We start from the raw sequence: 115343 nt of genomic DNA, 5'->3' as shown, positions 1-115343 counted from the left end.
AGGCCGTGCACGAAGGACTGGATCCCACCGGGACGCGGCGGAAAGTCGTTGGTCACGAGCAGGGTCCTGGTCAACCGCCGGCTCCTCGGGCGTACGCGCGGGCCGCAGCCATGCGCTCCACTGTGGATGGATGGCTGGCCCGGTAGAGGTACTCCCACCGGGGCGGATCGGGGTCGGCGAGGTTGACGCTGGACAACCGCCGCTGCATCGCCTCGAAGGAGGCCGGGTCACCGGTCAGTGCCAGGGCGTGCGCGTCGGCCCGCGCCTCGACCTGCCGGGAGACCCATGCCTGCGCCGGCGCCGCCACCAGACCGGCCACCGTGACCAGGGCGAGCAGCAGCGGAAACGCCCGTGGCTCGGCCACCGAGTCGACTCCGGCGGCCCGCAGCAGCGCACCGGACGAGCCGAGCAGATAGAGCGCGACGACCGCCGCCGCCGCGCCGAGCGCACCGGTGAGGGTACCGGTCAGCACGTCCCGGTCCTTGGCATGGCCCAACTCGTGCGCGACCACGCTGGCCACCTCGGCGGGCGGCGCCTCGCGCAGCAGGGTGTCGTAGACGACGATCCGCCGGGTCGGACCGAACCCGGAGACGTACGCGTTGACCGCCCGGGTCCGCCGCGAGGCGTCCGCGACCAGCACGTCCTTCACCGGTACGCCGTCGGCGTCGGCCAGCGCCATCAACTCGGTGCGCAGCGGTCCCGGCTCCATCGGGGTGAACCGGTTGAAGATCGGCTCCACCAGCACCGGCAGTATGAAGGAGAGGAGCGTGACCAGCACCGCCGCGCCAGCCGCCCCGAACGCCCACCACCAACTCGGGGCCAGTCGGGTCACCGCGTAGAAGCCGAGCAGCGCCACCGCGCCGATCACGGCGCTGACCGCGTACGACTTGAGCAGATCGACCGTCCACCCGCCCCAGCCCTGGGTGGAGAGTCCGTAGCGGGCCACCACCGCGTGCCGCCAGGCGGCGAACGGCAGGGTCACCAGGTCGGCCACCAGTACCACGGCCAAGCCGCCCAGCACGGCCTGGGCGATCCAGTTGTCGCCGAAGGGGCGCCCGACCAGTGCGATCAGCTTCGCGCCGAGCGGGGTGAGACCGAGCAACAGGGCGACCACCAGCCCGACGGCCAGCGCGCCGTAGCCCCCCGGGCGCAGCGCCGCGGCGAAGGCACGCCCCCGGGCCACGTCGGCCGGATCCAACTCGTCCAGCGCGGCGAGCTGGTCGGCGCGGGGCGCGGGCGGGCGGTGCCACGGCACCAGCAGCGCGGTGGCGGCGACGAGCAGCACCACGAGGGCGACGAGGGTCAACCCGGCCCAGGCACGCGGCGTCATGCCGTCGTCCGTACCCGCTCGGTCATCCGGTCCGCCCTTCGCCAGCCCGATCGCGCGGCCAATCCTATGCCGGGCCGCCCGGCGGATCCTCTGGTGGCCGGAATACCCGACCCGTCTGCGCCAACGCCGGTTCGGACTACACGACCGTCTGCGTCTGCGTCGGGTCGGCGTCGGCGCTACCCGACCCGTCGGGCCGAGGCTGGGTCGGGGTCGGGGTCGGGGTCGGGGTCGGCGCTACCCGACCCGTCGAGCTCGGGGCGCGTCGGGTTAGGGTCGGTCTGTCTACGCGACCCGTCGGCGTCGGCGCCGGTTGGCGAGCCGCGTCGGCGCCGAGACCGGTGCGTCCAGGATCTCGACGTCGAAGCCGGCTCGGGTGAAGACCTCGATCGCGTGCATCTCGTCGGCGGTCAGCGCGGCCTGCCCCGGTGGCTGGTCCAGCAGGGCACTCACCAGGCACCCGGAACAGGCCGCACCCCGGAGCGTGCAACTGTCGCAGTCGATGAGCATCTGCTCACTCCTCAAAGCAGCGGGAGACGGCGGTTGTCGTGACGTGGCCACCGTCCGTGACATCCACGCTAGAACAGGGGTACGACAAAACCTCCGTTGCCGCCCAACGCCCCCATCCGGATGATCAACGGACAAAGGGGCGGCCGGGTTGGCGGACACGCTGAGCCGCAAGGGGCTGATCAGGAGCGGGCGAGCCGGCGGAGCAGGGAATCCGCGCCAAGCGGATAGGCGCCGTGCCGGCGTACCCCGTCGGCGACCTCGCGGTCGGAGGAGACCACCACGATGGGCCGGCCGGCCGGCTCGGCCCGAACCAGCCGGCGGATCAGGTCGTCGGCGGTCTCGCCCTTCCGGGAGAACAGCACCCGTACGCCGCGCGGCGCGGGCGGCAGCCCGTGCATCCGCTCGGCGCCGTCGAAGACGACCGTCACCTCGTCACCGGTCTGTGCCGCGATGCCGCCCAGCCCTGTAATCAGACGCTTGCGCTGCTGCTCCAGGGACATCTCGCCGAAGCCGCGCTTGGTGACGTTGTAGCCGTCGACCACCAGGTGCGCCCGGGGCAGGGCCAACAACTCGTCCAGCCGGGCCGGATCGTCGGCGTCCAGCGCCCGGGCCGAGTTGGCCGCGGCCGGACGCTCGGCGAACGCGTCGGCGATGTAGTCGGCCGGCAACCGGTCGGCGGGATCGAGGGCGAGTTCCCGGCGCAGCCCGACGGCGGCCCGGCCGATCGTCTCCAGCAGCAGCCAGAGCCGGGCGTCGTCGACCGAGCGGGCCTCCTTGGCGGTCTGCCGGACCGCACCTGCGGCCGCCTCGGCCTCGGCCAGCCGGGCCCGTACCCGGCGCAGCTCCGCCTCGTGGTCGGCCGCCGCCCGGCTGGCCCGGCCCTTCTCGGTGGCGAGCATCTCGGCCGCCCGCCGCTGCCCGGCCTGGGTCTCCCGCAGTGTCCGGCCCAGCACCCGGTTCTCCTCGCGGAGCTGGCCCAACTCCTCCCGGAGCCGGGCCACCTCGTCGCGCAGCTTGTCGGCCTCCACCTTCGCCACCGCACGGTCGTGCTCGGCCCGGGTGGCCCGCTGTTCGGCCTCGCGGACGAGCTCGGCGACGACCGCGCTGTCCGCCTCGGCCCGGACCGCCGCACCGGCGTCCTCGACCAGGTGGCGCCAGCCCGGCGGCCGGGTCAGGTAGGCGAGCGCGGCGACCTCCACCGGGTCGGCGGCGGCCGGACTACCCCCGGAGACCACCACGGAGCCGAGTTCGCCGGCCTCGGAGAGCACCCGGCTGGCCACCCGCTGCCGGAACAGCGGATCGGCGGCGAGCTGGGTGGCGATCGGTCCGCCGCCGAGCCGGGCCCGCCGGTTCGGCGCGAACTTGGCGACCCGGCGCAGCGGCGGCGGAAGTTCGTCGGTGGGCAGCGTCGGCAGCGCGGCGGCGGCCAGGCTGACGATCCGGGCCCGGACCGGCTCCGGCAGCGTCGGCTCCGGCTCCCGATCGGCGGGCTCCCGATCACCCGGCTCGCGGTCGGCCGGCTCCCCATCACCCGGCTCGCGGTCGGCCGGCTCGCGGTCGCCCGCCGCACCGCCGACCGGCCCGCTCCCGGTCGGATCGGCGTCCGCCGCCTCACGGTCGGCCGAGTCGCCGTCAGCCGGGTCGATACCGGCCGGGTCGATACCGGCCGGGTCGATACCGGCCGAGCCGCCGTCGGCCAGGTCGGTGCCGGCCAGGTCGCCGCCGATCGGGTACGGGCCGGCCGGCTCCGTCAGTCGGTCGTCGGGCGGTCCGGTTTCGCCGCCGGTGGAGTCGGGCGGGGTATCGGTGCGCGGCGTGGGCATGCCCTCCGACTCGTCGGCACCGGCTAAGGCCGGACGCGGCTCGTCGGTGCCGCCGTCCCGCCCGGGATCGCCAGCACGCTCGGAGCGCGCGGGCTGCGCCGTCTCCTCACGGAGGCGGTCGTCGGGCGGTTCGGCGCGGGGCATGCCGCAAGTCTCCCACCGACACCCTACCGATCGCCCAACACCTCAGATGATCTCGCCCCGTCGGCCCCCGGTAACGAGTGGTACGGATGATGCGGAAGTGTCGTACGTGCCGCCTACCCTGCCCGCCGTGGTCCCACCTCAATATGTCCAGGGCACGCTGGACGGTCTTCCGGACGGCACTCCCGGCGCGGACGGCTGGCCCGACGAGGCGACGTCGCTGCGCCAGACCACCTTCGTGGTGCTCGACCTGGAGACCACCGGGGGCGCCCCGGACGGCGGCGGGATCACCGAGATCGGCGCGGTCAAGGTGCGCGGCGGCGAGGAGCTGGGCGTGCTGGCCACCCTGGTCAACCCGGGTGAACCGATCCCGCCGTTCATCACCGTACTGACCGGGATCACCCAGGCGATGCTGCTGCCGGCCCCGCCGGTCGAGGAGGTGCTGCCCAGCCTGCTGGAGTTCCTCCGGGGTGCGGTGCTGGTCGCGCACAACGCCCCGTACGACGTGGGTTTCCTCAAGGCCGCCTGCGCCCGGCACGGCTACACCTGGCCGAACCCCCGGGTGCTGGACACGGCGGCGCTGGCCCGTCGGGTGCTCACCCGGGACGAGGTACCCAACCGAAAGCTCGGCACCCTGGCGGCCTACTTCCGCACCCCGCACCAGCCGAGCCACCGGGCGCTGGCCGACGCCAAGGCCACCGTGGACGTGCTGCACGGGCTGATCGCCCGGCTCGGCGGGCACCGGGTGGAGACCCTCGGCGAGGCGATCGAGTTCGCCAGGGCGGTCACCCCGATCCAGCGCCGCAAGCGGCACCTGGCCGAGGGGCTGCCCAGGGTGCCCGGGGTCTACATCTTCCGGGCCGCCGACGACCGGCCGCTCTACGTCGGCACCTCCGGCGACATCGCCACCCGGGTACGCAGTTACTTCACCGCCGCCGAGAAGCGGGCCCGGATCTCGGAGATGCTGGCCGCCGCCGAGCGGGTCGAGGCGGTCGAGTGCGCCCATCCGCTGGAGGCCGAGGTGCGCGAGCTGCGGCTGATCGCGGCGCACGCCCCGCCGTACAATCGCCGGTCGAAGTTTCCGGAGCGGGTGGTCTGGCTCAAGTTGACCTCTGAGCCGTACCCGCGCCTGTCCCTGGTCCGGTCGCTGGGGCCGGACGACGCGGCCTATCTCGGCCCGTTCAGCTCCCGCCGCTCGGCCGAGTTGGCCGCGGCCGGGGTACACGACGCGGTGCCGCTGCGCCAGTGCACCCCTCGGCTCTCGGTCCGGACCACCAGCCCGGCCTGCGCCCTGGCCGAGCTGGGTCGCTGCCCGGCGCCGTGCGAGCACCGGATCTCGGTCGACGAGTACGCGCACCGCGCGGTCGAGCCGGTCCGTTCCGCCCTGACCGACGACCCGCAGGTCCTGATCGACGCGCTGCTGGCCCGGATCGGGGTGCTCTCCGACGCCCGGCGCTACGAAGAGGCGGCCGTGGTGCGGAGCCGGCTGGCAGCGGTGCTCCGGGCAACCGTCCGGATGCAACGGCTGGTCGGGCTGACCAGGATCGGCGAGCTGGCCGCCGCCCGGCGGGCCGGCGACGGCGGTTGGGAGATCGCGGTGATCCGGCACGGCCGGCTGGCCGGGGCCGGCACCGCCGCGCCGGGCGTGCCGCCCCGGGGAGTGCTCGACCTGGTCCTGGCCACCGCCGAGACGGTGCTGCCCGGGCACGGTCCGGTTCCGAACGCCTCGGCCGAGGAGTCCGAACGCATCTTGTCCTGGTTGGAGCGACCCGACACGCGGCTGGTCGAGACGTCCACCGGTTGGGCCTCTCCGGCCAGGGGCGCAGGGCGGTTCCGTGACCTGCTGGTCCGGGCCGAGGCGGCGGCGTCCCGACAACTCCCGACCGAACGCACATAAGCAAGTGACCGATCGGACGACCTTCACTCCTTTAGGCTGTTAGAGAAGTGCAGTCCTGCCCGATTTCGGGGCTTGCGTTCGCACCGGCATCCGGCGTGCCCGTCGGCACCGGACGCGGCGGTGAGTGAGGGGGTGGCTCCGCGTGAACCTCGAAGCCGGTCACGGCGCTGCCTTCGGAAGCGCCCGCCCGACGGAGATCACGCTGAGCAGACGGCTGCGCTCGTTGCTGTCCTGGCCGTCCGCTGAGGACGACCCGGTGACCCAGCTGGTCCGGGCGCACCGCAGTGTGCACCCCAGCGCCGACGTCGGAGTGCTGCGCCGCAGCTACGCCATTGCCGAGAGCATGCACCGGGGGCAGTTCCGCAAGAGCGGCGAGCCGTACATCACCCATCCGCTGGCGGTGGCGCAGATCTGTGCCGAGTTGGGGATGGACACTGTCACCCTGGTCGCCGCGCTGTTGCACGACACCGTGGAGGACACCCGCTACACCCTCCAGGCGCTCACAGGTGACTTCGGACGCGAGGTGGCACACCTGGTTGACGGGGTGACCAAGTTCGACAAGGCGTTCTACGGCAAGGCCGCCGAGGCCGAGACGATCCGCAAAATGATCATCGCCGCGGGCAAGGACGTCCGGGTGCTGATCATCAAGCTCGCGGACCGGCTGCACAACATGCGTACCCTCGACGCCCGCTCGCTCGCCTCCCGGGCCCGGATCGCCCGAGCCACCCAGGAGGTGCTGGTCCCGCTCTGCGACCGGCTCGGCATCCAGGCGCTCAAGCGCGACCTGGACGACGTGGTACTGCGCCACCTCGAACCCGAGGCGTACGCCCGGATCGACGAGTACGTCAGGAGCCGGCCGGACTGGGCCGGTTATCTCGACGACGTGGTGGGCCAGGCCAAGGTGGTGCTCCGGCGTGACAAGATCGTCTCCACCGTCCGGCGCAGGGACCGGCACTACTACTCGATCTGGAAGGACACCGTCGCCCGGGACCAGACCACCCCGTTCGACCTGCCTCGGATCGCGATCGTGGTGGACGGGCCGGACACCGACTGCTACGCCGCGCTCGGCTCGATCCACGGGCTCTGGCGGCCGGTCGCCGGGCGGTTCAAGGACTACATCGCCGCGCCGAAGAACAACCTCTACAAGTCCCTGCACACCACCGTGATCGGGCCGAACGAGCGGACCGTCGAGGTACTGATCCGGACCAAGATCATGGACCAGTCCGCCGAGTACGGCATCGCCGCCGACTTCCGCTTCCCCAAGCCGGGGGTGAACGCCGCGGGCAGCGCCGAACAGCTCGACTGGTTGCAGCGGGTGCTCAACTGGGAACGGGACACCGCCGACCCGGCGCAGTTCCTCCAGTCGCTGCGCTGCGACCTCGCCGAGGCCCAGATCCAGGTCTTCGCCGAGGGTCGGCAGATCGTCCTGCCGGCCGGTTCCACCCCGGTCGACCTGGCGTACGAGCTGGGCCCGCACCGGGGCGACCACTGCCTCGCCGCGAAGATCAACGGCCGGCTCGCCCCGCTCTCGTCGGAACTGGACGAGGGCGACGTGGTCGAGATCTTCAGCGAGACCGACGCGCAGGGCGAGTTCGACCTGGCGGTCGCCCCGCCGGGGCCGCGCAAGGAGTGGCTCGGCTTCGTCAAGTCGCCACAGGCGCAGATGCAGATCAACCGCTGGTTCGCCGACCACCAGGAGCCGGCGATCTCGATCTCCGACAAGGTCCGGCTGGGCCGGGCCACCATCGGGCTGACGCTGCGCAAGCACGACCGGGGGCTCGCCAACGACCTGCCGCTGCGCCGGCTGGCCGAGGAGCAGGGCTATCCCGACCTGGAAACACTGCTGGTCGCGGTGGTCGACCGGACGGTCGAGCCGGACGCCGTGGTCGAGCAGCTGATCGCGATGGTGGACCACCAGGAGTGAACCGGTGTGCCCCGGGTCACCCGCCGGGCCCGTACGCCATCTAGCCTGGTCCGGTGATCCCCCGCCGCTCGTCGACGCGCGCCGTCGGCTACAAGATCTTCTACCGTCTGCCCCTCGGGGTGCGCCGCAGGTTGGTCCGACTGGCGGTGCCGAAGTACATCGTCGGCGCGGTCACCCTGGTCTACGACGCCGAGGCGGCGGCGCCGGGCCGGATCCTGCTGCTGCGCCAGCCGCCGGGCCGGAAGTGGACCCTGCCGGCCGGGCTGCTCCAGCGCCGCGAGACCCCGTTGGTCGGCGCCGCCCGGGAACTGCACGAGGAGACCGGCATCAAGCTGCCGTTGCCGGAGTTCCAGCCGGCCGTGCCGAACGCGGTGGTACACCTCAAGGGCTGGGTCGACATGGTCTTCGAGGCACGCGTCCCGGCCTCGACCACCGAACTGGTGGTCGACGGCGCCGAGGTGTTCGAGGCCGCCTGGCACCGACTCGACGGGCTGCCCCCGCTCAGTACCGCGACCGCCCGGCTGCTCGCCCACTACGGGATCGGCCCTCTCGCCGAGACCGACCCGGCCGGCGCCCCGCCACCATCGTGACCACGGCTTCCGGCCCGGCACCGCAGCCCGGCCCGGCGCGGATCGTCGCCAGCGCGCTACCGGTCGGCGTCGAGGTCTGCGCCGTGGTGCTGGCCGCCGGGGAGGGCCGTCGGCTGCTCCCGCTCACCGCACACCTGCCGAAGGCGCTCTGTCCGGTGGGGAACGTGCCGCTGCTGGACCGGGCGCTCGACCGGGTGTCGGCGCTCGGCCTCGACACCCCGGCGACGGTGGCGGTGAACGCCTGCTACCTCGGTGACCAGGTGGTACGGCACGTTGGCGGCCGGGCCGCGCTCTCGGTCGAGCCCGGTGACCCGCTCGGCACCTCCGGCGGGGTGGCGAACCTGCGCAACTGGATCGACGGCCGGGGCGTACTCGTCGGAAACGCCGACGCCTATCTGGCCGCTCCCGGCACGCCACCCGGGCCGGACATCGCCGCGCTGCTCGCCGACTGGGACGGCACGACGGTACGGCTGCTCGGCCAGCCGGTCGACGGGCCGCCCCGCCCCGGCGACTTCGGCCGGTACCGGTTCGCCGGCTTCTCGTTGCTGCCCTGGGCCCGGGTACGCGACCTGCCGGTCGAGCCGACCGAACTGGTACGCACCGTGTGGCGCCCCGCCGAGGTAGCCGGCGAACTGGAGGTGGTCGAGTTCTCCGGCCGGTACCTCGACACCGGCACGCCGGCCGACTACCTGGCGGCGAACCTGCACGCGGCGGGTGGCGGCAGCCTGGTCGACCCGACCGCCGAGGTGACCGGCGAACTCCGGGCGGCGGTGGTCGGCGCCGGTGCCGTGGTCCGGGGCACCCTGCACCGTTGCGTGGTCTGGCCCGGCGGCCTGGTCCGGGCCGACGAGCACCTGACCGACGCGGTACGGGCCGGCGCCGGTTTGACCGTCCCGGCGCCGGCCGTCCGCACGTCGGGCCGGTAGCCGCCGCCCGTCGGGCGAAGCTCTAGCATGGGCGGGCAGCCGTGACACGGCACCCGATCGCCGCCCGGCGCGGGCTGCGCCAGCGAGCACGTCGACGAGAGGAGTCCCCCGGTGATCACCGCGATCGTCCTGATCGACTGCGCCACCGACTCGATCCCCGAGGTGGCCGAGACGCTGGCCGCGGTGCCCGGCGTCAGCGAGGTCTACTCGGTCGCCGGTCACGTCGACCTGATCGCGATCGTCCGGGTACGCGAGTTCGAGCAGATCGCCGAGGTGATCGCCGGACGGATCTCGAAGGTCCCGGGCGTGGTCGGCACCGAGTCGCACATCGCCTTCCGGGCGTACTCCCAGCACGACCTGGAGGAGGCGTTCGCGATCGGCCTCCCCGACCCGGACTGACCCCGCACCCTCCGACCCGGTCCGGCGTCCGGGTGCCGCTCGCCCCGCGGGCTGCCCTGGACGACGCACTGGGCTGAACGGCGGCTACCTGCCGGTAACGTAAGCCGATACGCTCGCCGGATGACCGCCACGCGGGACCAGCACCCGATTCCGGACCACGAGGAGTCCTTCGTCGACCGCGGCGACGACCGGATCGTCCTGCGCAGCTATCCGGACCCGGTCGGCGCGCCGGACGCGCCGGTCGTGCTGGTCTGGCCGGCGATGGGGGTGCGGGCCAGCTATTACGCGCCGTTCGCCGCCGCGCTCCGGACCGCCGGATTCGCCGTGGTCGTGGCCGACCTGCGGGGCACCGGCGACAGCACCCCGGCACCGAGCCGCGCCTCCCGGTACGGCTACGCGGATCTGGCCGGTGACGTCGGCGCGGTACTGGAGAGCCTGAAGCCGCGGCTCGACGGCCGGACCCGGATCCTGCTCGGCCACTCGCTCGGCGGGCAGGCCGCACTGCTGCACCTGGCGCTCGATCCCGCGGCGCAGGTCGACGGGTTGGCCCTGGTCGCGGTCGGGCTGCCGTACTGGCGGGCCTATCCGGGCCGCCGGCGCCTCGGCACCCTCGCCGGCACCCAGTTCATCCACGGCTGCACGGTCGCCCTCGGCCGCTGGCCCGGCTGGGGCTTCGGCGGCCGGCAGGCGCGCGGGGTGATCCGGGACTGGGCGTACACCGCCCGGACGGGGCGGTTTCCCCGGCTCGACGGGGTGGACGTCGAGGCCGCCGTGCGGGAGGTGCGTACCCCGGTGCTGGCGGTCAGCGTCGACCACGACCAGTACACGCCGCACGAGACCCTCGACTACCTCTGCGACAAGCTGGTCGCCGCGCCGATCCGGCGTACCCGTTACACGGTCGCCGAGAGCGGCACCCGACTCGACCACTTCACCTGGGTACGCGCGTCCGCGCCGATCGCCGCCCGGGTGGCGGCGTTCGCCTCGGAGCTGCCGCCCCGGTAGGTCCGCCCCCTCCCGGGGGGCCGGAAATACCGCCGGGTGTGCCGACGGGTCCTCCGGGCGTCAGTGACCGGAGGACCCGTCATGCCACCACATCGCGGTGGTGGACTAGCTGATGGTCGGGCTCGGCGTTACCGTTCCGCCCGGCGTCGGAGCGCCGGAGCTGATTCCCGGACTCGGTGCCACCGTGGTGCCACCCGGGATCGGGATGCCCAGACTCTGGGCCACCGCCACCAACTGGTTGTGGTGCGCCTGGAGCACCGGAGCCGCCTGCTGCGCCACCTGCTTGGCCGACGGGTCGGAACCCTGGGTCAACTCGGCCTGTACCAGCTGCATCGCCTGGGTGTGTGCGGTCAGCTGGGCAGTGACCCACTGCGTGTCGAAGTCCGCACCAGTGACGTTTTGCAACTGATTGATCACCGCCTGCTGCTCGCTCGTCACCTTGTTCGGCAGCGTGAGGTGAGCCGCCGAGGCGACGCTCTGCACCTTCTGGTCGAGCTGGGTGTGATCCGTCACGAACCGACCGCCGAGGTCCTTGACCTCCTGGCTCGCCCCCTTCTGCTTGGCCAGGTTGCCGGTCGCGATCTCCGCGAGGTTCACCTGGTGGATCGACTGCAGGAACTGCCTGTCCTGCGCCGACAGCGAAGCGGACGGCGTGGCCGACGGCGTCCCCGACGGTGCGGCGGCGGCGCTGTACGCGGCACCCGCCGGTACGAGGCCGAGCACCGCCATCGAGACGAGCACGCCCAAGCGTTTGACGACCAACATGTTTGTTCCCCCCTCCGTCGTTGAACTTCGGGGATACCCGGTTGACCCGAGCACACGCGGACCGACGGCAGCCGGAATCGGCCGGGTCCGGCACGATCCCGCCCGACGGACGCAGCCACCCGACCCGGCGCCCGTTTGCCCAACGCCCCGCCGGGTACCCCGCACCCGGCCGTGTCCGCGGCCGCCGGACCCGGCGAGGATCAGGCCACAGCGGCTACGACTCCTCGGCCCTGGCGGCCTTGGCGACCTCGACCCAGGCGTCGAGGGTGCGGGCGGCGGCGCCGGAGTCGATCGACTCGACAGCCCGGACCAGCCCGTCCCGCATCGCCGGCAGCAGCCCACCGGCAAACCCGCCGTTGGCCGCGAGGGCGGTGGCGGCGTTGACCAGTACCGCGTCCCGGACCGGGCCACGCTCGCCGGCCAGCAGCCGGCGGGTCACGTCGGCGTTGAAGGCGGCGTCACCGCCGCGCAGGTCGCCGGGGGCCGAGCGAGGCAGGTCGAGGTCGGCGGCGTCGGCCACGGTCTCGGTGACCCGGCCCTGGTCCGCGATCCACAGCCGGGTCGGCGCGCCCGTGCTGAACTCGTCGAGCCCGTCCTCGCCGCGCATCACCAGCACCGAGTCGCCGCGCCGGGCGAAGACCTCGGCCACCACCGGAGCCATCCGGGGGTCGAAACACCCCACCGCGCCGGACCGGGGCCGGGCCGGGTTGGTCAGCGGGCCGAGGAAGTTGAAAACCGTCGGCACGCCCATCTCGCGGCGGGGCACCGCGGTGTGCCGCATCCCGGGGTGGAACCGGGCGGCGAAGCAGAACCCGATGCCGACCTCGGTCACGCACCGGGCCACCCCGGCCGGCCCCAGGTCGAGCGGCACCCCGAGGAATTCGAGCAGGTCGGCGGCGCCGCACGAGGAGGAGGCGGCCCGGTTGCCGTGCTTGACGACGCGTACCCCGGCGCCGGCCACCACCATCGCGGTCATGGTGGAGATGTTGACGGTGTGCGCGCGGTCTCCGCCGGTGCCGACCACGTCCACGGCGTCGGCCCGGAGCGGTTCCGGCAGCTCCACCAGGGTCGCCCGGCCCAGCATCGCCTCGACCAGGCCGGCCAGCTCGGCCGGGGTCTCCCCCTTGGCCCGCAGCGCCGTGGCGAACCCGGCGATCTGGACCGGGGTCGCCGACCCCGACATGATCTCCCCCATCGCCCACGCGGTGTCGGCGGTGGAGAGCTCCTCGGCGCGCAGCAGCGCGGCGAGCAGGTTGGGCCAGGTCCGTTCCCCCATGCGGGCCTCCCGGGCGGGGCGGGTGGTTGGCGGTGTGTGGTGGTGCGGTCCCCCGGAGCCCTAGGAGCGTGCGCTCGCCCCGTTGGCGCGGGCGCGGAGCAGGCCGGCCACGGTCTGGCCGGTGGTCACCGGGTCGAGCGGGTGCACCAGGGTGGCGTCGACCTGGGCGTACGCCGCGAGCCAGCGGTCGGCCGCCCGGGCGATCACCACGCAGGTCGGCGGGGCGTCGTCCCGGTCGTCCTTGATCTGCCGGGCGATGCCGAGCCCACCGGACGGGGTCGCCTCGCCGTCGAGCAGCAGCAGGTCGATCTCGTAGTCGTCAACCAGCCGGATGCACTCGTCGTAGCTGGCCGCGTCGACGAACTCGACGGTCAGGTCGGCCGCCGGCCGGGTGCCGACGGCGAGCCGCATCCGGTCCCGGACCTCCGGGTCGTCGCTGTAGAGCAGGACGGTGTACTGACGATCGCTCATCGCTCGCTGGGCTCCCACCTCGTAGCTGCCCGCCGATCGTACCGGTCGGCTCCGCGGCCCGACCGGGCCGCCCGGCTCCCGGGGCCGGCACCGCCCGAATCCCGGGAAATCGGGTACGCCGGCGCCGCACCCGGCCCGGCCCGTTACACCGCGCTGCCGGCGGCCCGATCCCGGGCCTCCTGGCGGTCCAGTTCCCGGTCCACCCGACGGGCCTCCCGCTCGGACTGCCGCACCCACTGCACCACCAGTACGGCGAGCATGGTGACGCTGACGAACTCGCCGCCGGCCCAGAGGACCCCGCCGGCGACCTCCTGGTCGTTCCACGGGTCGGACCAGGCCAGCCCGAGCGACGGGTACCAGTCGCCGCCGAAGAGGGTGGTGCTCTGCATCACCGTGAGCCCGAGCACGGTGTGGAACGGCACCGAGAGCACCATCAGCAGCGCCCGGGCCGGGTACGGCCAGCGGCCCGGCAGCGGGTCGAGCCCGACCAGCGGCCAGAAGAAGAGGCAGCCGGTGAGGATGAAGTGCGCGTGCACCAGCTCGTGGCCGAACGAGTTCTCCAGGGTCCAGCGGTAGAGCCCGGAGAAGTACAGCACGAACGGGTTGACCACGAAGACCGCGTAGGCGAAGAGCGGGAAGGAGAGCACCTTCGCCACCCGGCTGTGCAGCACCGCGAGGAGTCGCCGCCGGGGCGCCTTGCCGAGGGTACGCAGCGCCAGCGTCACCGGGGCGCCGAGGGCGAGGAAGATCGGCGCGACCATCGACAGCACCATGTGCTGGACCATGTGCACCGACAGCAGGGTGGTGTCGTACGCGCCCAGCCCGCTCAGCGTCACCGAGGCGATCCCGCCGAGTCCCGGCCCGAGGAACAGCACCGTACGCAGCACCGGCCAGGAGTGGCCGCGCACCCGCAGCCGGTGTACGCCGTACAGGTAGCAGGCGGCGGCCAGCACCAGGCCGACGGCGAGCCAGTTGTTCAGGGTGGCCTCGGTGAAGATGGCGGAGACGGTGAACGGCGCCGTCTCGGCGCCCCCACCGGCGAGAACGGCCGGTGCCGGGAGCACGACCGAGGCGGATCCGGGATCGAGGTGCAGCACGTTTTCAGGCTAGGCCAGACGAACCGGGCGAGGGCCGTCACCCCGTCCGACGAGGCAGTTAGGCCACCCCGACGATGGCCGATGCCGATCAGGGGCAATAATGACCGCGTGACTGCGGCCTCAGCCATTGACAAGAGCCGGATCCACTCGCTGACCCGACCCAACATGGTCAGCGTCGGGACGATCGTGTGGCTCTCGAGCGAACTCATGTTCTTCGCGGCGTTGTTCGCGATGTACTTCTCCATCCGGGCGGCGGCGCCCGAGCAGTGGGAGAAGCACACCGAGGTGCTGCAAATCCCGTACGCGACGACGTTCACGGTGATCCTGGTGCTCTCCTCGGTCACCTGCCAGATCGGCGTCTTCGCGGCCGAGCGGGGTGACGTGCACGCGCTGCGCCGCTGGTTCACGATCACGTTCGTGATGGGCCTGGTCTTCGTCCTCGGCCAGCTCAACGAGTACCGCAACCTGGTGCACGAGGGCGTGAAGATCAACGCGGACGGGTACGGCTCGGTCTTCTACCTGACCACCGGCTTCCACGCGCTGCACGTGACCGGCGGTCTGGTCGCCTTCGTCATCTTCATGATCCGGACAACCATGGGCCGGTTCACCCCGGCGCAGGCGACCTCGGCGATCGTCGTCTCCTACTACTGGCACTTCGTCGACGTGGTCTGGATCGCGCTCTACGGCATGATCTACTGGCTTCAGTGATCTTGGAGCTGTCACGTTCCGCCCCGTTGCCCCGTCCCTGAGACAAGGTCGAGAAAACCGTTAAGGACACAGGCCATGACTTCTGACACCCCCGGCGGCGACCGCTCCCGCGGGCTGCTCTCGCGGCTTCGCCGCGCGCGGTCGAGGCCGCGCGGCAAGGCCCGCCGTCGACTGGGCGCCGCGGTCCGGCTGCTGGCCGCACTCACCCTGGCCGGCGGCGCCTACACCGTCTTCGCTCCGGGCCTCTCGGCGCAGGACACCCCGCAGCTCACCTCGGCGGCACAGGAGGGCAAGGCACTCTTCGACACGAGCTGCGTGAGCTGCCACGGCCGCAACGCGCAGGGCGTCGAGGGGCGTGGGCCGAGCCTGATCGGCGTCGGCGCCGCCTCGGTGGAGTTCCAGGTGAGCACCGGTCGGATGCCGCTGGCCCGGCAGGAGGCCCAGGCCGAGGAGAAGCCGCCGGTCTTCAACGACGAGCAGACCACCCAGCTCGCGCAGTACGTGCAGGAACTCGGCGGCGGGCCGCAGCTCCCCGAGGGGAACAACCTGCACCGCGACGGGGACGTGGCCGAGGGCGGCCGGCTGTTCCGGATCAACTGTTCCTCCTGCCACACCTTCGGCGGTGGCGGCGGTGCGCTCTCCTCCGGAAAGTTCGCCCCGAACCTGCGGGACGCCAGCGACCGGCAGATCTACGCCGCGATGCTGACCGGACCGCAGAACATGCCGGTCTTCGGTGACAACCAGCTACGGCCGGAGCAGAAGGCCGACATCATCGCGTACGTCCAGCAGACGCTGGCTGAGGACCGCGACCCGGGTGGACTGAACCTGGGCCGGCTCGGCCCGGCCTCCGAGGGTGTGGCGATCTTCCTGGTCGGCATGGTCGCGCTGGTCTTCGCCGCGCTGTGGATTGCGGGGAAGTCATGAGCGAGCGAATCAGCAAGTTCAGTGCGGACGAGCCTCATGGCGAGCCGGAGCAAAGCGGAGGGTCGGCATGAGCACGCGCACCGACGGACACACCTCCGGCACCAGCCGCCCGATCGACGTGAACGACCCGCAGGTCTCCCGGTTCGACATCGTCCGGGAGGGCGCCCGGCGCGACGACATCGAGATCGTCCACTACGAGGCGCAGTTCCCGGTCCCCGGCACCAAGGCCGAGCGCCGGCTCACCCGGACCATCGCCGGGATGTTCCTGCTGGTCGGGCTCTTCGCCACCGCGTTTGTGGTGGCGTACGTCTGGTGGCCCTGGCAGTACAAGCCGGGCACCGGCGCCGGCAAGCTCTACACCCCGGTCCTCGGCCTGACCCTGGGCCTGGCCCTGCTGCTGGTCGGCATCGGCATCCTGGCCTGGGGCAAGAAGCTGATGCCGAAGGAGGTGTCGATCCAGGATCGGCACATCGAGCCGGCCAGTGACGAGGACCGCAAGATCACCGGTAGCACGCTGGTCTACATGGCCGACGAGCTGGGCGTACGCCGCCGGCCGCTGCTGGGCGTCTCCCTGCTCGCCGGTCTGGCCCCGGTGGGCGCGGTCGCCGCGGCACCGCTGATCGGTGGCCTGATCGAGCAGCCGCACAAGAACAACCAGTACTTCACCACCGGTTGGAAGCCGCAGGACGGCAAGCGGATCCACCTGACCCACCACGACGGCACCCCGGTACGCCCGGAGGACGTCAGTCCCGGCGGTCAGATCACCGTCTTCCCCGGCATCGAGGGCGGCGCGACCAACAAGCACGCCGACTCCCCGGTCCTGCTGATCCACCTGCGGGAGAGCGACGCGACCGAGGCGAAGGCGGCGAACGACCGGGACGGCAAGCAGGACTTCATGTGGGGTAACTACATCGCCTACTCGAAGATCTGCACCCACGCCGGCTGCCCGGCCAGCCTCTACGAGCAGCAGACGAACCGGCTGCTCTGCCCGTGCCACCAGTCCCAGTTCCTGATCACCGACAACGCCCGCCCGATCTTCGGACCCGCGAGCCGGCGGCTTCCTCAGCTTCCCCTGGCCGTTGAGGAAGGCTTCTTCGTCGCGCAGTCCGACTTCACCGAGACCGTCGGGCCCGACTTCTGGGAGCGGCCATGAAGCGTCGTAGGTTCGATCTGGCAACCGTGCCGGGCAAGGCGGCCCGGGAGGTCGACGACCGGCTCCAGGTGAACACCCCGCTGCGGGCCGTGCTCAACAAGGTCTTCCCGGACCACTGGTCGTTCCTGCTGGGCGAGATCGCGCTCTTCTCGTTCATCGTGCTGCTGCTGACCGGCGTCTACCTGACGCTGTTCTTCGAGCCGTCGCTGCGCGAGGTGACGTACGACGGCAGCTACCGGCCGTTGCAGGGCACCCACATGTCCGCCGCCTACGCCACCTCCCTGGACATCTCGTTCGACGTGCGCGGCGGCCTGGTCATGCGGCAGATGCACCACTGGGCGGCGCTGCTCTTCATGGCGTCGATCATCGTGCACATGATGCGGATCTTCTTCACCGGAGCGTTCCGCAAGCCGCGCGAGCTGAACTGGATGATCGGCTACCTGCTCTTCTGGGTGGGCTTCCTGGCCGGCTTCACCGGTTACTCGCTGCCGGACGACGGCCTCTCCGGCACGGGTCTGCGGATCGCCTCCGCAATCATGCTCTCCATCCCGGTGGTCGGCACCTGGGTCACCACGGCGATCTTCGCCGGGGAGTTCCCGGGCGAGATCATCATCAGCCGCTTCTTCATCGCCCACGTGCTGCTGATCCCGGCCCTGCTGGTGGGTCTGATCACCGCGCACCTCGGACTGGTCTTCAAGCAGAAGCACACCCAGTGGCCCGGCCCCGGCCGGACCAACTCGAACGTGGTCGGCGAGCGGTTCTTCCCGCGCTACGTGCTCAAGCAGGGCGGCTTCTTCATGGTCGTCTTCGGGGTGATCGCGCTGCTCGGCGGGCTCGCCCAGATCAACCCGATCTGGCTCTTCGGCCCGTACGAGGCCGGCGTGGTCTCCGCGGCCAGCCAGCCCGACTGGTACGTGATGTTCCTGGACGGGTCGACCCGGCTGATGCCGCCGTGGGAGATCAACCTCCCGATCGGCGACGGCTACGTCATCCCGCCGCTGTTCTGGCCCACCGTGGTGCTGCCCGGCATCCTGACCATGGTGCCGCTGTTCTATCCGTTCATCGAGGCACGGCTGAACAAGGACCGGGAGACCCACAACCTGCTCCAGCGCCCGCGTGACGTGCCCGGCCGGACTGCCCTCGGTGCGATGGCGGTGTCGTTCTGGCTGGTGCTGACGCTCTCCGGCGCCAACGACGTGATCGCGGAGAAGTTCTGGATCAGCCTGAACGCGATGACCTGGGCGGGCCGGATCGGGTTGATCGTCGTACCGCCGCTGGCGTACTACCTCACCTACCGGATCTGCCTCGGGCTCCAGCAGCACGACCGGGAGGTGCTGGCGCACGGCGTCGAGACCGGCATCATCCGCCGGCTCCCGAACGGGCAGTTCGTGGAGGTGCACCAGCCGCTCGGCCAGACCGACGAGCACGGACACGGCGAGCTGGAGTACGTCGGCTGGGTCGTACCGAAGAAGATGAACCGGCTGGGCGCGCTGGGCCCGGCGATCCGGGGCTTCTTCTACCCGATCGAGAAGCCGGCCGAGGCGCCGGTCTCGCCCGGGCATCCGCCGGTCGAGCCGCGCCCCGAGCGCCAGGAGATCGGCAGCGGCAGCGGTAGCAGCCGCTGAGCGAAACGCACCAGGTGGCGCCCGCCGGAGTTTCCGGCGGGCGCCATTCTCGTTTCCAGGACGATCGATCGCCACGCCCGTAGCCGGGACCCGGGTGTCACCGAGGGCCCGGAGCGGTCCCGGACCTGCTCGACGGCTGGCTGGGCCAGCCCATCCTCCGCCGACGACGGCCAGCGGGCGGTAGACGGTCTTCGCCGCCCACCACCCCCGATCGCTGACCGACCCGCTGGCCGCGCCCTCCGCCACCTGACGGCCTGGAGCGGGCCGTCGCCTTGCGGCCGCACCTCCGGCGGCCTGGAGCGGGCCGTGGCCGGCCGGCTCGACCGGGCACGACCGGGCACGACCGGGCACGACCGAGCAGCCAGGCACGACCGAGCAGCCAGGCACGACCGAGCAGGCCGGGCAGGCCGGGCCGAAGAGCTGGCGTCGGTGCCGGAACCCGGAGGCGGAGGCCGGCAACCTGCTCGCCCTCGCCACGGTCTCGCCGACGCGTCATGGCGGGCTGCGCAGCGCGTCGGCCGCCCGGGCCCGTGCTTCTCGGGTACCACCCGGACCAGATCTTCGCCACACGGCCCGCTCAGCACGGCTGACGGGTACCAAACGACGGCGACCCGCAGCCCCCGAAGGGCCACGGGTCGCCGGAGAGGCTGGCGGCGCCGGTCAGTGCTCCGCGGTACGCCGGGTGCCGGAGTAGTACTCGAAGAGCAGCCCGCAGGCGCCGAAGATCACCGCGACCATGCCGGTGGCGATCAGCCACCACTGCCAGAACACCAGGCCCAGGCCGGCGATGGTGGCGGCGAGGGCCAGCCCGAAGGGCCAGTAGCTGCCCGGGCTGAAGAAGCCGACCTCACCCGCGCCGTCCGAGATCTCGGCATCCGGCCGGTCCTCGGGGCGCGGGTCGATCCGCCGCGACACAAACCAGAAGAAGCCGCCGCACATCGCGGTGAGCAGGAACGACAGCGCCAGCGCGACCGTACCGATCCACTCCACCCGCCCGTCCACGCCGGACGTCCACAGCCCGTAGACGACCGCCGCGAGGGCGAGGAAGATCGAGACGACGCCGAACAGCTTCCACTCGGTCTTCATCTGGCCGCTCCTCAGCTTCCCGCGCTCGCGTTACCGAAGTTGTTGACGTCCCGCCGGGTCTCGAACGGCCGGGTGGTCTGGGCGAGCGGGGGCTCGCCGATGGCGACCAGGGCGTCCTGGGTCGACTGGCCGGCCCGCTTCGCCTCGATGAACCGGTCGTACTCGTCCGGCGAGACGACCCGCAGCTCGAAGTTCATCATCGAGTGGTACGTGCCGCACAGCTCGGCGCAGCGGCCGACGTACGCGCCCTCGGTGTCGAGGCTGGTGACCTCGAAGACGTTGCGTACGTTGCCGGGGAAGACGTCCCGCTTGAACAGCAGCTCCGGCACCCAGAACGAGTGGATGACGTCCCTGCTGGTCTCCTCGAACCGGATGCTCCGGCCGGTCGGCAGCACCAGGATCGGGATCACCTCGGTGGTGCCCAGGGTCGAGGCCACCGTGTTGGCGCCCTCGCCCGGCTTGTCCCGGTAGTTGAACTGCCAGTTCCACTTGAACGCAACCACCTCGACGGTCACGTCCGGGTTGCTGGTGACCTTGTTCACCCCGGTCTGCACGATCGCCGTGTAGTAGAAGAGCACGGCGACGACCAGGATCGGCGCGATGGTGTAGAGGAACTCCATCGGCATGTTGAACCGGGTCTGCACCGGCAGCGCCTCGCCCCGCTTGCGGTAGCGGATGACGCACCAGAAGATCAGGCCCCAGACGAAGATGCCGACCGCCAGGGCCGCGATCGTCGAGCCGATCCAGAGGTCGTACATGCGGTGGGACTCGGGGCTGATGCCACCCTGCGGCCAGCCGAACCCGTCGAACGTCCTGCCGACGTCACAACCGGTCAGCAGGGCGAGCAGCGCGGCGCCACCGGCTCCGAGCCCGGCCAGCCGGCCCACCGACGGGCGCGGGCCGCGCCCTCGGGCGTCCCGGGGACTGTTCTGCCGTACGGCCGACGGCCGTACCTCCGAACCCCTTGCGACCACCTGGTCCTGCCTCCCTAGCGCGCCGCGGCGTCCGGATTGTCGACACCGGCGGCAAAGGCGTCACCGACGGTCGCAGATTACTCGACCTGCGTAGGCTGGACGGCCTTGGGGTCCGCGTCCCCACTCTGCCGGGGGATCTTGCCCGATCCCCCGGCGCGCTACGGTTTCCTGGTGAGCGAGCCTCCGGCGTACTTCGACGCGGCCTCCGCGGCACCGTTACACCCGGTAGCCCGGCAGGCGATGCTCGCCGCGCTGGAGGACGGCTGGGCCGATCCGGCCCGGCTCTACGCGCCGGCCCGCCGGGCCCGCCAACTCCTGGACGCGGCCCGGGCGGCCACCGCCGAGGTGCTCGGGGTACGCCCCGACGAGCTCTCCTTCACCCCCAGCGGTACGGCGGCGGCGCACGCCGCGGTGCTCGGCGGGCTGGCTGGGCGGCGCCGGGCGGGCGGCACGCTGGTGCACTCGGCGATCGAGCACTCCGCGGTGCTGCACGCGGCGGAACGGCACGTGGCCGCCGGCGGTACCGCCACCCCGATACCGGTGGACCGGGCCGGGCGGCTCGATCTCGACGCCTGGTCGTCGGCGGTGGCCGGCCCTGGAGTGGCGCTCGCCACCCTGATCAGCGCCAGCCACGAGGTGGGTACGGTGCAGCCGGTGGCCGAGGCGGCGCGGGCCTGCGCGGCGGCCGGGGTACCGCTGCACGTCGACGCCGCCCAGTCGGTGGGCCGGCTGCCGGTGCCGGAGGGCTGGTCGATGCTCTCGGCCAGCGCGCACAAGTGGGGCGGCCCGCCCGGGGTGGGGCTGCTGGTGGTCCGCAAGGGCACCCGCTGGGAGTCGCCGTATCCGGCCGACGAGCGGGAAGCGGGTCGTACCCCCGGGGTGGGAAACCTGCCGGCGATCGTGGCGGCGGCGGCCGCGCTGCGGGCGGTGCACGCGGAGGCTGCGGCCGAGGCCGCCCGGCTCGGCCCGCTGGTCGACCGGATCCGCGCCACCGTGGCGACGACGGTGCCCGACGTGGAGGTGGTCGGCGACCCGGTACGCCGGCTGCCGCACCTGGTCACCTTCTCCTGCCTCTACCTGGACGGCGAGGCGCTGCTGCACGCCCTGGACCGGCGCGGCTTCGCGGTCTCGTCGGGATCGTCCTGCACCTCGTCCACGCTGCGCCCGTCGCATGTACTGGAGGCGATGGGAGTGCTGTCGCACGGCAACGTGCGGATCTCGCTGCACCGGGAGAGCACCGAGGCGGAGGTCGACCGGTTCCTCGCCGAACTGCCGGGGATCGTGGCCGGGCTGCGCGCCGAGGCCGGCGTGGTCGGACTCTGAGACCGCTCCGGCGGGCCGGTTGGCCCGGCGCGGCCCGGCGTCGGACAATCGCCGGAAGGCCGACGGCAGCGGTCGCCGGCAGTTCGGGCGACCGCTGCCGGGTAGGCCGAGGGGATCGGAAGGGGCGTACTCAAGTGCCGGGAGGTCAGCGGTGAACGGGCCGGACGAGGTCGTCGACTGTCTCGGCCAGCGCTGCCCGTTGCCGGTCATCGCGGCGGCCCGGCGACTGCCCCAGCTGCCGGTCGGCGGCGTGCTCCGGGTACTCGCCGACGACCCGGCCGCGGCGATCGACATTCCGGCCTGGTGCCGGATGCGGGGGCAGGAACTGGTCGACACCCCGACCGTCGACGGCTCCCCCGCGTACGACATCCGCCGCGCCCACTGACCGGAGGCCGGCGGCGCGGGTGACGCCCCGCGCCGCCGTACCCGCCGGGTGACCCGGCGACGTCTCAGCCCAGGTGCTGCCGGACCTCTTCAGCGGCCTGGTCGCCGTACGACTCGGCGAGGCGCTTGACGAAGAGGTCGCCCCGGACCTCGTATTCCTGGGTGCCGATTGTCTCCAGCACCAGCGTGGCGAGGAGCGAGCCGATCTGGGCGGACCGTTCCAGGCTCAGGCCCCAGGAGAGGCCGGCGAAGAATCCGGCCCGGAAGCCGTCGCCCACCCCGGTCGGGTCGGCGGCCTGCAACTCGCGGGCGATCGGCACGTGGATCCGGTCGATCTCCCGGCCGTCGATCTCCACGCCCTCCTTGCCCAGCGTGGTAACCCGGATCTTGACCCGGTCCAGCAACTGGTCGTCGGTCAGCCCGGCCTTGCTCTGCAGCAGCGACTTCTCGTAGTCGTTCGTCAGCAGGTAGTCGGCGCCGTCGATCAGACCGAGCACGTCGGAGCCGTCCATCCGGGCGAGCTGCTGCGACGGGTCGGCGGCGAAAGCGTACCCCCGCTGGCGGCACTCGTCGGAGTGCCGCAGCATCGCGTCCGGGTCGTTGGCGCTGACCAGCACCAGGTCGAGCCCGCCGACCCGGTCGGCGACCGGGGCCAGCTCGATGTTGCGGGCCTCGCTCATCGCCCCGGCGTAGAAGGACGCGATCTGGCACATCTCGGTGTCAGTGGTGCAGACGAACCGCGCCGTGTGGGCCACCTCGCTGATGTGCACGGAGGCGCAGTCGACGCCGTGCCGCTCCAGCCAGGACCGGTAGTCGTCGAAGTCGGCGCCGACCGCACCGAGCAGCACCGGCCGCAGGCCGAGCTGCGCCATCCCGAAGGCGATGTTGGCGGCGACCCCGCCCCGCCGGAGCACCAACTCGTCGACGAGGAAAGAGAGCGAGACCTTGTGCAGCTGGTCGGCGATGAACTGATCGGCGAACCGGCCCGGGAAGTGCATCAGATGGTCGGTGGCGATCGAGCCGGTGACGGCGATCTTCATGTCGGGCCCTCGGAGTTGAGACGGAAATGCGGCCGGGTCAGCCTACCGGTCCGTCGTCCGCCATGTCCCCGATCGATCGGGTACCAGCTAACTGGGCGTCATCCGCAGCTCGCCGCCCGGCAACCTCGGGCCGCCGCGACGCGGGCCGGCCGGGCGGGGCCGCGAGGCCGTCTCGGATTTCACCGGGTGCCCGGGGCCCGGCCCGCCCCGACCGGGACGTCCTTGGGACGCCGAAGACGGCAAAGTGCTCTGGCAACTGTCTGGCCCGACCGCGTCGACGTCGCCGGGACGATCCGGGACGCCGAACGGGCCGCTCCGGCGCGGCGGCGTGACGGACTCTCCGGGTAAACGTCACGCCGCCCGCACGGGGCGACCCGCTCAGGCATTCAGTATCTAACGGCAGATCGGGCCGTACCGGGTAAAACCGGGACAAAGCACCGATCAGTGGAACGAATCTCCGCAGGCGCACGAGTTCTGCGCGTTCGGGTTGTCGATGGTGAAGCCCTGGGCGTCGATCCGGTCGGCGAAGTCGATGGTGGCACCGGTGAGGTACGGCGCGCTCATCCGGTCGACGACGACCTCGACGCCGCCGAAGCCGCTGACCACGTCACCGTCGAGCGAGCGCTCGTCGAAGAAGAGCTGGTAACGCAGGCCCGAGCAGCCACCCGGCTGCACTGCGACCCGCAGCCGCAGGTCGTCGCGGCCCTCCTGCTCGATCAGGGCCTTCACCTTCTGCGCCGCGACGTCGGTCAGGACGACGGTGCTCGGAGCGGTTGCCGCGGTCGACTCAGTCTGCGCTGGCGTTGTCACGATGAAAGTCTCCCCTGCGCCGGTGCGATGTTTATCCGTACTGGCCAACGCTAGCCGGCTGGCCGGTGATTCCCAATGCGCGTACAAAATCGATTCTAGGCGGATGCGACGCAGGTCACCCAGGCTCGGGTGGAACCCGCCCCGGTGTGCCGGATCGTCCCGGCCGCCCCGACGAATGTGACGAACACCCCAATGCGTCCCGCCGGCCGGCTCCGCGTCACCGGCCCGGTCCCGCCGCGGCAGGGCCCGGTCGGGACCGGCGACCGCCCGATCAGCGGCTCCACTGCCCGGCCAGCCGGGCCGCCAGCGCCCGCAGGCCCTCCGCCGGCCGGCTCATCGCCCGCTCGACGCCACCGTGCGGCTCCCCGCCGAAGTGATCGACCAGGCTGTGCGTCTCGGTCACCCCGGCCGCCGCCGACTCCCGCCGCCCGGCGCTGACCCGACCGGCCAGCACCACGCAGGGCACCCCCCGGTCCCGGGCCGCCCCGGCCACCCCGGCAACCACCTTGCCGCGCAGCGACTGGTGGTCGAAGGAACCCTCCCCGGTGATCACCAGGTCGGCCTCGTCGTAGGCGGCGTCCAGCCCGGTCATCCGGGTGACCAGGTCGATGCCGGACTCGCACCGGCCGCCCAGGGCAAGCAGCGCCGCACCGAGCCCGCCGGCCGCGCCGGCACCGGGCAGCCCGGCCAGCCCGGGTGGGCAACCGGGCAGGTCGCGCTCCAGCACCTCGGCGAACCGCCGCAGCGCGTCGTCGAGCAGGAGTACGTCCTCCCTGGTCGCACCCTTCTGCGGGCCGAAGACGTTGGACGCGCCGGTCAGCCCGGTCAGCGGGTTGTCGACGTCGGTCGCCGCGACCAGCTCCATCCCGCGCGTCTGGGGCCGTCCGGTCAGCCCGGCGACAGCGAGCAGCGCGGCTCCGCCGTACGGGAGGGCCTGTCCTGCGGCGTCCACCGGTACGGCGTTCAGCGCGGCCAGCAACCCCGCGCCCGCGTCGTTCACGGCCGAGCCGCCCAGCCCGACGACGGCGCGCCGGGCCCCGGCCTCGGCGGCGGTGCCGAGCAGCGCGCCGAGGCCGTACGAGGTGGCCCGCCTCGGGTCACGCTCGTGCGGGGCGAGCAGGTGCAGGCCGCACGCCTGGGCGCTCTCCACGTACGCCGTACCGCCGTCGGCGGTGAGCAGGATCTCCCCGTCGACCGGCCGGCCCAGCGGGTCGACGGTGCGGACCGGCACCCGGCGACCGGGCAGGGCGGCGGCGAGCACCTCGACGAAGCCCGGCCCGCCGTCGGAGAGCGGCCGCAGCACCAGGTCGTCACCGGGGGCCACCTCCCGCCACCCGTCCCGGACCGCCTCGGCCACCTCGGAGGCGGAGAGGGTCCCGGCGAACTTGTCCGGACAGATCAGGATCCGCATGGGTCACGAGTGTGGCAGCCCACATCGGTGCGGCCGGAAAGCGGTCCCCGCTGTGAAAACATGGGGTACGTGACTTCGACGTGGGTAGAGCCGTCCAGCACCGCAACCGCCCTGCTGCTGCTCGGCCGGGGCGCCGACCCGGCCAGCGAGCGCGGGGTGGACTGTCCCGGTGAGCTGCCGCCGCCGAGCGACCCGAACCTGGTCGCCCGGGCCAGGGCGGCGAAGGCGGCGCTCGGTGACCGGGTGTTCGTGCTCGGCCACCACTACCAGCGCGACGAGGTCATCCAGTTCGCCGACGTGACCGGCGACTCGTTCAAGCTCGCCCGCGAGGCGGCGGCCCGGCCGGACGCGGAATACATCGTCTTCTGCGGCGTGCACTTCATGGCCGAGAGCGCGGACATCCTCACCACCGACGCCCAGCGGGTGGTGCTGCCCGACCTGGCCGCCGGCTGCTCGATGGCGGACATGGCGGCCCTGCCGCAGGTCGAGGCCGCCTGGGAGGCGCTGGACGAGCTGGGTGTCGCCGGCTCGACAGTGCCGGTGACCTACATGAACTCGTCCGCCGACATCAAGGGCTTCGTCGGGCGCAACGGCGGGGTGGTCTGCACCTCGTCCAACGCGGAGCGGGCGCTGCGCTGGGCGTTCGAGCGCGGCCAGCGGGTGCTCTTCCTCCCCGACCAGCACCTGGGCCGGAACACGGCGGTGCTGAAGATGGGCCTGGACGCCGACGACTGCGTGCTCTACGACCCGCACAAGCCGGGCGGTGGGCTGACCGCCAAGCAGCTCCGGGAAGCCAAGATGATCCTGTGGCGGGGGCACTGCTCGGTGCACGGCCGGTTCACCCGCAGCAGCGTGGACGAGGTCCGGATGCGGGTGCCCGGGGTGAACGTGCTGGTCCACCCCGAGTGCCGGTACGACGTGGTGACCGCGGCCGACTACGTCGGCTCGACGGAGTACATCATCAACGCCATCGAGGCGGCGCCGGCCGGTTCGGCCTGGGCGGTCGGCACCGAGCTGAACCTGGTCCGCCGGCTGGCCAACGCCCACCCGGACAAGCAGGTCATGTTCCTGGACCGGACCGTCTGCTACTGCTCCACGATGAACCGGATCGACCTGCCACACCTGGTCTGGTCGCTGGAGGAGCTGGTCGCCGGCCGGGTGCCGAACCAGATCACCGTGCACCGGGACACGGCGCACCACGCCCGGGTGGCGCTGGACCAGATGCTGGCCCTGCCGTAGCGGACGCAGGCAACTACCGAGGGTAATCGCCGGGGTACGAATTCCTGCCGCTGTCCCCGTTTCGTGCCATCCGTCGCGCTGTGACCGCTCCTTTTCCGTAACCGAGCGCTATGCTGCCCGGGGCCGTGACAGAGTCCGGGCCGGAGGGCGTGACCGCGCCGTGCCGGCCGGGCCACGGGGCGACGGCTGTGTGGACCGGATGGTTCACCCTCGCGGACAGCATCGACGTAGAGCAGCATCGACCCGCTGGAGGTTGCGTTGACCGACGACGTCCTGGTCGTACACGGAGGTACGCCCCTTTCCGGGCAGATCCGAGTGCGCGGCGCGAAGAATCTCGTCTCCAAGGCGATGGTCGCCGCCCTGCTCGGCGACGAGCCGAGCCGGCTCTTCGACGTGCCGCGGATCCGCGACGTCGAGGTGGTCCGTGGCCTGCTCGAACTGCACGGCGTGAAGGTCACCGACGGCGCCGACGACGGCGAACTGGTCTTCGACCCGGCCAACGTCGAGAGCGCCAGCACGGACGAGATCAATGTGCACGCCGGGTCGAGCCGGATCCCGATCCTGTTCTGCGGTCCGCTGCTGCACCGGCTCGGCCACGCTTTCATCCCCGATCTGGGCGGCTGCCACATCGGCCCCCGGCCGATCGACTTCCACATCCAGGCGCTGCGGCAGTTCGGCGCGGTGGTGGACAAGACGCCGGAGGGGATGCACCTGACCGCCCCGTCCGGCCTGCACGGCACCAAGTTCGAGCTGCCGTACCCGAGCGTGGGCGCCACCGAGCAGGTGCTGCTGACCGCGGTGCTCGCCGAGGGCGTCACCGAGCTGCGCAACGCGGCCGTCGAGCCGGAGATCATCGACCTGATCTGCGTACTCCAGAAAATGGGCGCGATCATCAAGGTGCACACCGACCGGGTGATCGAGGTGCAGGGCGTGGCCCGGCTGGGCGGTTACACCCACCGGCCGATCCCGGACCGGATCGAGGCGGCGAGCTGGGCCGCCGCCGCGCTGGCCACCGGTGGCCGGGTGGAGGTGCTCGGCGCCGAGCAGACCGACATGATGACCTTCCTCAACGTGTTCCGCTCGGTCGGCGGGGCGTACGAGGTCACCGACACCCGGCCGCCCCGGGCCGGTCAGCCGGGCCAGGAGGGCGGGATCCGGTTCTGGCACCCCGGCGGCGAGCTGCGGGCGGTGGCGCTGGAGACCGACGTGCACCCGGGTTTCATGACCGACTGGCAGCAGCCGCTGGTGGTGGCGCTCACCCAGGCCCGGGGCCTGTCGATCGTGCACGAGACCGTGTACGAGCAGCGGCTCGGCTACACCGAGGCGCTGAACAAGATGGGCGCCACCATCCAGGTCTACCGGGACTGCCTCGGCGGTACGCCCTGCCGGTTCGGCCGCCGCAACTTCAAGCACTCCGCGGTGATCGCCGGGCCGTCGAAGCTGCACGCCGCCGACCTGGTGATCCCCGACCTGCGGGCCGGGTTCAGCCACCTGATCGCCGCGCTGGCGGCCGAGGGCACCTCGCGGGTCTACGGGGTGGATTTGATCAACCGGGGCTACGAGGACTTCGAGGCCAAACTCGCCGACCTCGGCGCGCACGTCGAGCGCCCGTAACCGGCGCACGGGGGGACCGTGGGGGCGTACGCGGAGACCCGTGGGGGTGGACGCGGGCGCCGGTAGCCGGCGGACCGGATGCCGGGTGAGACCCTGCTCACCCGGCATCCGGGCGGCAGCGGCCGGCGGCAGGCGTACCGCGAGGTGCGGGGCGGGTCGCGGGTTGGCTACCCTTGCCCCGTGCCGTCGCTGTTTCGCCGCAAGCCCACCGACCTCGTCGAGGACGCCACCGCTCAGGTGACCCCCGACGAGGAGTCCGCGCCCGCCCGTCCCCGGGGCTACACCCCGAGCAAGAAGGAGCTGGGCAAGGAGACTCCGAAGCGCCCGAGCGCCGGTCGGCGGGTGGCCGGCGACGCGAAGCCGCTCACCAAGCAGGAGGCCCGGGAGCGGCGCCGGCAGTTGCGGGCCGAGTCGGCCGCCGAGTTCCGCCGGGAGGGCGGTCCCCGGGACCGGGCTCCCGAGCGCGGGCTGGCCCGCGACGTGGTGGACTCCCGGCGTACGGTCGGGACCTGGTTCTTCGGCGGCGCCCTGGTGGTGCTGATCGGTTCGGCCAACACCATGCCTCCGGAGGTGCGGTTCGCCTCCAACCTGCTCTGGGGCCTGCTGGCCATCGCCCTGGTGGTCGACTCGGTCTTGATCTCGCGCAAGATCAAGAAGCTGGTCCGGCAGCGGTTCCCCAAGACCGACCAACGAATGGGCTCGCTTTACGTCTACGCGATCATGCGCTCCATCACGTTCCGCCGGATGCGTGCCCCGGTCCCCCGGGTCAACCTCGGCGACGCGATCTGAGCCTCGGCACGACGTCGGCGCCCAGCGGACAGTCGATCTGCAGGCATCGGATCGACGGGCAGACGATCTTGCGGGCTGAGGGCGTCGGCTTGCGGGCTGAGGGCCGCCGGATCGACGGACAGACGATCTTGCGGGCGCCGGATCGACGGACACGACCTGCCGCAGCCGGGCCTGGAGCCATCTCTCGCGGTCGTCGCCGGCCAGCCGGAGCATCGCCTCGGCCCGACCGGTCACGGGACGCCGAGCAGGCGGAGCAGGGCCGCCGTACCGGCCGCCGCGACCACCACCGCGACGAACGGGGCGCGGCGCCAGGCCAGCACGGCGCCGACGAGTACCCCGGCCGGGCGGGCGAACCCGGCGAACGCGCCGGCCTCGGTCAGCGCTGCCGTCACCGCCAGCGCCGCGAGCAGGGTCGCGGCCGCGATCGGCAGCAGCCGGCTCACCCCGTCGGGCAGAGCCAGCCGGTCCCGTAGCACCACTCCGGCGAGCCGGAGGGCGTACGTGCCGACGGCCAGGGCCAGGATCACCGCGATCAGCATCCGCGCTCCCCGGATCGACGGGCCGGTGCCTCCTGCTCCACGGGACCAGGTCGACGGGCCGGTGCCGGCGACCCGTGCTCGGCCGGGTCGGTCAGCACGGCCGCTCCCGGGGTCGCCGGGGCAGCAGCAGTACGGCCAGGCCGGCCAGGGCCAGCAGCACCGGCAGGCCGGCCGGCAGCACGGGGGTGACCAGCAGCGCGATCGCCGCGCCGGCCAGGGCCGCCCGACGGGTCTGCGGGTCGCGCAGCGCGGGCAGCAGCAGGGCGAGCAGCCCGGCCGGAAACGCGGCGTCCAGCCCCAGCCGGAGCGGGTCGCCGACCCGGCTGGCCAGTAGCACCCCGAGCAGGGTACCGGCGTTCCAGGCCAGGAAGAGCATGGTCCCGGCCAGCCAGAACGCCCGGCGTCGGCCGGCCCGGTCGGGTTGGGCCAGCGCGAACGCGGTGACCTCGTCGGTCATCAGGTGGCTGCCGACCAGCCGGTGCCGCCAGCGCCGCCCGAGGACGTCCCCGAGGGCCAGCCCGAACGGCAGGTGCCGGGCGTTGAGCAGCAGTCCGGCGAAGACCGCCGCGACGGGGCTGCCGGCCGCGATCAGCCCGACCGCGATGAACTGGGCACCGCCGGCGTACAGCAGCGTGGACATCGCGACGATCGCCGGGACCGGGAGGCCGGCCGCGAGTGCCACGGCGCCGAAGGAGGCGCCGATCGCCACCATCGCGACGGCAATCGCGCCGATGTCGCGGAGCAGGGCCCGGACCGGCACCGGTTCGGGTGTCGGCGTTCGGTCTGCCGTACGCATGGTTCAGAATAATGAACACCTACGACACGTTCGTCAACCCGAACGGATGGACCGATGGACCGAACGCAATCCCGTTCCGACGGCTCCCCGGTGCCCGCCATCGCCGCCGCGCTGCGCCGGGAACGGGAACGCGCCGGCATCTCGCTGGCCGAACTCGCCCGCCGGGCCGGGATCGCCAAGTCGACCCTGTCCCAACTCGAGGCCGGCAACGGAAACCCCAGCGTCGAGACGGTCTGGGCGCTCGGGGTCGCCCTCGGCGTACCGTTCAGCCGGCTGGTCGAGCAGCCCCCGCCGGCGGTACGGGTGATCCGGGCCGGGCACGGTCCCGGCCTGCGCTCGCAGCAGGCCGAGTTCACCGGCACCCTGCTGGCGGCCGGCGCGCCGCAGGTACGCCGGGACATCTACCTGATCGAACTCGAACCGGGCCAGGTACGCGACGCCGAGCCGCACATCCCGAGCAGCGTGGAGCATCTGGTGGTGGCCGCCGGCCGGCTGCGTACCGGCCCGGCGGCCGACCCGGTCGAACTCGGCCCGGGCGACTACGTCACGTTTCCGGGCGACGTCCCGCACCGCTACGAGGCGCTCGCCCCCGGCACCTTCGCCGTACTCGTGATGGAGCACCCCTGACACCTGGCGTGATGGAGCACCCCTGACACCAGGTCAGTGCCCGCCGGTGTCGACCGGGGCGGGCGCCCGGTAGAGCCGGGCGACGACGTCCTCGATGTCCGGCTCCACGATGGCGATGTCCCGCAGCGCGGCGACCCGGGCCAGCCCGGCCACCACGTCGGAGGCGGTCGCCGACTCGCAGGCGAAGACCAGCCGCCGCCCGTCGGCCTCGGCCCGCAGCAGCGGCGCACCGGGCAGCACCGGCGGCTCGGCCAGTGGCTCGTCGAGGTCGGCGACCACCTGCCGGCGCGAGCCGTACCGCGAGTGCAGCGCCTCGATCGACCCGTCGTGCACCACCCGGCCGTGGTCGATCACCACCAGCCGCCGGCAGAGCCGCTCGATGTCGGCCAGGTCGTGTGTGGTCAGCACCAGGGTGGTGTCGCCGACCGCGCCGAGTTCGGCCAGGAAGGACCGGACCGCCTGCCGGCTCACCACGTCGAGCCCGATCGTCGGCTCGTCCAGGAAGAGCACCTCCGGCCCGTGCAACAGCGCGGCGGTCAACTCGCCCCGCATCCGCTGCCCGAGCGAGAGCTGCCGCACCGGGACGTCCAGGAACCCGTCCAGGTCGAGTTCCACCCGGCAGCGGCGCAGCCGGGCGGCGTGCTCGGCCGCAGGCACCCGGTAGACGTGCCGGAGCAGGTCGAAGGAGTCCCGCAGCGGCAGGTCCCACCAGAGCTGCGAGCGCTGCCCGAAGACCACCCCGATGCGCAGCGCCAACCGGGTGCGCTGGGCCACCGGCAGCAGGCCGCAGACGCGTACCTGGCCGGACGAGGGGCTCAGCACCCCGGTCAGCATCTTGAGCGTGGTCGACTTGCCGGCGCCGTTCGGCCCGATGTAGCCGACCATCTCGCCGCGCCGGACCGTGAGGTCGATCCCGTCGACCGCGCCCACCACCCGCTTCACCCGGCGGAACCGGCCGGCCCGGACCCGTACCACGAACTCCTTGCGCAGTTCGCGGGCCTCGATCACCGGAGCGTCCGGCAGGGTCGCGGTCACGAGCCGGTGCTCCGGTAGTGGCGCACCCCGAGCCGCCAGGCCGCGGCGGCGAGCGCGGCGGCCGGCAGCGCGACGCCCGGCGCGGCCCACCCCACCCAGGCTGGCAGGCCGAGCGGGTCGGCCCGGCCGAGCAGCGCCAGTGCCGGGTAGTAGGCCACGAAACCGAACCCCATCCCGTACGCGAAGGCCGCTCGGAACCAGCCACTATAGACAGTCATCGGGTACGTGGTGAAGTCCCGGCCGCCGTAGGTGAACGCCGCGCCCACCTCGCCGGAGTCGATCCACCAGAAGGACAGTGACGCGGTGGCCACGAAGATCGCGGCGAAGAAGACCGCCCCGGTCAGCGGGGCCAGCACGGCCAGCGCCACCCGGCCCGGCGTCCACGCCAGATCGGCGGTGACCAGCGCGACCACCAGCACGCCCGCCCCGAAGACGGCCCGGGACGCCTTGCGCAGCGGCAGGTCCATCAGCAGCAGTTGGGGCAGCGCCCCGAGCGGACGGACCAGTACCGCGTCCAGCAGCCCGGTCCGGACGTACTGGCGCAGCGCCTCCACGTTGCCGACCGCGAGATCGGCGGTGGCGAAGGCGGCCGACGAGAGGCCCACCATCACCATCGCCTCGGTCCGGTCGAAGCCACCCAGTTCCCGAGTGACCCGGAACAGCACCAGCACGGTGAGCACGTCGAGCGCGGTGGCGCCGACATTGCTGACCAGGTCGACCACGAACGAGGTGCGGTACGACGCCTGCGACCGGGCCTGCCCGCGCAGCAGCGCCAGATAGGCCGGCGCACGCCGCAGCCGGTACGTCCACTCAGCCACCCTGCACCACCAGCCGGTGCTCGGCCCGACGCTGAACCGTACGGCAGATCAGCAGGACCAGAGCGGCCCAGAGCAGTTGTACGGCCACCATCCCGGCCTGGATCACCGCACCGTCCCGCTCGACGAGTACGTCCAGCGGGGTCTGCAACAGGCTCGGGAACGGGGTGGCCAGCCAGAGCGGCACGGCGATCCAGTCCGGCAGGAACCGCAGCGGGAAGTAGAGCCCGGCCAGTACGCCGGAGCCGAGGGTCCAGAGGATCATCGCGCCGCGCGCGTCGTGCAGCCAGTACGCGGTCGCGTTCACCAGGAACCGGCAGCCGAAGCAGATCACCACCGCCAGCCCGACGGAGAACAGGAAGAGCGGCACCGTCTGCCAACGGGTCGGCAACGCCAGGTCGAAGAAGAGCAGCCCGGTGACGACCGGCGGGAGGAAGCGGGTCAGCAGGGCGTACCCGGCCCGGCCGAGGTCGGTGGCGAGGTAGCTGACCACCGGGGGCACCGGGCGGAGCAGGTCGCTGGCGACCTCGCCGGTGCGGATCCGGTCGGCCAGTTCGGTCCATCGCCAGAGCAGTACCACGGCGAGCAGGCCCTGCCCGACCCAGACGAAGGTGGCCAACTGGGCCTGGCTGTAGCCGCCCGCGACGCCACCGGCGCCGGTGGCGACGGCAAGCAGGACGTAGCAACGCAGGAAGCCGAAGACGGTGTTGGTGAAGGCGCCGGCAAGAGTAGCTTGCCGGTAGGTAGAGTACCGACGAAACCCTGATCCGGTTATCGCAGCAAATGTCCGGAACCATGGGATGATGTTTCGGCTGATGGGTGGTGCCACAGTGGCGGTGACCGAGCCCACGCCGTTACCCTCCTTCCGCGACCACGCTGCACCGAGCCGGGTGACTTTACCCGGAACGCCCGGCTGCCCAGCGAGATTTTTCGACGAGGTGACACCCCGTGAGTGAGCGACGCGAGCCGGCTTTCCCGGCCGCGTCGCGCGCGGTTCGGCGTACCGCTCGCGGCATCGGGTCCCGAGACGGTCGAGACAGCGGCGTACGGCTCGGAGTACCGGTATGAGTGGTCGAGACAGCGGCGTACGGCTCGGAGTACCGGTATGAGTGGTCGAGACAGCGGCGTACGGCTCGGAGTACCGGTATGAGTGGTCGATACTCCGGCCGCTGGGGAGAGGCCGCCGAACCGTCCTGGGTGGTCGAGCCGACGGCGGAGTGGGAGCCGCAGTTCCCCGGCCAGCGTTATCCCGGAGACATCGGCCACCAGCGGCGACGCCGGCCGGCCGGCGGGGCACCGGTGCCGACCGGGCGGGCCAAGGTACCGCCGCCGGGCAGCCGTCCCGGCGAGCCGGAGCCGTTCGGCCGTCCCGAGCCGGTGTCGAACGGACGCCCCGACGCACCGCCGAACGGGCGCCCGGAGGCGCTGCCGGGCAGCCGTCCGGAGGCGCTGCCGGGCAGCCGTCGCGAGGCGCGGCCGAGCGGGCGTCCCGGGCAACCGGCCGGCGCGCACCCGGCGGCCCGGGCGGACGGGCCGCCGCGCGAGACGCGTACCGGACGGCTCGACCGCTGGGACAGCCGATCCCCCGGCTGGAACTCGCCGCCCGACTCCCGGGACGACGGCCCGGACTCCTGGGACCAACCGTCGAACGGACGCGGCCGGCCACCGGTCGAGCATCGCACCGGCGGTTCGGTGCCGGTCGGCCGGGACGACCGGCGGCCGCCCGGTGCCGGCGAGCCCGGACCGCGCGGAGGTCGCGGCGAGAGCGGGTTCGCCGGTGGCCGGGCCGCGTCGCAGCACGATCCGCACCGCTCCGGCGACGACCGGCCGGGGCGCTCGGCCGGGGCACCGGAGCGGCGCGGACGGTGGCTCACCGGGCCGGCGTCCGAGGAGACCCAGCCGCTGCCGGACCGGCGCCCGACGCCCACCGACGGCCGGCCCGGACCTCGGGACGGCCGGGGCCGGGTCGGGCCGGGTGGACGTCCGGCGATGCCGGCGGCGTTCGACGGTTCCGCCGGACCGGAACGGGGCGTTCCAGGACAGGACCGAACCGCCGGTTGGGCGGCCCGATCCGGCGGCCAGCCGCATCCGGGGAGCCGCGAGGTACCCCCGGGCCGCACCCCGCCCCGGGCCCGGCCCGACCGCCCCGGCTCCGAGCCTCCGGTCCGGCGCCCCGCCGCAGGACCGTCCGGTGCACCCAGTTGGCCAGCCCAGCGCGGCCCGGGCCAGGAGCCGCGCGAGGGCCGGCGCTTCCCCGATCTGGGTTCCGGCCGCCCACCGGTACACGACCCGCGCGGCACCGATCCGGGCACCCGGCCGGGCCCGGTGCCCCGGGGCGACCGGGTCGGGCCGACTCCGCCCGGCGTCGACCGGCCCGCCGCCGAGCTGGCACCGGGATACGGGCGACCGGACCGGACGCCGGTCTCGGGTGCCGACCGGGTCCCACCGCGCACCGGCCGGCCGGACGCCGCACCGGTCCGCCCGGACCGGGTCGCCGAGTACCCCGCCGTCGCCGCCGGACCGGCGAGCCCGACCGACCGGGTCGGCCCGACCGCACCACCCCGGACCGGAGAACCACCCCGGACCGGAGAACCACCCAGGACCGGGGAGCCGGCCCGGGCCGCCGAACAGCCTCGTCCGGTCGAGCCCGCCCGGCGGATCGAGCCGGCTCACCCGGTCGAGCCGGTACGCCGGGTCGAGCAGTCCCGGCCGATCGAGCCCCGCCCGATCGACGCCGGCCGCCCGGTGGAACCACCCCGTCCCGTCGAACCACCGCGCCCCGTCGAGTCGACCCGGCCGGTGGAGCCACCCCGTCCCGTCGAGCCACCCCGTCCCGTCGAGGCAACCCGGCCCGTCGAGGCAACCCGCCCGGTCGAACGCCCCCGACCGGTCGAGCCGCAGCGCCCCGCCGAGCCACCCCGGCCGGTGGAGGCGGCCCGGCCCGCCGAGGCACCGCGCCCGGTCGGGCCGCCCCGACCCGTGGAGCCAGCCCGGCCCGCCGACCCGACCCGGCCCGCCGACCCGACCCGGCCCGCCGACCCGACCCGGCCGGCCGAGGCGCCCCGCACGGTCGACCCGCTCCGGCAGGTCGAGCCGGGGCCGTGGCTCACGCCGCCCCCGGCCGAGCCGGCCGGCCCGGTCGAGCCGGCGGCCTCGGCGGAGCCGCCGCGCGAACGGACGGCGGGCTGGCTGACCCCGGCCACACCGTCGGATCCGGCTCCCCAGCCGCCCCGACAGCCGTCCGCCGACGAGACCGGCCAGCGCCCGCCGGTCACGCCACCCCCGACCACGGGCCTGCGGCTGGAATTCCTGTCGGCGCCGACGCCCGCCGGCACCCCGTCCCCGACCACGCCCGCCGAGTCGACCACGCCCGCCAGCCCGCCCCCGGGGTCAGCGGTCGGGACGGACACCGGCGGGCCGGTCGAACCAGCCGCCGCCACCGAGGTGGCGGGTACCGTCATCGAACCCGCCTCGCCCGTCCCCTCGTCCGGTCCTCCGATCGAACCGGCCGACGCCGGGCCCGTGCCGGAGACCGGACGGGCCACCGATCCGAGTGAGACTTCCGTACCCCCCATGCCAAAGACCGGACCTGTCGCGGACCACACCACAGTCGGACCGCTCACCGATGCCGCCCTGGCGGCCCCCTCCCCCACCGAGCCCGGCACCGACGCGGCCTCGGCCGCCGACGACAGCGCCGGCACAGCGGACCAGCCGCGCGACGGCGACCCGGAGCTGACGGTCGACGCCGGGGCACCGGCGGGCGACCCGGCACCCGACGGCGCGCCGCCCCCGGACGACGCCCCGAAGAACGGGCCGGCGGAGACCGCGCCGCCGGTCCCGGCGGCCGCTACCGGCCCGCCGGGCCTGGCACCCAGGTCCGGCCCGCCGGCCACGGCACCGACCTCCGGACCCCCGGTGGCCGCCTCGGCGTCCGGAGCGCCGGCCGCCGCACCCACCTCCGGGCCGCCGGCCACCGCGCCCACCTCCGGACCCCCACTGGCCACCTCGCCGCCGGGCTCGCCGGTCGTCGAGGCCAGCCCCGACACCGTGCTGCCGACCGGGCCGGCGGCCGGGGCGGCGACCGCGCTGAGCGCGCCCACCATGCTCACCCCGATCATCCGACCGGGCGGAAAACGAGGGCCGGCCGAGCCGGAACCCGCCGACGTCACGCCGGAGCCCGCGGCCACCGACCCGGAACAGGTGCTGGCGTCGTACGAGTGGCGGTTCCACCACGAGACCCTGCGGGAGCTGGTCGAAGATCCCGAGTCGCTGCGGGCGATCCGGGACCGGTTGACGGAGAAGCTCGAACCGGCGAAGGACAACGGCACCCGGGCCCGGCTGCTGAGCCTGCGGGCGGTGGTCTCCCGCATCCTCGGCGACCTCGGCAAGGCGCTCTCCGACGGCAAGCTGGCGCTGGCACACGCGGAGGCGACCGGCCAGTTGCGGCGGATCGCGATCGCGCAGGCCCGGCTGGCGCACGTACTGCAGTGGCGGGGGGACTTCGCCGAGGCGGACCGGCTCTTCGAGGAGGCGAACTCCTCCGAGCTGCCGGACCGGCTGCGGGCCACCATGCACGAGCACGCCGGACGGTCCTGCTACGACCAGGGCCGCTACATGGAGGCCTGCAACCACTTCGAGAAGGCGCTGGAGTTGCGCAAGGTCGAGGACCCGGACCTGATCGCCCGGACCGAACTCGCGCTCGACGCCGTCTTCAACAAGGTCGCACAGAACGGCTGGGGCCCGTACCCGCGCGACCGGGACGAGATCCTCCAGGTGCACCGGCCACCGGTGCCGAAGTTCAGCGAGAAGGTGCAGCGCTGGGGGTACGCCGACCCCGACGGCCAGCTCGCGATCGCGCCGAGCTACGCCGACGTGCAGCCGTTCCGGGACGGGGTGGCCTGGGTACGCCGGCCTGAGACCCGCACCTGGGAGCTGATCGACGAAACCGGTGAGCTGCTGATCGAGGCGTCGACCGGATATCTCGGCGTCGGATCCTTCTCCGACGGGCTGGCCTGGGTGTCCCGGGACGGCACCGGCGGCTGGATCGCGATCGACAAGTCCAACAAGGTGGTCATCCCGGCCGGCTTCGAGGACGTACGCCCGTTCCGGCGCGGTGTCGCCGCCGTCCGGCGGGGCGGCTGGGGCGCGGTCGACCGGACCGGCAAGGTGGTGCTGCCGACCCGCTACACCGGCTTCACCACCGCGCTCACCGACGGCCGGTACGTCGACGGGTTCACCGACGAGGGGCTGGCGATCGTCGACGCGGGTGGGCGCAAGGGCGTGGTGGACCGGTCCGGACAGGTACTGGTCACGCCGGCCCACCCGGCGCTGGTGATCCACCCGGTCGCGTTCCTGATCGGCAACGGCACCGGGCAGTGGGGGGCGCTGGACCGCCGGGGCGAGCCGCTGATCGACGCGGTGCACCCGAGCCGGAACGACGTGATGGAGGAGATCGACCGGCTGCTCGCCGACACCAAGCCCGTGCTGTGATCTGGGTACCTCGCCCGGTCGCCCAACCTGATCCACTCCGGGTACGAGGACTAGGGTCAGAGGTATGGAATTCCGACACCTTGGCCGCTCGGGCCTGCTGATCAGCGAGATCTCGTACGGAAACTGGATCACCCACGGCTCCCAGATCGAGGAGGAGGCCGCGCTGGACTGCGTACGCGCGGCTCTGGACGTCGGCATCACCACCTTCGACACCGCCGACGTGTACGCCGGCACCAAGGCGGAGGCGGTGCTGGGCCGGGCCCTGAAGGGCGAGCGCCGGGAGGGTCTGGAGATCCTCACCAAGGTCTACTGGCCGACCGGCCCGGGCCGGAACGACCGGGGCCTGTCCCGCAAGCACATCATGGAGTCGATCAACGGCTCGCTGCGCCGGCTCCAGACCGACTACGTCGACCTCTACCAGGCGCACCGGTACGACTACTCCACGCCGCTGGAGGAGACGATGGAGGCGTTCGCCGACGTCGTGCACTCCGGCAAGGCGCACTACATCGGCGTCTCGGAGTGGAAGGCGTCCGAGATCCGGGCCGCGCACGAGCTGGCCCGGGAGCTGAAGATCCAGCTCGTCTCGAACCAGCCGCAGTACTCCATGCTGTGGCGGGTCATCGAGGGCGAGGTCGTGCCGACCAGCCAGGAACTCGGCGTCAGCCAGATCGTCTTCTCGCCGATCGCCCAGGGCGTGCTGACCGGCAAGTACCTGCCCGGCCAGGAGCCGCCGGCCGGTTCCCGGGCGACCGACACCTCCGGCGGGGCGGGCTTCATCGCCCGGTTCATGTCCGACGAGGTGCTGACCCGGGTGCAGCGGCTCAGGCCGCTCGCCGAGCAGGCCGGCCTCAGCATGGCCCAGCTCGCGGTCGCCTGGGTGCTGCAGAACCCGAACGTCTCCTCGGCGATCATCGGCGCCTCCCGCCCGGAGCAGGTGCAGGACAACGTCAAGGCGGCCGGCGTGAAGCTCGACGCCGAGCTGCTCAAGGCGATCGACGAGATCGTCGACCCGATCATCGAGCGGGACCCGGCCAAGACGCAGAGCCCGGCCCAGCGGCCGTGACCGTGCGGCGGTCCTGACCCCGGCAGGTGTGCCGAAGGCCCCCGCCCGACACGCGTCGACCTGGCACGCGCCGTGCGGGGGCCTTCCGGGTACCGTCCGGGGTCAGCCCTGCCAGAAGCGGATCAGGCGCAGGCCCTCGGCGTAGAGGAATTCGGGCAGGCCGATCTGGTCGCCGACCGCGAAGACCCCGCCGAAGAACCAGCCGCCGACCCGCGGGTTCCAGAGCAGGGCGAAGAGCAGGATGAAGCCGTACGGCGCCATCAGGTCGTAGCCGCGCCGCCACTGCGGGTTCAACCACGGCTGGAGGACGTTACCGCCGTCCAGGCCCGGTACCGGCAGCAGGTTGAGGATGCTCGCGGTGAGCTGGAGGAAGGCGAGCAGCGCGACCCCGGACCAGAACTCCGGCCGAGCGAAGACGTCCACCCCGATCGCGAACGGCACGACCAGCAGCAGCGCGAACAGCACGTTGGTGGCCGGACCGGCCAGGCTGACCAGCGAGTGCCGGAGCCGGCCGGGGATCTCGTGCCGGTCCACCCAGACAGCCCCGCCCGGCAGGCCGATGCCGCCGAGCAGCACCACCACCACGGGCAGGATGATCGACAGCAGCGGGTGGCTGTATTTCAGCGGGTTCAGGGTCAGGTAGCCGCGGTGCGCCACTCCCCGGTCACCGGCCCGGTACGCCACCACGGCGTGCGCGTACTCGTGCAGGCAGAGCGAGACCAGCCAGCCCGAGACGACGAAGAGGAAGACGTCGAGCCGGACGTTGCCGAACCCGTTCCACGCCATCGCGCCGCTGGTCACGAAGAGCGCGACCAGGGCCAGGAAGATCGGGCTGGGCCGGAACGCCTCCGCCGGCACGCCGAGGACCAGCCGGTCCCGGCCGCGTTGGTCGAAGTTCATCCCGGTCACTCGGCCGCGGGCAGCAGGCTCATCCGGTACTCCACCCGGTCGTCCTCGACCAGCAGCACCGAGGCGACACCCGCGGCGGCGAGTTCACGCCAGGTCTGGCCGATCCAGGACTCGGCGTCGGCCTGGCTGCTGAACGCCTCGGCCGGTCCGTTCACCGGATCGCCGTCCGCGCCCTCGTACCGCCAGCTCCACGGCATGTCGCGTCTCCCCTCGCCGATCTTCCGCGCCGACAAACCCCCGCCAGCCTAGTCGGCCGGCCGGTGCCAGCCGGCCAGAGCGGTCCGGAGCGATTCCACACCCCTGTACCTCGCCGCGAGCTGTCCAGCCAAGCGCTCTAAGGTACGGGCATGTCCGTAGACGGGTGGAGCAGGCTCCTGGTGCTGGGCGGGATCCGCTCCGGCAAATCCGAGTTCGCCGAGTCGCTGCTGAAGGACGTACCGGTTGTCCGTTATGTCGCCACCGCCGCGCCCGGCCCGGACGACCCGGACTGGACGGCCCGGATCGACGCCCACCGGATCCGCCGGCCGGCGGGCTGGACGACCGAGGAGGCCAACACCGACCCGTCCCGGCTGGCCGAAGTGATCACCGGCGCCGGTCCGGACGACACGCTGCTCGTCGACGACCTCGGCGGCTGGGTGACCGTGCTGCTCGACCCGGCGCACCAGCCAGCCGACGACGTCGCCACCATCGGAGAACTCGGCACCGCGATCCGGAACTGCCCGGCCCGGCTGGTACTGGTCAGCCCCGAGGTGGGGCTCTCGACGGTGCCGGTCACCCCGCTCGGGCGGGCCTTCGCCGACGCGCTCGGCACCACCAACCAGGCGGCCGCGGACGCCTGCGACGCGGTGGTGCTGGTGATCGCCGGGCAACCGGCCTGGCTGAAGGCCGGCGCGGACCAGTCGCCGACGGTCCCGGCCGGCGCCGGCCAGCCCGGCGTACCGGCGCAGGTCGACCGGGCCGGCGCCGACCGGACCGTCCCGGCCACCTCGGCCTGGACCGACGTGCTGGGCGCGGTGCCGCAGGTACTCCGCCCGACCGTGATCCCGGCACCGGCGGCCGAACCCGCACCGGCGACGGCGACCGGGACCGGGACCGGCTGGACCGCGCCGACCATGGCACTGCCGATGGTCGCCACCGGTCTGGTCATCCAGCCCGGGATGGACCTGCCGATGCCGGACGAATACGCCGGCCCCGCCGCCGTCGACCGGCTCGGCACGCTCGACCTGCCCGGCAGCGGCCTCGGCCACCTGGACCGGGTGGTCTCGTTCGCCGCCGCCACCCAGGGGACGTCGACGCCGGAGCCCTGGCGCTCGGTACGGGTGCTGCTGCTGCACGGCGACCACTCCGGCGGCGCCGCCGCGGGCGCGGTGGCCGGCGAGTCCGCCCGCCGCGCCGAGCAGGCCCGGCAGGGCAGCGGGCCGATCGCCCGGCTGGCCGCCGAGGCCGGCGCCACCCTCCAGGTGGTCGAGGCACCGCTGTCCCGGCCGATCGAGGAGGGCCCGGCGCTGACCGCCGACGAGGTCGAGGCGGCCCTGCGCTACGGCTGGCGGCTCGCCGAGGAGGCGGTGGACGCGGGGGTGGACCTGCTGATCCTCGCCGCCTGTGGTGCCGGTACCGAGGCCGCCGCGGCAGCCGTACTGGCCGCCACGGCCGGCGCCGAACCCGCGGCGGTGCTCGGCCGGGTGGTGACGCTCGGCGGGCGGGTGGACGACGCGGCGTGGATGCAGCGCTGCGCGGCGGTCCGGGACGCGATGCACCGGACCCGGCGCAGCCCCCGGGACGCCAAGGACGTACTCGCCGAACTCGGTGGCGGCGACCTCGCGATCGCCACCGGCATCCTGCTCGGCGCGACGGCCCGGCGTACCCCGGTGCTGCTGGACGGGCCGGTCGGGGTGGCGGCGGGCCTGGTCAGCCGGGACCTCGCCGGCCAGGCCCGGCACTGGTGCCTGCTGCCGGACCACGGCGACCACCCGACGGTGAAGCTCGGCGCCGACGTGCTCGACCTGAGCCCGTTGCTGGACCTGCGACTCGGCCTCGGCGAGGGTGGCGCCGCGCTGGCCGCGCTGCCGCTGCTGCGCGCCGCGCTGACCCTCGCCGGCACCCTCCCGGTGCATCCGAGCCTGGCGAGCGGCGAGTCAACCGAGCCGGCGGGCACCGACCGGACCGATCCGGCGCGCGACGACTCGCTCCCGCCGGTGCCGGACCCGGCCGAACCGTGGACCCCGGAACCGGCGGCCGACCGCCCCGGGCGGGACGACGACACCCCGGACGACGACCAGGAGTTCATCGAGCCGCCACCGGCCGGCCCCGGCCCGACCGCGGTACCGGACGACACCACCGGGCAGCCGGCGACGGACACGCCGCTGCCGGAACAGGCATCGACGGAGGCGCCACTGCCCGGGCAGCCGGCCACCGGCACCGGGGCGGCCGACGACCGGGACGGCGGGCGTCGGGACGGCGCCACCGTGCCACCGGGTGTCTGAGGGCCGGTTCGCAGCCGGCGGCCGGCTGGCGCTCACCACCTTCACCGTCGCGCCGGTGCGGGCCGGTCGGGTCGACCGCGCCACCGCCGGTACGGCGATGACCCTGGCCCCGCTGGTCGGCGCACTGCTCGGGGTACTCCTCGCCGGGGTGCTCGGCGGGCTGGGCGCGCTCGCCCCGCCGCTGGTCGCCGGTGTGGTGACCGTGGCGGCGGCGGCACTGCTGACCCGGGGGCTGCACCTGGACGGGCTGGCCGACACCGTGGACGCGCTCGGCTCGTACCGCTCCGGGGAAGCCGCGCTGCGGATCATGCGGCAGCCGGACGTCGGCCCGTTCGGGGTGACCGCGCTGCTGCTCGTACTCCTGCTCCAGGCCGCCTCGTTCGCGGCGCTGGCGGCCCGGCCGTGGACCGCGCTGCTCGCGGCGCTGGCCGCCGGTGCCGCGACCGGCCGGCTGGCGGTGAGCTGGGCCTGCCGGCGCGGGGTCCCGGCGGCCCGCCCGGAAGGGCTCGGCGCGCTGGTCGCCGGCACCGTCGGCCCGGCCGCGCTGGTCGGGCTCTCGGCCGGGGTGGCGCTGCTCGCCGTGCCGGCGGTGCCGGACCGCCCCTGGCAGGGCCCGCTCGCGGTCGCCGTGGCGCTGGCCGGCACGCTGCTGCTGGTCCGGCACGTGGTACGCCGGCTCGGCGGCATCACCGGCGACGTGCTCGGCGCGGGCGTCGAACTCGGCAGCACGCTGTTCTACCTCGGTGTCGTGCTGACCGGCTGACCGGGCAGGCGTTCGCGGGTAGCGTTCGCGAAAAGGACACCAGCACGAGTACCAGGCCAACAGGCGGTCGAGCGGGGGACGTAATGCTCATCACGGACGATTTCCTGCCCGTGCCGGTCCCGGAGTCGTTGACCGCGACCTACCTGGTGCCCACCACCGGCCAGGTCGACCCGGCCCCGGCCGAGGCGGTGGCGGCGCTCGGCGGCCGGCTCTCCGGGCCGGTGCACGACCTCGCCCGGCAGATGCTGGACAGCCCGCTCATGACGGTCGACACCCGGCCGATCGCCGAGTTCCCGCACCTGCCGCCGGACCTGCTCACCGCGTTCGGGGCCACCGACACCCAACTGGCCCGGCTGGACGCCGCCACCGACCTGGTGGTGGTGCAGGCCAGCTACCGGCCCGGCTGGCCGCCCGCGCACGAGTGGGCCGCCCGTACGGTCGCCTGCGCCATCGCCGAGTCCCTCGGCACCGACGTGGTCGACGTCTTCGCGTTGCAGTTCCTCGACCCGGCCACCGCGCTGCGCTCGCTGCCGGACGCCGAGGGCCGGGTACGCCTGATCGACTGGGTCCTGGTGCCATACTCGTCGGACGACGGCGGGCTCTGGTTCACTACCAAGGGACTGCGCCGGTTCGGGCTGCTGGAGTTGCAGGCGCAGGGGGTGCCGACGCACCTGACCCGGGCCTGGGGCGCGGTGATGACCGGGGTGGCCCGGCGACTGCTCCGGGCCTGGACCGACGGGCTCACCGACAGCGAGGTGCCGGCCTTCGTCCAGTTGCCGGTGGTCACCTCGGTCACCGGGCACGACATCGCGGTGGCGTACGGCAACCCGCAGCAGCACGACACCACCGGCCCGGCGACGCTGCGGCTGGAACTCGACCCGGCCACCGACCCGGACGCCGACTCGTTCCTGACCCTGCTGCCCCCGTCCGGCCATCCCGGCCCGGCCGGGCGGTACTTCGCGGCGGTCTGCGCCGCCCTGTTCGGTGCCGCCGCCCAGTCCGACGTCCGGTACGCCCGGCCGGACGACGCGATGGCCCGGGCGATCGCCACCGCCCGGGACGGGCTGCCCGGCATCCGGGAGCGTTTCCTCGCCGGCACCCTGCCGGACGGGGTGCAGTTGCTGGTCAAGTACGCCCTGCCGAATGACGAGGGGCCGGAGTTCGTCTGGGCCGGGGTCACCTCGTGGGCGACCCCGGAACGGATCGTCGGGGCCAGCGCCAGCGACGCCACGGCCGATCCGGCGGTCCGGGTCGGCCAGCCCGTCGTGGTGGACGCCGTCGACGTGGTCGACTGGGCCCTGCTGGACGGCAGCGGGGTGATCGAGGGCGGCTGGACCCAGGCCGTCCTGGACGCCGGCGACCGCTCCCAACGCTGACCGCCGCTCACCCGTCCCCCACCCCTTCGCCGGGTCGGGGAGTCCCGACGGGGTCCGCACCCCGCTGAGACTCCCCGATTGTCGACCGGTGGGGGGTTACTTCACGGAGGGTTGGACGAAGGGGGGGCGGACGAGCCGCATCGTGGCGCGGCGGCCCCGGACGTCGACCTCGACCTCGTCGTCCTGGCCCAGCCCGGCGGCGCTGTCCAGCAGGGCGAGGGCGATGCCGGCCTTCCGGGTCGGCGAGAAGGTGCCGCTGGTGACCGTGCCGACGACCGCCCCGTCCCGGGAGAGCACCGTCATGCCCGGCCGGGGGATGCCCCGGTCCAGCGCCAGCAGCCCCCACAGGGTGCGGCGCGGCCCGGCCGCCTTCTCGGCGAGCAGCGCGTCCCGCCCCCAGAACGCCGGCTTGTCCCAGCCGACCGCCCAGCCCGCCCGGGCCTGCACCGGGGTGATCTCCGGGGAGAGGTCCTGGCCGTGCAGCGGGTAGCCCATCTCGGTCCGCAGGGTGTCCCGGGCACCGAGCCCGCAGGCGCGGATCCCGTACGGCTCGCCGGCCGCCAGCAGCGCGTCCCAGACCGTGGTCGCCGCCTCGGCCGGGATCACCAGCTCGTACCCGTGCTCGCCGGTGTAACCGGTCCGGCAGACCACCAGCGACACCAGGTCGCCGTCCGGGGTGGCCGCCCCGGCGGTGGAGAAGCCGAGTTCGGCGGCGGAGAAACTCATGTAGCCGTGCCCGGTCGGCAGTCCGAGGGTGCCGAGCAGCTCGGCCGAGCGCGGCCCCTGCACCGCCAGCACCGCGTACGCCTCGTGCTCGTTCGTCACGGTGATCCCGGCCGGGGCGGCGGCGCGGAGCCGGCGTACCACCTCGGCGGTGTTCGCGGCGTTCGGGATCAGGAAGACGTGCTCGGGACCGTGCAGATAGGCGATGATGTCGTCCACCACCCCGCCGGTCGCCTCGTCGCAGCAGAGGGTGTACTGCGCCCGTCCCGGCCCGATCCGGCCCAGGTCGTTGCTGAGGCAGGCGTTGACGAAGTCGGCCGCCCCCGGGCCGGTGATCCGGGCCTTGCCCAGGTGGGAGACGTCGAACACACCCACACCGGTACGCACCGCGGTGTGCTCGCGGAGGACTCCGCCGCCGGCGTACTCCAGCGGCATGGACCAGCCGCCGAAGGCGGCGAACTTGGCGCCGAGCGCGGCGTGCCGCTCGTGCAGCGGCGACTGGCGGAGTGCGTCGGCGGGAGGTTCCGGGGTCTCGCCGGTCACCTGCGTCGGGTCGGTCATGGGTCGCAACCTACCTGCGATCCGGCTGATGGTTAGCATCGGCGGGACCCGTCCGGCGGACCGTCGGCGGGACAGCCCATTCGTCCGGCGGGTAGGTTGCGCCGGAGACCACTTCGCCGGCCGCAACCAGGCGGCCGGCCACGTCCGTCCGGAGCCGCGCAGTGACATCGCCCAGCACCAGCCTCAGCCTGGTCGACACCGACCCCGCCGAACTCGCCGTCGACGCCATCGTCATCGGGTTGCACAGCCAGACGGTGGACGAACCGGGTCCCGCCGCGGGCTTCGCCGGGACCCTGCTCCTCGCGACCGGCGCGGAGAGCATCGCCGCGGCGTTCGACGGCCGGCTGACGGAGACCCTGGCGCTGCTGGGCGCCACCGGCAGCCCGGGTGAGGTGATCAAGCTGGCCACCCTGGGCACCGTCACGGCGCCGCTGGTCGCCGCCGTCGGGCTGGGCCCCGAGCCGACCGGGGCGGCCCCGGCACCGGAGACCCTGCGCCGGGCGGCCGCCGCGGCGGTCCGGATGCTGGCCGGCGCCGAGCGGGTCGCGCTGACCCTTCCGCTGCCCGACGACGAGGACGGCCCCGCCGCGCTGCGCGCCACCGCCGAGGGTGCGCTGCTCGGCGCGTACCGGTTCGCCGGCTACAAGACCCGGCCGCAGCCGACCCGCCGCCCGCCGGTGGCCGCGATCGCGGTGCACGTGCCGGACGCCGGTGACGACCGGGCCCGGGCGGAGATCACCCGGGCCGGTGTGGTGGCCCGAGCGGTGACCCGGACCCGGGACTGGGTGAACACGGCGCCGAACGAGCTGCGCCCGCCGTCCTTCGCCGACTCGGTGGCCGCAGCCGCCCGGGAGGCGGGGCTCGGCGTGGAGGTCCTCGACGAGCAGGCGCTGGCCGACGGCGGCTACGGCGGCATCCTGGCCGTCGGGCTCGGCTCGGCGGCGCCGCCCCGGTTGGTGAAGCTCAGCTACGACCCGGCCGGCGACGGCCCGGCGAAGCGGCTCGCGCTGGTCGGCAAGGGCATCACCTTCGACACCGGCGGCGTCTCGATCAAGCCGGCCCAGGGCATGTGGGAGATGAAGTCCGACATGGCCGGCGCGGCGGCGGTCGCCGCCACCATGCTGGCGGTCGCCGAGCTGAAGCCGGCGGTGGCGGTGACCGGGTACCTGCCGATGGCCGAGAACATGCCGTCGGCGACCGCGTACCGGCCGGGCGACGTGGTGACCATGTACAACGGCAAGCGGGTCGAGGTGCTGAACACCGACGCCGAGGGCCGGATGGTGCTCGGCGACGCGATGGCCCGGGCCTGCGAGGACGGCTGCGACTACCTGATCGAGACCTCCACGCTGACCGGCGGCCAGGTGGTGGCGCTCGGCAAGCGGGTGGCCGGGGTGATGGGCAGCACCGAGCTGTGCCAGCGGGTCCAGCAGGCCGGTGACGCGGCCGGCGAGCCGACCTGGCCGATGCCGCTGCCGGACGACGTCCGAAAGGGAATGGACTCCGAGGTCGCGGACATCTCCCAGGTCAACGCGACGATGGACCGGGCCGGCCACATGCTCCAGGGCGGCGTCTTCCTGCGCGAGTTCGTCGCCGAGGAGGTGCCGTGGGCGCACATCGACATCGCCGGGCCGAGCTACCACGCGGGCGAGCCGACCGGGTACTGGACCAAGGGCGGCACCGGGGTGCCGGTGCGTACCCTGCTGGAGCTGGTCGACGACATCGCCGCCAACGACTGAACCTTTGTCAGCCTGAACCGCGCGGCGCTCACACACTGCGTCCGGCCCTGCGGTTCGGCGGACCGCAGGGGAGGTGGAAAAGATTCACTGATCCGGGGCCGCCACCGGCCCCGCTGTGCGGGGCCGGTGGCGCCGGTCAGCCGGTGGTCCGTTTGCGGCGCTCGTTGAAGTCGCGCATCCGCTGCGGATAGCCGACCAGCCGGACGTCGTAGACCGGGATCGCCATCTTGTGCGCGAACCGTCGGGCGCCGTCCGGGCCGTCGATCCGGCGCCGGGTCCATTCCCCGTCGTGCGCGATCAGCATGACGGTGGTCTCGGTCACGGTGGTCCGGGGCTCGATGAACGCCTCGACGCCACGCCTCGACCGGACAAACTGTTCAAGGTGGTCAAGATCCGCACGGCTGGCAGGACGATCACCCGCCGTGACAACCGCCTTCTTGCGTCGGCGAAACCAGGCCAACCCGACCCTCTCCTCCCCGGCACGCCGCCCTGCGGCGACAGTGGCGACTTCCGGCAAGCGTACGTCCCGACGACGTGTCCTTGGGCACCTCGGTACGCGGCCCGCTTCCACTAGTGACAAGATGACCGAGGTGGGCGCTCCCCGGTCCCAACTGGCAGTCCGGAGAAAGTCCACGCCCCGCCGGCCGGAGAACCCCGACCGGGGGTGGCGGTATGCCCGGTTGACCGGCATCACCCTCGTAGCAGCGACGCGACCTGGGAGTTAACTGTGAGCGAGCCGAACGGCGGAACGTTCGATGTCGTCATCCTCGGGGGTGGCAGCGGCGGGTACGCGGCGGCGCTACGCGCCGCCCAACTGGACCTCTCGGTCGCGATGATCGAGAAGGGCAAGGTCGGCGGCACCTGCCTGCACAACGGCTGCATCCCCACGAAGGCGCTGCTGCACGCGGCCGAGATCGCCGACCAGACCCGCGAGTCCGAACAGTTCGGCGTCAAGGCCGAGCTGGTCGGCATCGACATGGCCGGCGTCAACTCGTACAAGGACGGCGTGATCTCGCGGCTCTACAAGGGCCTGCAGGGGCTGATCAAGGGCGCCAAGATCACCCTGGTCGAGGGCGAGGGCAGGCTCGTCTCCGCCGACACCGTCGAGGCGAACGGGGCCCGCTACACCGGCCGCAACGTCATCCTGGCCACCGGCTCGTACGCCCGGTCCCTGCCCGGTCTGGAAATCGACGGCGAGCGGGTGATCACCAGCGACCACGCGCTGACCCTGGACCGGGTGCCGACCTCGGCGATCGTGCTCGGCGGCGGCGTGATCGGCGTCGAGTTCGCCAGCGTCTGGAAGTCCTTCGGCGTCGACGTCACGATCATCGAGGCGCTGCCCCGGCTGGTGGCGGCCGAGGACGAGGAGTCGTCCAAGGCGCTGGAGCGGGCGTTCCGCAAGCGCGGCATCGGGTTCAAGACCGGCAAGCGGTTCGAAAAGGTGGAGCACACCGAGAAGGGCGTCAAGGTCACGATCGAGGGCGGCGAGACCGTCGAGGCCGAACTGCTGCTGGTCGCGGTCGGCCGTGGCCCGAACACCGCCAACCTCGGTTACGAGGAGCAGGGCGTCAAGCTCGACCGGGGCTTCGTGCTCACCGACGAGCGGCTGCGCACGGGCGTGCCGAACGTCTACGCGGTCGGCGACATCGTGCCCGGCCTCCAGCTCGCGCACCGCGGTTTCCAGCAGGGCATCTTCGTGGCCGAGGAGATCGCCGGCCGCAACCCCGCGGTGATCGACGAGAACGGCATCCCCCGGGTCACCTACTCCGACCCGGAGCTGGCCTCGGTCGGGCTCACCGAGGCCCGGGCCAAGGAGCAGTACGGCGCCGACAAGGTGAAGACCTACAACTACAACCTCGGCGGCAACGGCAAGAGCCAGATTCTCAAGACCGCCGGCTTCGTCAAGCTGGTCCGGGTCGACGACGGTCCCGTGGTCGGCCTGCACATGGTGGGAGCCCGGGTCGGCGAGCTGGTCGGCGAGGCGCAGCTCATCTTCAACTGGGAGGCGTACCCGGCCGAGGTGGCGCAGCTCATCCACGCCCACCCCACCCAGAGCGAGGCGCTCGGCGAGGCCCACCTGGCCCTGGCCGGCAAGCCACTGCACGCACACGCCTGACCACAGAATCTCCGCGCCCGCCCGGCACCAACCGGGCCAGGATCGCACAGGCCACGAAGGAGTCTTGAAAGATGCCGGTATCGGTCACCATGCCCCGGCTGGGCGAGAGCGTCACTGAGGGCACCGTCACCCGGTGGCTGAAGCAGGAGGGCGACCGCGTCGAGGTCGACGAGCCCCTGCTCGAGGTTTCCACCGACAAGGTCGACACCGAGATCCCCTCCCCGGCGGCCGGCGTGCTGGCCCGGATCGTGGTGAGCGAGGACGAGACCGCCGAGGTCGGCAGCGAGCTTGCGGTGATCGACGGCGACGGCGAGGCGGGCGGCGAGGCCCGGCCGGCCCAGCCGGAGCCGGCCGAGGCCGAGCCGGCTCCGGCCACCCCGTCGGCCGAGGCGGCGGAGCCGGCCGGCCAGCAGGAGCAGGCCGAGCAGCCCGAGCCGGAGACGGTACCGGCGCAGACCGCGCCGGCCGGCGACTCGGGCACCGTCCTCAAGATGCCGGCGCTGGGCGAGAGCGTCACCGAGGGCACCGTGACCCGCTGGCTGAAGGAGATCGGCGACACCGTCGAAGCCGACGAGCCGCTGGTCGAGGTCTCCACCGACAAGGTGGACACCGAGATCCCCTCCCCGGTCGCCGGCACCCTGCTGGAGATCCGGGTCAGCCAGGACGAGACCGCGCCGGTCGGCGCCGACCTGGCGGTGATCGGTGCTGCCGGGGGCGCCGCCCCGGCCGCCGAGCCGGCGAAGCCCGCCCCGGAGGCCGCGAAGCCGGCTCCCGAGCCCGCCAAGCCGGCGGCGGAGCCGGCCCGGCCGTCGGCACCGGCTGCCGGTGCGTCGTACCAGACTCCGGCACCGGAGACCGAGCGTTCCGAGCAGCCGGTCCGGACCGAGCAGGCGGCCCAGCCGGCGCCGGCCCGTACCCCGGCCCCGGCGCCCGCGCCGTCCGGCGAGAACGGTGCCGGGTACGTGACCCCGCTGGTCCGCAAGCTCGCCAGCGACCAGGGCGTCGACCTCTCCACGGTCAGCGGTACCGGGGTGGGTGGCCGGATCCGCAAGCAGGACGTACTCGATGCGGCCGAGCGGGCCCGTGCGGCCGCGCAGGCCCCGGCCGCCCAGCCGGCCGCGGAGGCCGCCGCTCCGGCCGCACCGGCGCCGAAGGCGGCACCGAGCCCGCTGCGGGGCAGCACCCAGAAGCTGCCCCGGATCCGTGCGGTTATCGCCAAGCGGATGCAGGAGTCGCTGCACGAGATGGCGCAGCTCACCACGGTCGTCGAGGTGGACGTCACCAAGGTGGCCCGGCTGCGGGCCAAGGCCAAGGACACGTTCCTCCAGCGGCACGGGGTCAAGCTGTCGTTCCTGCCGTTCTTCACGCTGGCCGCCGTCGAGGCGTTGCAGACCTACCCGGTGGTCAACGCCCGGATGGACCTGGAGGCCGGCACGATCACCTATCCGGAGGCGGAGCACCTGGGCATCGCCGTCGACACCGAGCGCGGCCTGATGGTGCCGGTGATCCACAACGCCGGTGACCTGAACCTGGCCGGGATCGCCCGCCGGGTCGCGGACCTCGCCGAGCGGACCCGCACCAACAAGATCAGCCCGGACGAGATCGCCGGTGCGACCTTCACGCTGACCAACACCGGCAGCCGGGGCGCGCTCTTCGACACCCCGATCGTCCCGGCGCCGCAGTCGGCGATGCTCGGCACCGGCGCGGTGGTCAAGCGGCCGATGGTGATCACCGACCCGCAGCTCGGCGAGGTGATCGCGCCGCGCTCGATGGTCTACCTGGCGCTCTCCTACGACCACCGGCTGGTCGACGGTGCGGACGCCGCCCGGTTCCTGACCGCGATCAAGGAGCGGCTGGAGGCCGGCCAGTTCGAGGCCGAACTCGGGCTGGCCTGATCGCACCCACGCCCGTGCGGGGCGCCCGGCCGTCGGCCGGGCGCCCCGCGCCGTTTCGGCTGCACGCCGACACCGCCACCCGGCGGGTTGGGGCGGATCGGCGGTGCCGATCCGGGCCGCCCCGGGCGGAGTGGGCGAAGATACGCAGATGCGAATCCTGATGGCCGGCGCGTCCGGCTGGCTCGGCACCCGTCTGACCGATCGGCTCCGGGCGGCGGAGCACGACGTCGTCCGGCTGGTCCGGCGCCCCGCTCAAGGCCCGGACGAGGTGCGATGGGATCCGGCCGCCGGCCAACTCGACCCGGCGACGCTCTCCGGCGCCGACGCGGTGGTCAACCTGGCCGGTGCCAGCGTCGGCGACCGGCGCTGGACCAGCGGTTTCAAGGAGGTGCTCCGATCCAGCCGGGTGGACAGCACCGCAACGCTGGCCCGGGCGATCGCCGCGCTGCCGGCCGAGCAGCGTCCCCGGGCACTGCTGAACAGCTCGGCGATCGGCTGGTACGGCGACACCGGCGACCGGCCGGTCGAGGAGGACGAGCCGGCCGGCGACGGCTTCATGGCCGACCTGTGCCGGGTCTGGGAGGCGGCGACCGCACCGGCCGAGCAGGCCGGGGTACGGGTGGTACGGCTGCGCATCGGCCTGCCGCTGGAGCAGACCGGCGGGCTGCTGAAGCCGCAGTTGCTGCCGTACCGGCTCGGTATCGGGGGCAAGTTCGGCAGCGGCCGGCAGTGGATTCCGTGGATCTCGATGGCCGACTGGCTGGCCGCGATGACCTTCCTGCTGGACCGCGAGGACATCGCCGGGCCGGTCAACGTGGTCGGCCCGGCACCGGTGACCAACGCCGAGTTCACCAAGGCGCTCGGCCGGGCGCTGCGCCGGCCGACCGTGATGCCGGTGCCGGCGATCGCGCTGCGGATCCTGCTCGGCGAACTGTCGGTCGAGCCGCTGCGCAGCCTCCGGGTGCTGCCCGGGGTGCTGAACCGGGCCGGTTTCGAGTATCGGCATCCCGATCTGCCCAGCGCACTGCAAGCGGCGCTGACCAGCCGCTGAGCTGGAGGGCTGAGCAGGTCGGGCACTTGGCCCCGGAAACAGCCAACAGAAGTGAACGGTGTGCAAAGGTGGTTTCACCTTCTGTACCGGACAAAACCTCCGGCTCCGGACCGCCTCGCGGCGGTCCGGTCAGGAAGGCGATCCGCGCCGCGAGCGGCGCCGCGATGCTGGAGGCTCGATGACTACCCAGGACCGGACCCGCCGACCGGCCGTCCCGACCAGACCGCGCCGGGCCGTCGCCGCCGCGCTCGCGCTCTCCGCCGGCCTGGCCATCGGCGGTACGACGGTCGTCGCGGTCAGTTGGCCGGACGGCCGGACGGGCTTCGCCGTGGCCGCCGAGGAGCCGCCGGGACCCGGCACCGTCACCTTCCGGGTGGTACCCGTGCCGACGACCGCGCCACCGACACCCCAACCGACGGCACCCATCCCCGGGCCCCCACCCTCGGGCCACCTTCCGGTCACCGGCGGCGGTGCCCCACCCCCGGGGTGGCTGCCGGCCCTCGGCGCCCTGCTGGTGCTCACCGGCGCCCTGGTCGTGCTGGTCGCCCGCCGAACCCGCCGTCCCGGCGGCGCGGGACCCGCCGGGTAGCCGGACGGGTCCCGCGCCCTCCCGGTCAGCAGTCGCGCAGCTCCGGGGACTGGTTGCGGACCTGGGCGAGCGGCGAGACGAACCACTGGTACGTCGTGCCGCCCACCGCCGCCGGCCGGAACGCGGCCACCCGGTGGCAGTTCTGGAACGCGAGGCGAACCCCGAAGTGGCGTTCCAGCCCACCCCGGATGGCGTCACTGGCCAGTGCCCGGAGCAGTTGGCCCCGCTCCGCCTCGCTCGGCGGCGGTACGGCGTGGTCGGCGTAGTCGGCCGTGGTCGCGTGGACCCGGGCCGAGACCTCGGAGACCACCGCCCAGGCGTACGGCAGGGACCGCCGGACACAGTCGACGAACTCCTCGTCGTCGACCTGGCCGGCTTCGGCCCGCTCCAGCAGTGCGGTGGGTACGTCCAGGGACATCTCTCTCCTCCTGTCGTGGGTTCGACCCGCCCCGGGCCGGCTGGCCCGGGGCGGCGGCACATCTCGGCCGGCACCGGTCGCGGCACCGGCCGGCGCGGCGGTCAGCGGACCGGCGCCTGCGGCCCGGGTACGAAGTCGGGGTCCACCTGGCCGGCCAGGTCCTCGCCGACCCGGTCGTTGGCCCAGGCGGCCGCGTTGCGCAGGTGGAACTCCACCGCGTGCCGCTGGAAGGTCGCCCAGTCCTGCACCTGCTCGTCGACGGTGGCCCGGAGCAGGTCGAGCGCGGCCCGGTTGCCCGGCTCCAGGGTGTACACCGGCGCCGGTACACCCCGTTCGGCGCCCTTCACGTAGTCGGAGCGGGTCAGCCAGGTGAGCAGGTCGGCACCGACGTGCTGGCGCAGGAACTCCACGTCACCGTGGTCGTCGACCTTGTTGCCGACCACGTGCACCCGGACGCCGTACTCCCGGGCATAGCCGACGTACTGCCGGTAGACGCCGACGCTGCGCAGGGTGGGCTCGCAGACCAGGAAGGTCGCGTCGAACCGGGTGAACAGCCCGGAGGCGAACGAGTCGGCCCCGGCGGTCATGTCCACCACCACGTACTCCCCCGGGCCGTCGACGAGGTGGTTGAGCAGCAGTTCCACCGCACCCACCTTGGCGTGGTAGCAGGACACCCCGAGGTCGTCGGCACCGAACGGGCCGGTCACGGCGAGCCGGACGCCGGCCACCTCGCGGACCACCGCCGCGTACAGCGGGTTGTCGCCGTCGATCGGCAGCAGCCGGGAGCCGCGGCCGGGCGGGGTGGTCTTGACCATCGCGGCGGCCGAGGAGATCCGCGGGTTCTCGCCGCGCAGGTACTCCTTGATCTGTGGCAGGTGGTCGCCGAGCGTCGGCAGCCGGGCCGCCTCCGCCTCGGTGGCGCCGAGCGCGGTCCCGAGGTGCTGGTTGATGTCGGCGTCGATGGCGAGCAGCGGCGGCGGACCGCCGTCGGCCGGGCCGGCGGCGGCGAGATGCCGGGCGAAGAGGGCGGCCAGCGTGGTCTTGCCACTGCCGCCCTTGCCGACGAACGAGATTTTCACGGTACGGGTCCTCCGGTGCGTTCTGCGACGTTAATCCAATTGGAAATCATTTCCATAAGATCCGTCAAGGTTGCCCGCATCCTCGGCGTGTCGGACCGGGGTTGGTAACCTCCGGCCCGTGCCGCTCTCCCCGCCCGCGCTCGCCGGGCCGACCTCACCCCCGTCGCCCGCGCCCTCGGGCGCCCGGCGGAGTCGCCGGACCGACCTGCTCGTCGCGCTGGTCGCGATCGTCGGAGCGGGCTGGGTCACCAGCGGGCTCTGGCCCGACCCGAGCGGGCGGGCGATCACCGTCAACTCCAGCGACCAGGCCCTCTTCGAGTGGCTGCTCGCGTACGGCGCACACGCGCTCAGCCACGGGCAGAACCCGTTCTTCACCGACCTGCTGAACGTGCCGGACGGGGTCAACCTGGCGGTCAACACCTCGGTCACGGTGTACGCCGTCGTCTTCGCCCCGCTCACCTACCTGATCGGCGCCCCGGCCACCTTCCTGGTGATCCTCACCGGCAACGTCGCCGGCACGGCGTTCGGCTGGTACTGGCTGCTCTCCCGGACACTCGTCCGGAGCACCCAGGCCGCGGTCCTCGGCGGGCTGTTCATCGGCTTCGCGCCCGGCATCGTCGCGCACGCCAACGCCCACCTGAACTGGAGCGCCGGCTGGGTGGTCCCGATGTTGCTCTGGGGGGTGCTCCGGCTGCGCCGGCCCGGCCGGTGGCTGCCCGGCGGGCTGCTGCTCGGGGTGCTGGTCGCGATCGCCTTCTCGATCGCCGCCGAAGGACTCTTCTTCACCGCGCTGGCCTGCGGCGTCTTCTTCGGCACCTGGGCACTGGACCGGGGCCGCCGGGTCGAGGCGCGGGCCGCGCTGCCGGACTTCCTGCGCGGGCTCGGTGTCACCGCCCTGGTGGCGTTCGTGCTGCTGGCGTACCCGCTGTGGCTGCACTTCCTCGGCCCGCAGCGGTTCCACGGCACCGGTTTCGACCCGGTCATCCATGCCGAGGACATCGCCGCGTACGGGGCGTACCCGCAGCGGACCCTGGCCGGGGCGGCCGGGCTGGACACCTCGCTGGCACCGAACCCGACCGAGGAGAACTCGTTCCTCGGGCTGCCGCTGCTGGTGCTGGCCGTACTCTGCTTCGTCGTACTGTGGCGGCGCGCGGCCCCGCAGCGCCGGACCACCGTACGGGCGATCGGGGTGACCGCGCTGGTCTTCGCCGTACTCTCCTGGGGCCCCCGGGTGAAGATCTTCGGCGCGCACACCGACGTCCCGCTGCCGTACGCCCTGCTCGGCCACCTGCCGGTGTTCAACGCCGCCCTGCCGTCCCGGTTGGCCCTGGTGGTGGCGCCGCTGGTCGGGCTGCTGCTGGCACACACCGTCGACCTGCTCCGGGCCGGCCCGGTTTCCCGGCGGGCCAGAGCCGGCTGGGTGGCCGGGTTCGCCGTGGCACTCCTGCCGCTGGTGCCGGTTCCGCTGCTCAGCACCCCCCGGGAACCGATCCCGGAGTTCGTCACCGCCGGCACCTGGCGGCAGTACGTCTCGCCCGGCGGGGTGCTCACCCCACTGCCGCTCACCCTCGACCTGGCCCCGGACGGGCAACGCTGGCAGGCGTACGCGCTGAGTCACCGGCAGGGCGAGTTCCGCATCCCGTCCGGCTTCTTCCTCGGCCCCGGCGGGCCGGACGGCCGCGGCCGGATCGGGCCGGTGCCCCGGGCCACCGACGCGCTGCTGATGCGGGTGGCCGAGACCGGCGAGCGGCCGGTGATCACCGACGCCGACCGGGCCGCCGCCCGGGCCGACCTGCGCTACTGGCGGGTCGAGGCGGTGGTGCTGGCCGACCGGGTGCACGGGGCGAAGTTCCCGATCCACACCGACGCGCTGCGCGACGTCACCACCGCGCTGCTGGGTCCGCCGGAACGGGTAGCCGACGTCTGGCTCTGGCGCCTCACGCCGTGACGCCGCCATGATCCCGTGGCGTCCGGCTCGCCCCGGCCGCAATCTGGCCCGCCGGACGCCACGGGATGGCGCCACGGGATCATGTCGGACCGTTGTGCGCGGTGAGGATCCCGAGGGCGTAGGCGGTGGCGACCAGGGCGAGCATCAGCACCGCGACCCGGCGGAACCGGCGGGCCAACCCCGGCAGTTCGGCCGGCAGGGCGAAGACCCGGCGCGGCCAGCCCCGCCAGGAGACCCACCAGAACAGGCCGGTCGCGGCGGCCAGCAGCACCGCCTGGCCGGCGACCGATGCCCACCACCCGGCCGACCGCTCGGGAGCCAGCAGCACCAGGGCGAGCCCGGTCGCCCAGAGCACCCCGACCAGCCCCACCACCGGCCACCGGTTGCCGTGCGCCAGCACCCGCTGCGCGTCCTCCACCCGCTCCGGGTCGTCGACCATCCGGGACAGCTTCGGCTGCACCACGAAGAGGCTGTATGCCATCGAGCCCAGCCAGAGGGCCGCGACCGCGGCGTGCACCAGAACGACCCCGATCAGCAGCGCATCCACCCGGGCATCATGCCCGAACCGGCCCGCCGGGGCGACCCGTGGCTCCGGGGACCGGTACCGGCAGCAGCGATCGCCGAGGTCCGGTGACTCCGGCCACGAACCGGAGCGACCCGCCGGTAGCCGACTAGGCTGGACCGGTGAGCAGCACTGTTGCCGCGTTGACCAGCGTCCGGCTCGGGACCCTGGACTATCTGGCGGCCTGGGACGAACAGCGTCGGGTGCACGAGGCGGTGGTCGCCGGGGAGCGCCCGGACACCGTACTGCTGCTCGAACACCCGAGCGTCTACACGGCTGGCAAGCGCACCGAGCCCTGGGACCGGCCGATGGACGGTACCCCGGTGATCGACGTGGACCGGGGCGGCAAGATCACCTGGCACGGCCCGGGTCAGCTCGTCGGCTACCCGATCCTCACGCTCCCCGGAGCGGACACCGGGCTGCCGGTGGACGTCGTCGCCTTCGTCCGGCGTACCGAGCAGTTGCTGCTCGACGTCTGCACCGAGCTGGGACTCGGCACGGTCATGCTGGTGGAGGGGCGCAGCGGGGTCTGGGTGCCGGCCGACGAGCGCGGGCCGGAACGCAAGGTGGCCGCGATCGGCATCCGGGTGGCCCGGGGCGTGACCCAGCACGGCTTCTCGATCAACTGTGACTGCGACCTCGGCGCGTACGACCGGATCGTCGCCTGCGGGCTGCGCGACGTCGGGGTCACCTCGCTCACCGCCGAACTGGGCCGCCCGGTCACCGTCGCCGAGGTGCTGCCGGTGGTCGAGCGCCACCTGCCGACCCTGCTCCCCTGACCCCCGACGTCCAGAACTCCGCCGCTCACGGGGTCAGCCGGTGCAGGTCGCGCGGGAACGCGGTGACCTCGCGGACGTTCGCCACCCCGAGCAGCCGGGCCACCATCCGCTCCAACCCGATCGCGAAACCGCCGTGCGGCGGCATGCCGTGCCGGAACGCGTCCAGATATCCGGCGTACGGCTCGACCGGCTCGCCCCGGCCCGCGAGCGCGGCCAGGTAGTCGGCGTACCGGTGCAGCCGCTGCCCGCCGGTGACCAGCTCCAGGCCCCGGAACAGCAGGTCGAACCCGTTCGAGTACGCCGCTGCCGGGCCGCCCGACGGAGCGTCCTCGGTCGCCGGATGGGTGTAGAAGGGGCGCTTGGCCAGCGGATAGCCGGTGACGAAGAGGAAGTCCGACCCGTACTCGGCCCGGGCCCACTCGCCGAGCGCCCGCTCGTGCGCCGGGGCGAGGTCGGGCTCGTCCGGCGGCGCCCCGGCGACGGCCAGCGCCTCGGTGAAGTGCAGCGCCGGGATCTCGGGCGGCACCACAGGGATCTTCACCGGTGGCGTCGGGAGGTCCGCGAGCCGGCCGAGCATCCCGGCCAGCACCTCGCGGAGCAGCCGCATCACGTCCCGCTGGTCGGTGACGAAGCCGAACTCGACATCCAGCGAGGTGTATTGGGCCAGGTGCCGGGTGGTGTCGTGCGGCTCGGCCCGGAACACCGGCCCCACCTCGTAGACCCGCTCCAGCACCCCGACCAGCATCTGCTTGTAGAACTGCGGCGACTGGGCCAGGTAGCCGGGCCGGCCGAAGTAGTCGAGGGCGAAGACGTTCGCGCCGCTCTCGGTGGCCGCGGCGACAATCTTCGGGGTGTGCACCTCGACGAAGCCGAGCCGGTCGAGGGCCGCCCGGAACCCGGCCACCAGGGCAGCCGAGATGCGCAGCGCGGCGGCCCGGCCGGGGTGGCGCAACGCCACCGCCGCGTGGTCGAGCTGGGTGGGCAGCGCCGCGGTCAGCTCCGGGCGGTACACGTCGAACGGTGGCGGCACGGCCGGGTCGCCGAGCGGTCGTACCGTCGGGTCGACCAGCTCGACCCCGGCGGGCGCGGCGGGGTTGCCGACCACCCGGCCGGTCACCTCCACCACCGACTCCTCCGGCAGGTCGGCCAGCCGGGCCCGCAGGTCGGCGGCGGTCACCACCACCTGGGCGAGCCCGGCGGCGTCCCGCAGGATCAGGAACGTCACCGACTTGAGCTGCCGGCGCCGGTGCACCCAGCCGGCGGCCGTCACGGTCGCGCCGACGTGCGCGGACAGGGACGTGGAGAGGACACGGGACACCTGCGGTACTCCTCGAAGTGGTCGCGACGCGGTCGAGCCGACCTCGTCGTAAGGCCCCGGGGAGTGTGGGCGAGCGGGAACTCGCGGTGCCACCACACCTTCACCGCCGGCGTACGGCCGGCGGCCTCGTTCGTAGCCCGTGACGCGGGCCGGACGGCGGGTTCTACCAGGCGCCGGGACGCCGTTCTTCCCGCAGCTCGGGAGGGTCTTCCCAACCCGGCCGGAGATCACCTTCCAGCGACGGTGACTCTCTGGACTCCGGTTGTCGGGTGGTACTCGGATCCGTCAACGCTCTGCCCGGAGGCTAGCCGGACCGGCCACCGTTCCGACACCGAATTGAACCTTCGTCAACCTCCCCCTGCGGTCCGCCGTGGGGCGCATGCACCCGCGCTGCCCGGGTTGAAAGAGGTTCAGTATCCGCTTCCGGCGTGAGTGGTATCACCTGGTCCGGCACGTGAGTACGGTCGCCTCCGGTCGATCGGCCGACCCCTTGGCGCGTAGGCTCGGATTCGTGACCATCGAGCAAGCCGCGCCATCCACCGCCGCCGAAGCCGGAGGGATGAGCGTCGTGACCGCACCGGAGATCCGTACCGGCCATCCCGTCGCGCCGGAGGGGCGCCGGCTGCTGCGGGTCGAGGCCCGCAACGCGGCGACGCCGATCGAGCGCAAGCCGCCGTGGATCAAGGTCAAGGCGAAGATGGGTCCCGAGTACACCCAGCTCCGTGGGCTGGTCTCCCGGGAGGGTCTGCACACCGTCTGCCAGGAGGCCGGCTGCCCCAACATCTACGAGTGCTGGGAAGACCGGGAGGCGACCTTCCTGATCGGCGGTGACCAGTGCACCCGCCGGTGCGACTTCTGCCAGATCGACACCGGCAAGCCGGCCGACTTCGACGCGGACGAGCCGCGCCGGGTCGCCGAGTCGGTGGTCGCGATGGGCCTGCGGTACGCCACCGTCACCGGGGTGGCCCGGGACGACCTGCCGGACGGCGGCGCCTGGCTCTATGCCGAGACGGTCCGGCAGATCCACGGGCTGACCCGTCGGGAGCGGCCGGCCGGTGCCGACGGCGCCCTGGACGCGCTGCCGCACTGCGGGGTGGAGCTGCTGATCCCCGACTTCAACGGCAACCCGGAGCAGCTCGCCGAGGTCTTCGGCGCCCGGCCGGAGGTGCTCGCGCACAACGTCGAGACGGTGCCCCGGATCTTCAAGCGGATCCGGCCGGCGTTCCGCTACGAGCGCTCGCTCGACGTACTCAGCCAGGCCCGGGCGGCCGGGCTGGTGACCAAGTCCAATCTCATCCTCGGGCTGGGCGAGGAGCGCGCCGAGATCTCCCAGGCGCTGCGTGACCTGCACGCGGCCGGCTGCGAGCTGGTCACCATCACGCAATACCTCCGTCCGACCCCCCGGCACCACCCCGTCGAGCGGTGGGTCCGGCCGGAGGAGTTCGTCGAGCTGCGCGAGGAGGCCGAGGAGATCGGCTTCGCCGGGGTGCTGAGCGGGCCGCTGGTGCGGTCGTCGTACCGGGCCGGCCGGCTCTACCAGCAGGCCGTCGAGGCCCGGACGCTACCGGCCGGCACCACCGCCCGGTAGCCCGCCGCCAGCGGCGGCAACTCCGGCAGGGGTCCCCGCCAGCTCTTTTCCACCTTCGACCCGGCTCGCCCACGCCCGGTGGCGAACCGGGCCCGAGCCGTCGCACCGTGTTAGATTCCGGCCGTCAGCCGGGAGGTGCTTGCCGGCAACACGTCGAAGGTGATGAATAGAAGCATGACAGCACCCCACACCGTGATCATCGGCGCCGGCCCCGCCGGACTGACCGCGGCGTACGAGCTGACCAAGCGGAACGCCACCGTCGAGGTGTTCGAGGCCGACGACGTGGTGGGCGGGATCAGCCGTACCGTCGAACGGGACGGCTGGCGGTTCGACATCGGCGGGCATCGTTTCTTCACCAAGGTCCCCCAGGTCGAGGCGCTCTGGCACGAGATCCTGCCCGCCGAGGACTTCCTGCTCCGGCCCCGGATGAGCCGGATCTACTACCGCGGGAAGCTGTACGACTATCCGCTCAGGGCCGGCAACGCGCTGCGCAACCTCGGCATCGTCGAGGCGCTGCGCTGCGTCGGCTCGTACCTCTGGGCCAAGGTCGCGCCGCCGAAGGACCAGTCGCACCTCGCCGGCTGGGTCACCGCCCGGTTCGGCCGGCGGCTCTTCGAGCACTTCTTCAAGACGTACAACGAGAAGCTCTGGGGCGTACCGGCCACCGAACTCTCCGCCGACTGGGCGGCGCAGCGGATCAAGAACCTGTCGCTCTCCAGCGCCGTACTCAACGCGCTGCTGCCGAAACGCAACCAGAAGGACATCACCAGCCTGATCGAGGAGTTCAACTATCCCAAGCACGGCCCCGGGATGATGTGGGAACGCTGCGCCGAGCACGTCGAGAAGCGCGGCGGCCGGATCACCCTGAACACCGGGGTCACTGCCGTGCACCGGGCCGACGGCCGGGCGGTCGCGGTCACCGTCGACGGGCCGGGCGGGGCGCGCCGGGTCGACGCCGACCACGTGGTGTCGTCGATGCCGATCTCGCACCTGGTGCTGGCGATGGACCCGCCCGCCCCACCGGCGGTACGCGCCGCCGCGAAGGAGCTGTTCTACCGCGACTTCCTGACCGTCGCGCTGGTGGTACCGGCCGAGTTCAGCTTCCCGGACAACTGGATCTACATCCACGCCCCGGAGGTGAAGGTCGGTCGGATCCAGAACTTCGGCTCCTGGTCGCCGTACCTGGTCAAGGACGGTCGGACCTGCCTCGGGCTGGAATACTTCCTCAGCATCGGCGACGAGCTGTGGAACAGCCCGGACGCCGACCTGGTCGCCCTGGGCACCGCCGAGCTGGAACGGCTCGGCCTGATCCGCCCTGGCGCGGTCGAGGCCGGCTACGTCGTCCGGATGCCCCGCGCGTACCCGTTCTACGACTTCGCCTACAAGGAGAACGTCGCGACGATCCGTGGTTGGCTCGCCGCCGAGGTGCCGAACGTGCACCCGGTCGGCCGCAACGGGATGCACCGCTACAACAACGCGGACCACTCGATGATGACCGCGCTGCTCTCGGTGTCGAACATCCTGGACGGCACCGACCACGACGTGTGGACGGTGAACGTGGAAGAGGAATACCACGAGGAGAAGGGCCCGGGCGAGCACGGCACCGGCCGGGCCGCCCCGGTGCTGCCCCGCGACCCCGTCCCGAGCTGACCCCGGCCGACCCGCCGGTCAGCCGGTGGGGACACCGCCGTCCCGGGTCTGCGGGTCGAGCAGCCCCAGCCGGTGCGCGACCGCTGCCGCCTCGATCCGGTTCGCCACGTCCAGCTTGGCGATGATCCGCGACACGTGCACGCTCGCCGTCTTCGGCGAGATGTAGAGTCGCTCGGCGATCCGGCTGTTGCTGTGCCCCTCCGCGACGAGCCGCAGCACCTCCCGCTCCCGGGCGGTGAGCAGGTCGGTGCCGGGCGCCGCGCCGGGCCCGGCCCGCAACCCGAGCCGCCGGGCCAGCGTCGCCGCCTGCTCCCCCAGCGGTACGGCCGCCAACTCACCCGCGATCGCCGCCGACTCATCGATCGCGCCCGCTGCCAGCGTCCGGTCCCCGGTCGCGGCCGCCGCCTCGGCCAGCCGGAGCAGCGCCCGGCCGAGCGGATACCGCTGGCCGTCCACCCGCCACGCCGCCACCGTCTCCTGCCAGCACGGCACCGCCCCGACCGGGTCGGCGAGGGTCGCCGCCACCTGGGCCGCGTACGCCCGCTCGGCCGGATAGCGGACGGCGATCCCGTCGGCAGCCGACCGTACCCGCCCGGCGAGTTCCCGGTTCCCGGCCGCGACGGCGGCCCGGGCGGCGGCGGCCAGCGCCGGCCAGGCGTACCGGGGGTCGGTGTCGAGCCGGCGGGCGAGCAGGGCCCGGGCGGCCTCCACCGCCACCGTGACGTCCCCGGCTGCCAGTGCCGCCTCGACCCGCAGCTCGTACAGCGGCAGCTCCAGCGGCAGGAACGGCCGGCGGAGGAAGCCCAATGCCCGGGCGACCAGCTCGTCGGCACCCGCCTGGCCACGGGCCAGCCGCAGCCCGGCCCGCAACTGCAACCAGTGGTAGCCGGTGATGCCGGGCAGGTCGAGCCGGGCCGCCTGCCCGCACAACTCGTCGGCCTCGTCCCAGCGACCGAGCGCGATCAGCGCCTCGGCCTGGTTGGAGAGCAGGAAGGCACCGGTGGACCGGCTGATCCCGACCCGCCTCGCCTCGGCGTACCCGGCGGCGGCCGCCTCGGCGGACTCGGCGTACCGGCCGACCTCGCAGAGCGCGTCGGAGCTGACCACCAGCGCGGTCACCAGGGCGGACGGGTCGCCCGCGGCCCGGGCCAGGTTGACCGCGCGGCGCAGATCGGCCAGCCCGACGTCGGCCGAAACCTGGCGGCTGCACACCCAGCCGGCGGCGAGCGTCGCGCTCAGCACGGCGTCCTCGTCGGCGAGTGCGGTCGCGGCGGCCACCGCCTCGGCGGCCATCCGGCCTCCCTCGTCCCGGTCCACCCGGGCGACCTGGAAGGCGATGTCGGCGAGCAGCCGCACCCGCTGCGGATCGCCGTTGATCTCGGCGACCAGCGCGTACGCCGCGCGCAGGTCCTCGGCACCGTCGGACTTGCCGAGGATCCGGAGCAGCCGGCCGCGCAGCAGCCGCACCCTGGCCGTCCGGACCGGTTCGGCCGAACCGTCCAGTTCGGTCAGCATGGCCCGGGTCAGCGTGAGCGCCCGGCTGTAGTCGCCGGCGGTCGAGGTCGCCGAGAGGGTCGCCTCCAGCACGGCCAGGTGGTTGCGGCCGAGCCGCTGCTCCGCGTCCGGCACCTGCTCCCAGAGTTCGAGTACCCGCTCCAGCAGCCGCCCCTGCTCGGCGTACGCGTACCGGGAGCCGGCCGCCTCGGCGGCGGCCCAGGCCGCGGTCAGCGCCCTGGGGTAGTCGTGTGCCGCGTACCAGTGGTGGGCCAGCTCGGCCGGGACCCGGCCGTCGGCGACGAGCTGCGGCGCCGCCTCGATCGCGGCCGCGTACCGGGCGTGCAGCCGGGCGTGCTCGCCAGGCAGCAGATCCTCGTGTACGGCCTCCCGGACCAGTGCGTGCCGGAACTCGTAGCCGCCGTCCGGATCGGCGACCACGAGCTGGGCCGCGACGGCGGCCCGGAGCGCCTCCTCCAGCTCGGTCTCCGGCACCCCGGCGACCTCGGCGAGCAGTTCGTGGGCGATCCGGGTGCCGCCGGCCCCGGCGATCCGGAGCACCCGCTGGGCCGGCTCTGGCAGCCGGTCGACCCGGGCCAGCAGCAGGTCGCGCAGGGTGTCCGGCAGGTCGGCACAGCCGCTCGGGTCGCTGGCCGCGGCGAGTTCCTCGACGAAGAACGGATTGCCCTGGGTCCGGTCGTGGATGGTGTCGATGGCCCGGTCGCTGGGCTCGAAGCCGAACAGGTCGGCCAGCACCTGGCCGGTACCCTCCCGGTCGAGCCGGTCCAGTTCCAGCCGCTCGACGCCCCGGGCCCGGTCCAGTTCGGCCAAAAACGGGCGGAGCGGATGCCCCCGGTGCAGCTCGTCCGAGCGGTAGGTGCAGATCAGCAGTACCCGGGCCGGCCGGACCGCGCGGGCCAGGAAGGCGATCAGGTCCCGGGTCGACCGGTCGGCCCAGTGCAGGTCCTCGATCACCAGCACCAGCGGGCGTTCGGCGGCGAGCCGGGTGAAGAGCCCGGCGACCAGCTCGAAGAGGTAGCCCCGGTGCGGGTCCAGGGAGAGCCCCGGCCCGTCCGGGGCGGTGCGGGTGTCGGCACCGGCCGGCACCGGCGCGAGCCGGTCCAGCTCGGGCAGCAGCCGGGCGAACTCCCGCTCGTACCCCTGGAAGGCCGCCGCACCGTCGCGGCGCAGCACCTGGCGGAGTGCGGCGGCGAACGGCGCGAACGGCAGGCCCTGCTCACCGAGTTCCAGGCACTGGCCGACGAGGAGCTGGTTGCCGCCGGCGACGGCGCCCCGGCCGAACTCCTCGATCAGCCGGCTCTTGCCGACGCCGGCCTCACCGCCCACCAGCAGCGCGATCGGCTCGTCGGCCCGGACCCGCTTGAGCGCGTCGCGCAGGACGGCGAGTTCGGACTGACGGCCGACGAGCACGCTGCTGGCGGCACGAGTGGTCACGGAATCGAGAATGCCACGGCGGGCGGGATCCCCGAAGATCCGAGGTCCCGCCCCGGCGCCGCCCGGCGGACCGGGACCCCCGACGGGCGGCGCCGGCCGCCCGGGTAGTCCGGTGGGCCCGGCGTGAGCGCCGGGCGGTTCAGGTGGGAAAAGGTTCACTCGGCGGCCGGTGCCTGGGACGCGGCGGTGTCGAGCCGGCGTCTCCGCGCGGCCCGGGTCGGGTCCCGCCGGAGGCCTCGGACCACCGAGCGGGCCAGCCGTGCCGCGTCGGCCTCGGCCCGCAGCTCGTCGGCGTGGGTACGGTGCAGGGTGAGCAGGAAGTGCGCGTCGGTGCTGAACATCGCTGAGCTCCATTTCGGTCCGGTTCTCGTCGCTGATGTCCACTCTTCGCCGGAAGGCACCCCGGGCGCATTGGTGCGCCGCCTCATGTCTGCTGTGCCGGCCTCCTTACTTCCGCCCCGTTACGACGCCGCGCCCCCGTAAGGTCCTTACCCGGCCGGTCCGGCGCCCGCCCCCTCGAAGGCGATGTCGCCCCGCGGTGGGCTCGGGGCCGGGGCCCGGCCGGGGATCGGGCGGGCGGCCCCGGCCCACTAGACTCCGTTGCATGGCAAAGGCGCAGGAGAAGGTGTCGTTCGGCCAGCGGCTGAAGCAGATCGGGATGGTGTTCTCGTTCACCGCCAAACGCGACAAGTGGTTCGTGCCGCTCGGCGCCGTCGCGGTGCTGGTCCCGCTCGCGCTCACCGTGGTCGCGGTCATGGCCTGGGGCTGGCTGTGGCTGCCGATCGGCATCCTGCTCGCGCTGCTCGCCCTGCTGATCGTGCTCAACCTGCGCTCCAACCGGGCGATGATGAACGCGGCCGAGGGGCAGCCGGGGGCGGCGGCCTCGATCCTGGAGAGCATGCGGGGCGACTGGCGGGTAACGCCGGCGGTCAGCTCCACCACCCAGATGGACATGGTGCACCTGGTCGTCGGCAAGCCCGGGGTGATCCTGCTCGGCGAGGGCAACCCGCAGCGGACCCGCAGCCTGCTCGGCCAGGAGAAGCGGCGGCTCGCCAAGGTGATCGGCACCGCCCCGCTCTACGACTACCTGATCGGCCAGGGCGACGACGAACTGTCGATCCGCAAGCTGCGTACGACCCTGTTGCGGCTGCCGCCGAACCTCAAGGGCAAGGACGTGAACGCCCTCGACAAGCGGCTCAAGGCGCTCTCTGCGGCCCGGCCGCAGCTGCCGAAGGGCGCGATCCCGAAGAACATGCGCCCGCCCAAGGGGGCCTTCCGGCAGATGCGCGGCCGGTAACCCGGGTCACGACGTGCAGGCCCGGCTGGCCGAGGACGGCAACACCGGCTGAGCCGGGGCGAGCCGGTCGGCGACCTGCCGCAGCATCGCCGCCGTGCTCCGCCGGAACCGGCCCGGGTCGCTGCCCGGGATCGACTTCCGGTCCGGCCGGACCGGTGCGTCCGGCCGGGCGGACATGACGTGCCGCTCGGTCGCACCGAGCGCGAGGTGGTAGCCGACGGGATCCATGTTCACTTCCTTTCGACGGGACCGGTCGAGGCGCGGACGACCAGGTCGGTGGGGAGTAGCACCTGACGGGCGGCGGGGTCCTCGGGCGGATCCAGCAGCAGCCGGCCGGCGATCGCGCCCTTCTCCACCGCCGGCTGCCGGATCGTGGTGAGCCCGGCGGCGGCGGCCTCCGGGATGTCGTCGAAGCCGGTGACCGAGACGTCCCGGCCGGGTCGCAGACCCCGGGCGGCGAGCGCGTCGAGCACCCCGAGTGCCAGCAGGTCGGTCACGGCCAGCACCGCCGTGGGCCGGTCCGCGCGATCCAGCGCGTACGCCGCCGCGCCCGCCCCATCGGCCCGGCTGTTCGCGCCGGCGCTGCAGAGCAGCAGGTCCTGCCAGCCGACGCCGCCCTCGGCCAGCCCCTCGGCGAAGCCCCGCAGCCGCTCGCGGGTGACGTCGTAACGGATCTCGGCCGGGTCGGCGACGCTGACCGGACCGGTCCGGCGCTGCGCGACCAGGAAGTCGGAGACCACCGCGACGCGGCGGTGACCGAGCCGGGCGAGGTGACTGCCGACGGTACGGGCGGCGGCGGCCTCGTCGATCCCCACGTACATGGTGTCCGGCTCCGCCCCCGCCGGGCGTTCGGCGGCGACGGTCGGCAGGCCACGGGACCGGGTCACGTCCAGCGCTCCGTGCCAGGCCGGTACGCAGTAGACGCAGAACCCGTCGACCGCCGCGTTCCGGACCGCCTGGATGCCGGCCTCCTCCTCCGACTCGGAGAGCGGGACCAGCAGCAGCCCGCTGCCGTACCGCTCGGCGGTCTCGGCGATGCCCCGGAGGAACTGCACCGCGTACGGGTCGGTGAAGGCGTACGAGAGTGCCGAGGTGAAGAGCACGCCGATCGCACCGACCCGGCCCCGGCGCAGCGATCGTGCCGTCGGGTCCGGCCCCGGATAGCCCAACCGGCGGGCCGCCTCGTGAATCTTCTCCCGCAGCGCGGGTGACAACTGGTCCGGCCGGCTGTACGCGTTGGAGACCGTGCTGCGGGAGACGCCCACGGCGTCGGCCACGGTCTGCAGTGTCGGCTTCACCGGTCCACCTTCTGTATCGATCCAGTAGACCTTCTGAATCGATACAGTACGCTCGTCCAGCGCGATGCGCCAGAGGAAATCCCGGGATGGTTTCCGACGAACCCGCAGTGCGCCGGGACGAAGTCTGTCGATCGACTCGGAGCCCCCAGCCGATCCGGTTCGACAGCCCTCAGCAGGCCAGGGCAGCGCCCTCGGCCGGTCCGGTTCAGGGCCCTCAGCAGGCCGGCTCGGAGCCTTCAGCCGGGCGATTCGGCGGGCTTCAGCGTGCCGGTTCGGAGCCGGCGGGGCCCGTCGGCGGCATCGGCACCACGATCGAGCCAGCCGCCCGGTCGTGTAGGCCACGGTTGCGGTCGTCCATGATCACGGCCGGGATCACCAGCCCGAGCAGGGCACCCCGGAGCAGCGCGCGAAGGATGCCGATCCGGCCACCGTCGGCGTACCCGACACATCTGAGCCGGCACACCCGCATGCCCGGGGTCTGCGCGAAGAGGCCGACGAAGAAGCCGTAGACGACGATCAGCGTGAGGACCGGAGCCCAACTGTCGGCGATCGGGTCGGCGTAGAGGTTGGTGGCGAGCAGGCAGAGGATCCAGTCGATGCTCAGCGCACCGAACCGACGCGCCAGGCTCGGCGGCCGGCTGGTCGGGTCGGCCGCCGGCGCGAGCGGAGCGCCGCTGTTCTGCTGTGCTGCCATGGTCAACCAGGGTATCGGCCGACGGCGATCACCCTCCGCCAGGCTCCGCCGACCGGGACGCCGGTCACTCCGGACGCCGGCCCGGCGGCACCTCCCGCCAGCTCCACCGACGCCTCCGGCGACCGGTACGCCCGGCTCGCCGGCAGCCCTGTGCCGACCACGTCCACCCAGGTCGAAACGCGGCAAACTCGGCTAACCGACCAAACCGGAGTATCATCCCGGAGTAGACCCGAGGCGTCCACCTGCGGGGATCACGCTCCGCAGACGACGTAACACGGCAGAAACATCAGAGACATGCTCGGGCAATCGCATGGCCATAGCGTCGCCACCAGCCTAGCCATCAGTGGACGTGCCAGGAGGACGTGTGTTCGCCAACCCCGAGGAACTCCTGCGATACCTCAAAAACGAGGACGTACGGTTCGTCGATGTTCGTTTTTGTGACCTGCCCGGCGTGATGCAGCACTTCAACCTGCCGGTCGAGTCGTTCGACGAATCCGTCTTCACCGACGGTCTCGCCTTCGACGGATCGTCGATCCGTGGCTTCCAGGCGATCCACGAGTCGGACATGCTGCTGCTCCCCGACGTCGCCACCGCCTTCATCGACCCCTTCCGGGCGAACAAGACGCTGGCGCTGAACTTCTTCATCCACGACCCGTTCACCCGCGAGGCGTACTCCCGGGACCCGCGCAACGTGGCGAAGAAGGCGGAGGCCTACCTGGCGGCCAGCGGCATCGCCGACACCGCGTACTTCGGCCCGGAGGCCGAGTTCTACATCTTCGACTCCGTCCGGCACGAGACCTCGGCACACCAGGCCTTCTACTACATCGACTCGATCGAGGGCGCCTGGAACACCGGTCGCGAGGAGGAGGGCGGCAACCGGGGTTACAAGACCCCCTACAAGGGTGGCTACTTCCCGGTACCGCCGGTCGACCACTACGCCGACCTGCGCGACCAGATCGTCCAGCGGCTGCTCGGCGCCGGCTTCACCGTGGAACGCTCGCACCACGAAGTGGGCACCGCCGGCCAGGCTGAGATCAACTACAGGTTCTCCACCCTGCTGCACGCGGGCGACCAGCTCCAGCTCTTCAAGTACATCGTCAAGAACACCGCCTGGGCGAACGGCAAGACCGCGACCTTCATGCCCAAGCCGCTCTTCGGGGACAACGGCTCCGGCATGCACACCCACCAGAGCCTCTGGCTGAACGGCGAGCCGCTGTTCTACGACGAGACGGGCTACGCCGGCCTCTCCGACACCGCCCGCTGGTACATCGGCGGTCTGCTGCACCACGCCCCGTCACTGCTGGCCTTCACCAACCCGACGGTCAACTCGTACCGCCGGCTGGTCCCGGGCTTCGAGGCCCCGGTCAACCTGGTCTACTCGCAGCGGAACCGGTCCGCCTGCACCCGCATCCCGGTCACCGGCAGCAACGCCAAGGCGAAGCGGGTCGAGTTCCGGGTACCGGACCCGTCGGCCAACGTCTACCTGGCGTTCTCGGCGATGATGATGGCCGGTCTGGACGGCATCAAGAGCAAGATCGAGCCGCCGGAGCCGATCGACAAGGACCTCTACGACCTCCCGCCGGAGGAGTGGGGCTCGGTCAAGCAGGTGCCCGGCTCGCTGCCCGAGGTGCTCGACTCGCTGGAGGCCGACCACGACTTCCTGCTGGAGGGTGGCGTCTTCACCCCCGACCTGATCTCCACCTGGGTCGAGTGGAAGCGCACCAACGAGGTGGACCCGGTCCGACTGCGGCCGACCCCGCACGAGTTCGCCATGTACTTCGACGTCTAGGACCAACCGCCGGCCCTGGGTCGTGCCACCCGCACGGCCCAGGGCACAGCCGACACAGGCACGTTGGGCGCGCCGTCGACCACCCCCGCCAGGGGCTCGGTCAGCGGCGCGCCGCACTGTCTCCAGGTCCGGAAATGCCGATTCCGACGCCGGGCAGGACGACCGCTGCGGCGGCTCCGGTGATCCAGGTCAACGGCGACCGGCCGGTGGGCTGAGCGGGACGACCGTACGTCCGCGCTCGGACGGTCGGGGACCACTCATGCTGTCAGTGCCGCACTGTCCCGCCGCCTACCTGTCTCGACGGTCACCGACGCCGGTCGGAGCGCCGTCGCCGACGCATGGTGCCCGGCCGGCACCGGGGCGACGCAGTGCCGGACACAGCGGACGGGTCGATTACCGGCCCAAGCCCTCGGGTTCGCGAATTCTGAAGCTTCCTCGAACACGAACCTGAGTGCGGGGGGCCGTGATGAGGGTAGTGGTCTGCTTCAGTTCCGGAACCCGGGCCGTGGTGGCTCTGTCGGCGGGTCTGGCGTCGAGTCGTCAGGGAATCCCGAACCCGCATGGGAACGGGCAGCCGCGAGGAACGCTCTAGGCACCGTCACGATAGGGATCGCGGGCTGCGAGCATGTCCGCGAGCGCGACGCCGCGACGGACGGCCAGTCGGCGGCGCTGGCGTACCTGCGCGCTGGTACGCGGCCGGAATTTGGGCTCGCGCCCGCAGCCGCACGTCTCGAACCCTTCGTAGCGCAGTCCTGCGGCAAGCACCGCCGCCACGGCTGCCCAAGCGGAGGTGTCCCGGCGTCTGGGAGCGGCGAAATCGTGGCCGGCGAGCACCATGGGTGCGCGGCATTGCGGACACGGATGGGCCACCCCGTCCCACGGCTGCTTGCTGCTGCGCCGGCACGGCACGCACACGTAATGGACCTTGTATGAGGTCTCGGAGTACCGGCACATGCGGTCAGGATAACTGCCCGTCGCTGCAGGGTCGGTCGTACCTACTTCGGCGATGAGTCAGTTGTCGCTGCGGAGATGGGCGTGCAGATGCATGTCGTGGCGGCCGTCGGAATGGACGGCCTCGCTGGGTGTGATCCCTTCCAGTGGGAATCGCGCCTTCGAGGCGACCCGGCAGAAGGCGTCGTTGCGGGTGGAGTGGGTCAGATGCAGCCGGCGGAAGCCGGCCTCGCCAAGTACCCAGGCGGTGACGGCCGTCAGCGCGCGGGGAGCCACGCCTGCGCGGGCGGCGGGGAGCAGCAGTAGCCGCATTCGATAACTTCGTCACCGTTATAGCTCGGCAACCGATATGCTCCCCGCATGATCACACCCGTTCCGCTGCGGGAACCGACGTTCCTGATCCTCACCGCCCTCGCCCGGGAGCCGATGCACGGCTACGGCATCGTCACCGAGGTCGCTGCGCTCTCCGACGGCCGGCTGACGCTGCGGCCCGGCACCCTCTACGGCGCTCTCGACCGGCTCACCGACGAGGGCCTGGTCGAGCCGGACCGGGAGGAGATCGTCGGCGGGCGGCTCCGCCGCTACTACCGGCTCACCGAGACCGGCGGCAGCGTGCTCGCCGCCGAGACCGAGCGGTTGCGCCGCAACGTCGAGGCGGCGAGCCGGCGCCTCCGGGACCGCGCCGCCGGCACCACGCCGGGCTCCGCCGCAGCGGCATGCGGCTCCGGCGTCCGTCCCGCCTCGGCCGTCCGGCTCGCCGGGGGTCCGGCATGACCCGGCAGCCCGAGCCGACCGACCGGCCCGACGAGGGCACGAAGACCGACCGGCCCACAGAGGCCATCGGGACCGACCAGCCCGCAGAGGGTACGGGGACCGACCCGGCCGCGACATCAACACCGCTGGAGCGCCGATACCGCCGCCTGCTGCACGCCTATCCGGCCGGATACCGGGCGGCCCGGGGCGACGAGTTGGTCGGGACGTACCTCGAATTGGCCGGGGCGGGGCGGAGCTGGCCCTCCCCGGCCGACGCAGGGGACGTGCTGCGCGGCGGGTTGCGCCAGCGGCTCCGCGAGCAGGGCGCGTCGGAACTGGTCGCCGGCCTGCCGATCGCCGCCGTCGGCGCGCTGGCCACCCTGACCGCGCTCGCGGCATTCCTGCTCTACCAGGTCGAGTTCACTACGCTGCCCGACGGCGTCGTGCTGACCGGGATGGTCGGCCCTGCGCAGACCCTCGGCGTGTTCGTCTGGGCCGGCTGGCTGCTGGCCGGACTGGCCACGGCGGTGCTACGAGCCCGCTGGGCCCGCCGGACCGTCGGCGGCGCCGTGCTGCTCACCCTTGCCACGCCGCTGGTGTCCCTGCTGACCGGGCTGGCCCGGCCGCCGCTGTTCGTGCTCCTGCCGGTGCTCGCGCTCGGCCTGACCGCGCTGGCGCTGCCCGGCCGGCCCGGCTGGACGGGCCGGATTCCGCCGGTGCTCGGGGCGCTGGCCGGCACCATCGTGGCCCTGCTCTTCCGTCTCGCCGAGGCCGGTGGGATCTGGTTCACCGGCTACCACTCAACCTCGGAAATCCTGAGCATGACCGGTGGGCTGGTCCTCGGATTGGCCCTGGCCATCGCGCTCCTCCGGGCGACCCTCGGCGACGGCGACGGTCTCTGGGCCTTCCTGCTGCTGCTCACCCCGGCCAGCCTGCTCGGGATCCGGCAGGTCGCCGAGGCGTACTGGTCGCAGGTGGACTTCCCGGCGCTCGCCACGACGGCCGTCGCGCTCGCCCTGCTCGGGCTGGGGACGCTGCTCGCGGTGATCGCCGCACGGGGCGTCCGGCACCGGGCGACCCGGCAGGCGCCGGCCGCCGGGCCGTGTCCGATGTGTGGGCACGTCGCCGAGGTCGACGGGCGACCCGGCACCGCGACCCCGGGCACCGTCACATGACCGGCCCCACCGTCACATGACCGGCCCCACCGTCACATGATGGGGTCCACCGTCATCCCATCGGGTCCGTCATCACCTGATCCGGTTTGCCCCTCATCCGATTGGGGTTGCGGACCGACCGGGCCCGGCGGGGTCGGCGCGGTCGCGGGGCTCAGGCCGGTGGGGGTGCGAGCCGGGCGGTCAGTTCGCGTACCACCTCGACCAGCAGATCGACCTCCGCCTCGGTGGTCCGCCAGTTCACGATCGCCGGACGGAGCGCGACCCTGCCGTCGTAGACGGTGGTGCCGGCGAAGACCCGGCCGTCGTCGAGCAGGGCCGCACCGAGCCGTCGGTTGAAATCGTCGAGTTCCTCCGGCGGCACGTGCCCGGGGGCGGCCCGGAAGCAGACGATGCAGAGCGGCACCTCGGCCAGCCGTTCCAGGTCGGGTGCCTCGTCCACCAGCCGGGCGAGGCGCTGGGCCAGGTCGAGCTGCCGCTCCACCATCGCCCGGTGGCCCTCCCTCCCGTACGCGGCCAGGGTCGCCCAGATCGGCATCGACCGCGCCCGGCGGGACGACTCCGGCCCGTGCAGGGCGTAGTCAACCGGCCCGGGCTGCCCGGACCACAGTGGACTTCCCGGCCCCGGCAGGTACGTCGTGCCGGGCATCCCGAAGGCGACCGGCAACCGGGCCGGCTCGCGGAGGAACGCGAACCCGCTCTCGTACGGCACGTTGAGCCACTTGTGCCCGTCACAGGCGATCGAGTCGGCCCGCTCGATCCCGCGTACCAGCCCGGCGGTGCGGGGCGAAAGCGCGGCGAACAGCCCGAAGGCGCCGTCCACGTGCAACCAGGCACCGTACCGCTCGGCGATGTCGGCGAGTACGTCGACCGGGTCGAAGTCGCCCGCGTTCACCTCACCGGCGTTGGCGATCAGCACCGCCGGCCCGTCCAGCTCGGCGAGGCGCCGCTCGATCGCCGCCAGGTCGACCCGGCCCACCCGGTCCCGGGCGTACACCTCGACGGTGTCCCGGCCGTGGCCGAGCATCTGCAACGCCTTTCGGGCGCTGGCGTGCACGTAGCCGCCGGAGAGCACCGGCATCCGGGGCAGCGTGACCAGCCCGTCCGCCGCCACGTCCACGCCGTGCTGCTCGGCCCACCAGTGCGTGGCCACGGCCAGCGAGGTGAAATTCGCGAAGGTGGCGCTGGCGACGAGTGCCCCGCCGTACCGGTCGGGCAGCCCGAACAGCTCGCGCAGCCAGCGCAGCGCGATCGCCTCCAGCTCCGCGGCAAGCGGGGAGGAGGCCCGGAAGGCGGCGTTCTGGTCGAGCAGGGCGGCGGTCCAGTCACCGGCGAGCGCGGCCGGGGTGGCACCGCCGACGACGAAGTGGAAGAAGCGTGGCCCGGAGGAGTGGATCGCGGTGGCGGTGCCGATCCGGAGCAGCCGGTCCAGGGCGGCTGCCGAACCGACTCCCCGCTCGGGCAGCCCGCCGGCCAGGCCCGCCCCGCCTCCCAGGCCCGCACCGCCGGTCAGGCCCGCACCGCCGGCCGGGCCGCCGTCACCCGTCGCGCCGCCCGGCGTCGTACCGGCTGGGAACCCGCCGTCGGCGGTGGGCCGGTCGGGCTCGGTCAGTCCGGAGAGTTCGGCCAGGAGCGCCTCGGTAGCCCGGTCGTGCACGGGACGGTCGGCGAGCGAGTCGAGGTACGGGCCGGCGGCCGCGTACACCTGGTGCAGCACCGCCGCCGCCGAGTCCCGGTCGTGTAACGGGTCGCCCACGCGCTCCTCCTCTGCTCGCGGGCGCACACGGCCTGTGGCGCACCGACCACCCCGGCCGGCACCCGGGGCCGGTCCCACCCTGCCACCTTCGCGTCCCGTGGCGGCAGGGCCAATTGCCCGCCGGTGGTCGCGCCGCCGCCACGCCGTCGGCTAACCGACTCGCCGAGAGCGGTCGGTGAGCATCGACGCCGAGTAGGATTCCCCGACGCTGTTTGTGCCGCCACCCTTCGGAGGTCAACAGATGTCCCTGATCGAGGCTGCGGCAACGAGCCTCGGCAAGGCAGTGGCCACGCACGCGGCGAGGGAATGGCTCGCCGTCCGCCGGGAGCGGGCCGACAGCGGGGCCGAGCTGTCCGAGCTGCTAGCGCTGAGCTTCCGGGACAAGTTCCTCCGACGCAAGATCGAGCTCCAGCTCAAGAGCGTCGCCGCCGACATCGCCGAACGCGCCGAGCGGATGTTCGAAGCGGACAACGCGGCGGTACCGGAGCACGAGGCGGCGGCGGCGCTCCACGTCGTCGCCCGTACCTTCGGCCCGGAGGCCCGGACCGACGAGGCGCTGTTCGCCGTCGACGCCGACCCGGCAGCGATGGTGGAGCGGCTGCGCCCGGCGCTCGCCGCCAACGCCGAGTCGGCCGGGCTCGGCGACGCGGCGGAACGGCTGGCCGGACGGGTACTCACGGACTGCGTCCACTGCTACGTGCAGATGGTCCGTCACCTGCCCACGTTCACCAACCGGGCCGGTCAGGAAACCCTCAGCCGGCTGTCCCGGATCTCGATCGACGTCGCCGAGATCCTGGCCCGGCAGCCCGTGCCGCGCGCCGACGGCCCCGCGCCGGACGATGGCGCCTTCATCGCCCGCTACCTGGCGTTCGTCTCGACCCACTACGACCAGCTCGAACTGTTCGGTGTCGACGTCCGCAACTACACCGCGGAGACGACGCTGAGCATCGCGTACCTGAGTCTGGCCGTCGGCGATCTGGACGGCGCCCGACCGGCCCGGCGGCCCTCGCATCCCCGGGGCCGGGTACGCGGATCGTTCATCCGGAGCGGCAAGGACGACGACCACGACGAGCAGACCGGACTGCGGGTGGAGGCGGCGTTGGGGCGCAGCCGCCGGATCCTGGTGCGCGGTGAGGCCGGCTCCGGAAAGAGTACGCTGCTGCGCTGGTTGGCGATCACCGCCGCTCGGAAGGGATTCAGCGGGGAGCTACAGGACTGGAACGGGCGGACACCCTTCCTGGTGAAGCTGCGCAGCTACGCGGATCGACCGCTGCCGTCGGTCGGGGCGCTGCTCGGCGACGACATCGCGCAGTTCGCCACCGAGGTGCCGGCCGGGCTGGTCGAACGAATCTTCGCCGCCGGCCGGGCACTGCTGCTGGTGGACGGGGTCGACGAACTGATCCGGGCCCAGCGCACGGTGGTACGCCAGTGGCTGCGCCGGATCCTCGACCGGCATCCGGACGTGATCGTGGTGGTGACCTCCCGTCCCACCGGCGCGTCCGCCCGTTGGCTGACCAACGACGGGTTCCTCGCGGTGATGCTGGAGCGGATGAGCCCGGCCGACATCGTCGAGTTCGTCCGGCGCTGGCACCGCGCCATCGGCGGCGCCCGGCACCTGCCGTGCGACCCGACGGAACTGCCCCGCTACGAGCGCAGGCTGCTCGCCCGGCTGGACGCGAACCATCACCTGCGCGGACTGGCCACCAATCCGCTGATGTGCGCGATGCTCTGCGCGCTGAACCTCGACCGGGGCGACGACCTGCCGCACGACCGGATCAGCCTCTACCGGGCGGCCCTGGAGATGCTGCTCGAACGGCGGGACATCGCCCGGAACGTGCCGTCCTACCAGCGGGTTGGGCTGGGTGCGCAGCACGCCATGTCGCTGTTGCAGGACCTCGCCTGGCGGCTCACCCTGGGCAACCAGTCCGAACTCGACACCGGGCAGGCCCGGGAGCACGTACGCCGGAAACTGACCACGATGCCGAAGGTGACCGCCGAGCCGGAGGACGTCTTCGAGCACCTGCTCGACCGCAGCGGCGTGTTGAAGGACGTGGCCGAGGACCGGATCTCGTTCGTGCACCGGACCTTCCAGGAGTACCTGGCGGCGCAGGAGGTCGCCGAGGAGAACTACGTCGACGTACTGGTCGAGCACGCCACTCGGGACATGTGGCGGGAGACCGTGGTGATGACCGCCGGCCTGGCCAACAGCGAGTACCGGCAGCGGCTGGTCAACCGGCTGCTCGACCGGGCCGAGTCGAGTCCGCCCCGCCGCGCCCGGTGGCTCCGGCTGCTCGCCGGGGCCTGCGTGGAGACCGCCCCGGCGCTGTCGGTGCGTACCCTCGACCGGATCGACGCCAACCTGGCCGAGTTGGTGCCACCGCGCAGTTCGGCGGAGGCCCGGTCGCTGTCACTGGCCGGTGAGCGCATCCTCCGGCTGCTCCCCGACGACCTCGGCACGCTGTCCGAGGGGGTCGCCGCCGCGACCGTGGAGATGGTCGCCTTCGTCGGCGGGCCGGCGGCGTTGCGCAAGCTCGGCCGGTACGGCCAGGACACCCGGCGCCGGGTGAGGGACGCCCTGATCCAGGTCGCCACTCACTTCGAGCCCGACGAGTACGGCCGGCTCGTCCTCGCCGACTCACCCCTGTACGACGGCTGGATTTCCGCGGACGAATGGACCGCCCCGATGCTGCGCCACCTGCGCCACCTGCGCGACGTGGAGATCCTGGCGGACGACCCCGGGCAGGCCGTCCGGAACCTGCCCCGGGTACGGACGCTCAGCCTGCACAGCCGCCGCCTGCCCAACACGGACCCGCCGATCGACCTGGACTTCCTGCGGAACCAGCCCGACCTGGAGCAGCTGATATCTTTCTACCCCTGCAACCCGGCACAGCTTCCGGCCACCATGCCCCGGCTCAGGACGCTCAGCCTCTGGCTCGGCGGCAGCTCCACTCCGATATCCGAGCTGAGCTGGGTCACCCGGTTTCCCCGGCTCACCAGGCTCAGCCTGCAAGCACTCAAGCGCAATCCCCGCAGCTACCGGCCGCTGGCCGAACTGCCGGAGCTGTCCAGCCTCGAACTCAGCTCCTCCAGCGCGCCGAGGTTTCTCGGCAACACGAGCTTTCTGGGCCGCCTGCCTGCGCTGACCGAGTTGCAACTCAACGGCTGCGCCGATCCGGCGGTGTTGGACCGGATCGCCACCTTCCAGCAGGGGCTGCGGACGCTCCGGCTCATGTGGTTGAAGGTGCCGACCGTGGATCTCGCGGCGATAGCCCCCCCTGCCGCTGACCCTCCTCGACCTGGACTCCTGCGCGGCGCCGCTCGACCTCCGGCCGCTACAGGGGCATGCCACCCTCAAGGCGCTCGACCTGCGCAACCGGGTTCAGCCGGTCGACCTCGCACCGCTGGCCGGCCTTCCGGAGTTGACCGACCTCTACCTGCACGACGTCCCGGAATTGGATCTCGGGCCGCTGGCCGGAAACCACCGGCTCACGGTATGGGCAACGACCGGACAGTCGTTCCACAATGCCGGCGGGGTGCAGATCCGATGGCATTGAGCGGGCGGCCCGCGACGATCAGCCCGGACAGCGCGGGCCGGCGCCGGTCAGGCTGCCCGTGATCGAGTAACGGCCGGGCCGGGTCACCCGGAGCGCCGTCCAGTCACCGTACCGGGCCAGGCAGGCGCCGGCGCCGCCCTCGACCCGGAGCCATCTCGACCAGCGCAGCCGGACCAGGGTCTCCCCGGCGGCCGGTACGTCGACCGCCAGCTCCGCCGACGTCGCCCGCACCAGTTCCGCACCCGGGGTGCCCGGCCCCGGCCCCTCGGCACCGTCCGGTGGGTCGCCGCCCGGCACCGCGCCCGACCCGACAGCCTCCACCATGGACGGCGAGTCGGTCACCGCGTACAGCGTCCAGTCCGGGTGCTGCCAGATCGGGGTTAGGTACGACAGCCCGCCCCGGATCAGTTCCGCCTCCCGGCGGCCGACCCAGGACGGCTCCGCCCCGGCCAGCGCGACGTACCGGACGCCGTTGTCCCGCAGCCAGTGGCCGTATGACTCGACGTCGACGCTGCCGTCCAGAAAGAGCCGGTTGTGTGCCTGGTCGGCCTGGCGCAGCCAGCCCCGAGCCAGCGGCGCGACCTCCGGCACGTACGCCGCCTCCCAGTAGTTCGCCGTCGGCACCACCTCGATCCGGCCGGGCGGCCGTCGGGTCAACTCGGTCAGCAAGGGCTGGAAGTAGCTCCGGGACGCCGTCGGGTCGCCGGCCGCCCGCAGGTCCGCCAGCGACACCGGCGGCTCCACCACCGCGACCAGCGCCACGATCGCGGCCAGCGCGGGACCGGCCGCCCGCCGGGACCAGCCTCGGAGGTGCCGCCACATGTCGGGGGCTACCCCGGTGGAGTGGCCCCGGGCGGGTCCGGCCGGCAGCGTCCCGTAGCCCACCAGCACCGGCAGCGCGAACATCGCGGCCAGCCGGGTGGCGTTCAACCCGACCGGGGTCCGAAGCGCGAACGCCGCCAGCACCCCGAGGGTGGCCAGCACGGCACCGATCCGCAGCGCGCGCCTCGGCAGCAGGAGCGCGACCAGCAGACTCGCCGCTGCCGACGTCAGCGTGTCGACGAGACTGATGTTCATCCAGCCGCCCGCCCCGAAGCCGAAACCCAGCCCGGCCACCGGCACCCCTGCCCCCACCGCCAGCACCGCCCCGTCGGCCACTCCCGGCCGCCACCGAGCCCGGCCCCCGCCCTCCTCACCCCGCCCACCGCCGACGGACGACGCCGCCGGCGAAGGCGACGACGGCGGCAACGCAGCCGACCCCGGAAGCCGGGCTGACGACGCCGACAACGGGGCCGACTCCGGCTGCGGAGTCGACGACGCCGGATGAAGAGCCGACGGCACCGGAAGAGATGCGGCCAGGGCCAGCGCCACTCCGGCGAGACCGACGAAGAGTCCGGCGACCGGGCTCGCCGCGCCGGCCAGCGCGGCCGCGACCCCGGCCGCCAGCCACCGCAGCCCCGGCCGGGCCGAGGTGGTCAGGGCCAGCAGGGCGAGCAGCCCGAAGGCCACCCCGATCGCGTAGGTGATCCGGCCGGAGACCAGGTTGCCGGCGACGCAGGCGGCGCCGACCAGCCCGCCGAGCAGCGGCCGGCGGGCACCGGTCCGCACCATCAGCAGCGCCAGCGCCGCCGCCGAGCCGAGCAGCGCGAGCGCACCGGCCAGCCGGGGGCCGAGCGCGTCGGCGCCGAGCCAGTGCATCAGCGGCGGCGTGAACAGGCTGTAGCCGTACGGGGAGATGCCCGCGTACCAGCCGAGGTCGAGCGGGGCGGATCCGTGCCGGCCGAAGAAGTTGGCCCGGGCGACCTGCGCGGACAGGTCGGTGCCGAGCGGCGGGGCGAGTAGGAAGGCGACCGCCAGCACCCCGGCCAGGCCGACCGCGCCGGACAGGACCCGGGTGACCCGGCGGCGGTCAGGCATCGAGTACGCGCTCCGCCGCCGCCCGGCACCGCCGCGCCGTACGGAGGTACTGGTCCAGGAACTCGCCCGGGTCGTGGCCGCCGAGCAGGCGTACCACGCCGGCCAGTTCCACACCGTGCCGGGGCAACTGGTCGCCGGCCCGGCCGCGTACCAGCATCAGCGCGTTGCGTACCTGGGCGGCCATGCTCCACCCGGTGGCCATCGCGGCGGCGTCGGCACCGTCGATCACCCCGGCCTCCCGGGCCGCGGCCAGCGCGTCGAGGGTACGCGTGCAGCGCAGCTCGGGGAGCCGGCCGGCGTGCCGGAGCTGGCTGAGCTGCACCGCCCACTCCACGTCGGCCAGCCCGCCCCGACCCAGTTTGGTGTGCGTGGCCGGGTCGGCGCCCCGGGGCAGCCGTTCGGTCTCCACCCGGGCCTTGATCCGGCGGATCTCCACCACCTGTTCCCGGCTCAGTCCCCGCTCCGGATAGCGCACCGGATCGGCGACCGCCTCGAACTCGCGGCCGAGATCGGCATCGCCGCAGACGTACCGGGCCCGCAGCAGCGCCTGCGCCTCCCAGACCTTCGACCAACGGGCGTAGTACTGCGCGTACGCGCCGAGGCTGCGGACCAGCGGTCCCTGCCGCCCCTCGGGGCGCAGGTCGGCGTCGACCCCGAGTGGCGGGTCGGCGGCGGGCATGCCGAGCAGCCGGCGCATCTCCTCGGCGATCGCCCGGGCCGCCGCACTGGCCGCGTCATCGGCCACCCCGGGCGGCTGGTCGTAGACGAAGAGCACGTCGGCGTCGGAGAGGTAGTTCATCTCGTACCCGCCGAGCCGGCCCACGCCGATCACCGCGAACCGCAGTCCGGGCATCGCCGGCTGGGTCGCCTGGGCCACCCGCAGCGCCGCCCCCAGGGTGGCGTCGGTGACGGCGGAGAGCGCCGCTCCGACGGTGAGCACGTCGGAGTCGCCGACGACGCCGGCCGGGACCGGCTCCGGGCCGACCGTCCCGGCCACCCCGGTCGGACCGACCGGGGCCAGCGACCCCGCCCGGTACAGCACGTCGGCGCAGGCGATCCGGACCAGTTCCCGGCCGCGCAGCGCCCGGACCGACCGGATCGCCTCGGTCGGGTCGGCCGGTCGCGGCCCCCGGCCGAGGAGATAGCGGTCGGCGGCGGCGGCGAATCCGTCCCGGAGCACGTCGGTGTCCCGGGGAGTCAGTTCGGCGTCGTCGGCGAGCAGCCGGAGCGCCTCCGGATCCCGGGCCAGCAGGTCGGCGACGTAGCGGGAGACCGCCAGGGTACGGGCCAGGCGGCGGGCCACCGGCCCCTCGTCGCGGAGCAGCCGCAGATACCACGGGGTGCCGCCGAGCTTGTCGGAGACCTGCCGGTAGTTGAGCAGCCCCCGGTCCGGTTCGGGCGCGTCGGCAAATTCCTGGAGCAGCACCGGCAGCAGGGTGCGCTGGATCGCCGAGGTCCGGGTCACCCCGCCGGTCAGCGCCTCCAGGTGTCGCAGCGCCCGGGTCGGGTCGGCGAAGCCGAGGATCTCCAGCCGGTTCCGGGCCGCCTCCGGGGTGAGCCGCAGCCCGTCCGCCGGCACCCGGGCGACCGCCTCCAGCAGCGGCCGGTAGAGCAGTTTGGCGTGCAGTCGGCGTACCTCGGTGGCGTGGCCGACCCAGTCGGCCCGGAACGCCTCGACGGCGTCCCGGCCGGGCAGCGCGGTGTAGCCGAGCGCGTGGGCCAGCCAGCGCAGCGCCGGCCGGTCCGCCGGCACGGTGTGGGTACGCCGCAGTCCCTGCAACTGGAGCCGGTGCTCGACCCCCCGGAGGAACCGGTACCCGCGCAGCAGCGCCTCGCCGTCGGCCCGCCCGACGTAGCCGCCGGCGACCAGGGCCCGCAGCGCCGGAATGGTGCCCGGGGCCCGCAGCGACTCGTCGACCCGGCCGTGCACGAGCTGGAGGAGCTGCACCGCGAACTCGATGTCCCGCAGCCCGCCCGGCCCGCGCTTGATCTCCCGCTCCAGCTCGCGCGGCGGGATGTTGTCAATGATCTTGCGACGCATCGCCCGGACATCCTCGACCGCCTCCGGCCGTTCGGCCGCCCGCCAGACCAGCGGGGCGAGCGCGTCGATCCACTCCTGGGCCAGCGCGGCGTCCCCGGCGGCCGGGCGGGCCTTGAGCAGCGCCTGGAACTCCCAGGTCCGGGCCCAGCGGCGGTAGTAGGCGAGGTGGCTGGCGAGGGTACGCACCAGCGGCCCCCGGTTGCCCTCGGGCCGCAGCGCCGCGTCCACCGGCCAGGCCACCAGTCCGCAGATCTGGATCAGGCGGGTCGCCACCCGGGTGGCGGCCGCCAGGTCCTCGTCGGCGGCGGCCACGAAGATGACGTCGACGTCGGAGACGTAGTTCAGCTCGTTGCCGCCGCACTTACCCATCGCCACCACCGCCAGCCGGGGCACCGGGGTCCCCTCCGGCAGCTCGCCGACCGCGATACCGTACGCGTCGGCCAGGGTGGCGTCGGCCAGCGCCGACAGCGCCGCCATGGTCTGCTCCAGGCCGCGCCCGCCGGTCAGGTCGGCCGCCGCGATCCGCAGCAGGGCCAGCCGGTACGCCTGGCGCAGCGCCGCCACCACCGGCCGCGGCCCGGATCCGCCGTCCGGTCCGGTTCCGTCACCCGCCCCGGTGGAGTCCGGGTGCAGCAGCCCCTCGGCGTTCGGCGGCAGCCCGTCGGCTCCGGTACGCAGTGCCCGCCACTGCTCGGGGTTGGCCACCAGGTGGTCGCCGAGCGCGGACGAGGCACCCAGGATGGCAACCACCCGCCGGCACAGCCCCGGATCGGCGTGCAGAGCGGCGAGCAGCGTCTCGCCACCGTCCTCCGTCACCGGGGCGGCACCCGCCGTCGAGCCGGCCGGGGCGGCAACGCGGCGTTCCGCCTCGACGATCCGGTGCAGTTGGCGCAGCGCGAGGTCCGGGTCGGCGGCCCGGGAGAGCGCGGTGAGCAGTTCGCCGGCCGGTCCGTCGACCGGCTCCTGGGTGTCGGCGTCCCACAGCCCGAGCCCGTCCGGCCCGAGCAGGTCGGCGGCCCGGCCGACCCCGTCGCCGCCGGCCCGTTCCCCGTCGCCCACGCCGAAGCCGTACCGGGCGAGCCGGCCGGCCGCGCTGGTCGGTCTGCTCATCGACGGCGGCCCCCGGTCTCCCTCATCGGCGGCAGCTCCCGGTCCCTGTCATCGGCAGCAGCTCCCGGTCTCCGTCATCGGCGGCGGCTCCTACTGCCCGAGCAGCGGCAGCGTCGGCCGGGGCGGGACGCCGTCGAGCCGCCCCTGGGCCAGGGCCGCGAACCGGGCCGCGAACGGCTGCCACACCTCTTCCACGTCGGCCAGCACCTCGGCGCAGGCGGCCACCACCAGCTCGGGGTCGTAGCCCAGCGCGGCCAGCGTCGCCGAGTCGGTCGTCCAGTCGGCGATCATCGCGACGTCGCACTCGATGTGGAACTGGAGCCCCCAGGCCCGGTCACCGAGCCGGAACGCCTGGTGCGGATAGCGGGTCGAGGCGGCCAGCAGGGTCGCGCCCTGCGGCAGCTCGGTGATCTCGTCGACGTGCCACTGGAGCACGTCCGGGATCATCGGCACGTACCGGAACAGCGGGTCGCGCTCGGCGGCGTCCCGCTTGCCGACGACGCTCGGCCCGACCTCCGGCCCGGCCGCGCTCCGCTCGACCGTCCCGGCGTGCGCGGTGGCCAGCAGCTGGGCGCCGAGGCAGATCGCCAGGGTCGGCACCCGGTGCCGGACCGCCTTGCGGAGCAGCCCCTCCAGGGCCGCGAACCAGGGCGCCCCGGGCGTGCCGTCGGGTGCCGGGTACGGATGCTGGGGGCCGCCGAGCACGACGAGCGCGGCGTACCCGGTCAGGTCGTCGGGCAGCGCATCTCCGGCGTACGGCCGGAGCACCGCCAGGCCGAGCCCGGCCTCGGTGAGCCACTCCCCCAGCCGGCGGAGGTCGTCCGTCGGGTCGTTCTCGATCACCAGTGCGGTCGCGGCGCCGCCCGCGCTGCCGGTGTCGCTCTCGGTTCCGGTCTCGGTTGCCACGGTGTCGAGGCTATCCGGTGCGCCCGACGCCCACCGATAGGCTCGGGGCCGAGCAGGTTTGAGGAGGCGGGGTTGCCCGACGATCAGGCGGTACGACAGGCGCTACGACCACCGGCGCTGCGGCCCGGCGACACGGTGCTGCTGGTGTCGCCGTCCGGCCCGACCCGACCGGAACGGGTCGCCCGTGGCGTGGAACTGCTCACCGGTTGGGGCCTTCGTCCCGTACTCGCCCCGAACGCGTACGCCCGGCGCGGCTACCTGGCCGGAGACGACGCGCTGCGCGCCGCCGACCTCAACGCGGCCTTCGCCGACCCGGCCATACGCGGCGTGCTCTGCACCCGGGGCGGCTACGGCGCGCAGCGGGTGGTCGACGCGATCGACATGTCGGTGGTGCGCCGCGACCCGAAGGTGGTGGCCGGATTCTCCGACATCACCGCGCTGCAACTCGCGCTCTGGCGGGGCGCCCGGCTGGCCACCGTGCACGGCCCGGGAGCGGCCTGGCTCGACGAGCGCACCCCGCCGGTCTCGGCCGAGTCGCTGCGGGCCGCACTGATGTGCCCCGAGCCGGTGGTGGTGCACCGGCTGCCGACCGAGGAAACCGCGAGCGTGCTGGTCCCCGGGGTGGCCACCGGCCCGCTGATCGGCGGCAACCTCTGCCTGCTCGTGCACTCCCTGGGTACCCCGGACATGCCGGACCTGACCGGCGCGGTCCTGCTGGTCGAGGACATCGGGGAGCCGCCGTACAAGGTCGACCGGATGCTCACCCACCTGCGCCGGTCCGGCGTGTTGACCGGGGTGGCCGGGGTGGCGGTCGGCCAGTTCACCGACTGCACCGACGGCTGGGCGGTCGGGGTGGCCGAGGTGCTGGCCGAGCGGCTCGGCGACCTGGGGGTGCCGGTACTCGGCGGGCTGCCGATCGGGCACGGCGTCGGGCAGCTCACCGTGCCGGTCGGGGTACCGGCGAGGATGGACGCGGACGCCGGCACCCTGACCGTCTCGCCCGCCGTACGCTGATCCGCACCTCCGCCCGCTCCCGGCCGTGCCGTGACTCCGGCGCGCGGCTCGGCGCCCTCTCCGGCCGCGCCGGGCCGCGGGCTATTCCACCCGCTCACGCTCGGGCGACTCGCCGGTCGGCGTCAGCGCCCGTTCGAACCGGACGCGTAACGCCGGCCAGTCGGCGAGCAGCCCGGCGGTCTCCAGCGGCGTCAGCGCGGTCCGCACCTCGCGCGTCATCCCCGCCTCGACGAGCCGTACGAGCACTTCGGCCGCGAGCTTCTCGTCGCCGCCGCCGTACGTCCGCAGTGCCTTCGCGAGCAGCCCGCCGAGTCGCCGGTCCACTCCCCTGGATGCGGCCAGCAGCGTAAGACCGCACCGCAGCAGCCGATCGCGGTGTTCGCGGTGCACGCCCCTGCCCACCATCTCCTCCAGCACCTGCACGGCCAGGTGCGGCGGCAGTTCCACCTCGCCGGCCAGCCGGTCGAGCAGCAGCCCGAAGACCCAGCCCCGATGCTGCTCGTCGATCGCGTCGAGCAGTCTGGCGAGCCGGAGGTAGCCGTCCCGGCGCTCCGTCGCCTCGCCGACCGCGACCGGCGTGGCGAGGAAGGTCAGCAGCTCGTACACCAGCGAGGTGGCCGCTGCGGTGGGCCCCACCAGGAAGCCGTTGATCCCGTGGCCCAGCGACGACGCCGGCTCGAGCGCGTGCACCAAGACGTCGTCGTCGATCCCGCACCGGAAGTACGCCCGCCGCGCCACCAGCTCCCAGGACTGTCCGCCCCGGTTGAACGTCGCCAAGTCCGCCTCCTCGGGCAGCACGATGTCGTACGTCCAGAGCGGATCGACGGACGGTACGCCCGCCTCGGCCGGATCGGCTACCAGGTGCAGCGAGATGTCCCGGCTGCCGTCCTCGGCCCGGACCCGGTCGAGCGCCAGCGCGTCCACCAGACTGCTCCAGTCCTCGGAGCCGAGCTGCGACTGCCAGAGCAGGGTCTCGCGATGCCAGACCGGCACCACGTGCCGGTCCGGATAGAGGCGGCTGACCCGCAACGTGCCGGCAGCGCAGACCGCCAGCAGCAGCAGGTTGGCGCTGTACGCGGCATGCCGCGCCGGCACCGGCAGCCCGCGCGGCTGGTACGAGTCGAACCGCCGGGCCAGGCGGGTGTGGTGGGCGGCCCGGAACAGCCGGACCAGCAGGTCCACCAGGGCATCCCGGCGCTGCGCGGCGACCGTCGACATGAGGCCACGGAGAAAGCCGAGGGTCGGTGCCCGCCCGCTCAGCGCCGCGTAGGAGAGCAGCGCGTGCAGCAGGTCGTCGTCGGCCGGCCCGCCCCGCAGCGGCATCATCGTGGCGGCCTCCCGGGCCGCGATGTCGGTCAACACCTGCCAGGTGAACCGGGCGACCAGGAATTCGCCGAAGGTGGCGTGCAGGAACTCGTACGTCTCCAGTTGCTCGTCGTCGCGGAGCGCACGCGACCGGTGTACGAAGAAGAACCGGCCTAGCACGATCTCGGCATGCCGCAGCGGGGCTCGCAGCCCGGCGTCGGCGCCCGGGGTGGGGACGGGCCCGAAGAGGGCCAGCAGGTCGTTCTCCAGTTGGGTTTCGCTGATCCACAGGGCATTCCGGTTGAACATCGCGAAGGCGACGACCGACAGCCGGCGCAACTCCGCCTCGACGGCATGCTCCAGCTCGTACTCGGGCAGCCCCTGGCGGTGCTTGACCACCTCACGGCGGGCGAACCTGCGCAACAGCCGCTCGTAGAGTTCGTCCTGCCGCAACACGCCCGCCGAGCGCAGGGCGTTGTCGTCCGCGTCGTAGAGCGCGAGCATCAGCAGCAGCAACGGTTGCTCGGCAAGTTCACCGTGGGCGAGCACGGTCGGCAGGTCCAACGGGGCGACGCCCCGGCCGGCGAACTCCTGCGCGTTGACCTTGTTCCAGTTGGCCAGCCAGACGGCCACCCGGGGCTCGTCGAACGGCTCCAGCCGGAGCGCGACGGTCCCCTCGGGCGCACGGGCCCGATCGGCGACGCTGGTCCGGCTCGTCACCAGGACCACCAGCGGCCGGTCCTGGTCGGCCTCCCGGCGCTGGAACGCCGCGACCTTGACGAGGTAGTCGGTCTGGGCGACCCCGGTCGCCTGGAGCAGTTCGTCGAAGCCGTCGAGCAGGATCACCGGCAGGGCGTCGCCGGCCGAGCGGACCAGCGCGGGCCAGTCCAGCCGCTCGCCGGTGGCCTTGCGGACCGCGTACTCGATCTGGTCCTGTAGGTCGGCGGTGGCCGGCATGTCACGGACCACCAGCCGGACCGGCAGGAAGTCGGCGGCCGGCAGCCGGGCGGCCAGCACCCGGGTGAGGACGGACTTGCCGGAGCCGGGCTGACCGAGCACCAGCAGCGGCGCCTCGACCGCCCTGGGATTGGTGAGATAGCCGGTGAGGAACTCGGACAGGTCGTCCCGCACGGGCTGCTCGGCCCACCAGGACTCCTCGCTGGGCCGAGCCGCCGGACCGAGTTCGGCGATCCGGTACAGCGGGGGCACGTAGCCCGCACCGAGGGTCGGTACCCGGATTCCCGCCGGCACGTCGCCGGACTCGACGACCGGGCGGGCCAGCTCGGCCGCGTACGCCCGGGTCAGTCCGGAGCGCCGCTCGGACGGCAGCCGCCCGACGGTAGCCTCCGCGAGCAGCCGTTCCAGGTCGGCCAACGCGGCGGCCACCTCCCGTACCTCGGCCCGGGTGCCGGCGTGCTCGCGCAGTACGGCCCAGAACCCCACCTCCGGAAACTCGGCGGCGAGCCGGCCGAACAGTTCCTGGTGCCGTTCCTGCGCCCGGCCCGGCAGCGCGTGCAGCATCTCCTCGAACGCCGCCCGCTTCGACCAGGTGAGCCGATCCCACACGGCAAGTCCGGCGACGAACCTCCGCATCCCGTCCGCGGCGGTGGCGTAGTACTCGGCGAGCGCCGTCTGGAACAGCTCGTACGGCTGGTGCGGTCCGGGCACCGGCACCCCGTCCGCGAAGAGACTGCCCAGCAGGGACTCGTCCGTCCGGCCCGCCCCGACGATCGCCTTCTGCTCCCACTTCGTCAGTTGCAGGTCCTGGAACCGGAACGGCAGGTCCGACTCCGCGAACGCCTCGAAGAAGGCGGTGACCACCAGTACCCGGTGTGCGGCGGCCAGCCGCGCGGTCCGGCCGTACCGCGACAACCCGGACCGCGCCTCGGAGAGCCTGCCGACGAGTTCGTGGCTGAGCCGGATGAACTCGGCCTTGGCGTCGAAGAGTGCCAGTACGGCCGGCGCCGCCACCGCCGCGCCGAGCAGCGCTCCCCCGGTGACCTTGTCCAGCGCGGTCACCACCGGGCTACGTGCTCCCCCGAGCAGCCGGGCGGCGTCGGCGTAACTCAGCGTCCGGGGCATGCGGCGGCTCCTGTCGGTCGGGACGTGCGGTACAAGCTTGGCGGTAGCGGACAACCGGCGGTAGTGGGCAGCGACCCTCGGGAGCGGACGCGAACCAGCACGAAAGACGGCCGGCCACGGGGACGACTCTCAGCCGACTGCCAGCCGGCCCGGCGATTCCCAGCCGGCTGACAGCCGTCTCCGAACTACCGCCCAGCGTGGTGCCGCATGGTGGGGCGGACTGACCAACAGCACCCGCCGTAACGGCGTACGCACCCAGGGAGGGATTTCAGCATGAGTAACCTGCTTTCCCGGAAGAAGGTCCTCGGCGGTCTGGTGGCCGCCGGAGTACTCACGGTGGGTCTCGCGGCCCCGGCCGTGGCCTTCGCGGAGGATGGGACCACGCCCGCGCCGACCCCGTCGTCGTCGGAGCGCGGCACGAACGCTCCGGAGCACGGCAAGCGCTGGGCGGAGCAGCGCGGCAAGCTGGCCGAGCAGCTCGCCGAGGAGCTGGGCGTGCCGCAGGACAGGGTCGAGGCGGCGCTGGCGAAGATCAAGGAGCAGCACCGGGCCGAGTGGAAGGACCGGGCCGAACAACGCGGCAAGGGCAAGCCCGACGCGGGGTCGAAGGCCGATCGGGGGGCCATGCTGAAGGAGCGGCTCGACAAGGCGGTCTCGGACGGCAAGCTGACCCAGGAGCAGGCCGACGCCATCCTCGCGGCGGTCAAGTCGGGCGTCTTCCCCGCATTCGGCGGCGGGCACTGGGGTGGCCCGAAGCACGGCGGCCCGGCCGGCGCTCCGGCGGACGGCGGCGAGTCGGACACTCCGGCCACGAAGTAGCCACGGAGCAGTACTCCCGGCCACCGGGTCGCGCGTCCCGTCCGGCGCGCGACCCGGAACCGCCGGTCGAGTCGGGCACAGATCGGGTGGCGTCGGATCCCTGGGCGCGCCCGTCGAGTCAGACGTCCTGAGGCGGACCGGTCCGGTCAGGCGATGCAGGCGCAGACGATGAGCGCGGCCCCGAAGTGCGTGGCGGCGCTGACCCGGGCGGCGGGATGCGGCTCGTCGGCGCAGATCACCTCGCCGAGCTTGCCGGGCGTGAGCCAGTCGAGCACCAGGAAGCCGAGCGCCATGACGCCGAGCCCGATCAGTCCGAACAGGACGGCGGAGGCGAGACCCTTGGTGAAGTCGGTGTAGCTGGTCAGGATCGCGGTGAAGACGATGGCCGCGATGCCGAGTTGGTTGGCGAGCAGCAGCAACGCGGCGTTGGCGTTGCGGCGTACCCAGATCAGCTCGCGCAGCCGGCCCGGGGTGAGGAGGTCGACCAGCCCGAAACCCGCGGCCATCAGGGCGATGCCGACCACGCCGAACACGATGCTCTGCCAGGCTCCCACGAGCAGGTCCTCGACCACCGGCTGTCTCCCATCGGGTGTGGGCGGCCGAACGAGGGGGCCGCGTCGTCACGGACGATAACGCGGCCCGACAACCGTGGCTGACCCGTGCCCCGGGGAGCACCTCCCGGCTAGAGCAGGCCCAGGTAGCGCTGTCGCTCGTACGGGGTGACCTCGCGGCGGTACTGCTCCCACTCGGCGCGCTTGTTGCGCAGGAAGAAGTCGAAGACGTGCTCGCCGAGCACCTCGGCGACCAGTTCGGAGCCGGCCATCACGTCGATCGCCTCGGCGAGGTTCTCCGGCAGCGACTCGTACCCCATCGCCTTGCGCTCGGCGTTGGAGAGCGACCAGACGTCGTCCTCGGCGCCCGGCGGCAGCTCGTAGCCCTCCTCGATGCCCTTGAGCCCGGCGCCGAGCAGCACCGCGAAGGCGAGGTAGGGGTTGGTCGCCGAGTCCGGCGAGCGGACCTCGACCCGGGCCGAGTTCGGCTTGCCGTACGCCGGCACCCGGACCAGCGCCGAACGGTTCAGGTGACCCCAGCAGACGTACGCCGGGGACTCGGTGATCCGGTCCGGCAGCGCCTGCGGGAAGAGCCGCTTGTAGGAGTTGACCCACTGGTTGGTGACCGCCGTGTATTCCCGGGCGTGCACCAGCAGCCCGGCGATGAAGGCGCGGCCGACCTTGGAGAGCTTCATCGGGTCGCTGGCGTCGTGGAACGCGTTGCGCTCCCCCTCGAACAGCGACAGGTGGGTGTGCATGCCGCTGCCCGGCTGGTCGGTGAAGGGCTTGGGCATGAAGCTGGCCCGTACCCCGGTGGAGAGCGCGACCTCCTTGACCATGTGCCGGAAGGTCATGATGTTGTCGGCCGTGGTGAGCGCGTCCGCGTAGCGCAGGTCGATCTCCTGCTGGCCGGGCGCGACCTCGTGGTGGCTGAACTCCACCGAGATGCCGATCCGCTCCAGCGCCAGCACCGCCTGCCGGCGGAAGTCCCGGGCCACCGCGTGGGTGGTGTGCTCGAAGTAGCCGCCGTCGTCGACCGGGACCGGCAGCGAGCCGTCGTTGGGGCCGTTCTCCAGCAGGAAGAACTCGATCTCGGGGTGGGTGTAGAAGGTGAAGCCCTTCTCGGCGGCCCGGGACAGCGCCCGGCGCAGCACGTGCCGCGGGTCGGCCCAGGACGGGCTGCCATCGGGCAGCAGGATGTCGCAGAACATCCGGGCGCTCTCGCCGGAGACCCCGCCCTCGAACGGGAAGACCTGGAAGGTCGTGGGGTCGGGCATCGCCACCATGTCCGACTCGAAGACCCGGGCGAAGCCCTCGATGGCGGAGCCGTCGAAGCCGATCCCCTCGTCGAAGGCCGCCTCCAGCTCGGCGGGGGCCACCGAGACGCTCTTCAGCGTGCCGAGCACGTCGGTGAACCACAACCGGACGAACCGGATGTCACGCTCTTCCAGGGTACGGAGCACGAACTCCTGCTGACGGTCCACCTCAACCCCTCGCACACTCTGTTCGGACCGGCCCAGCCGGCGCACGGCCTAGCAGTCCAGTCTTCACCTGTTCCGTTACGCAGACGTTACGTGAGCTAGACCGGAACCGATGCGCGGGGTGGCCCGGCCTGCGTACTTGCTGGGCGTTCGTCCCAAAGATAGCCCCGGGACCGACTCCGGCGCCCACCGGTACGGCGGACCGACGACCGGCGGAGCACCGGTGGTACCGGCATCGCCCGGATCCGCGACCGGTCGGCAGCGGGTCGGCGCCCACGCGGCACGGGGTGAGCGCCACCACGGCCGGCGCCACCCGGTGCACCGAGCCGGACCGGACCGGCTGCGGCAAGATGGAGTCATGCCGACCTTGCGCATCGCCCTGGCCCAGGTCAACCCCACCGTCGGCGACGTAGCCGGGAACGCGGCCCTGATCCGGGAACGGTCCCGGCAGGCCGCCGGAGCCGGCGCGCACCTGGCGGTCTTCCCGGAGATGATGCTGACCGGATACCCCGTCGAGGACCTGGTCTTCCGGGACTCCTTCGTCGCCGCCTCCCGGGCCACCCTCGACCGGCTCGCCGCCGACCTCGCCACCGACGGGCTCGGCGGGCTGCCGGTGCTGGTCGGCTACCTCGACGCCGACGGCCCGGCCAGCGCCAACGCCGAGGCCACCCCGACCCGGGGTCCGCGCAACGCGCTCGCGGTCCTGCACGGCGGGCGGGTAGTGGCCCGCTACTTCAAGCACCACCTGCCCAACTACGGAGTCTTCGACGAGGACCGCTACTTCGTTCCGGGCGACACCCTGACGGTGGTCCGGATCGGCGGAGTCGACATCGCGCTGACCATCTGCGAGGACCTGTGGCAGGCCGGCGGCCCGTTCACCGTCGCCCGCCGCGCCGGGGTCGGGCTGGTCGTCAACATCAACGGCTCGCCGTACGAGCTGAACAAGGACGACGTACGCCTGCCGCTGGTCCGCCGCCGGGCCGCCGAGGCCGAGGCGACAATCGCGTACGTCAACATGGTCGGCGGCCAGGACGAGTTGGTCTTCGACGGCGACTCGATGATCGTCGCCGCCGACGGCACCCTGCTGGCCCGCGCCCCGCAGTTCGTCGAGCACCTGCTGCTGCACGACCTCGAGCTGCCCGCCGGCCGCGCCGACGCCTCCACCGGTACCGAGCCGGCGCAGCCGGTGCCGGCCGGCGTTCCGGAGGAGATGGCCATCACCCGGGTCCGGGTCAGCGACAGCCTGCCCGCCCCGGCCGGTCCCCGGGTCACCGGCGGCGTCACCGAGCCGGTGGTCGACGAGGGCGAGGTGTGGCAGGCCCTGGAGCTGGGGCTGCGCGACTACGTCGACAAGAACGGCTTCCGCTCGGTGGTGCTCGGCCTCTCCGGCGGCATCGACTCCTCGCTGGTCGCCGCGATCGCGGTGGACGCGCTCGGCCCGGAGCGGGTGGTCGGGGTCTCGATGCCGAGCCAGCACTCGTCGGAGCACTCCCGGGACGACGCCGCCGAGCTGGCCAAGCGGACCGGCCTGGACTACCGGGTCGAGCCGATCCAGCCAATGGTCGACGGCTTCCTGGCCAACCTGTCGCTCTCCGGGATGTCGGTGGAAAACCTCCAGGCCCGGGTACGCGGAGTGCTGCTGATGGCGCTGTCGAACCAGGAGGGCCACCTCGTGCTCACCACCGGCAACAAGAGTGAACTCGCGGTCGGCTACTCCACCCTCTACGGCGACTCGGTCGGCGGGTTCAACCCGCTCAAGGACGTCTGGAAGAGCCTGGTCTGGAAGCTGGCCAACTGGCGCAACGCGGAGGCGGTCCGGCGCGGCGAGACACCGCCGATCCCGGAGAACTCGATCCGCAAGCCACCGAGCGCCGAGCTGAGCCCCGGCCAGCTCGACAGCGACACCCTGCCGGACTATTCGGTCCTCGACGCGATCCTGGTCGGTTACGTCGACGGCGACCAGGGCCGGGACGACCTGGTCGGGGCCGGGCACGACCCGGAGGTGGTGGACAGGGTGCTGCGGATGGTCGACATCGCCGAATACAAGCGCCGGCAGTCCGCACCCGGTCCGAAGATCTCGATCAAGGCGTTCGGTCGGGACCGCCGACTGCCGATCACCAACCGGTGGCGCGAGCGTCCCTGACCGGCCCGGGGGTCTCCGCGCGGTGTGAAAACCTGCACTCTTCCCTGCCGTAGCCGCACCGCCCGGTGGGACGATCGGAAGCGAACCTCTTCCACCTGAACCGCGCGGCGCTTGCGCACCGCGTCCGACCTTACGGTCCGACGGACCGCAAGGCGGGTGGAAAGGTTCGGTGACCCGGGGACCGCGAACGCGGCCTCGAGGCGAGAGGAGACAGTGATGTCCGAGCACCAGATGGCGTCCGCCCCGGCCGAGGTGGCGACGCTGTACGGCGGTCCGGCGACCCGGCGGGTACGCGCCCGCGACCTGGTCGCCGCCAAGGAGCGCGGCGAGCGGTGGCCGATGCTCACCTCCTACGACCAGTACACTGCCGCGATCTTCGACCAGGCCGGAATACCGGTGCTGCTGGTCGGCGACTCGGCGGCGAACAACGTCTTCGGCTACGAGACGACCGTGCCGGTCACCGTCGACGACCTGCTCCCCCTGGTCCGTGCGGTGGTACGCGCCACCAGCTACCCGCTGGTCGTCGGCGACCTGCCGTTCGGCTCGTACGAGGAGGGGCCGGCCCAGGCGCTGCGCACCGCCGTACGGTTCATGAAGGAGGGCGGCTGCCACGCGGTGAAGCTGGAGGGCGGCCGGCAGGTGGCGGAGCAGATCCGGGCGATCACCGGGGCCGGCATCCCGGTGATGGCGCACATCGGGTTCACCCCGCAGCGGGAGCACGCCATCGGCGGCTACCGGGTGCAGGGCCGGGGCGACGCCGCCGACGAGGTGGTGGCCGACGCGCTCGCGGTCGCCGAGGCCGGAGCCTTCTCGGTCGTCCTGGAGATGGTGCCGGGCGAGGTGGCCAAGCGGATCACGCACGAGCTGGCGATACCCACCATCGGGATCGGGGCCGGCCCGGACACCGACGCCCAGGTGCTGGTCTGGCAGGACATGGCCGGGCTGCGGTCCGGCCGGATGCCCCGGTTCGTGAAGCGCTACGCCGACCTTTCCGGCACCCTCACCGAGGCGACCCGGCGGTTCGCCGCCGAGGTCCGGGACGGCGAGTTCCCCACCCCCGAACACACCTTCTGATCCCCGACCGCTCGGGAGGGCCCCCACCCCGGTGGTCCTCCCGGCGGGCCGGACCGGCCGCCGCCGCTCTCAGATGTCGGTGACCCGGATTCCGGCGTGCGCCTTGTAGCGCTTGTTGATCGCGATCAGGTTGGCGGTGAACGCCTCGATCTGGTGCGCGTTGCGCAGCCGCCCGGCGTAGACACCGCGCATTCCCGGGATCCGCGCGGCGAGCGCGCCGACCAGCCCGACCAGTTCGCGCTCCTCGGTGCAGATCAGCACGTCCAGCTCGATCCGGTCGACCTCCGGGTCGGCCAGCAGGGGCGCGCTGACGTGGTTGAAGGCCGCGCAGACCCGGGAGTCCGGCAACAGCGCCGCCGCCTGCTGCACGGCGCTGCCCTCCTCGACCCGCAGCGGGTACGGCCCCTGCTTGTCGAAGCCGAGCGGGTTGACGCAGTCGACGACCACCTTGCCGGCCAGCGGCTCGCGCAGTCCGGCGACGGTGTCCCGGTGCCCGTCCCACGGCACCGCGATGACGACCACGTCGGACCGGCTTGCCACCTCGACGTTGTCGCCGCCGGAGATCGTCGCGTCGGCCGGCATCCCGGGCAGGGTACGAAGTTCCGCCGCCGCCTGCTCGGCCCGGGCCGCCGAGCGGGAGCCGATGAGTACCGGCTGACCCGCCCGGGCCAACCGGTAGGCCAGTCCCCGTCCCTGGTCGCCCGTGCCGCCGATGATGCCGACGGTGAGTCCGGTGACGTCCGGCAGCACGCTCGCGTCATATGCCATGCCGGAATCCTCGCAGACCGCCCGGCCCGTTGGCGTCGGGCCGGGCGGCGTGGCGTACCCCGGGGGTGTCACCGCACCGGAACGCCCCGTGGGGCGCTCCGGTGGGAACTCAACCCATCATCTTCCGCGCGGTCGCCCTGGTGGCCTTCCGCGCCGGCGCCTTGGCCGGAGCCTTCCGCGCCGCGGCCTGCTTGCCGGGTGCCTTCCGGGCGGTGACCTTCTTCGCCACCGTGCCGGTCCGCTTCGTCGCCGCGGTCGCCCGCTTCGCCGGAGCCTTCTTGGCCGTCGCCCGCTTCGCCGGAGCCTTGGTCGCGGTCGTCCGCTTGGCCGGGGCCTTCTTCGCGGTCACCCGCTGGGCCGGGGCCTTCTTCGCGGTCACCCGCTGGGCCGGGGCCTTCTTCGCAGCCGCGGTGGTCCGCTTCGCCGCCGCGGTCGTCTTCCGCGCCGCGGCGGTGGTCTTCTTGCCGGCCGTGGTCCGCTTCGCCGCGGTGGCGGTCTTCCTGCCCGCCGCGGTCGTGCGCTTCGCCGTGCCGGCGCGGCCTGCCGCCGCCCGCGTGGTGGTCTTCGCGGTGGCCTTCTTCGCCGGTGCCCGCTTTGCCGGTGCCTTCCTCGCCGGCGCCTTCTTCGCCGCCGTCGCGCGCTTGGCCGGGGCCTTCTTCGCGGGTGCCTTCTTGGCCACCGACGAACTGGCGGCCTTGCGGGCCGGGGTGCCCTTGCTGGCACCCACGGTCCGGCTGCGCGCCGCAGTCTTCTTGCCGGCAGCGCTTCTCGCTACCGAGCGGGTGGCCCTGGTTGCTTCGGCCATCTGTGTTCCTCCTTGCGGGACATGCTCTCGGGGGTCTCCTCGCGGAGCACCACGGAGTTTTCGACGCGGGCTGTCGCCGCGCCGGTCTAGCGCTCCTCCCCGGCCCAGCGGGCATCCTCGGCGTCCCACGCTTCGTTGCGCTGCTGCACCCGCTGCAGCGCCTGCTCCGCGTCGGCTCCCGAGGCGTACGGTCCGAGCACGTACCTCGCCGGACAGACGTCGGCACCGGTCTCGACCCGGTGATGACGGATGCACCAGAAGTACTGCACATCACTCCCGCTGTCGCTCATGGGGTAACTGTGCACGGCAAACCGCCCAAGCGCTACCGTTTCGCGCAAAATGACAGAGCGACTTCCACAGTAGACCGCATCGGATTCCCGTCGCCCGGTAAACGGCAAAGTGCCGTCGTACGGGGGAAAGGCATTCTGCGGCAAGGGATTCACCGCTGTCAGCGGCCCGGGAAGGCGGCGCGGACGGGCTGCCCGTGCGCGGAAAAAATTTCCCCCGCCGGTGGGACCCAACTCCTACCTCATCGCCCTGACCTGCCACTTCGCGGCGCGGAATGGAGCACAATTCGCGGTGTGGGCAGCATGCGACCCTCGGGTGGGACAGGACGGCTCGGCCGGGTCCTGTCAATCGTCGCGTTGACCATTCTGCTGCTGCTCGTCGGCAGTGCCGCGCACACCATTATGGGTATCGCGACCGAGCCCTCGATCGAGGAACGGGCCCGACTGGAAGCGGTACGTCAGGCCGCCCTGATCGGTGACGCACTCGTGTACGGCGTCGGCGACAGCGCCGCCGAACTCGGGCAGACCGCCGCGCGGAGCGGGCGGGTCGACGTACTGCGCGTCGACGGCACCGACCGGCGCCGCTCCCCCGGCGTACGGATGGTGTTCCGGGTGCATGTGGCGATGTCCCGGCCCGCGATGGCCGGACGGAAGCAGGCCGAGGTGCGGATCTGTTTCCGTCAGGTCGTCGACCAGGAGCGGGCGGACTTCTCCCGGACCGAGGTGCCCTGCCCGGACAGCCTGCTGCCCGGGATGACGCCGACGGCGGTACCGACCCACCCTGCCGGCCACCCCGCGCCGACACCCGGCACCGACCCTGCCGGCGCCCCCAACTCTGCCGACGCGCCCAGCCCGGCCGCAGGACCGGGCGGCTGATACCGGCCCGTCGGAAGCCGGAACGCCGGAGACCGGGGCTCTGCTGGTTCGCGTCGCGGCGCCCGGGGCGGTCGGTCCAGCCGGTTGGCCGCTGGTTATCGTCCTCGGCATGGCCGTCCCGGAGTACGTCGCACGGATCCGCAAACTCGTCGGGCACGACCTGCTCTGGCTGCCCAGCGTAAGCGCCGTGGTCGGCAACGACGCCGGAGAGCTGCTCCTCGGTCAGCGCTCCGACGACGGGCGCTGGTCGGTCGTCAGCGGCTTCGTCGAGCCCGACGAGCAACCCGCCGAGGCGCTGGTCCGGGAGGTCTTCGAGGAGACCGGCGTACGGGTGCTGCCGGAGCGGGTGACGAGCATACTGGCGCACCCGCACACCTACCCCAACGGTGACCGGTGCCAGTTCCTCAACATCGGCTTCCGTTGCCGGCTACTCGACGGCGTCGCCCGGGTCAACGACGACGAGTCGGTCGCGGTCGGCTGGTTCGCCCCCGACCGGTTGCCGCCGCTCGACGAGCACGCCAGGACCACGATCGCGCACGCGCTCACCCCGGCTACCGCCGCGAGCTGGTTCGCCCCGGACTCGTCCGCCTTCTCCTGGGGTGCCCGGCCGTGACCCGACCGGCCCCCGTTCCGGCTCTGGCAGCCGTCCCCGTTACGGCTCTGGCAGAGCCGGGCCCGCCGCCCACGGGTCCACTCCGGACCCGCGACCACCGGAATACGCCTGCCGCCGTCGGACGCTGACCCGGGCGCCACAGGTGGGGCCGGTCCGGCCGGGGGTCGTCGCCGTCCGGGTCAGCTCCGCCCGGCGACCGCTCCGGCCCGTCCCGACCAGTAGGCGTCGAGGCGGTCGGCCAACTCGATCGGGTGACCGAGCATCCCGAGGTGGTCACCGGACATCTCGTCCGGCTCGCTGCCGAGCCGCTCCCAGGCGACGCGCCGGACGAAGTCGGCCGGGAGGAAGCGGTCGTCGCGGTGCAGCAGCACCCGGGTGGGCACGTCGGGCCAGGTCGCCACCGGCACCGGGTCACCGAACGGCTTGTCGGCCTGGTGCCGGCCACGGCGGAAGACCTCGGTCACCAGGGCCGGCGGCAGGTCGTTGGCGAACAGCCCCACCAAGTCGTCCTCGGCCCGGCCGTCACGGCGGTCCTGCTCCTGCCGGGCCTGCGCGTAGCCGGTGTTGGCCCACCAGTCTCCCGGCGCCTCGCCAGGCAGTGGTATCTGCGGCCCCAACAGCACCAGAAGTTCCACCGGTATCCGCTCGCAGACCACCGGAGCGGTGAAGGCGCCGAACGAGTGCGCGACCACCGCCAGCCCGCGCCGGTCCACCGACCCGATCCGGTCGCGGACGGCGACCAGCACCGCGTCTGCGTACTCGGACAGGCCGGCGGAGTCGTCGTCGCAGGGTAGGTCGACCGCCACCACGTCGTGGCCCCGGGCACGCAACTCGGCGACCAGCAGGTGCCAGCACCACGAGTCGGCTGCGGCGCCGTGGATCAGCACGTAGGTCGGCGGGGTCGTCCCGGCCGCCCCGGTCACCGGCCGCCTGCCAGGCCCGGCCGATCGACTCCGCCCGGCCGATCGACTCCGCCCGGGCGCGACCCGTCGCCCGGTGTCGAGACCGGTGCGCGGCGTTCGGCCAACGCCTGGATCTCGATGTGCGACCTGCGCGCGGCCGGGTTGTAGATCTCGTCGAGCGGACCCGTCACCGCCCGGCCGACGCCGCGGCGACGCGCCCGGGCCACCAGCCAGCCGAGCCCGCACAGGACCACGGCGAGCGCGCCGGCCAGCACCACGAACGGAACGATCTGCTCCACGGCACGGAGTCTAGGGGGTACCACCGACACCGGGGACCGCCTCGTTTCCGGAGCGACCGGAGCCGGCGGGATCGATCGGCCGGGAAATTCGGTGGCGGATGGTGGGGCGGAGTCGTACTCTCGCAGCGCCCGACTCTTTGAGGAGGTCGACGACATGGTGTGCACCGTCATTGGCGCGATAGCCAACACCGCGACGACGCGCGGTCGCGCCGCGAGCTGACCTCCGGGCACTCGCCCCAGCGGCTCCCGCCGGCCTCCACCGCCGGCCGAGTCGCCGACTCCTCGCGTCGTAGCGGTCCGCTGGCCGCGGAAACCCTCCGCGCCGCCAGCCGTTGGCGCCGGTGATCCGGCGCTGTCTCTCACCGCTCATTGCGCTGAACCGAGGAGTATCCGTGGATTCCACGACATCCTTCGAGCCGTTGACGGCGGCCGAGGGCGGACCGAGTCAGGTCATCCGTACCGGCCAGATCGTGCGGCGCGCCGCCAAGCCCTGGACCGGTACCGTGCACAGCCTGCTGCACCATCTGGAAGAGGTCGGGTTTCCCGGCTCCCCCTGGGTGGTCGGTACGGGCATCGACGGCAACGGCAACGAGATGCTGACGTACGTCGAGGGCGACATCATGCACCCCCGGGCCTGGACGGACGAGGGGATCTGGCAGGTCGGCAGGCTACTGCGCGAGCTGCACACCGCCACCGCGAGCTTCCGGCCACCGCCGGACGCCTCCTGGCAGCCGTGGTGGATGCACCGGGAGGGGCCCGACTCGGTGATCGGGCACTGCGACGCCGGTCCGTGGCACATCGTCGCCCGGGCCGGTCGGCCGGTGGCGTTCATCGACTGGACCCTGGCCGGGCCGGTCGACCGGCTCGACGAGGTGGTCGCCACCGGGTGGTGGAACGCCCAGTTGCACGACGACGACATCGCCGAACGCCACCACCTGGCGGACCCCGCGGCCCGGGCCCGCCAGCTACGGCTGTTCCTGGACGGCTACGAGCTGCCGGCGGCAGACCGGGCCGGCCTGGTCCGCCGAATGATCGAGCTCGCCATTCGGGACTGTGCCGCCGAGGCGACCCGGGCCCGGATCACGCCGGAGTCGACCGACCCGGCGCCGCTGTGGGCGCTCGCCTGGCGGGCGCGGGCCGCCGGATGGATGGTCCGGCACCGTACCCTGCTCGAACGCGCCGTCTCCGCCGGCTGAGCGACCCGGAGGCCGTCGCCGCGTTCCGGGCGGCGGCGGTCTCCGGCCGCCCGGACGTCAGCGTGCCGGGGCCGCGATCGGCTTGCGCATCCGGACCAGTCGCACGGGTACGCCGCCGGCCGGGTCCTCTACCTGCTCGACCGGTACGAATCCCGCCGCCTCGTAGAGTGGCCGGCCGGCGAGCGTCGACATCAGTTCGAGCGTCCGGAAGCCCTCGGCAGCGGCGGCCGCCTCGCAGCGGGCGAGGATCAGCCGGCCGACGCCCCGGCGGGTGAAGTCGGGGTGGGTGTACATCGCGCGGACCTTGGCCGGGTTCCGGGCCGGATCGAGCACTGCGGGGTCCCGGCCCTGCGAGTGGTCACCGCCGTAGAGGGTGGCCCGGCGACTCCACCCGCCGCAGCCGGCGAGCCTGCCGGCCGACTCGACCACGAAGTAGGTGCCGTCGTCGACCAACTGGGTGTCGATGCCCATGATCGAGCGGCTGGACTCGATCTGCGCCTCGTCGAGGAAGCCCTTCTGCAACTCGACGATCGCGGCGTCGATCAGCGGCAGCAACTCCGGTACGTCCGCACGCCGGGCAAGCCGGCTGGTCAGCGTCATGGCCCTCCTCGCAGATGCCCCGTCAGGTCGTCATTCAATCAGCCCCGCTCCGCGCAGCACGGTTCGCCCGGGGCGCCGACGGCCTGGCTGATCGTCGGGTCCGACCCGGGATCGTGCGGGGCAGGCAACCCATCAGGCTCGGTCCCATGCCCCGTGGGACGGGGAATCGAGGCAGGCCGGTGGAGGATGGGTGTCGTCGAACACCGGCGAGGATCGCATTCGAAGGATGAGTATGGACACCACCAACCCTGTCCCGCCGCCGGGGACAGCGCCAGCCGCATCCGGCACGCCCACCCACAAAACGCGGTTGGGCTGGTTGGACGCGTTGCGCGGCATCGCCGCACTCGTCGTCGTGTTCGACCACTCGTCGTACGCCTTCATGGCGGAGCTGCGACCGGAGCTGATGGCACAGTTCAACACCAGCCGGTACGGCATCATGGTGTTCTTCCTCGTCAGCGGCTACATCATCCCCGCGTCGCTGGAGCGCAAGGGCTGTATCAGGACGTTCTGGATCGGACGGGTGTTCCGCATCTACCCGCTGTGGGTCGCTGTCGTCGCTGCGCTCCTCGTGGCCAGTCTGCTGGGCGTCGCGAACATCCGTGACTTCGGTCAGCAGAGCATGGCCACGGTGGCCCTCGCCCACCTCACGATGCTCCAAGAGCTGCTGGGTACGCCCAATCTCCTCCTCGTGCTGTGGACACTGTCGTACGAGATGGCCTTCTACCTGCTGGTCGTGGCCCTCTTCACCGTCCGCCTGAACCAGCGGTCGACGGCGGTCGCCGTCACCCTGGCCGTACTGGCTGCCGTGAGCGTGGCGGCCGGCGTCACGCTGCCGGCCTCGGCCCTCTCCGACGTGTTCGGCACCGGCCCGCTGATCGCGGTTGCCCTGATCGCCATGGTGATCGCCGTTTTTTGTGCAAGCGCCGGGCCACCCGCGTTTCGGCTGTTCGGTGGCCTGTTGGGCGGGGTGCTGGCGCTCGTCCTGGTCCCTTTCAACGGCACGGTTCCGGTGTGGGAGGGCCTGGTGATCCTCGCCGTCATGTTCCTCGGCACCGCCGTCTACCGGGCCGAGAGCGGTCAGAGCACCTGGCGGGTCGCGGCCTGGACGGCCGCCGTGGTGCTCACCTGCGCCGTGGGGAGTGCGTACGCGTTCGGCAATGGGGGGCATTTCACGCGGCGCGGCTGGATCACGGCTTTTCTGTTGGCCGTGCTTACCTTCGGCGTCGGGCTGGCGTTGCGCCGCCGACTGATACCAGGCTGGTTGATCGGATTGGGCACGATCAGCTATTCGGTCTACCTGGTGCATCCGGTGCTGCTGGCGGTGACCGACGGCACGATCGGCCGGTGGCAGCAGAACAATCTCGTGCTCGAAGTGGCGTTCTACGCCGTCCTGATCCCGCTGTGCGTACTGACGTACCGTTACATCGAAGCGCCGAGCCAGACATGGGGCCGCAAGCTGGCACGCCGCGTTCAGCCGCCTCGGCCGGGGCGAGCGCCACAAGTGTCCGAGGGTCTCCCGCAGAATGGCGCAACGCCCGACCCGATCGAGGCGGGGGGCGTTACGGCCAGGTCAGAGCCATGGTCACAGCCCTGACCCGGGGTACGACGGACGAGTCGACCTGTACGCCGGGGCAGACCATGTCGTCGATCGCGCCGCCGGACACCCACGAATGACGTGAGGAATCAGTCGTCGAACTCGAAACCGTTCGCCTCGGCCGACGCGATCAACTGCCCATACGTTCCGGAACGGCCGCGACCGCGCCCACCCCAACCGGCAAGATCTTCCCCAGTGCGTTTCACGCGGCCCCGTAGCGCAGACCATGCCGCCTTCTGAATCGTACGTAAACCGGCCATCGAGCGCCGGAGTCTCGGTACTGGCCAGCACCTGCGGGATCCGTCGATCCCGATCGTTCTTGGGCAGCCCGAAGACCGTTCCTCCACCTCACCCAGCGACTCGGGCACTAACCCGCACCCCGCCGTGAACATGTGGTTCGACAGCATGTGGGGAACCATCGCCCATGAGTACGCCCCGTGAGCCCCACCGACCTTGCTGCCTTCGTCGACCACGCCCGCGTCATCTTGCTCGACTTCGACGGGACCAGTGTGCAGTACCTTCGCGGGCTACTCAGCCCCAACAACCGTCGCCACCGGACTTCGCCGCTTGCTCATCGAGCAGGGCGCCGCCGAAGGCCTCGGCCAGCACGGCCAAGCGGTCAGCCGGCGCTTCCAGATGACGAGGGCTGTGGTGCCCGAGGCAGACGGGCAGCCCCTTCTGCTCTGTCCAATCGCAGTAGCCCCAGAATCGATTGCTCGCGGCCAGCAGCTCCCCGGCAACGTCCTTCTGTCGGCATTGGCCGCCCACAGCGGTGACGGCCGCCGCTATCACCTGGTTGGCTCCGGGCGGAGTAGCCGCGTCACCGACAGCAGGAAGGAGCAGGAGGAGGCGTTCCGCCTGACTGTGCTTCGGGTTCGGTTGACCGGCCGTCCTGACCAGCTCCGGCCACGAGAGCGCCGGCCCGTGGAAGCCGCCCTCCAGCGCTGCGGCGGTGATCACCTCGTCGGATCCCGCTTGCTGAAGCAGATAGTCCCATCCCGAATCGCCCTCGTAGTTGCGGAAGAGGATGTGCATGCGGTGGCCTTGGCTGAGGTCCAGGGAGATGACGGGCCAGCTGTTGTGCTGGTGCATCTCCTCCGCGTAGACCTCGACATCCGCCGGATCAAGGTCGAAGGCCAACGCAGCCGTGTAGGAGCCGCCCACGGAGAGCAGAAACGCCGGCCAGAACAAGGGGTCAGCAAGCCACGGCGTCGCGTCGACGAGCACGGATGCATCAACCGGCGGGTGGAAGCGATTGAGGTAGCCGGGAAAGGGCATCTGCCGATCCTCGCAGACCCGTAGCCGCTTGCGCTGGTCCGGCCTGACTGGGCTCGACGGTTGCCTTGGCGCGTGCCCCCTGTTCCCGAACCGGCGGAAACCACGGGGAACAGCAGGTAACCAGGGCACCGTGCCCAGGAGCGCAGCTTGTCGACCTTGGCAGGGATCACCGTCCCAACGAGGTCCCAAGCTTGACAGTCCGCCACCAAGATCAGGGCGTCAGGGCTCTCCAGGGCGTCGAGCGTCGCCCAATGTGCACCATCAACGCCAAGAGACGCCCAAACATCGGACCAGGCTAGAGCCATGATCACGACTCTGACCTGGGGTACGACGGACGAGTCGACCTGTACGCCGGATTATGAAGATGGAACCCGCTCTGACCAGGAGCGGAGCCCGGCGACAACCGCTGTGGGCCGTCGCCGGGCCGTCAGGGCTTCTCCCCCGGATCGAACAGGTCGTCAATCGCGTTGCGGGTGCGTTCCTCGCTGGCCGGCATCAGGTGCGTGTACACCCGGAGCGTGAAGCCGGGGTCGGCGTGGCCGAGGTACGAGGCGAGAGCCTTGATGCTCTCCCCCGCGTCGAGCAGCGCCGAGGCGTAGAAGTGGCGTAGCGCGTGCATGCCGGTCGCCCGGGTCGGCGTGATGCCGGCCGCCACGACAGCCGGGCGCCAGCTCTTGCCGTCGAAGGTGCGGCGGTTGATCGCACCGCGTCGGGTGGTGGTGAACAACAGCGGCACCGTGACCCGCTCGTCGTCGGCCGGGTTCTCCCATGGCAGCGTGAGGGACAGCGGGGTGAAGTCGTCGAGGTGCTGGCGCAGCGCCTGGGCGACGGAGTCGGGCAGCGGTACCCGTCGGTCCCGGTCGTTCTTCGGAAGGCCGAACACCAGCCGGGAACGGACGAGCTTGACCTGACGGGAGACGTGCAGCCATCCCGCGTCGAAGTCGATGTCATCGACCCCGAGGCCGAGGATCTCACCCTGCCGCAGCCCGCAGCCGGCACCCAGATCGACCATGGCGCGGTACCGCTGGGCGAGGGCACCGCGGATTGCCGAAACCTGTTCGTACCGCCACGGCACCACCCGACGCTGCACCGGTCGCGGGGCCTTGACCGACTTCGCCGAACACGGATTCTTGGCGATCCGTTCGTCATCGACCGCCGCGCCGAGGATGGTCCGCAGGTGCGCGAAGATCACGGATCGGGTCGCCGGGGCCAGCTTCCCGACCATGCTGGCATCCCACTCCCGGACGTGACCCGGCTTGATCGAGGCCAGTTGCCGAGAGCCGAAGAACGGCAGCAGATGCTTGCGTACCCGGAACTCCGTGACCTCCCGAGTCGACTCGTCGAACGACCTCGTCCGCAGCCAGGTTTCGGCGTACTCGGCGAAGGTCATCCGACCGGCGATCGGATCGATGTACGAGCCCCGCAGCTTGTCCGTCTCGGTCGAGACGAGGAACGCCTCAGCGTCCCGCTTTGCACGGTCGGGGAATGACCGGCTACGTTCCCGACCGTCCGGCCCGATGTAGCGGACCCGGTACCGGAGTCCCTTGCCGAACCGGTCGGACTTGACCCGTTCCTTGCGGCCGCCAGGGTGTCGGACGATGTCGTACCAGCGATCTTCGACGTGTGCCATCAGGCCGCCGCCTGCTGACGCACCCATGACCGGACCGCTTCCGGTTCGTACCGCAGGTGTCGACCGACCCGGGCCGCCGGCGGACCGTACTTGACCTTGCGCCAGCGGTACAGCGTCTCCGTCGGCACCCGCAGGTACGCCGCCACTTCCCGGATCGTCCAAAGTCCATCGTTCGCCACCATCACAGCCCCTCCCCCGTTGCGCCGCCTGCTCCCGTCGCCGATCCGTCCTCCGGTAGCTGGGCGGCCCGGTCCCTCGCGGCGAGGAGTTCGGAGCGCCATCGGGCACGCTCGCTGATCGACCGCAGCAGTCGATGGGCCAGCGGCCCCACGTCGGGATCGTCGGGCCGGGCGAGTTCCCAGGCGTGCCGGACCGGTTCGACGGTGGCGCCCTGGTCGTCGACTCCGTCCAGGCCGACCGTCACGCCGAGCAGCGCCCGCACCCAGGCCCGCGCGTCGTGCTTGTGGTCGGAGAGCGTCTTGCCCGACCAGTCGCGGGAGATGAGGATGCGCCGGCCGCCGATGCCGAGGGTGTTCCGCTGGTGGACCTTGCCCTTGCAGCGCCCTGGCTTGAGCTTGGCGTGTGCCTTCTTCGGCTGGACGCCGTAGAGCAGCCAGTTCGCGCACCGGTCGGTACACGGGGTGACTTGGAGTTCCTGCCAGAGCCGGTCCAGGTGCGCTCGCTGCCGACCAGTCGTGATCTTGTGGCAGTCGCCCGTGTGCTTGGTGATGTACTTCGTGACGTACCGGATCGTCCGTTCCGCGTCTTCGGTGCCGGGCATGACCCCACGCGCGTCGACCTGGGTGCCGAAGCGCACGACGTGTACCGGTTCCGCGTCCGGGTCGTCGTCGAGCGCGTCCAGCGCTTCCGTCCAGGTGGTCAGCGGGTCGCGGCTATCCGGGTCGACCCACGCTGACGCCTGCTCATCCCAGACAGGCAGCCGGTCGAGGGTGTACCGCTGCACGTCGGTCGACGGCCACCACACCTGGTGGTAGGTGGCCGCCGCCACTGTGCGTAGCACCTCCCGGGGGATGGTGCCCCGGATGGCGAAGTGCGCGTGTGGGGCGAGTCGTCGTTGCGGCTCGACGCACCCTGCGTATTGGACGTTCCAGCCCTCACAGCGCCGGAGGTTCTGCCAGAACCGGTCGAGGAGTCGCGGAAAGTGGACCGCGTCCCAGGCCGCCCGCCGGTAGTCGTACCGGTCAGGGTTGACCGGGGTGCCATCCGGGCGTACCGGGCCGTACGAATCCAGGGTGAGCGTCAACCACATCGACGGCCGGTAAGTCGAGCCGTCCGGGGCGGTGTACGTCTTCCCGACGGTGCGCCGCTCGACCTTGCGCCGAGGTAGGTCCGGAGCATCCTGCCGCCGCCGAGTGGAGCGCTTGCGGCGCCGGCCGGTGTCCTCGTCGCCCTGGTCGTCGTCGCCGGTCGAGTGCGGGGGCGCGACCCGGCCACGGAGCCCTTCGGCCGCGATCGCCTCTTCCACCTCCCGGATTGCCTCGTCGAGGTCGGCGACCTGGTCCAGCTGGGACGCCCGGGATGCCTCGTCGCGGGAGAACTCCAGGTGACCGCGCAGCAGGATCAGCGCCTTCTGCTCCTCGGTCGCCGGTTCCGGGGGCGGTAGCGGTTCGTCGTCGCGGTGCCAGCCCTCCCGGATCTGTGCCTGCCGCAGTCGCCGGTTCTTCTTGGCGCACGGTGGGCACTTGTCGTCCCGAGTCGCGCCGCACGGTAGGTCGATCACCTCGGTCAACCCGGTGGCGAGGTCGGTGCGGCGCATGGCCAGAGGGCGGATGCAGACGCCGTATTCGGTGGCGATGTCCCGCAGTACGTCCACCGCACGGGGCAGGCCCATCCGCGCCGCCCGGGAACCCGGCCGAGGAGGCTCGACGACCGGGGCGGCCGGTGCGAGGCCGGGCAACGTCGGTGCAGTCATCGCACGATCCCGACGACCTGCGGCCGATCCGCACGGACCACGCCCAGCGGAGGCCGGACCGCCGACGGGACCGATTCGGACGTGACGACGGGGACGGGTAGATGGGTGCTCGGCTCCGGTTGCCGAGCGGGTTCCGGCTCCGGGTCGGGCTGCTCGTCGACGGCCGTCACCAGCTCGACGGGCGCCCGGTCAGCAGCGGCTTCCGGGGTCGCGGGTGCGCTGGATAGTACGACCTTGACCAGGGCGAGGAACGCCAGCGAGGGGACGGCGGCGACGATCCATCCCCACACCGAGGGTTCGGCTTCGGCGACCTGGGCCGCCAGGGACAGCAGCGCGAACCCGACCAGGAGGACGCCGACCAGGCCGACGGGCCGGCCGTTTCGCCGCCGGGCGCGGATCTCCAGGCCGAGGTAGATGGCCATCAGCTCGACGGCTACCGCGTTGGCCCAGCCGATCCAGTCGGGTTGGCCGTGCGCGACGGTGAGGTCGTGGACATGGGTGAAGGCAGCGGCGCCGGCCATCCCGCCGATGGCGAGCAGGATCAGCACCCGTGCGACGGATTCGGCCCGATGGCGCATCACTGCTGACCTCCGTTCGACTTCTCCCGGATGGTCAGGTCGATACGGAAGCGCGGACCAACCTTGTCGCCATGGCGATGGACGAGCGCCGCGATCCCGTGCAGCGCGGCGGCGACCTGGTCAGCCGGACCGGCGATCTCTACACGCATCGGTCGACGGAGTTTGTTGGCGAGTCGGGTGAAGGGGTTCACGGCGGTTACCTCCGGTGCGCGCGTACGTCGGTGCGGATGTGGTCGGGCGGTTCGCCGAGGGATGCGACGGCTTCGGAGAGGCAGCGCCACAGCGCCCACGCCTCGTCGGGGGTCAGGGACATCCGGCGCCGGCCGGCACCGACGGCGAGGTAGATCGGGTACGGGTCGGGCCGGTCGGGGTCGACGCGGACGGATACCGCCGTGGCGGGTTCCGGGGTGCGGAGCCGGTAGAACCGGCGTCCGGACGGTGCGGTCATCGGCGCTCACCGCCGTTGTCCCGGTCGAGCAGGTTCCGCAGCGATTCGGGCAGCAGCGGCCCGGACGGACGCCGCGGCAACGGCACGCGGGCCGGTTCGGTGGCGGTTTCCCGGCCGACCTGGGCGAGGATGTCCGCCGCGTCGACCGGCGCCGGGTACTGGCTGGCCATGGCCCGGATGTCGTCGTCGGTGACGTAGGAGAAGCGGACCCGCATCGGCTCCGGAGTGCCGTCGAGGATCACGTACCCGACGCCCTTGGCCCATCGCGGCATCTGGTCAGCCAGCGCACCTCGGTTACGGGCACCGTCGCCGAGGACCATGTCGACCTGCGACGCCTCGGTCAGGCCGAGCGCGATCCGGGTCGGGAACAGGTCCCGGAACGGCAGTACCTCCTTGCGCGGGTCCTGCAACGCGGCCACGACCAGGACCCCGACGCCGGCCCCCTGGGAGAGCAGCACCCCGAGCGACGACGCGATGCGCTTACGCAGGTCGGCGTCTTGCAGGTACGCCGTCAGCGCGGCCATCTCGTCGATGACGACCACGACCAGGGGGTCAGCTTCGGTCGGGGTGTGTACCCGGACGACGCCGGCCAGCCGGGCTTGCCGTTCCCGCAGGACCGCTACCGCCTCGTCGAGCAGGTCCGCCATCGCCTCGAAGGACTTGCACGCGAACCGGGCGAACATCGGCCGCCCGATGGCGAACTCCATCCCGCCCTTCGGGTCGATGACCCACAGCCGCACCAGGCCGGAGGCGACCCCGCCGCCGAGTGCCCGGACCAGTGACCAGAGCACGGAGCCCTTGCCGCGCCGGGTCGCGCCGCCGACCAGGACGTGTGTCGCCAGCAGGTGAAGCGACCAGGTACGCAGGTCTTCCCGCCGGGCCAGGTTAAGCGCGGTGAAGTCCGGCATCGTCGGGACCGGGAAGGGTGGGACGACGGTACGCAGCGCGTCGGTTCGTACCAGGGCCAGGTAGACGATCGTCGGACGGTCCCGGAAGCGGACCCGGTCGACCGCCCGCAGCAGCCACGCGGCCCGGCCGGTACGGATCGGCGGATCGTCGGGGCGCTCGGAGTAGACGCGGGCATGTCGCCGGCCGAAGGCGTACGCCAGGTTTGCCGTGACCGCCTGGAACTCCTCCGGTGTCTGGCCCCGGACCATCCGGATGGTCAGCACGTCGAGCGCCGGATCTGAGCGGACGGCCAGCAGTTCCGGCAGGACGATCCGATGGTCGTACTTCGCGGACAGCCCGCACAGGGTCATCGCCTCGCGCCAGACCCGGCGGTAGACGAACACCCGCCGGAACGAGCCCAGCAGCGGACCCGCCAACCAGGCCCACCACGATGATTCGTGCCGCCACCGCCATACCGCCGAGGCTGCCGACAGCAGGACCGCCGGCACGACCAGGCCGGGCCAGCCGTGCTCGACGTAGAGCCAGATGGCCAGGGTCGCCGTGCCGGTGGCGACCGGGTGACGCAGGCACCACCAGGCCGCCCGCCAGGACCAGCGCAGCAGCAGGCCGAGCAGCACCGCCCAGACTGGCAGTTCGAACCGCTTCGGTCGGGCGATCAGCAGGTCACCGGCCGAGGTCGTCACCACTTCACCGCGAGGCCGCCCGATCACTTGGCACCTCGCAGGGACACGAACCGGCCCGATGCGTCCCGCACCGGAGGCAGCGGAAGGATGAGCTGATTGGCACAGCTACCGCACTGGCCCTCATCGCCGGTGGCGGGGTCGAATCGGGACTGACACACGGTGCACCGGGGCCGGTTCTGGCCAGCCGGACGCCTACGCTTGGACACGTCACTACCTCTCTCGTCACGAGCAGGGGGAAGACAGAGAGGGGCGGGGCTGCCGTTCCGCCAAGATCAGACAGCCCCGCCCACCTTGAAGCGGCTACGCAGCCGCCTTCTGCTTGCCGGCCACGCCGGCCGGGGCACGCAGCGCGGTAGCCCGCAGGGAGTACGCCATCCGGCCGTTGCTCGCCACGTACGGCGTGACCGTCATCCCCTCGAACTCGACCGCCTCGAACGGCGTACCGGTCGGCGGGACGGGCTGGTAGTCGGCCGAGATCTTGACCGTCGTCTCCCGCGACCGCTTCCCCAGCTCCGGGTCAAGGTCCATCACCCGGACCTGCCACACCCGCTGACCGGTCACCTTGTCCTTTGCCGGAGACCGCCGGCCCGTCTTCTCGTCGTAGTCCTCCACCTCACCCAGCGACTCGGGCACCAACGCGCACCCCGCCGGGAACACGTCTTCACAACGCACGGCGAACCTCGTACCGCCACGCAGAGCCATCGCTCAGTACCTCCACCTCTCACCCTGGCTGGCTTGACTAGCCAGGTTGTGTGGATCAAAGGTAGGTCGGCTTGGCTAGTCATGTCAATGACAGTTGGGGAACTTTCCTAGCTTGGCTAGTCAGCGGTAGTGTCCGGCCATGAGTCTTGACCCTGATGACCCGCGCACCCCGTCGCAGCAGATCGCCGCCGTACTCCGCGCCGAGATCAAAACCGGCAGGTTCGCCCCTGGCGAGAAGCTGCCGTCACAACACGATCTCGTCGAGCGGTTCAGCGTCGCCCGCGAGACGATCAAGGCAGCGCTACGGAAGCTGCAAGAGGAACGGCTGATCGTCACCCGGCAGGGCAGCGGCACCTTCGTCCGCGCCAACACCGAACGCCCGGTAGGACTCCGCCCGCACGTCGAACGCGCCTTCGAGGCCACGAACGTCACGATCGACTTCGCCGGCTTCTCCGGCGAGACGCTCTACAACGCCATCCAGGAAACCCTGGACAAGGTACGCATCGGCCGGCTGACACCCGAGTCGATCCGGCTACGGGTACTGATCTCCGACATGACCGCCCCGATGGCGATCCCCTGCCGCGCCGAGGACCAGGCCGACGACCCCGCCATCCGCGAGCGCGCCCGCCGGATCACCGACCGGTCGATCCACGCCGTGACCGACGCCGTACAGGAACTCGCAGACCTGGGCCTGGTCAAGACCGCCACCGCAGAGGTACGAGTCCACAAGGCAGCCCCGCTGTTCAAGCTGTTCATCATCAACGAACAGGAAGCGTTCTTCGGCTTCTACCCCGTCGTCGAGCACACTGTGATGGTCGAGGGCAAGCCGATGGCGATCTACGACGCGATGGGCAAAGACGCGATCCTCTTCCCGTTCACCCCGAGCGACGAAGACTCCTCCAATGACGCCCTCTACGTCGAGCAGGCCCGCGCCTGGTTCGACAGCATGTGGACCACGATCGCCCGCGAGTACGCCTCGTGAGCCGCGCCGACCTCGCCGCCGTCGTCGACCGCGCCCGCGTCGTCCTGCTCGACTTCGACGGACCGGTGTGCAACATCTTCGCCCAGCGCCCCGCCTCGACCGTCGCTCACGAGCTGCGCCGCCTCCTTGTCGACCAGGGCGTGACCCTGCCCGCCGACATCCTGCACGAGCCCGACCCGCTGGCCGTCCTACGCTTCACCGCCACATTGGGCCGCCCCGCCGTCGTCCGCCAGGTCGACGAGGCACTGACCCGCGAGGAGGTCGCCGCGGCCCGCACCGCCGAACCGACCCCGTACGGCCGTGAAGTCATCGTCGCCGCACACCAAACCGGCCGCCGGGTCGCCGTGGTCTCGAACAACTCCGCCGACGCCGTCCACGCCTACCTGACCGGTCGCCGACTCACCAGCTACGTACACCCGGTCATCGGCCGCGCCCACGCCAACCCCGACCGGATGAAGCCGAACCCTGCCCCGGTCCTGGACGCCGTCCGGGAGCTGCACGCCGACCCACGGGATTGCGCCCTGGTCGGCGACTCAGTCAGCGACATCGAAGCGGCCCACGCCGCCGGAGTCGCCGCCATCGGGTACGCCAACAAGCCCGGCAAACGCGAACGGTTCGCCGCAGCGGACGCCGTCATCGACAGCATGGCCGACCTGGTAGCCGCCTTCGCCGTCGACGAGCTGTAGCAGCACCACCCCCGCACACGAGCGCCCCGGACGATCATTCCCGGGGCGTTTCTCGTGCCCTCAGTCGACGTGCGGCACCCGCCCCGCCAGGTAGTCGGCGATCTGCCGCCGCATCGTCGGATGGATGTCCAGCCCCGCCAGCTCGTCCGGCAGGAACCAGGCAACGTCACTCGCCTCGTCGTTGGCCGCCGGAGCCCCGCCAACTGGTCGGGCCAGCAACGTCACCTCGTATTCCTGCCGGACCTCACCATCGGAGTACGCCACGATGTGCCCCGGGTCGGAGTAGACGCCGACGATGCCGGTCACCTCGACCTCGACCCCGGTCTCTTCCAGAGTTTCCCGGACCGCGCACTCTGACGGAGTCTCGCCGATCTCCATCTTGCCCATCGGCAACGCCCACTGGTCAGTGTCGCGCCGCCGTTGCAGCAGGATCGCGCCCTGGTCGTCGACCGCCAGCACGCCGCAGGCAGGAACGAGCGTGTTCGCCTTCGGCGCGTCCGGATCGTTCCAATGCTCGACACGACCCATCCTCAGACCTCCGTCCCCAGCCACGGCACCGCCGTAGCCCACACCCGGTCGAAGCTGGCCGCGTAATGCTCGAACAGCCCGCCACCGTCGACCTTACGGAGATGAAACGTCGGATTCGCCGACGCCGGCTCACCATACGCATGCGGGTTCGTCAGAATCTCGTCGTCATACCGGAACAGGCTCGCGTACAGCGTCGTCGGATGAAGCCGAACCTCACACCCGTCCACGCCGGCCAGCTCCCGGTAGTACGTCAACGACGCCCGAATCTTCGCCGCCAACGTGCCGCCAAGCCCCTCCTCCCGATCCCGAACCGCAACCGCGTCACTCGCCGGATCGCCGAAGCACAACCGGACCTGCACCCCGGCCGACAGCCGATCCGCGAGCATGCGCGCCACCCGAGGCTGTGTCTGCGCGAAGAAAGTCCCGGAGAACACCAACACGTCTATCCGCTCCTGGGCCTCAGTGAGCAGCCGTAGCCACGTCTCACGCGGCACCGACGCCCGATCCGGGAAAACCTCGATCAATTCCGCACGACTGGCCTCCTCCCGCTTACCGGCCACCGACGCGAGCACCGCCGGCCACAGGTACGCCTCTTCCGCACCCAACCGCCGCGCCGTAGCCCACCGATGCCGCCGATGCGGAACCCGACCCAGACTGATCCACCGCTCCACCGTCTTCGGATCCACGCCGCACTCATCGGCCAAATCCTCAACGCGCACCCCACGACGAACCATCACCGTCCGCAGACGTTCGTTCATCTCTCTATTGGACGTTTCCACCACAGGACGTTTCAAGCCCGTCACAGGACGTTTACCAACGCCCCCAGACGTCGACCAGCAGTCCACCAGGGCGGATGCGCCGTACCCACCACCAGCCGTTGACTACACACCGTCGTACAGAATTGTCCCTGTCCCCGTGCTCGCCGCCATGGCCGCGAGGGCAGGTGAGTACGACACCAACGGTCGGGGCGCGGGCCATCACCCTCTAACCCGCGCCCCGACCTCCGGAACCGAAAGGAAACCGGACGTGCCCGAATACCGACGCCCCAGAGAATGGCCACCCCGGAATTCCATCAATCCCGGGGCGAGCCAACATCCATCATGGATGACAGAGCCGGGCGAGCAGGACAATAGGTTCATCCTCCACATACCCTTCTTCGCCTCGGACCTTGCCGCAGCCTTCGAGAGAGCGGGGCTAATCGCCGACGTCTTCATGTTCCTGCCTGACTTCGACCGAGGCGAAAGTACCGTCAC

101 protein-coding genes and 1 pseudogene (1 of these 102 only partly in view) are annotated in these 115343 nt (G+C 72.7%); 45 read left to right on the top strand and 57 right to left on the bottom strand.

The features are described from left to right. The 4 genes from R6Y94_RS03840 to R6Y94_RS03825 form a co-directional block, all read right to left on the bottom strand. Positions 1 to 74 carry the start of a glycosyltransferase family 4 protein gene (locus R6Y94_RS03840; RefSeq protein WP_318394343.1) on the bottom strand. Its footprint begins 1087 nt before the window's first position, so the window shows 74 of its 1161 coding nt (coding positions 1-74); it begins with the start codon at positions 72 to 74; its stop codon lies off the left edge, out of view. After that, entirely contained in the window at positions 71 to 1330 is a 1260-nt protein-coding gene (locus tag R6Y94_RS03835; protein WP_318394342.1) for a M48 family metallopeptidase, read from the bottom strand. The genes R6Y94_RS03840 and R6Y94_RS03835 overlap by 4 nt, the downstream gene beginning before the upstream one ends. A 282-nt stretch (positions 1331 to 1612) precedes the next feature. Continuing rightward, complete coding sequence (locus R6Y94_RS03830; protein ID WP_318394341.1) at positions 1613 to 1837, bottom strand: hypothetical protein; 225 nt, start codon at positions 1835 to 1837, stop codon at positions 1613 to 1615. Positions 1838 to 2016: 179 nt separating this feature from the next. Beyond that, entirely contained in the window at positions 2017 to 3300 is a 1284-nt protein-coding gene (locus tag R6Y94_RS03825; RefSeq protein ID WP_318394602.1) for an NYN domain-containing protein, read from the bottom strand. Positions 3301 to 3931: 631 nt separating this feature from the next. Between R6Y94_RS03825 and R6Y94_RS03820 the strand changes: the two genes are divergently transcribed. From R6Y94_RS03820 to R6Y94_RS03795, 6 genes are all read left to right on the top strand, one after another. Next, the gene (locus R6Y94_RS03820; RefSeq protein ID WP_318394340.1) at positions 3932 to 5698 is read left to right on the top strand and encodes a DEDD exonuclease domain-containing protein; all 1767 of its coding nucleotides are present in this window, start codon (positions 3932 to 3934) and stop codon (positions 5696 to 5698) included. 142 nt (positions 5699 to 5840) lie between these two features. Further along, positions 5841 to 7622, top strand: coding sequence for a RelA/SpoT family protein (locus tag R6Y94_RS03815; protein WP_318394339.1), 1782 nt, complete (start codon positions 5841 to 5843; stop codon positions 7620 to 7622). A 56-nt stretch (positions 7623 to 7678) separates the two neighbouring features. Beyond that, the gene (locus R6Y94_RS03810) at positions 7679 to 8212 is read left to right on the top strand and encodes an NUDIX hydrolase (RefSeq protein ID WP_318394601.1); all 534 of its coding nucleotides are present in this window, start codon (positions 7679 to 7681) and stop codon (positions 8210 to 8212) included. Positions 8213 to 8253: 41 nt separating this feature from the next. Then, on the top strand, positions 8254 to 9138 hold the full coding sequence (locus tag R6Y94_RS03805) for a nucleotidyltransferase family protein (protein ID WP_318394600.1): 885 nt from the start codon (positions 8254 to 8256) through the stop codon (positions 9136 to 9138). Between the two features lie 111 nt (positions 9139 to 9249). After that, a complete protein-coding gene (locus R6Y94_RS03800; RefSeq protein WP_318394338.1) occupies positions 9250 to 9537 on the top strand; it encodes an Lrp/AsnC ligand binding domain-containing protein in 288 nt (95 codons plus the stop codon). A gap of 120 nt (positions 9538 to 9657) precedes the next feature. Beyond that, complete coding sequence (locus R6Y94_RS03795) at positions 9658 to 10539, top strand: alpha/beta fold hydrolase (protein ID WP_318394337.1); 882 nt, start codon at positions 9658 to 9660, stop codon at positions 10537 to 10539. Between the two features lie 105 nt (positions 10540 to 10644). On the opposite strand, the gene R6Y94_RS03790 is transcribed toward R6Y94_RS03795, so the two are convergent. From R6Y94_RS03790 to R6Y94_RS03775, 4 genes are all read right to left on the bottom strand, one after another. After that, positions 10645 to 11304, bottom strand: coding sequence for a DUF4142 domain-containing protein (locus tag R6Y94_RS03790; RefSeq protein ID WP_318394336.1), 660 nt, complete (start codon positions 11302 to 11304; stop codon positions 10645 to 10647). A 214-nt stretch (positions 11305 to 11518) separates the two neighbouring features. Then, on the bottom strand, positions 11519 to 12580 hold the full coding sequence (gene trpD / locus R6Y94_RS03785) for an anthranilate phosphoribosyltransferase (RefSeq protein WP_318394335.1): 1062 nt from the start codon (positions 12578 to 12580) through the stop codon (positions 11519 to 11521). 60 nt (positions 12581 to 12640) lie between these two features. Continuing rightward, a complete protein-coding gene (locus tag R6Y94_RS03780) occupies positions 12641 to 13051 on the bottom strand; it encodes a hypothetical protein (RefSeq protein ID WP_318394334.1) in 411 nt (136 codons plus the stop codon). Positions 13052 to 13194: 143 nt separating this feature from the next. Continuing rightward, positions 13195 to 14115, bottom strand: a complete 921-nt coding sequence (locus tag R6Y94_RS03775; protein ID WP_318394599.1) for a cytochrome c oxidase assembly protein — start codon at positions 14113 to 14115, stop codon at positions 13195 to 13197. A gap of 141 nt (positions 14116 to 14256) precedes the next feature. On the opposite strand from R6Y94_RS03775, the gene R6Y94_RS03770 reads away from it, so the two are divergent. From R6Y94_RS03770 to R6Y94_RS03755, 4 genes are all read left to right on the top strand, one after another. Further along, on the top strand, positions 14257 to 14856 hold the full coding sequence (locus tag R6Y94_RS03770) for a heme-copper oxidase subunit III (RefSeq protein WP_318394333.1): 600 nt from the start codon (positions 14257 to 14259) through the stop codon (positions 14854 to 14856). Between the two features lie 75 nt (positions 14857 to 14931). After that, a complete protein-coding gene (locus tag R6Y94_RS03765; RefSeq protein ID WP_318394332.1) occupies positions 14932 to 15780 on the top strand; it encodes a cytochrome c in 849 nt (282 codons plus the stop codon). Positions 15781 to 15847: 67 nt separating this feature from the next. Then, positions 15848 to 16933: a ubiquinol-cytochrome c reductase iron-sulfur subunit gene (locus R6Y94_RS03760; RefSeq protein WP_318394331.1), complete on the top strand. Its 1086-nt coding sequence runs from the start codon at positions 15848 to 15850 to the stop codon at positions 16931 to 16933. Next, complete coding sequence (locus R6Y94_RS03755) at positions 16930 to 18558, top strand: ubiquinol-cytochrome c reductase cytochrome b subunit (protein WP_318394330.1); 1629 nt, start codon at positions 16930 to 16932, stop codon at positions 18556 to 18558. Before R6Y94_RS03760 ends, R6Y94_RS03755 begins: the two co-directional genes overlap by 4 nt. A 660-nt stretch (positions 18559 to 19218) precedes the next feature. On the opposite strand, the gene R6Y94_RS03750 is transcribed toward R6Y94_RS03755, so the two are convergent. Together R6Y94_RS03750 and coxB are read right to left on the bottom strand one after the other, a co-directional pair. Next, complete coding sequence (locus R6Y94_RS03750; protein WP_318394329.1) at positions 19219 to 19644, bottom strand: cytochrome c oxidase subunit 4; 426 nt, start codon at positions 19642 to 19644, stop codon at positions 19219 to 19221. An 11-nt stretch (positions 19645 to 19655) separates the two neighbouring features. Further along, the gene (gene coxB, locus R6Y94_RS03745) at positions 19656 to 20618 is read right to left on the bottom strand and encodes a cytochrome c oxidase subunit II (protein ID WP_318394328.1); all 963 of its coding nucleotides are present in this window, start codon (positions 20616 to 20618) and stop codon (positions 19656 to 19658) included. 171 nt (positions 20619 to 20789) lie between these two features. Between coxB and R6Y94_RS03740 the strand changes: the two genes are divergently transcribed. After that, positions 20790 to 21941, top strand: coding sequence for a cysteine desulfurase family protein (locus R6Y94_RS03740; protein WP_318394327.1), 1152 nt, complete (start codon positions 20790 to 20792; stop codon positions 21939 to 21941). A gap of 151 nt (positions 21942 to 22092) precedes the next feature. Beyond that, the gene (locus R6Y94_RS03735) at positions 22093 to 22326 is read left to right on the top strand and encodes a sulfurtransferase TusA family protein (protein ID WP_318394326.1); all 234 of its coding nucleotides are present in this window, start codon (positions 22093 to 22095) and stop codon (positions 22324 to 22326) included. 64 nt (positions 22327 to 22390) lie between these two features. Here R6Y94_RS03735 and R6Y94_RS03730 read toward each other — a convergent pair whose 3' ends face one another. From R6Y94_RS03730 to R6Y94_RS03720, 3 genes are all read right to left on the bottom strand, one after another. Further along, positions 22391 to 23365 (bottom strand): carbohydrate kinase family protein, encoded by a 975-nt coding sequence (locus tag R6Y94_RS03730; RefSeq protein ID WP_318394325.1) that lies wholly within the window; start codon positions 23363 to 23365, stop codon positions 22391 to 22393. A 441-nt stretch (positions 23366 to 23806) separates the two neighbouring features. Continuing rightward, entirely contained in the window at positions 23807 to 24175 is a 369-nt protein-coding gene (gene erpA / locus R6Y94_RS03725) for an iron-sulfur cluster insertion protein ErpA (RefSeq protein WP_318394324.1), read from the bottom strand. A gap of 271 nt (positions 24176 to 24446) precedes the next feature. Next, the gene (locus R6Y94_RS03720; protein ID WP_318394323.1) at positions 24447 to 25586 is read right to left on the bottom strand and encodes a glycerate kinase; all 1140 of its coding nucleotides are present in this window, start codon (positions 25584 to 25586) and stop codon (positions 24447 to 24449) included. A gap of 69 nt (positions 25587 to 25655) precedes the next feature. On the opposite strand from R6Y94_RS03720, the gene nadA reads away from it, so the two are divergent. From nadA to R6Y94_RS03705, 3 genes are all read left to right on the top strand, one after another. After that, on the top strand, positions 25656 to 26825 hold the full coding sequence (gene nadA, locus R6Y94_RS03715) for a quinolinate synthase NadA (protein ID WP_318394322.1): 1170 nt from the start codon (positions 25656 to 25658) through the stop codon (positions 26823 to 26825). 258 nt (positions 26826 to 27083) lie between these two features. Beyond that, positions 27084 to 28439 carry a UDP-N-acetylglucosamine 1-carboxyvinyltransferase gene (gene murA / locus R6Y94_RS03710; protein WP_318394321.1) on the top strand — a complete coding sequence of 452 codons (1356 nt, stop codon included), beginning with the start codon at positions 27084 to 27086 and terminating at the stop codon, positions 28437 to 28439. 180 nt (positions 28440 to 28619) lie between these two features. After that, positions 28620 to 29228, top strand: a complete 609-nt coding sequence (locus R6Y94_RS03705; RefSeq protein ID WP_318394320.1) for a DUF3043 domain-containing protein — start codon at positions 28620 to 28622, stop codon at positions 29226 to 29228. 230 nt (positions 29229 to 29458) lie between these two features. On the opposite strand, the gene R6Y94_RS03700 is transcribed toward R6Y94_RS03705, so the two are convergent. Further along, a complete protein-coding gene (locus R6Y94_RS03700; protein ID WP_318394319.1) occupies positions 29459 to 29767 on the bottom strand; it encodes an AzlD domain-containing protein in 309 nt (102 codons plus the stop codon). Between the two features lie 91 nt (positions 29768 to 29858). After that, positions 29859 to 30563: an AzlC family ABC transporter permease gene (locus tag R6Y94_RS03695; RefSeq protein WP_318394318.1), complete on the bottom strand. Its 705-nt coding sequence runs from the start codon at positions 30561 to 30563 to the stop codon at positions 29859 to 29861. Positions 30564 to 30617: 54 nt separating this feature from the next. On the opposite strand from R6Y94_RS03695, the gene R6Y94_RS03690 reads away from it, so the two are divergent. Further along, positions 30618 to 31190 (top strand): XRE family transcriptional regulator, encoded by a 573-nt coding sequence (locus R6Y94_RS03690; RefSeq protein ID WP_318394317.1) that lies wholly within the window; start codon positions 30618 to 30620, stop codon positions 31188 to 31190. 33 nt (positions 31191 to 31223) lie between these two features. Here the strand turns inward: R6Y94_RS03690 and R6Y94_RS03685 are convergent, their stop codons facing one another. Genes R6Y94_RS03685 through R6Y94_RS03675 form a run of 3 tightly spaced genes read right to left on the bottom strand, consistent with a single transcriptional unit; the run spans position 31224 to position 33890 of the window. Continuing rightward, on the bottom strand, positions 31224 to 32225 hold the full coding sequence (locus R6Y94_RS03685) for an ATP-binding cassette domain-containing protein (RefSeq protein WP_318394316.1): 1002 nt from the start codon (positions 32223 to 32225) through the stop codon (positions 31224 to 31226). Further along, positions 32222 to 33043, bottom strand: a complete 822-nt coding sequence (locus R6Y94_RS03680; RefSeq protein WP_318394315.1) for an ABC transporter permease — start codon at positions 33041 to 33043, stop codon at positions 32222 to 32224. The genes R6Y94_RS03685 and R6Y94_RS03680 overlap by 4 nt, the downstream gene beginning before the upstream one ends. Beyond that, positions 33036 to 33890, bottom strand: coding sequence for an ABC transporter permease (locus R6Y94_RS03675; RefSeq protein ID WP_318394314.1), 855 nt, complete (start codon positions 33888 to 33890; stop codon positions 33036 to 33038). Before R6Y94_RS03675 ends, R6Y94_RS03680 begins: the two co-directional genes overlap by 8 nt. A gap of 296 nt (positions 33891 to 34186) precedes the next feature. Here R6Y94_RS03675 and R6Y94_RS03670 point away from each other — a divergent pair, with 296 nt between their 5' ends. Beyond that, positions 34187 to 38530, top strand: coding sequence for a WG repeat-containing protein (locus tag R6Y94_RS03670; RefSeq protein ID WP_318394313.1), 4344 nt, complete (start codon positions 34187 to 34189; stop codon positions 38528 to 38530). Between the two features lie 64 nt (positions 38531 to 38594). After that, the gene (locus tag R6Y94_RS03665) at positions 38595 to 39593 is read left to right on the top strand and encodes an aldo/keto reductase family protein (protein ID WP_318394312.1); all 999 of its coding nucleotides are present in this window, start codon (positions 38595 to 38597) and stop codon (positions 39591 to 39593) included. A gap of 102 nt (positions 39594 to 39695) precedes the next feature. Here the strand turns inward: R6Y94_RS03665 and R6Y94_RS03660 are convergent, their stop codons facing one another. Together R6Y94_RS03660 and R6Y94_RS03655 are read right to left on the bottom strand one after the other, a co-directional pair. Next, positions 39696 to 40493, bottom strand: a complete 798-nt coding sequence (locus tag R6Y94_RS03660) for a site-2 protease family protein (RefSeq protein WP_318394311.1) — start codon at positions 40491 to 40493, stop codon at positions 39696 to 39698. 5 nt (positions 40494 to 40498) lie between these two features. Beyond that, positions 40499 to 40699 carry a hypothetical protein gene (locus R6Y94_RS03655; protein WP_318394310.1) on the bottom strand — a complete coding sequence of 67 codons (201 nt, stop codon included), beginning with the start codon at positions 40697 to 40699 and terminating at the stop codon, positions 40499 to 40501. A 150-nt stretch (positions 40700 to 40849) separates the two neighbouring features. Here R6Y94_RS03655 and R6Y94_RS03650 point away from each other — a divergent pair. The 3 genes and pseudogenes from R6Y94_RS03650 to R6Y94_RS03640 form a co-directional block, all read left to right on the top strand. Further along, positions 40850 to 42841 (top strand): annotated as a pseudogene (locus tag R6Y94_RS03650) (bifunctional adenosylcobinamide kinase/adenosylcobinamide-phosphate guanylyltransferase); the annotation flags it as partial. Between the two features lie 136 nt (positions 42842 to 42977). Then, on the top strand, positions 42978 to 43748 hold the full coding sequence (locus tag R6Y94_RS03645; RefSeq protein WP_318394309.1) for an adenosylcobinamide-GDP ribazoletransferase: 771 nt from the start codon (positions 42978 to 42980) through the stop codon (positions 43746 to 43748). A gap of 83 nt (positions 43749 to 43831) precedes the next feature. Further along, a complete protein-coding gene (locus R6Y94_RS03640; RefSeq protein WP_318394308.1) occupies positions 43832 to 45124 on the top strand; it encodes a DUF2314 domain-containing protein in 1293 nt (430 codons plus the stop codon). Positions 45125 to 45220: 96 nt separating this feature from the next. Here R6Y94_RS03640 and gcvT read toward each other — a convergent pair whose 3' ends face one another. Then, positions 45221 to 46408: a glycine cleavage system aminomethyltransferase GcvT gene (gene gcvT / locus R6Y94_RS03635; protein ID WP_318394307.1), complete on the bottom strand. Its 1188-nt coding sequence runs from the start codon at positions 46406 to 46408 to the stop codon at positions 45221 to 45223. A gap of 161 nt (positions 46409 to 46569) precedes the next feature. Between gcvT and R6Y94_RS03630 the strand changes: the two genes are divergently transcribed. Beyond that, complete coding sequence (locus R6Y94_RS03630) at positions 46570 to 48144, top strand: leucyl aminopeptidase (RefSeq protein WP_318394306.1); 1575 nt, start codon at positions 46570 to 46572, stop codon at positions 48142 to 48144. 136 nt (positions 48145 to 48280) lie between these two features. Here R6Y94_RS03630 and R6Y94_RS03625 read toward each other — a convergent pair whose 3' ends face one another. After that, positions 48281 to 48604, bottom strand: a complete 324-nt coding sequence (locus tag R6Y94_RS03625; protein ID WP_318394305.1) for a hypothetical protein — start codon at positions 48602 to 48604, stop codon at positions 48281 to 48283. A 267-nt stretch (positions 48605 to 48871) separates the two neighbouring features. Between R6Y94_RS03625 and lpdA the strand changes: the two genes are divergently transcribed. The 4 genes from lpdA (at position 48872) to R6Y94_RS03605 (ending at position 53795) form a co-directional block, all read left to right on the top strand. Beyond that, positions 48872 to 50260 carry a dihydrolipoyl dehydrogenase gene (gene lpdA, locus R6Y94_RS03620; protein ID WP_318394304.1) on the top strand — a complete coding sequence of 463 codons (1389 nt, stop codon included), beginning with the start codon at positions 48872 to 48874 and terminating at the stop codon, positions 50258 to 50260. A gap of 71 nt (positions 50261 to 50331) precedes the next feature. Next, positions 50332 to 52155, top strand: coding sequence for a 2-oxoglutarate dehydrogenase, E2 component, dihydrolipoamide succinyltransferase (gene sucB, locus R6Y94_RS03615; RefSeq protein ID WP_318394303.1), 1824 nt, complete (start codon positions 50332 to 50334; stop codon positions 52153 to 52155). A gap of 148 nt (positions 52156 to 52303) precedes the next feature. Continuing rightward, a complete protein-coding gene (locus R6Y94_RS03610) occupies positions 52304 to 53206 on the top strand; it encodes a TIGR01777 family oxidoreductase (RefSeq protein ID WP_318394302.1) in 903 nt (300 codons plus the stop codon). 178 nt (positions 53207 to 53384) lie between these two features. Further along, positions 53385 to 53795, top strand: coding sequence for a hypothetical protein (locus R6Y94_RS03605; RefSeq protein ID WP_318394301.1), 411 nt, complete (start codon positions 53385 to 53387; stop codon positions 53793 to 53795). Between the two features lie 25 nt (positions 53796 to 53820). Here the strand turns inward: R6Y94_RS03605 and R6Y94_RS03600 are convergent, their stop codons facing one another. Together R6Y94_RS03600 and R6Y94_RS03595 are read right to left on the bottom strand one after the other, a co-directional pair. Then, on the bottom strand, positions 53821 to 54213 hold the full coding sequence (locus tag R6Y94_RS03600) for an SCO5389 family protein (protein WP_318394300.1): 393 nt from the start codon (positions 54211 to 54213) through the stop codon (positions 53821 to 53823). Positions 54214 to 54314: 101 nt separating this feature from the next. Continuing rightward, positions 54315 to 55292, bottom strand: coding sequence for an ATP-binding protein (locus R6Y94_RS03595; RefSeq protein ID WP_318394299.1), 978 nt, complete (start codon positions 55290 to 55292; stop codon positions 54315 to 54317). A gap of 118 nt (positions 55293 to 55410) precedes the next feature. Here R6Y94_RS03595 and R6Y94_RS03590 point away from each other — a divergent pair, with 118 nt between their 5' ends. Next, positions 55411 to 57240: a DUF2079 domain-containing protein gene (locus tag R6Y94_RS03590; protein ID WP_318394298.1), complete on the top strand. Its 1830-nt coding sequence runs from the start codon at positions 55411 to 55413 to the stop codon at positions 57238 to 57240. Between the two features lie 79 nt (positions 57241 to 57319). Here the strand turns inward: R6Y94_RS03590 and R6Y94_RS03585 are convergent, their stop codons facing one another. After that, the gene (locus tag R6Y94_RS03585) at positions 57320 to 57787 is read right to left on the bottom strand and encodes a hypothetical protein (RefSeq protein ID WP_318394297.1); all 468 of its coding nucleotides are present in this window, start codon (positions 57785 to 57787) and stop codon (positions 57320 to 57322) included. 137 nt (positions 57788 to 57924) lie between these two features. Here R6Y94_RS03585 and lipB point away from each other — a divergent pair, with 137 nt between their 5' ends. Continuing rightward, a complete protein-coding gene (lipB, locus tag R6Y94_RS03580) occupies positions 57925 to 58581 on the top strand; it encodes a lipoyl(octanoyl) transferase LipB (protein WP_318394296.1) in 657 nt (218 codons plus the stop codon). A gap of 25 nt (positions 58582 to 58606) precedes the next feature. Here lipB and aspS read toward each other — a convergent pair whose 3' ends face one another. Beyond that, positions 58607 to 59899, bottom strand: a complete 1293-nt coding sequence (gene aspS, locus R6Y94_RS03575) for an aspartate--tRNA(Asn) ligase (protein ID WP_318394295.1) — start codon at positions 59897 to 59899, stop codon at positions 58607 to 58609. A 559-nt stretch (positions 59900 to 60458) separates the two neighbouring features. Here aspS and lipA point away from each other — a divergent pair. After that, entirely contained in the window at positions 60459 to 61487 is a 1029-nt protein-coding gene (gene lipA / locus R6Y94_RS03570) for a lipoyl synthase (RefSeq protein ID WP_318394598.1), read from the top strand. 174 nt (positions 61488 to 61661) lie between these two features. Next, entirely contained in the window at positions 61662 to 63137 is a 1476-nt protein-coding gene (locus R6Y94_RS03565) for an NAD(P)/FAD-dependent oxidoreductase (RefSeq protein WP_318394294.1), read from the top strand. Between the two features lie 18 nt (positions 63138 to 63155). Here the strand turns inward: R6Y94_RS03565 and R6Y94_RS03560 are convergent, their stop codons facing one another. Together R6Y94_RS03560 and R6Y94_RS03555 are read right to left on the bottom strand one after the other, a co-directional pair. Next, positions 63156 to 66086: a helix-turn-helix transcriptional regulator gene (locus tag R6Y94_RS03560; RefSeq protein ID WP_318394293.1), complete on the bottom strand. Its 2931-nt coding sequence runs from the start codon at positions 66084 to 66086 to the stop codon at positions 63156 to 63158. Positions 66087 to 66241: 155 nt separating this feature from the next. Continuing rightward, positions 66242 to 66427: a hypothetical protein gene (locus tag R6Y94_RS03555; protein WP_318394292.1), complete on the bottom strand. Its 186-nt coding sequence runs from the start codon at positions 66425 to 66427 to the stop codon at positions 66242 to 66244. 263 nt (positions 66428 to 66690) lie between these two features. Between R6Y94_RS03555 and R6Y94_RS03550 the strand changes: the two genes are divergently transcribed. Beyond that, the gene (locus tag R6Y94_RS03550; RefSeq protein ID WP_318394291.1) at positions 66691 to 67383 is read left to right on the top strand and encodes a DUF4191 domain-containing protein; all 693 of its coding nucleotides are present in this window, start codon (positions 66691 to 66693) and stop codon (positions 67381 to 67383) included. A gap of 6 nt (positions 67384 to 67389) precedes the next feature. Here R6Y94_RS03550 and R6Y94_RS03545 read toward each other — a convergent pair whose 3' ends face one another. The 3 genes from R6Y94_RS03545 to R6Y94_RS03535 form a co-directional block, all read right to left on the bottom strand. Further along, on the bottom strand, positions 67390 to 67611 hold the full coding sequence (locus R6Y94_RS03545; protein WP_318394290.1) for a hypothetical protein: 222 nt from the start codon (positions 67609 to 67611) through the stop codon (positions 67390 to 67392). Positions 67612 to 67613: 2 nt separating this feature from the next. Continuing rightward, complete coding sequence (locus tag R6Y94_RS03540) at positions 67614 to 68681, bottom strand: LacI family DNA-binding transcriptional regulator (RefSeq protein ID WP_318394289.1); 1068 nt, start codon at positions 68679 to 68681, stop codon at positions 67614 to 67616. 259 nt (positions 68682 to 68940) lie between these two features. Then, the gene (locus tag R6Y94_RS03535; RefSeq protein ID WP_318394288.1) at positions 68941 to 69375 is read right to left on the bottom strand and encodes an RDD family protein; all 435 of its coding nucleotides are present in this window, start codon (positions 69373 to 69375) and stop codon (positions 68941 to 68943) included. A gap of 364 nt (positions 69376 to 69739) precedes the next feature. On the opposite strand from R6Y94_RS03535, the gene glnA (R6Y94_RS03530) reads away from it, so the two are divergent. Continuing rightward, complete coding sequence (glnA, locus tag R6Y94_RS03530) at positions 69740 to 71164, top strand: type I glutamate--ammonia ligase (protein WP_318394287.1); 1425 nt, start codon at positions 69740 to 69742, stop codon at positions 71162 to 71164. A gap of 588 nt (positions 71165 to 71752) precedes the next feature. Here glnA (R6Y94_RS03530) and R6Y94_RS03525 read toward each other — a convergent pair. Both R6Y94_RS03525 and R6Y94_RS03520 read right to left on the bottom strand, forming a co-directional pair. Beyond that, positions 71753 to 72118 carry a hypothetical protein gene (locus R6Y94_RS03525; protein ID WP_318394286.1) on the bottom strand — a complete coding sequence of 122 codons (366 nt, stop codon included), beginning with the start codon at positions 72116 to 72118 and terminating at the stop codon, positions 71753 to 71755. A gap of 57 nt (positions 72119 to 72175) precedes the next feature. Then, complete coding sequence (locus tag R6Y94_RS03520; RefSeq protein ID WP_318394285.1) at positions 72176 to 72427, bottom strand: GNAT family protein; 252 nt, start codon at positions 72425 to 72427, stop codon at positions 72176 to 72178. A 48-nt stretch (positions 72428 to 72475) separates the two neighbouring features. On the opposite strand from R6Y94_RS03520, the gene R6Y94_RS03515 reads away from it, so the two are divergent. Continuing rightward, complete coding sequence (locus tag R6Y94_RS03515; RefSeq protein ID WP_318394284.1) at positions 72476 to 72889, top strand: PadR family transcriptional regulator; 414 nt, start codon at positions 72476 to 72478, stop codon at positions 72887 to 72889. Next, positions 72886 to 74043 (top strand): GlsB/YeaQ/YmgE family stress response membrane protein, encoded by a 1158-nt coding sequence (locus R6Y94_RS03510; protein WP_318394283.1) that lies wholly within the window; start codon positions 72886 to 72888, stop codon positions 74041 to 74043. Before R6Y94_RS03515 ends, R6Y94_RS03510 begins: the two co-directional genes overlap by 4 nt. A 151-nt stretch (positions 74044 to 74194) precedes the next feature. Here R6Y94_RS03510 and R6Y94_RS03505 read toward each other — a convergent pair whose 3' ends face one another. Then, positions 74195 to 75796, bottom strand: coding sequence for a pyridoxal phosphate-dependent decarboxylase family protein (locus R6Y94_RS03505; RefSeq protein ID WP_318394282.1), 1602 nt, complete (start codon positions 75794 to 75796; stop codon positions 74195 to 74197). 241 nt (positions 75797 to 76037) lie between these two features. Between R6Y94_RS03505 and R6Y94_RS03500 the strand changes: the two genes are divergently transcribed. Further along, complete coding sequence (locus R6Y94_RS03500; protein ID WP_318394281.1) at positions 76038 to 79412, top strand: NACHT domain-containing protein; 3375 nt, start codon at positions 76038 to 76040, stop codon at positions 79410 to 79412. On the opposite strand, the gene R6Y94_RS03495 is transcribed toward R6Y94_RS03500, so the two are convergent. The 3 genes from R6Y94_RS03495 to R6Y94_RS03485 form a co-directional block, all read right to left on the bottom strand. Next, positions 79369 to 81267 carry a hypothetical protein gene (locus R6Y94_RS03495; protein ID WP_318394280.1) on the bottom strand — a complete coding sequence of 633 codons (1899 nt, stop codon included), beginning with the start codon at positions 81265 to 81267 and terminating at the stop codon, positions 79369 to 79371. The genes R6Y94_RS03500 and R6Y94_RS03495 overlap by 44 nt on opposite strands. Beyond that, complete coding sequence (locus tag R6Y94_RS03490; RefSeq protein WP_318394279.1) at positions 81260 to 84418, bottom strand: bifunctional [glutamine synthetase] adenylyltransferase/[glutamine synthetase]-adenylyl-L-tyrosine phosphorylase; 3159 nt, start codon at positions 84416 to 84418, stop codon at positions 81260 to 81262. The genes R6Y94_RS03495 and R6Y94_RS03490 overlap by 8 nt, the downstream gene beginning before the upstream one ends. A gap of 90 nt (positions 84419 to 84508) precedes the next feature. Further along, positions 84509 to 85324, bottom strand: coding sequence for a type 1 glutamine amidotransferase (locus tag R6Y94_RS03485; protein WP_318394278.1), 816 nt, complete (start codon positions 85322 to 85324; stop codon positions 84509 to 84511). A gap of 72 nt (positions 85325 to 85396) precedes the next feature. Here R6Y94_RS03485 and R6Y94_RS03480 point away from each other — a divergent pair, with 72 nt between their 5' ends. Continuing rightward, positions 85397 to 86338, top strand: a complete 942-nt coding sequence (locus tag R6Y94_RS03480; RefSeq protein WP_318394277.1) for an LD-carboxypeptidase — start codon at positions 85397 to 85399, stop codon at positions 86336 to 86338. A gap of 81 nt (positions 86339 to 86419) precedes the next feature. On the opposite strand, the gene R6Y94_RS03475 is transcribed toward R6Y94_RS03480, so the two are convergent. Continuing rightward, positions 86420 to 89725: a hypothetical protein gene (locus tag R6Y94_RS03475; protein ID WP_318394276.1), complete on the bottom strand. Its 3306-nt coding sequence runs from the start codon at positions 89723 to 89725 to the stop codon at positions 86420 to 86422. A gap of 273 nt (positions 89726 to 89998) precedes the next feature. Here R6Y94_RS03475 and R6Y94_RS03470 point away from each other — a divergent pair, with 273 nt between their 5' ends. Then, on the top strand, positions 89999 to 90544 hold the full coding sequence (locus R6Y94_RS03470; protein WP_318394275.1) for a hypothetical protein: 546 nt from the start codon (positions 89999 to 90001) through the stop codon (positions 90542 to 90544). A gap of 146 nt (positions 90545 to 90690) precedes the next feature. Here the strand turns inward: R6Y94_RS03470 and R6Y94_RS03465 are convergent, their stop codons facing one another. Both R6Y94_RS03465 and glnA (R6Y94_RS03460) read right to left on the bottom strand, forming a co-directional pair. Continuing rightward, complete coding sequence (locus tag R6Y94_RS03465) at positions 90691 to 91116, bottom strand: DUF350 domain-containing protein (protein ID WP_318394274.1); 426 nt, start codon at positions 91114 to 91116, stop codon at positions 90691 to 90693. Between the two features lie 110 nt (positions 91117 to 91226). Then, entirely contained in the window at positions 91227 to 92579 is a 1353-nt protein-coding gene (gene glnA, locus R6Y94_RS03460; RefSeq protein ID WP_278063361.1) for a type I glutamate--ammonia ligase, read from the bottom strand. Between the two features lie 109 nt (positions 92580 to 92688). Here glnA (R6Y94_RS03460) and R6Y94_RS03455 point away from each other — a divergent pair, with 109 nt between their 5' ends. Together R6Y94_RS03455 and panB are read left to right on the top strand one after the other, a co-directional pair. Continuing rightward, a complete protein-coding gene (locus tag R6Y94_RS03455; RefSeq protein ID WP_412102681.1) occupies positions 92689 to 94719 on the top strand; it encodes an NAD+ synthase in 2031 nt (676 codons plus the stop codon). Between the two features lie 216 nt (positions 94720 to 94935). Further along, on the top strand, positions 94936 to 95793 hold the full coding sequence (panB, locus tag R6Y94_RS03450) for a 3-methyl-2-oxobutanoate hydroxymethyltransferase (protein WP_412102680.1): 858 nt from the start codon (positions 94936 to 94938) through the stop codon (positions 95791 to 95793). Between the two features lie 69 nt (positions 95794 to 95862). On the opposite strand, the gene npdG is transcribed toward panB, so the two are convergent. The 3 genes from npdG to R6Y94_RS03435 all read right to left on the bottom strand — a co-directional run bounded on the left by npdG (position 95863) and on the right by R6Y94_RS03435 (position 97656). Further along, complete coding sequence (gene npdG / locus R6Y94_RS03445; protein ID WP_318394272.1) at positions 95863 to 96561, bottom strand: NADPH-dependent F420 reductase; 699 nt, start codon at positions 96559 to 96561, stop codon at positions 95863 to 95865. 109 nt (positions 96562 to 96670) lie between these two features. After that, on the bottom strand, positions 96671 to 97366 hold the full coding sequence (locus tag R6Y94_RS03440) for a histone (protein ID WP_318394271.1): 696 nt from the start codon (positions 97364 to 97366) through the stop codon (positions 96671 to 96673). Positions 97367 to 97452: 86 nt separating this feature from the next. Beyond that, positions 97453 to 97656, bottom strand: a complete 204-nt coding sequence (locus tag R6Y94_RS03435) for a hypothetical protein (protein ID WP_107261704.1) — start codon at positions 97654 to 97656, stop codon at positions 97453 to 97455. A 354-nt stretch (positions 97657 to 98010) separates the two neighbouring features. On the opposite strand from R6Y94_RS03435, the gene R6Y94_RS03430 reads away from it, so the two are divergent. Then, the gene (locus R6Y94_RS03430) at positions 98011 to 98529 is read left to right on the top strand and encodes a hypothetical protein (RefSeq protein WP_318394270.1); all 519 of its coding nucleotides are present in this window, start codon (positions 98011 to 98013) and stop codon (positions 98527 to 98529) included. A 109-nt stretch (positions 98530 to 98638) separates the two neighbouring features. Next, complete coding sequence (locus R6Y94_RS03425; protein WP_318394269.1) at positions 98639 to 99142, top strand: NUDIX domain-containing protein; 504 nt, start codon at positions 98639 to 98641, stop codon at positions 99140 to 99142. A 179-nt stretch (positions 99143 to 99321) separates the two neighbouring features. On the opposite strand, the gene R6Y94_RS03420 is transcribed toward R6Y94_RS03425, so the two are convergent. Continuing rightward, positions 99322 to 100065 carry an alpha/beta hydrolase gene (locus tag R6Y94_RS03420; RefSeq protein ID WP_318394268.1) on the bottom strand — a complete coding sequence of 248 codons (744 nt, stop codon included), beginning with the start codon at positions 100063 to 100065 and terminating at the stop codon, positions 99322 to 99324. Next, positions 100062 to 100343 (bottom strand): hypothetical protein, encoded by a 282-nt coding sequence (locus tag R6Y94_RS03415; RefSeq protein WP_318394267.1) that lies wholly within the window; start codon positions 100341 to 100343, stop codon positions 100062 to 100064. The genes R6Y94_RS03420 and R6Y94_RS03415 overlap by 4 nt, the downstream gene beginning before the upstream one ends. Positions 100344 to 100735: 392 nt before the next feature. Between R6Y94_RS03415 and R6Y94_RS03410 the strand changes: the two genes are divergently transcribed. Then, a complete protein-coding gene (locus R6Y94_RS03410) occupies positions 100736 to 101539 on the top strand; it encodes an aminoglycoside phosphotransferase family protein (RefSeq protein WP_318394266.1) in 804 nt (267 codons plus the stop codon). Positions 101540 to 101596: 57 nt separating this feature from the next. On the opposite strand, the gene R6Y94_RS03405 is transcribed toward R6Y94_RS03410, so the two are convergent. After that, positions 101597 to 102139, bottom strand: coding sequence for a GNAT family N-acetyltransferase (locus tag R6Y94_RS03405; RefSeq protein ID WP_318394265.1), 543 nt, complete (start codon positions 102137 to 102139; stop codon positions 101597 to 101599). Positions 102140 to 102371: 232 nt separating this feature from the next. Between R6Y94_RS03405 and R6Y94_RS03400 the strand changes: the two genes are divergently transcribed. Next, positions 102372 to 103733, top strand: coding sequence for an acyltransferase (locus R6Y94_RS03400; protein WP_318394264.1), 1362 nt, complete (start codon positions 102372 to 102374; stop codon positions 103731 to 103733). Between the two features lie 531 nt (positions 103734 to 104264). On the opposite strand, the gene R6Y94_RS03395 is transcribed toward R6Y94_RS03400, so the two are convergent. The 9 genes from R6Y94_RS03395 to R6Y94_RS03355 form a co-directional block, all read right to left on the bottom strand. Continuing rightward, positions 104265 to 105011, bottom strand: a complete 747-nt coding sequence (locus tag R6Y94_RS03395) for a hypothetical protein (RefSeq protein WP_318394263.1) — start codon at positions 105009 to 105011, stop codon at positions 104265 to 104267. 427 nt (positions 105012 to 105438) lie between these two features. Continuing rightward, the gene (locus tag R6Y94_RS03390) at positions 105439 to 106641 is read right to left on the bottom strand and encodes a tyrosine-type recombinase/integrase (RefSeq protein ID WP_318394262.1); all 1203 of its coding nucleotides are present in this window, start codon (positions 106639 to 106641) and stop codon (positions 105439 to 105441) included. Further along, positions 106641 to 106823 carry a helix-turn-helix domain-containing protein gene (locus tag R6Y94_RS03385; RefSeq protein ID WP_101367329.1) on the bottom strand — a complete coding sequence of 61 codons (183 nt, stop codon included), beginning with the start codon at positions 106821 to 106823 and terminating at the stop codon, positions 106641 to 106643. The genes R6Y94_RS03390 and R6Y94_RS03385 overlap by 1 nt, the downstream gene beginning before the upstream one ends. Then, positions 106823 to 108574, bottom strand: coding sequence for a replication initiator (locus tag R6Y94_RS03380; protein ID WP_318394261.1), 1752 nt, complete (start codon positions 108572 to 108574; stop codon positions 106823 to 106825). The genes R6Y94_RS03385 and R6Y94_RS03380 overlap by 1 nt, the downstream gene beginning before the upstream one ends. Beyond that, positions 108571 to 109152 carry a DUF2637 domain-containing protein gene (locus tag R6Y94_RS03375; protein ID WP_318394260.1) on the bottom strand — a complete coding sequence of 194 codons (582 nt, stop codon included), beginning with the start codon at positions 109150 to 109152 and terminating at the stop codon, positions 108571 to 108573. Before R6Y94_RS03375 ends, R6Y94_RS03380 begins: the two co-directional genes overlap by 4 nt. Beyond that, positions 109152 to 109343, bottom strand: coding sequence for a hypothetical protein (locus R6Y94_RS03370; RefSeq protein WP_318394259.1), 192 nt, complete (start codon positions 109341 to 109343; stop codon positions 109152 to 109154). The genes R6Y94_RS03375 and R6Y94_RS03370 overlap by 1 nt, the downstream gene beginning before the upstream one ends. Positions 109344 to 109348: 5 nt before the next feature. Continuing rightward, positions 109349 to 109600 (bottom strand): hypothetical protein, encoded by a 252-nt coding sequence (locus R6Y94_RS03365; RefSeq protein WP_318394258.1) that lies wholly within the window; start codon positions 109598 to 109600, stop codon positions 109349 to 109351. Beyond that, the gene (locus tag R6Y94_RS03360; protein WP_318394596.1) at positions 109597 to 111195 is read right to left on the bottom strand and encodes an FtsK/SpoIIIE domain-containing protein; all 1599 of its coding nucleotides are present in this window, start codon (positions 111193 to 111195) and stop codon (positions 109597 to 109599) included. The genes R6Y94_RS03365 and R6Y94_RS03360 overlap by 4 nt, the downstream gene beginning before the upstream one ends. A 297-nt stretch (positions 111196 to 111492) precedes the next feature. Beyond that, positions 111493 to 111894: a transcriptional regulator gene (locus R6Y94_RS03355; RefSeq protein ID WP_318394257.1), complete on the bottom strand. Its 402-nt coding sequence runs from the start codon at positions 111892 to 111894 to the stop codon at positions 111493 to 111495. Positions 111895 to 112033: 139 nt separating this feature from the next. Here R6Y94_RS03355 and R6Y94_RS03350 point away from each other — a divergent pair, with 139 nt between their 5' ends. Together R6Y94_RS03350 and R6Y94_RS03345 are read left to right on the top strand one after the other, a co-directional pair. Beyond that, entirely contained in the window at positions 112034 to 112876 is an 843-nt protein-coding gene (locus tag R6Y94_RS03350) for a GntR family transcriptional regulator (RefSeq protein WP_318394256.1), read from the top strand. Next, positions 112873 to 113562 carry an HAD family hydrolase gene (locus R6Y94_RS03345; protein WP_318394255.1) on the top strand — a complete coding sequence of 230 codons (690 nt, stop codon included), beginning with the start codon at positions 112873 to 112875 and terminating at the stop codon, positions 113560 to 113562. The genes R6Y94_RS03350 and R6Y94_RS03345 overlap by 4 nt, the downstream gene beginning before the upstream one ends. A gap of 60 nt (positions 113563 to 113622) precedes the next feature. On the opposite strand, the gene R6Y94_RS03340 is transcribed toward R6Y94_RS03345, so the two are convergent. Both R6Y94_RS03340 and R6Y94_RS03335 read right to left on the bottom strand, forming a co-directional pair. Continuing rightward, complete coding sequence (locus R6Y94_RS03340) at positions 113623 to 114090, bottom strand: NUDIX domain-containing protein (protein WP_318394254.1); 468 nt, start codon at positions 114088 to 114090, stop codon at positions 113623 to 113625. 2 nt (positions 114091 to 114092) lie between these two features. Further along, positions 114093 to 114848 carry an XRE family transcriptional regulator gene (locus R6Y94_RS03335; RefSeq protein ID WP_278063402.1) on the bottom strand — a complete coding sequence of 252 codons (756 nt, stop codon included), beginning with the start codon at positions 114846 to 114848 and terminating at the stop codon, positions 114093 to 114095. Positions 114849 to 115343 lie beyond the last annotated feature (495 nt).

The sequence above is a fragment of the Plantactinospora sp. KLBMP9567 genome (assembly GCF_033446045.1).
GTDB lineage: Bacteria > Actinomycetota > Actinomycetes > Mycobacteriales > Micromonosporaceae > Plantactinospora.
This window is presented reverse-complemented; position numbering and strand designations above follow the sequence as displayed.

Bases quoted from the DNA above. Each gene is read 5' to 3' on its own strand.
- R6Y94_RS03515 (WP_318394284.1), top strand. From the start codon at position 72,476: ATGATCACACCCGTTCCGCTGCGGGAACCGACGTTCCTGATCCTCACC.
- R6Y94_RS03565 (WP_318394294.1), top strand. From the start codon at position 61,662: ATGACAGCACCCCACACCGTGATCATCGGCGCCGGCCCCGCCGGACTG.
- R6Y94_RS03795 (WP_318394337.1), top strand. From the start codon at position 9,658: ATGACCGCCACGCGGGACCAGCACCCGATTCCGGACCACGAGGAGTCC.
- R6Y94_RS03395 (WP_318394263.1), bottom strand. From the start codon at position 105,011: ATGCCCTTTCCCGGCTACCTCAATCGCTTCCACCCGCCGGTTGATGCA.
- R6Y94_RS03455 (WP_412102681.1), top strand. From the start codon at position 92,689: ATGCGCGGGGTGGCCCGGCCTGCGTACTTGCTGGGCGTTCGTCCCAAA.
- R6Y94_RS03400 (WP_318394264.1), top strand. From the start codon at position 102,372: ATGGACACCACCAACCCTGTCCCGCCGCCGGGGACAGCGCCAGCCGCA.
- R6Y94_RS03665 (WP_318394312.1), top strand. From the start codon at position 38,595: ATGGAATTCCGACACCTTGGCCGCTCGGGCCTGCTGATCAGCGAGATC.
- R6Y94_RS03655 (WP_318394310.1), bottom strand. From the start codon at position 40,699: ATGCCGTGGAGCTGGCGGTACGAGGGCGCGGACGGCGATCCGGTGAAC.
- R6Y94_RS03510 (WP_318394283.1), top strand. From the start codon at position 72,886: ATGACCCGGCAGCCCGAGCCGACCGACCGGCCCGACGAGGGCACGAAG.
- R6Y94_RS03790 (WP_318394336.1), bottom strand. From the start codon at position 11,304: ATGTTGGTCGTCAAACGCTTGGGCGTGCTCGTCTCGATGGCGGTGCTC.
- R6Y94_RS03535 (WP_318394288.1), bottom strand. From the start codon at position 69,375: ATGGCAGCACAGCAGAACAGCGGCGCTCCGCTCGCGCCGGCGGCCGAC.
- R6Y94_RS03670 (WP_318394313.1), top strand. From the start codon at position 34,187: ATGAGTGGTCGATACTCCGGCCGCTGGGGAGAGGCCGCCGAACCGTCC.
- R6Y94_RS03385 (WP_101367329.1), bottom strand. From the start codon at position 106,823: ATGGTGGCGAACGATGGACTTTGGACGATCCGGGAAGTGGCGGCGTAC.
- gcvT (WP_318394307.1), bottom strand. From the start codon at position 46,408: ATGACCGACCCGACGCAGGTGACCGGCGAGACCCCGGAACCTCCCGCC.
- R6Y94_RS03780 (WP_318394334.1), bottom strand. From the start codon at position 13,051: ATGAGCGATCGTCAGTACACCGTCCTGCTCTACAGCGACGACCCGGAG.
- sucB (WP_318394303.1), top strand. From the start codon at position 50,332: ATGCCGGTATCGGTCACCATGCCCCGGCTGGGCGAGAGCGTCACTGAG.
- R6Y94_RS03365 (WP_318394258.1), bottom strand. From the start codon at position 109,600: ATGACCGCACCGTCCGGACGCCGGTTCTACCGGCTCCGCACCCCGGAA.
- R6Y94_RS03830 (WP_318394341.1), bottom strand. From the start codon at position 1,837: ATGCTCATCGACTGCGACAGTTGCACGCTCCGGGGTGCGGCCTGTTCC.
- R6Y94_RS03640 (WP_318394308.1), top strand. From the start codon at position 43,832: ATGCTCATCACGGACGATTTCCTGCCCGTGCCGGTCCCGGAGTCGTTG.
- R6Y94_RS03700 (WP_318394319.1), bottom strand. From the start codon at position 29,767: ATGCTGATCGCGGTGATCCTGGCCCTGGCCGTCGGCACGTACGCCCTC.
- lipA (WP_318394598.1), top strand. From the start codon at position 60,459: ATGAGCGTCGTGACCGCACCGGAGATCCGTACCGGCCATCCCGTCGCG.
- R6Y94_RS03405 (WP_318394265.1), bottom strand. From the start codon at position 102,139: ATGACGCTGACCAGCCGGCTTGCCCGGCGTGCGGACGTACCGGAGTTG.
- R6Y94_RS03600 (WP_318394300.1), bottom strand. From the start codon at position 54,213: ATGTCCCTGGACGTACCCACCGCACTGCTGGAGCGGGCCGAAGCCGGC.
- R6Y94_RS03380 (WP_318394261.1), bottom strand. From the start codon at position 108,574: ATGACTGCACCGACGTTGCCCGGCCTCGCACCGGCCGCCCCGGTCGTC.
- R6Y94_RS03500 (WP_318394281.1), top strand. From the start codon at position 76,038: ATGTCCCTGATCGAGGCTGCGGCAACGAGCCTCGGCAAGGCAGTGGCC.
- R6Y94_RS03435 (WP_107261704.1), bottom strand. From the start codon at position 97,656: ATGAGCGACAGCGGGAGTGATGTGCAGTACTTCTGGTGCATCCGTCAT.
- R6Y94_RS03495 (WP_318394280.1), bottom strand. From the start codon at position 81,267: ATGCCTGACCGCCGCCGGGTCACCCGGGTCCTGTCCGGCGCGGTCGGC.
- panB (WP_412102680.1), top strand. From the start codon at position 94,936: ATGTCCGAGCACCAGATGGCGTCCGCCCCGGCCGAGGTGGCGACGCTG.
- R6Y94_RS03555 (WP_318394292.1), bottom strand. From the start codon at position 66,427: ATGTTCAGCACCGACGCGCACTTCCTGCTCACCCTGCACCGTACCCAC.
- R6Y94_RS03760 (WP_318394331.1), top strand. From the start codon at position 15,848: ATGAGCACGCGCACCGACGGACACACCTCCGGCACCAGCCGCCCGATC.
- R6Y94_RS03520 (WP_318394285.1), bottom strand. From the start codon at position 72,427: ATGCGGCTACTGCTGCTCCCCGCCGCCCGCGCAGGCGTGGCTCCCCGC.
- npdG (WP_318394272.1), bottom strand. From the start codon at position 96,561: ATGGCATATGACGCGAGCGTGCTGCCGGACGTCACCGGACTCACCGTC.
- R6Y94_RS03610 (WP_318394302.1), top strand. From the start codon at position 52,304: ATGCGAATCCTGATGGCCGGCGCGTCCGGCTGGCTCGGCACCCGTCTG.
- R6Y94_RS03605 (WP_318394301.1), top strand. From the start codon at position 53,385: ATGACTACCCAGGACCGGACCCGCCGACCGGCCGTCCCGACCAGACCG.
- R6Y94_RS03355 (WP_318394257.1), bottom strand. From the start codon at position 111,894: ATGGCTCTGCGTGGCGGTACGAGGTTCGCCGTGCGTTGTGAAGACGTG.
- R6Y94_RS03375 (WP_318394260.1), bottom strand. From the start codon at position 109,152: ATGCGCCATCGGGCCGAATCCGTCGCACGGGTGCTGATCCTGCTCGCC.
- R6Y94_RS03475 (WP_318394276.1), bottom strand. From the start codon at position 89,725: ATGCCCCGGACGCTGAGTTACGCCGACGCCGCCCGGCTGCTCGGGGGA.
- R6Y94_RS03490 (WP_318394279.1), bottom strand. From the start codon at position 84,418: ATGAGCAGACCGACCAGCGCGGCCGGCCGGCTCGCCCGGTACGGCTTC.
- R6Y94_RS03550 (WP_318394291.1), top strand. From the start codon at position 66,691: ATGGCAAAGGCGCAGGAGAAGGTGTCGTTCGGCCAGCGGCTGAAGCAG.
- R6Y94_RS03720 (WP_318394323.1), bottom strand. From the start codon at position 25,586: ATGCGGATCCTGATCTGTCCGGACAAGTTCGCCGGGACCCTCTCCGCC.
- R6Y94_RS03525 (WP_318394286.1), bottom strand. From the start codon at position 72,118: ATGTGCCGGTACTCCGAGACCTCATACAAGGTCCATTACGTGTGCGTG.
- R6Y94_RS03730 (WP_318394325.1), bottom strand. From the start codon at position 23,365: ATGAAGATCGCCGTCACCGGCTCGATCGCCACCGACCATCTGATGCAC.
- R6Y94_RS03765 (WP_318394332.1), top strand. From the start codon at position 14,932: ATGACTTCTGACACCCCCGGCGGCGACCGCTCCCGCGGGCTGCTCTCG.
- R6Y94_RS03335 (WP_278063402.1), bottom strand. From the start codon at position 114,848: ATGAACGAACGTCTGCGGACGGTGATGGTTCGTCGTGGGGTGCGCGTT.
- R6Y94_RS03340 (WP_318394254.1), bottom strand. From the start codon at position 114,090: ATGGGTCGTGTCGAGCATTGGAACGATCCGGACGCGCCGAAGGCGAAC.
- R6Y94_RS03695 (WP_318394318.1), bottom strand. From the start codon at position 30,563: ATGCGTACGGCAGACCGAACGCCGACACCCGAACCGGTGCCGGTCCGG.
- trpD (WP_318394335.1), bottom strand. From the start codon at position 12,580: ATGGGGGAACGGACCTGGCCCAACCTGCTCGCCGCGCTGCTGCGCGCC.
- R6Y94_RS03425 (WP_318394269.1), top strand. From the start codon at position 98,639: ATGGCCGTCCCGGAGTACGTCGCACGGATCCGCAAACTCGTCGGGCAC.
- R6Y94_RS03470 (WP_318394275.1), top strand. From the start codon at position 89,999: ATGAGTAACCTGCTTTCCCGGAAGAAGGTCCTCGGCGGTCTGGTGGCC.
- R6Y94_RS03835 (WP_318394342.1), bottom strand. From the start codon at position 1,330: ATGACGCCGCGTGCCTGGGCCGGGTTGACCCTCGTCGCCCTCGTGGTG.
- R6Y94_RS03660 (WP_318394311.1), bottom strand. From the start codon at position 40,493: ATGAACTTCGACCAACGCGGCCGGGACCGGCTGGTCCTCGGCGTGCCG.
- R6Y94_RS03350 (WP_318394256.1), top strand. From the start codon at position 112,034: ATGAGTCTTGACCCTGATGACCCGCGCACCCCGTCGCAGCAGATCGCC.
- R6Y94_RS03545 (WP_318394290.1), bottom strand. From the start codon at position 67,611: ATGGATCCCGTCGGCTACCACCTCGCGCTCGGTGCGACCGAGCGGCAC.
- R6Y94_RS03755 (WP_318394330.1), top strand. From the start codon at position 16,930: ATGAAGCGTCGTAGGTTCGATCTGGCAACCGTGCCGGGCAAGGCGGCC.
- R6Y94_RS03750 (WP_318394329.1), bottom strand. From the start codon at position 19,644: ATGAAGACCGAGTGGAAGCTGTTCGGCGTCGTCTCGATCTTCCTCGCC.
- R6Y94_RS03690 (WP_318394317.1), top strand. From the start codon at position 30,618: ATGGACCGAACGCAATCCCGTTCCGACGGCTCCCCGGTGCCCGCCATC.
- R6Y94_RS03390 (WP_318394262.1), bottom strand. From the start codon at position 106,641: ATGGCACACGTCGAAGATCGCTGGTACGACATCGTCCGACACCCTGGC.
- R6Y94_RS03440 (WP_318394271.1), bottom strand. From the start codon at position 97,366: ATGGCCGAAGCAACCAGGGCCACCCGCTCGGTAGCGAGAAGCGCTGCC.